110 protein-coding genes and 1 pseudogene are annotated in these 107,063 nt (G+C 65.2%); 70 read left to right on the top strand and 41 right to left on the bottom strand.

Going from position 1 to position 107,063, the window contains the following annotated elements; all coding sequences use genetic code 11:
- Window positions 1-52 precede the first annotated feature (52 nt).
- The 6 genes from IP89_RS03965 to IP89_RS03940 all read right to left on the bottom strand — a co-directional run bounded on the left by IP89_RS03965 (window position 53) and on the right by IP89_RS03940 (window position 5,184).
- Window positions 53-1,546 (bottom strand): flagellar hook protein FlgE, encoded by a 1,494-nt coding sequence (locus tag IP89_RS03965; RefSeq protein WP_043307893.1) that lies wholly within the window; start codon window positions 1,544-1,546, stop codon window positions 53-55.
- A gap of 44 nt (window positions 1,547-1,590) precedes the next feature.
- Window positions 1,591-2,259, bottom strand: coding sequence for a flagellar hook assembly protein FlgD (flgD, locus tag IP89_RS03960; protein ID WP_043307892.1), 669 nt, complete (start codon window positions 2,257-2,259; stop codon window positions 1,591-1,593).
- Window positions 2,260-2,281: 22 nt separating this feature from the next.
- The gene (flgC, locus tag IP89_RS03955) at window positions 2,282-2,725 is read right to left on the bottom strand and encodes a flagellar basal body rod protein FlgC (RefSeq protein WP_043307891.1); all 444 of its coding nucleotides are present in this window, start codon (window positions 2,723-2,725) and stop codon (window positions 2,282-2,284) included.
- A gap of 14 nt (window positions 2,726-2,739) precedes the next feature.
- The gene (gene flgB / locus IP89_RS03950; protein ID WP_043307890.1) at window positions 2,740-3,147 is read right to left on the bottom strand and encodes a flagellar basal body rod protein FlgB; all 408 of its coding nucleotides are present in this window, start codon (window positions 3,145-3,147) and stop codon (window positions 2,740-2,742) included.
- A 232-nt stretch (window positions 3,148-3,379) separates the two neighbouring features.
- Window positions 3,380-4,207: a protein-glutamate O-methyltransferase CheR gene (gene cheR, locus IP89_RS03945; RefSeq protein WP_043307888.1), complete on the bottom strand. Its 828-nt coding sequence runs from the start codon at window positions 4,205-4,207 to the stop codon at window positions 3,380-3,382.
- A 44-nt stretch (window positions 4,208-4,251) separates the two neighbouring features.
- Complete coding sequence (locus IP89_RS03940; protein ID WP_043307886.1) at window positions 4,252-5,184, bottom strand: chemotaxis protein CheV; 933 nt, start codon at window positions 5,182-5,184, stop codon at window positions 4,252-4,254.
- Between the two features lie 79 nt (window positions 5,185-5,263).
- Here IP89_RS03940 and flgA point away from each other — a divergent pair, with 79 nt between their 5' ends.
- The 4 genes from flgA (at window position 5,264) to IP89_RS03920 (ending at window position 7,828) form a co-directional block, all read left to right on the top strand.
- On the top strand, window positions 5,264-6,022 hold the full coding sequence (gene flgA / locus IP89_RS03935; protein WP_043307884.1) for a flagellar basal body P-ring formation chaperone FlgA: 759 nt from the start codon (window positions 5,264-5,266) through the stop codon (window positions 6,020-6,022).
- 133 nt (window positions 6,023-6,155) lie between these two features.
- Window positions 6,156-6,497 carry a flagellar biosynthesis anti-sigma factor FlgM gene (flgM, locus tag IP89_RS03930; RefSeq protein ID WP_043307883.1) on the top strand — a complete coding sequence of 114 codons (342 nt, stop codon included), beginning with the start codon at window positions 6,156-6,158 and terminating at the stop codon, window positions 6,495-6,497.
- A 49-nt stretch (window positions 6,498-6,546) separates the two neighbouring features.
- Complete coding sequence (locus tag IP89_RS03925; RefSeq protein WP_043307882.1) at window positions 6,547-7,014, top strand: flagella synthesis protein FlgN; 468 nt, start codon at window positions 6,547-6,549, stop codon at window positions 7,012-7,014.
- A 79-nt stretch (window positions 7,015-7,093) separates the two neighbouring features.
- On the top strand, window positions 7,094-7,828 hold the full coding sequence (locus IP89_RS03920; RefSeq protein ID WP_043307881.1) for a flagellar brake protein: 735 nt from the start codon (window positions 7,094-7,096) through the stop codon (window positions 7,826-7,828).
- A 45-nt stretch (window positions 7,829-7,873) separates the two neighbouring features.
- On the opposite strand, the gene IP89_RS03915 is transcribed toward IP89_RS03920, so the two are convergent.
- From IP89_RS03915 to IP89_RS03900, 4 genes are all read right to left on the bottom strand, one after another.
- Window positions 7,874-9,115, bottom strand: a complete 1,242-nt coding sequence (locus IP89_RS03915; protein WP_177326838.1) for a glutamine synthetase family protein — start codon at window positions 9,113-9,115, stop codon at window positions 7,874-7,876.
- A gap of 182 nt (window positions 9,116-9,297) precedes the next feature.
- The gene (locus IP89_RS03910) at window positions 9,298-9,534 is read right to left on the bottom strand and encodes a glutaredoxin family protein (RefSeq protein ID WP_043307878.1); all 237 of its coding nucleotides are present in this window, start codon (window positions 9,532-9,534) and stop codon (window positions 9,298-9,300) included.
- A 44-nt stretch (window positions 9,535-9,578) separates the two neighbouring features.
- On the bottom strand, window positions 9,579-10,721 hold the full coding sequence (locus tag IP89_RS03905; RefSeq protein ID WP_043307876.1) for a DUF5610 domain-containing protein: 1,143 nt from the start codon (window positions 10,719-10,721) through the stop codon (window positions 9,579-9,581).
- A gap of 80 nt (window positions 10,722-10,801) precedes the next feature.
- Window positions 10,802-11,359, bottom strand: coding sequence for a TetR/AcrR family transcriptional regulator (locus IP89_RS03900; RefSeq protein ID WP_043307875.1), 558 nt, complete (start codon window positions 11,357-11,359; stop codon window positions 10,802-10,804).
- 129 nt (window positions 11,360-11,488) lie between these two features.
- On the opposite strand from IP89_RS03900, the gene IP89_RS03895 reads away from it, so the two are divergent.
- From IP89_RS03895 to IP89_RS03885, 3 genes are all read left to right on the top strand, one after another.
- On the top strand, window positions 11,489-12,085 hold the full coding sequence (locus tag IP89_RS03895) for a glutathione S-transferase family protein (RefSeq protein WP_043307873.1): 597 nt from the start codon (window positions 11,489-11,491) through the stop codon (window positions 12,083-12,085).
- An 87-nt stretch (window positions 12,086-12,172) separates the two neighbouring features.
- Window positions 12,173-13,030, top strand: a complete 858-nt coding sequence (locus IP89_RS03890) for an MBL fold metallo-hydrolase (RefSeq protein ID WP_043307871.1) — start codon at window positions 12,173-12,175, stop codon at window positions 13,028-13,030.
- A gap of 108 nt (window positions 13,031-13,138) precedes the next feature.
- Window positions 13,139-14,404, top strand: a complete 1,266-nt coding sequence (locus IP89_RS03885) for an OprD family porin (protein ID WP_043307868.1) — start codon at window positions 13,139-13,141, stop codon at window positions 14,402-14,404.
- Between the two features lie 55 nt (window positions 14,405-14,459).
- On the opposite strand, the gene IP89_RS03880 is transcribed toward IP89_RS03885, so the two are convergent.
- Window positions 14,460-15,668: an ammonium transporter gene (locus tag IP89_RS03880; RefSeq protein WP_043307867.1), complete on the bottom strand. Its 1,209-nt coding sequence runs from the start codon at window positions 15,666-15,668 to the stop codon at window positions 14,460-14,462.
- A gap of 349 nt (window positions 15,669-16,017) precedes the next feature.
- Between IP89_RS03880 and IP89_RS03875 the strand changes: the two genes are divergently transcribed.
- The 4 genes from IP89_RS03875 to IP89_RS03860 all read left to right on the top strand — a co-directional run bounded on the left by IP89_RS03875 (window position 16,018) and on the right by IP89_RS03860 (window position 18,371).
- Window positions 16,018-16,407, top strand: a complete 390-nt coding sequence (locus IP89_RS03875) for a YqjD family protein (protein ID WP_052080945.1) — start codon at window positions 16,018-16,020, stop codon at window positions 16,405-16,407.
- Between the two features lie 12 nt (window positions 16,408-16,419).
- On the top strand, window positions 16,420-16,809 hold the full coding sequence (locus tag IP89_RS03870) for a phage holin family protein (RefSeq protein WP_043307865.1): 390 nt from the start codon (window positions 16,420-16,422) through the stop codon (window positions 16,807-16,809).
- Window positions 16,806-17,117 (top strand): hypothetical protein, encoded by a 312-nt coding sequence (locus tag IP89_RS03865; RefSeq protein WP_043307863.1) that lies wholly within the window; start codon window positions 16,806-16,808, stop codon window positions 17,115-17,117. Before IP89_RS03870 ends, IP89_RS03865 begins: the two co-directional genes overlap by 4 nt.
- Before the next feature lie 87 nt (window positions 17,118-17,204).
- Entirely contained in the window at window positions 17,205-18,371 is a 1,167-nt protein-coding gene (locus IP89_RS03860) for an EAL domain-containing protein (protein ID WP_043307860.1), read from the top strand.
- 3 nt (window positions 18,372-18,374) lie between these two features.
- On the opposite strand, the gene IP89_RS03855 is transcribed toward IP89_RS03860, so the two are convergent.
- Entirely contained in the window at window positions 18,375-19,487 is a 1,113-nt protein-coding gene (locus IP89_RS03855; protein WP_043307859.1) for a GGDEF domain-containing protein, read from the bottom strand.
- 198 nt (window positions 19,488-19,685) lie between these two features.
- On the opposite strand from IP89_RS03855, the gene IP89_RS03850 reads away from it, so the two are divergent.
- From IP89_RS03850 to IP89_RS03840, 3 genes are read left to right on the top strand one after another with little or no spacing between them, the layout of a single operon-like run.
- The gene (locus IP89_RS03850; protein WP_043307858.1) at window positions 19,686-21,017 is read left to right on the top strand and encodes a deoxyguanosinetriphosphate triphosphohydrolase; all 1,332 of its coding nucleotides are present in this window, start codon (window positions 19,686-19,688) and stop codon (window positions 21,015-21,017) included.
- Window positions 21,018-21,021: 4 nt separating this feature from the next.
- A complete protein-coding gene (locus tag IP89_RS03845) occupies window positions 21,022-22,071 on the top strand; it encodes an FUSC family protein (RefSeq protein WP_043307856.1) in 1,050 nt (349 codons plus the stop codon).
- Between the two features lie 57 nt (window positions 22,072-22,128).
- Window positions 22,129-25,071, top strand: coding sequence for an HD domain-containing phosphohydrolase (locus tag IP89_RS03840; protein ID WP_043307854.1), 2,943 nt, complete (start codon window positions 22,129-22,131; stop codon window positions 25,069-25,071).
- A gap of 56 nt (window positions 25,072-25,127) precedes the next feature.
- On the opposite strand, the gene IP89_RS03835 is transcribed toward IP89_RS03840, so the two are convergent.
- Complete coding sequence (locus tag IP89_RS03835) at window positions 25,128-25,472, bottom strand: YggL family protein (protein WP_043307852.1); 345 nt, start codon at window positions 25,470-25,472, stop codon at window positions 25,128-25,130.
- A gap of 176 nt (window positions 25,473-25,648) precedes the next feature.
- Between IP89_RS03835 and dacB the strand changes: the two genes are divergently transcribed.
- A complete protein-coding gene (dacB, locus tag IP89_RS03830) occupies window positions 25,649-27,082 on the top strand; it encodes a D-alanyl-D-alanine carboxypeptidase/D-alanyl-D-alanine-endopeptidase (protein ID WP_043307850.1) in 1,434 nt (477 codons plus the stop codon).
- Window positions 27,083-27,137: 55 nt separating this feature from the next.
- Here the strand turns inward: dacB and rlmKL are convergent, their stop codons facing one another.
- On the bottom strand, window positions 27,138-29,330 hold the full coding sequence (gene rlmKL / locus IP89_RS03825) for a bifunctional 23S rRNA (guanine(2069)-N(7))-methyltransferase RlmK/23S rRNA (guanine(2445)-N(2))-methyltransferase RlmL (protein WP_043307848.1): 2,193 nt from the start codon (window positions 29,328-29,330) through the stop codon (window positions 27,138-27,140).
- A 403-nt stretch (window positions 29,331-29,733) separates the two neighbouring features.
- Here rlmKL and rmf point away from each other — a divergent pair, with 403 nt between their 5' ends.
- Window positions 29,734-29,949 (top strand): ribosome modulation factor, encoded by a 216-nt coding sequence (rmf, locus tag IP89_RS03820; protein WP_043307847.1) that lies wholly within the window; start codon window positions 29,734-29,736, stop codon window positions 29,947-29,949.
- Between the two features lie 232 nt (window positions 29,950-30,181).
- On the opposite strand, the gene IP89_RS03815 is transcribed toward rmf, so the two are convergent.
- Window positions 30,182-31,207 (bottom strand): quinone-dependent dihydroorotate dehydrogenase, encoded by a 1,026-nt coding sequence (locus IP89_RS03815; RefSeq protein WP_043307845.1) that lies wholly within the window; start codon window positions 31,205-31,207, stop codon window positions 30,182-30,184.
- Between the two features lie 110 nt (window positions 31,208-31,317).
- Entirely contained in the window at window positions 31,318-31,539 is a 222-nt protein-coding gene (locus IP89_RS03810; RefSeq protein WP_043307901.1) for a DUF2835 domain-containing protein, read from the bottom strand.
- Between the two features lie 138 nt (window positions 31,540-31,677).
- Between IP89_RS03810 and IP89_RS03805 the strand changes: the two genes are divergently transcribed.
- A complete protein-coding gene (locus IP89_RS03805) occupies window positions 31,678-32,571 on the top strand; it encodes a DUF6685 family protein (protein WP_043307843.1) in 894 nt (297 codons plus the stop codon).
- A gap of 58 nt (window positions 32,572-32,629) precedes the next feature.
- On the opposite strand, the gene IP89_RS03800 is transcribed toward IP89_RS03805, so the two are convergent.
- The 4 genes from IP89_RS03800 to IP89_RS03785 all read right to left on the bottom strand — a co-directional run bounded on the left by IP89_RS03800 (window position 32,630) and on the right by IP89_RS03785 (window position 36,365).
- Window positions 32,630-32,986: a ribonuclease E inhibitor RraB gene (locus IP89_RS03800; RefSeq protein ID WP_043307842.1), complete on the bottom strand. Its 357-nt coding sequence runs from the start codon at window positions 32,984-32,986 to the stop codon at window positions 32,630-32,632.
- Between the two features lie 241 nt (window positions 32,987-33,227).
- Complete coding sequence (locus tag IP89_RS03795) at window positions 33,228-33,989, bottom strand: SDR family oxidoreductase (RefSeq protein WP_043307840.1); 762 nt, start codon at window positions 33,987-33,989, stop codon at window positions 33,228-33,230.
- A complete protein-coding gene (locus IP89_RS03790) occupies window positions 33,986-34,909 on the bottom strand; it encodes an alpha/beta hydrolase (RefSeq protein WP_043307838.1) in 924 nt (307 codons plus the stop codon). Before IP89_RS03790 ends, IP89_RS03795 begins: the two co-directional genes overlap by 4 nt.
- Window positions 34,893-36,365 (bottom strand): NAD(P)/FAD-dependent oxidoreductase, encoded by a 1,473-nt coding sequence (locus IP89_RS03785; protein ID WP_043307836.1) that lies wholly within the window; start codon window positions 36,363-36,365, stop codon window positions 34,893-34,895. The genes IP89_RS03790 and IP89_RS03785 overlap by 17 nt, the downstream gene beginning before the upstream one ends.
- A 238-nt stretch (window positions 36,366-36,603) precedes the next feature.
- On the opposite strand from IP89_RS03785, the gene IP89_RS03780 reads away from it, so the two are divergent.
- Window positions 36,604-37,614 carry an AraC family transcriptional regulator gene (locus IP89_RS03780; protein ID WP_043307834.1) on the top strand — a complete coding sequence of 337 codons (1,011 nt, stop codon included), beginning with the start codon at window positions 36,604-36,606 and terminating at the stop codon, window positions 37,612-37,614.
- A 4-nt stretch (window positions 37,615-37,618) separates the two neighbouring features.
- Here the strand turns inward: IP89_RS03780 and IP89_RS03775 are convergent, their stop codons facing one another.
- Window positions 37,619-39,679, bottom strand: a complete 2,061-nt coding sequence (locus IP89_RS03775) for an LTA synthase family protein (RefSeq protein ID WP_043307832.1) — start codon at window positions 39,677-39,679, stop codon at window positions 37,619-37,621.
- Window positions 39,680-39,843: 164 nt separating this feature from the next.
- Between IP89_RS03775 and IP89_RS03770 the strand changes: the two genes are divergently transcribed.
- The 9 genes from IP89_RS03770 (at window position 39,844) to IP89_RS03730 (ending at window position 48,266) form a co-directional block, all read left to right on the top strand.
- Complete coding sequence (locus IP89_RS03770) at window positions 39,844-40,233, top strand: DUF3302 domain-containing protein (RefSeq protein ID WP_052080944.1); 390 nt, start codon at window positions 39,844-39,846, stop codon at window positions 40,231-40,233.
- A 3-nt stretch (window positions 40,234-40,236) separates the two neighbouring features.
- A complete protein-coding gene (locus IP89_RS03765) occupies window positions 40,237-41,196 on the top strand; it encodes an HlyD family secretion protein (protein WP_043307830.1) in 960 nt (319 codons plus the stop codon).
- Between the two features lie 12 nt (window positions 41,197-41,208).
- Window positions 41,209-42,018, top strand: coding sequence for a polyphosphate kinase 2 (gene ppk2, locus IP89_RS03760; RefSeq protein WP_043307828.1), 810 nt, complete (start codon window positions 41,209-41,211; stop codon window positions 42,016-42,018).
- Window positions 42,019-42,816: a CHAD domain-containing protein gene (locus IP89_RS03755; protein WP_043307826.1), complete on the top strand. Its 798-nt coding sequence runs from the start codon at window positions 42,019-42,021 to the stop codon at window positions 42,814-42,816.
- 66 nt (window positions 42,817-42,882) lie between these two features.
- The gene (locus IP89_RS03750; RefSeq protein ID WP_043307824.1) at window positions 42,883-44,223 is read left to right on the top strand and encodes a DUF3300 domain-containing protein; all 1,341 of its coding nucleotides are present in this window, start codon (window positions 42,883-42,885) and stop codon (window positions 44,221-44,223) included.
- 14 nt (window positions 44,224-44,237) lie between these two features.
- Complete coding sequence (locus IP89_RS03745; RefSeq protein ID WP_043307823.1) at window positions 44,238-45,125, top strand: DUF2950 domain-containing protein; 888 nt, start codon at window positions 44,238-44,240, stop codon at window positions 45,123-45,125.
- A gap of 61 nt (window positions 45,126-45,186) precedes the next feature.
- Window positions 45,187-45,537 carry a VOC family protein gene (locus IP89_RS03740; RefSeq protein ID WP_043307822.1) on the top strand — a complete coding sequence of 117 codons (351 nt, stop codon included), beginning with the start codon at window positions 45,187-45,189 and terminating at the stop codon, window positions 45,535-45,537.
- Window positions 45,538-45,731: 194 nt separating this feature from the next.
- Window positions 45,732-47,177, top strand: coding sequence for a methyl-accepting chemotaxis protein (locus IP89_RS03735; protein ID WP_081963158.1), 1,446 nt, complete (start codon window positions 45,732-45,734; stop codon window positions 47,175-47,177).
- Window positions 47,178-47,261: 84 nt separating this feature from the next.
- Window positions 47,262-48,266 (top strand): alpha/beta fold hydrolase, encoded by a 1,005-nt coding sequence (locus tag IP89_RS03730; RefSeq protein ID WP_043307818.1) that lies wholly within the window; start codon window positions 47,262-47,264, stop codon window positions 48,264-48,266.
- Window positions 48,267-48,335: 69 nt separating this feature from the next.
- On the opposite strand, the gene IP89_RS03725 is transcribed toward IP89_RS03730, so the two are convergent.
- Complete coding sequence (locus tag IP89_RS03725) at window positions 48,336-48,527, bottom strand: PLDc N-terminal domain-containing protein (protein WP_043307816.1); 192 nt, start codon at window positions 48,525-48,527, stop codon at window positions 48,336-48,338.
- Window positions 48,528-48,765: 238 nt separating this feature from the next.
- Here IP89_RS03725 and IP89_RS03720 point away from each other — a divergent pair, with 238 nt between their 5' ends.
- From IP89_RS03720 to IP89_RS03690, 7 genes are all read left to right on the top strand, one after another.
- The gene (locus IP89_RS03720; RefSeq protein ID WP_043307814.1) at window positions 48,766-49,032 is read left to right on the top strand and encodes a hypothetical protein; all 267 of its coding nucleotides are present in this window, start codon (window positions 48,766-48,768) and stop codon (window positions 49,030-49,032) included.
- A gap of 135 nt (window positions 49,033-49,167) precedes the next feature.
- Complete coding sequence (locus IP89_RS03715; protein ID WP_043307812.1) at window positions 49,168-49,452, top strand: DUF1652 domain-containing protein; 285 nt, start codon at window positions 49,168-49,170, stop codon at window positions 49,450-49,452.
- Window positions 49,453-49,462: 10 nt separating this feature from the next.
- Window positions 49,463-50,155 (top strand): DUF421 domain-containing protein, encoded by a 693-nt coding sequence (locus IP89_RS03710; RefSeq protein WP_043307810.1) that lies wholly within the window; start codon window positions 49,463-49,465, stop codon window positions 50,153-50,155.
- Window positions 50,152-51,243 carry a DNA topoisomerase IB gene (locus IP89_RS03705; RefSeq protein WP_043307808.1) on the top strand — a complete coding sequence of 364 codons (1,092 nt, stop codon included), beginning with the start codon at window positions 50,152-50,154 and terminating at the stop codon, window positions 51,241-51,243. The genes IP89_RS03710 and IP89_RS03705 overlap by 4 nt, the downstream gene beginning before the upstream one ends.
- A gap of 81 nt (window positions 51,244-51,324) precedes the next feature.
- On the top strand, window positions 51,325-52,308 hold the full coding sequence (locus tag IP89_RS03700; protein WP_043307806.1) for a GlxA family transcriptional regulator: 984 nt from the start codon (window positions 51,325-51,327) through the stop codon (window positions 52,306-52,308).
- 32 nt (window positions 52,309-52,340) lie between these two features.
- A complete protein-coding gene (locus IP89_RS03695; RefSeq protein WP_043307804.1) occupies window positions 52,341-52,580 on the top strand; it encodes a DUF1272 domain-containing protein in 240 nt (79 codons plus the stop codon).
- A gap of 9 nt (window positions 52,581-52,589) precedes the next feature.
- On the top strand, window positions 52,590-53,759 hold the full coding sequence (locus IP89_RS03690) for an MFS transporter (protein ID WP_043307802.1): 1,170 nt from the start codon (window positions 52,590-52,592) through the stop codon (window positions 53,757-53,759).
- 64 nt (window positions 53,760-53,823) lie between these two features.
- On the opposite strand, the gene nfuA is transcribed toward IP89_RS03690, so the two are convergent.
- Entirely contained in the window at window positions 53,824-54,408 is a 585-nt protein-coding gene (nfuA, locus tag IP89_RS03685; RefSeq protein ID WP_043307800.1) for a Fe-S biogenesis protein NfuA, read from the bottom strand.
- Between the two features lie 223 nt (window positions 54,409-54,631).
- Between nfuA and IP89_RS03680 the strand changes: the two genes are divergently transcribed.
- The 9 genes from IP89_RS03680 to IP89_RS03645 all read left to right on the top strand — a co-directional run bounded on the left by IP89_RS03680 (window position 54,632) and on the right by IP89_RS03645 (window position 63,709).
- Window positions 54,632-55,300, top strand: a complete 669-nt coding sequence (locus IP89_RS03680; protein WP_043307798.1) for a TetR/AcrR family transcriptional regulator — start codon at window positions 54,632-54,634, stop codon at window positions 55,298-55,300.
- A 174-nt stretch (window positions 55,301-55,474) separates the two neighbouring features.
- A complete protein-coding gene (locus IP89_RS03675; protein WP_043307797.1) occupies window positions 55,475-57,016 on the top strand; it encodes an ABC transporter ATP-binding protein in 1,542 nt (513 codons plus the stop codon).
- Between the two features lie 12 nt (window positions 57,017-57,028).
- Complete coding sequence (locus tag IP89_RS03670; RefSeq protein WP_043307795.1) at window positions 57,029-58,126, top strand: ABC transporter permease; 1,098 nt, start codon at window positions 57,029-57,031, stop codon at window positions 58,124-58,126.
- 12 nt (window positions 58,127-58,138) lie between these two features.
- Window positions 58,139-59,065: an ABC transporter permease gene (locus IP89_RS03665; RefSeq protein ID WP_043307793.1), complete on the top strand. Its 927-nt coding sequence runs from the start codon at window positions 58,139-58,141 to the stop codon at window positions 59,063-59,065.
- Between the two features lie 2 nt (window positions 59,066-59,067).
- On the top strand, window positions 59,068-59,238 hold the full coding sequence (locus IP89_RS23245; RefSeq protein ID WP_156114978.1) for a hypothetical protein: 171 nt from the start codon (window positions 59,068-59,070) through the stop codon (window positions 59,236-59,238).
- Window positions 59,239-59,277: 39 nt separating this feature from the next.
- Window positions 59,278-60,360, top strand: a complete 1,083-nt coding sequence (locus IP89_RS03660; protein ID WP_043307791.1) for a BMP family ABC transporter substrate-binding protein — start codon at window positions 59,278-59,280, stop codon at window positions 60,358-60,360.
- Window positions 60,361-60,589: 229 nt separating this feature from the next.
- The gene (locus tag IP89_RS03655; protein ID WP_043307789.1) at window positions 60,590-61,555 is read left to right on the top strand and encodes a 2-oxoglutarate and iron-dependent oxygenase domain-containing protein; all 966 of its coding nucleotides are present in this window, start codon (window positions 60,590-60,592) and stop codon (window positions 61,553-61,555) included.
- A gap of 129 nt (window positions 61,556-61,684) precedes the next feature.
- On the top strand, window positions 61,685-62,635 hold the full coding sequence (locus IP89_RS03650; protein WP_043307787.1) for an adenosine deaminase: 951 nt from the start codon (window positions 61,685-61,687) through the stop codon (window positions 62,633-62,635).
- 282 nt (window positions 62,636-62,917) lie between these two features.
- Complete coding sequence (locus IP89_RS03645) at window positions 62,918-63,709, top strand: outer membrane protein OmpK (RefSeq protein ID WP_043307785.1); 792 nt, start codon at window positions 62,918-62,920, stop codon at window positions 63,707-63,709.
- A 52-nt stretch (window positions 63,710-63,761) separates the two neighbouring features.
- Here the strand turns inward: IP89_RS03645 and IP89_RS03640 are convergent, their stop codons facing one another.
- A complete protein-coding gene (locus tag IP89_RS03640) occupies window positions 63,762-66,038 on the bottom strand; it encodes a fatty acid cis/trans isomerase (protein WP_043307784.1) in 2,277 nt (758 codons plus the stop codon).
- Between the two features lie 155 nt (window positions 66,039-66,193).
- Here IP89_RS03640 and metH point away from each other — a divergent pair, with 155 nt between their 5' ends.
- The 4 genes from metH to IP89_RS03620 are packed head-to-tail and all read left to right on the top strand — an operon-like array spanning window position 66,194 to window position 71,741.
- Complete coding sequence (metH, locus tag IP89_RS03635) at window positions 66,194-69,904, top strand: methionine synthase (protein ID WP_043307782.1); 3,711 nt, start codon at window positions 66,194-66,196, stop codon at window positions 69,902-69,904.
- A gap of 40 nt (window positions 69,905-69,944) precedes the next feature.
- Window positions 69,945-70,508, top strand: a complete 564-nt coding sequence (gene pnuC / locus IP89_RS03630) for a nicotinamide riboside transporter PnuC (protein ID WP_043307781.1) — start codon at window positions 69,945-69,947, stop codon at window positions 70,506-70,508.
- Window positions 70,505-71,044, top strand: coding sequence for an AAA family ATPase (locus tag IP89_RS03625; RefSeq protein WP_043307780.1), 540 nt, complete (start codon window positions 70,505-70,507; stop codon window positions 71,042-71,044). Before pnuC ends, IP89_RS03625 begins: the two co-directional genes overlap by 4 nt.
- 43 nt (window positions 71,045-71,087) lie before the next feature.
- Complete coding sequence (locus IP89_RS03620) at window positions 71,088-71,741, top strand: potassium channel family protein (RefSeq protein ID WP_043307778.1); 654 nt, start codon at window positions 71,088-71,090, stop codon at window positions 71,739-71,741.
- A gap of 59 nt (window positions 71,742-71,800) precedes the next feature.
- Here IP89_RS03620 and IP89_RS03615 read toward each other — a convergent pair whose 3' ends face one another.
- The gene (locus IP89_RS03615) at window positions 71,801-72,349 is read right to left on the bottom strand and encodes a hypothetical protein (protein ID WP_043307777.1); all 549 of its coding nucleotides are present in this window, start codon (window positions 72,347-72,349) and stop codon (window positions 71,801-71,803) included.
- A 193-nt stretch (window positions 72,350-72,542) separates the two neighbouring features.
- On the opposite strand from IP89_RS03615, the gene osmE reads away from it, so the two are divergent.
- Window positions 72,543-72,875 carry an osmotically-inducible lipoprotein OsmE gene (gene osmE / locus IP89_RS03610; RefSeq protein ID WP_043307775.1) on the top strand — a complete coding sequence of 111 codons (333 nt, stop codon included), beginning with the start codon at window positions 72,543-72,545 and terminating at the stop codon, window positions 72,873-72,875.
- Between the two features lie 306 nt (window positions 72,876-73,181).
- Window positions 73,182-74,441, top strand: a complete 1,260-nt coding sequence (locus tag IP89_RS03605; RefSeq protein ID WP_052080943.1) for a diguanylate cyclase domain-containing protein — start codon at window positions 73,182-73,184, stop codon at window positions 74,439-74,441.
- On the opposite strand, the gene IP89_RS03600 is transcribed toward IP89_RS03605, so the two are convergent.
- A complete protein-coding gene (locus tag IP89_RS03600; RefSeq protein ID WP_256203097.1) occupies window positions 74,442-74,795 on the bottom strand; it encodes a DUF1883 domain-containing protein in 354 nt (117 codons plus the stop codon).
- A 69-nt stretch (window positions 74,796-74,864) separates the two neighbouring features.
- Here IP89_RS03600 and IP89_RS03595 point away from each other — a divergent pair, with 69 nt between their 5' ends.
- Genes IP89_RS03595 through IP89_RS03570 form a run of 6 tightly spaced genes read left to right on the top strand, consistent with a single transcriptional unit; the run spans window position 74,865 to window position 79,633 of the window.
- Window positions 74,865-75,344 (top strand): DUF2846 domain-containing protein, encoded by a 480-nt coding sequence (locus IP89_RS03595; RefSeq protein ID WP_043307771.1) that lies wholly within the window; start codon window positions 74,865-74,867, stop codon window positions 75,342-75,344.
- Between the two features lie 16 nt (window positions 75,345-75,360).
- Window positions 75,361-75,963 (top strand): hypothetical protein, encoded by a 603-nt coding sequence (locus IP89_RS03590; RefSeq protein ID WP_043307769.1) that lies wholly within the window; start codon window positions 75,361-75,363, stop codon window positions 75,961-75,963.
- Between the two features lie 3 nt (window positions 75,964-75,966).
- Entirely contained in the window at window positions 75,967-76,287 is a 321-nt protein-coding gene (locus IP89_RS03585) for a cupin domain-containing protein (protein WP_043307767.1), read from the top strand.
- A gap of 48 nt (window positions 76,288-76,335) precedes the next feature.
- Window positions 76,336-77,367: an RNA methyltransferase gene (locus tag IP89_RS03580; RefSeq protein WP_043307765.1), complete on the top strand. Its 1,032-nt coding sequence runs from the start codon at window positions 76,336-76,338 to the stop codon at window positions 77,365-77,367.
- Window positions 77,368-77,420: 53 nt separating this feature from the next.
- Entirely contained in the window at window positions 77,421-78,311 is an 891-nt protein-coding gene (locus IP89_RS03575) for an alpha/beta hydrolase (protein ID WP_052080942.1), read from the top strand.
- Window positions 78,312-78,355: 44 nt separating this feature from the next.
- On the top strand, window positions 78,356-79,633 hold the full coding sequence (locus IP89_RS03570) for a leucine-rich repeat-containing protein kinase family protein (RefSeq protein ID WP_043307763.1): 1,278 nt from the start codon (window positions 78,356-78,358) through the stop codon (window positions 79,631-79,633).
- Window positions 79,634-79,677: 44 nt separating this feature from the next.
- Here IP89_RS03570 and IP89_RS03565 read toward each other — a convergent pair whose 3' ends face one another.
- Genes IP89_RS03565 through IP89_RS03545 form a run of 5 tightly spaced genes read right to left on the bottom strand, consistent with a single transcriptional unit; the run spans window position 79,678 to window position 84,278 of the window.
- Window positions 79,678-80,754: a polyamine ABC transporter substrate-binding protein gene (locus tag IP89_RS03565; protein WP_043307761.1), complete on the bottom strand. Its 1,077-nt coding sequence runs from the start codon at window positions 80,752-80,754 to the stop codon at window positions 79,678-79,680.
- Window positions 80,755-80,803: 49 nt separating this feature from the next.
- A complete protein-coding gene (locus tag IP89_RS03560) occupies window positions 80,804-81,145 on the bottom strand; it encodes a cupin domain-containing protein (protein ID WP_043307760.1) in 342 nt (113 codons plus the stop codon).
- 32 nt (window positions 81,146-81,177) lie between these two features.
- Window positions 81,178-82,596 carry an FAD-binding oxidoreductase gene (locus IP89_RS03555; RefSeq protein ID WP_043307758.1) on the bottom strand — a complete coding sequence of 473 codons (1,419 nt, stop codon included), beginning with the start codon at window positions 82,594-82,596 and terminating at the stop codon, window positions 81,178-81,180.
- A 46-nt stretch (window positions 82,597-82,642) separates the two neighbouring features.
- The gene (locus IP89_RS03550; RefSeq protein WP_043307897.1) at window positions 82,643-83,461 is read right to left on the bottom strand and encodes a nuclear transport factor 2 family protein; all 819 of its coding nucleotides are present in this window, start codon (window positions 83,459-83,461) and stop codon (window positions 82,643-82,645) included.
- Between the two features lie 43 nt (window positions 83,462-83,504).
- Window positions 83,505-84,278 carry a helix-turn-helix domain-containing protein gene (locus IP89_RS03545; RefSeq protein WP_043307756.1) on the bottom strand — a complete coding sequence of 258 codons (774 nt, stop codon included), beginning with the start codon at window positions 84,276-84,278 and terminating at the stop codon, window positions 83,505-83,507.
- Between the two features lie 229 nt (window positions 84,279-84,507).
- On the opposite strand from IP89_RS03545, the gene IP89_RS03540 reads away from it, so the two are divergent.
- A complete protein-coding gene (locus IP89_RS03540; RefSeq protein WP_043307754.1) occupies window positions 84,508-85,446 on the top strand; it encodes a triacylglycerol lipase in 939 nt (312 codons plus the stop codon).
- 52 nt (window positions 85,447-85,498) lie between these two features.
- Window positions 85,499-86,521 (top strand): lipase secretion chaperone, encoded by a 1,023-nt coding sequence (locus IP89_RS03535; protein ID WP_052080941.1) that lies wholly within the window; start codon window positions 85,499-85,501, stop codon window positions 86,519-86,521.
- On the opposite strand, the gene IP89_RS03530 is transcribed toward IP89_RS03535, so the two are convergent.
- Window positions 86,518-87,396, bottom strand: coding sequence for a DMT family transporter (locus IP89_RS03530; RefSeq protein WP_043307752.1), 879 nt, complete (start codon window positions 87,394-87,396; stop codon window positions 86,518-86,520). The genes IP89_RS03535 and IP89_RS03530 overlap by 4 nt on opposite strands.
- A gap of 91 nt (window positions 87,397-87,487) precedes the next feature.
- On the opposite strand from IP89_RS03530, the gene IP89_RS03525 reads away from it, so the two are divergent.
- Both IP89_RS03525 and IP89_RS03520 read left to right on the top strand, forming a co-directional pair.
- Complete coding sequence (locus tag IP89_RS03525; protein ID WP_052080940.1) at window positions 87,488-88,402, top strand: LysR family transcriptional regulator; 915 nt, start codon at window positions 87,488-87,490, stop codon at window positions 88,400-88,402.
- A 23-nt stretch (window positions 88,403-88,425) separates the two neighbouring features.
- Window positions 88,426-88,644, top strand: a complete 219-nt coding sequence (locus tag IP89_RS03520; protein WP_043307750.1) for a DUF2970 domain-containing protein — start codon at window positions 88,426-88,428, stop codon at window positions 88,642-88,644.
- On the opposite strand, the gene IP89_RS03515 is transcribed toward IP89_RS03520, so the two are convergent.
- The gene (locus tag IP89_RS03515; protein ID WP_371261932.1) at window positions 88,641-89,693 is read right to left on the bottom strand and encodes an ABC transporter substrate-binding protein; all 1,053 of its coding nucleotides are present in this window, start codon (window positions 89,691-89,693) and stop codon (window positions 88,641-88,643) included. The genes IP89_RS03520 and IP89_RS03515 overlap by 4 nt on opposite strands.
- Before the next feature lie 482 nt (window positions 89,694-90,175).
- Here IP89_RS03515 and IP89_RS03510 point away from each other — a divergent pair, with 482 nt between their 5' ends.
- The gene (locus IP89_RS03510; RefSeq protein WP_043307748.1) at window positions 90,176-91,834 is read left to right on the top strand and encodes a nitrite/sulfite reductase; all 1,659 of its coding nucleotides are present in this window, start codon (window positions 90,176-90,178) and stop codon (window positions 91,832-91,834) included.
- Window positions 91,818-92,315 (top strand): DUF934 domain-containing protein, encoded by a 498-nt coding sequence (locus tag IP89_RS03505; protein ID WP_043307747.1) that lies wholly within the window; start codon window positions 91,818-91,820, stop codon window positions 92,313-92,315. The genes IP89_RS03510 and IP89_RS03505 overlap by 17 nt, the downstream gene beginning before the upstream one ends.
- 43 nt (window positions 92,316-92,358) lie before the next feature.
- On the opposite strand, the gene IP89_RS03500 is transcribed toward IP89_RS03505, so the two are convergent.
- On the bottom strand, window positions 92,359-92,937 hold the full coding sequence (locus IP89_RS03500) for a TetR/AcrR family transcriptional regulator (RefSeq protein WP_043307745.1): 579 nt from the start codon (window positions 92,935-92,937) through the stop codon (window positions 92,359-92,361).
- Window positions 92,938-93,046: 109 nt separating this feature from the next.
- Between IP89_RS03500 and IP89_RS03495 the strand changes: the two genes are divergently transcribed.
- Both IP89_RS03495 and IP89_RS03490 read left to right on the top strand, forming a co-directional pair.
- Window positions 93,047-93,484, top strand: coding sequence for a hotdog fold domain-containing protein (locus tag IP89_RS03495; RefSeq protein ID WP_043307744.1), 438 nt, complete (start codon window positions 93,047-93,049; stop codon window positions 93,482-93,484).
- Window positions 93,485-93,501: 17 nt separating this feature from the next.
- Window positions 93,502-94,356, top strand: a complete 855-nt coding sequence (locus IP89_RS03490; RefSeq protein WP_043307742.1) for an alpha/beta fold hydrolase — start codon at window positions 93,502-93,504, stop codon at window positions 94,354-94,356.
- Between the two features lie 18 nt (window positions 94,357-94,374).
- Here the strand turns inward: IP89_RS03490 and IP89_RS03485 are convergent, their stop codons facing one another.
- Window positions 94,375-95,364: a YhdH/YhfP family quinone oxidoreductase gene (locus tag IP89_RS03485; protein WP_043307741.1), complete on the bottom strand. Its 990-nt coding sequence runs from the start codon at window positions 95,362-95,364 to the stop codon at window positions 94,375-94,377.
- A 9-nt stretch (window positions 95,365-95,373) separates the two neighbouring features.
- Window positions 95,374-96,396 carry a protease SohB gene (sohB, locus tag IP89_RS03480; RefSeq protein WP_043307739.1) on the bottom strand — a complete coding sequence of 341 codons (1,023 nt, stop codon included), beginning with the start codon at window positions 96,394-96,396 and terminating at the stop codon, window positions 95,374-95,376.
- 210 nt (window positions 96,397-96,606) lie between these two features.
- Here sohB and IP89_RS03475 point away from each other — a divergent pair, with 210 nt between their 5' ends.
- The 5 genes from IP89_RS03475 to IP89_RS03455 all read left to right on the top strand — a co-directional run bounded on the left by IP89_RS03475 (window position 96,607) and on the right by IP89_RS03455 (window position 100,189).
- Window positions 96,607-97,317: a histidine phosphatase family protein gene (locus IP89_RS03475; protein WP_043307737.1), complete on the top strand. Its 711-nt coding sequence runs from the start codon at window positions 96,607-96,609 to the stop codon at window positions 97,315-97,317.
- Between the two features lie 60 nt (window positions 97,318-97,377).
- Window positions 97,378-97,689 carry an SCP2 sterol-binding domain-containing protein gene (locus IP89_RS03470; RefSeq protein ID WP_043307735.1) on the top strand — a complete coding sequence of 104 codons (312 nt, stop codon included), beginning with the start codon at window positions 97,378-97,380 and terminating at the stop codon, window positions 97,687-97,689.
- A gap of 200 nt (window positions 97,690-97,889) precedes the next feature.
- Window positions 97,890-98,957 (top strand): phosphotransferase family protein, encoded by a 1,068-nt coding sequence (locus IP89_RS03465; protein ID WP_043307734.1) that lies wholly within the window; start codon window positions 97,890-97,892, stop codon window positions 98,955-98,957.
- A gap of 24 nt (window positions 98,958-98,981) precedes the next feature.
- A complete protein-coding gene (locus IP89_RS03460; protein ID WP_043307733.1) occupies window positions 98,982-99,749 on the top strand; it encodes an SDR family oxidoreductase in 768 nt (255 codons plus the stop codon).
- 122 nt (window positions 99,750-99,871) lie between these two features.
- Entirely contained in the window at window positions 99,872-100,189 is a 318-nt protein-coding gene (locus IP89_RS03455) for a hypothetical protein (RefSeq protein ID WP_043307732.1), read from the top strand.
- An 88-nt stretch (window positions 100,190-100,277) separates the two neighbouring features.
- Here the strand turns inward: IP89_RS03455 and IP89_RS03450 are convergent, their stop codons facing one another.
- The gene (locus tag IP89_RS03450; RefSeq protein WP_043307729.1) at window positions 100,278-100,928 is read right to left on the bottom strand and encodes a hypothetical protein; all 651 of its coding nucleotides are present in this window, start codon (window positions 100,926-100,928) and stop codon (window positions 100,278-100,280) included.
- A gap of 100 nt (window positions 100,929-101,028) precedes the next feature.
- Here IP89_RS03450 and IP89_RS03445 point away from each other — a divergent pair, with 100 nt between their 5' ends.
- Window positions 101,029-101,805 (top strand): TSUP family transporter, encoded by a 777-nt coding sequence (locus tag IP89_RS03445; RefSeq protein ID WP_043307727.1) that lies wholly within the window; start codon window positions 101,029-101,031, stop codon window positions 101,803-101,805.
- Window positions 101,806-101,821: 16 nt separating this feature from the next.
- Here the strand turns inward: IP89_RS03445 and nudC are convergent, their stop codons facing one another.
- From nudC to IP89_RS03430, 3 genes are read right to left on the bottom strand one after another with little or no spacing between them, the layout of a single operon-like run.
- Complete coding sequence (gene nudC / locus IP89_RS03440; RefSeq protein ID WP_043307725.1) at window positions 101,822-102,655, bottom strand: NAD(+) diphosphatase; 834 nt, start codon at window positions 102,653-102,655, stop codon at window positions 101,822-101,824.
- Window positions 102,655-104,328: a hypothetical protein gene (locus IP89_RS03435; protein ID WP_043307723.1), complete on the bottom strand. Its 1,674-nt coding sequence runs from the start codon at window positions 104,326-104,328 to the stop codon at window positions 102,655-102,657. The genes nudC and IP89_RS03435 overlap by 1 nt, the downstream gene beginning before the upstream one ends.
- A gap of 28 nt (window positions 104,329-104,356) precedes the next feature.
- Complete coding sequence (locus IP89_RS03430) at window positions 104,357-105,169, bottom strand: crotonase/enoyl-CoA hydratase family protein (RefSeq protein ID WP_043307721.1); 813 nt, start codon at window positions 105,167-105,169, stop codon at window positions 104,357-104,359.
- A 223-nt stretch (window positions 105,170-105,392) separates the two neighbouring features.
- Here IP89_RS03430 and nhaB point away from each other — a divergent pair, with 223 nt between their 5' ends.
- Window positions 105,393-106,889 carry a sodium/proton antiporter NhaB gene (gene nhaB, locus IP89_RS03425; RefSeq protein ID WP_043307720.1) on the top strand — a complete coding sequence of 499 codons (1,497 nt, stop codon included), beginning with the start codon at window positions 105,393-105,395 and terminating at the stop codon, window positions 106,887-106,889.
- Here nhaB and IP89_RS03420 read toward each other — a convergent pair.
- A pseudogene (locus IP89_RS03420) lies at window positions 106,877-107,063 on the bottom strand (amino acid permease); the annotation flags it as partial. The gene nhaB and the pseudogene IP89_RS03420 sit on opposite strands and share 13 nt — an antisense overlap.

The raw sequence follows: 107,063 nt of genomic DNA, 5'->3' as shown, positions 1-107,063 counted from the left end.
GAAGGGTATGCCGGCGAGGGCTTGCCGCTGCCGGCAAGCCCCCCCTCACTCATCAACGCAGGTTGATGATGGTCTGAGTGATAGCGCTCTCGGTCTCGATGGTCTTGGCGTTGGCCTGGTAGTTACGCTGGGCAACGATCAGGTTCACCAACTGGTCCGACAGCTCGACGTTGGAATCCTCCAACGCACCCGCTTGCAAGGCACCCAGTGTGCCCGAGCGCGGGGTGCCGACTACCGGTTCGCCGGACTGGAAGGACTGCACCCAGGCCGTCTTGCCCACTGGAGTCAGGCCCTGGACGTTGGCGAAGTTGGCCAGAACCACCTGTCCCTGAACCAGAGATTGGCCGTTGGTATAGCGGGCAAAGATCACGCCGGTGTCGTCGATCTCCAGCCCTGACAGCTCACCCGTGGTATAGCCATCCTGACTGACCGCTGTCACCGCAAAGGCACTGGCGAACTGGGTGGCAGTGCGCAGATCGAGAGTCACCCCGGTGGCCGAGGCGTTGGCGCCATTAGCACTCCAGATCGGCGGCGTGGAGCCGTCCGGCGCGGCAGGCACCCAGTTATTCATGGAAATAGTGCCATCGGGATTCACCGTGAGATCCGTACTGGTCGTAGACAACAACTGCCCCGATGCGCTGAAAGTCAATGCAGCACTCGACGGAACGGTAGCCAAAGCCTCGGAGGCGGCAAAGACGGCAGCCGCAACACTCGCTGCAGTCGCGCCTGGAGCCGCGGCAGCCGCAGTTGCCGCAGCAATAACACTGGCGTCACTACCACCCGGCACCGCAGCCAGAACGCTGGCCGGGGTAGCGCCGGGGGCAGTCGCTGCCGTATTGGCCGCCGTAACCGCAGCCGCATCGCCATCCGGGTTGGACGGACTACGGCCATCGACCAGAACATTCATCGCCCAAGTATTGGGGCCAGTCTTGACGAAATACTGAGTGAACACGTGGGCATTACCCTGCGTGTCGTAGATATTGGTCGAGGTCGACGAATTGTAGGTAGTGGGATCCGTTGGATCGAACGGTGTAGTGGTGGGCACCGTGTTGTTCGAGTTCAGGTTGAAGGTTTGCGTCATGTTCTCGGTGGCCCGAGGCGACTGGGACGCGGTGCGAATCTGGATATCGGTCACCACGCCGTTCTGCAGGTTGCCATTGGCATCAACTGCATATCCCTGCAGCTTGTAACCGAAGTTGTTGACCACGAAGCCATCGCGGTCGGTACCGAAATAGCCGGCACGGGTATAGCTGATATCACCATTGTTGCTGGTGACGAAGAAGCCGTTGCCGTTGATAGCCAGGTCCAGGGCGTTCTGGGTGTAGTTGATGTTGCCCTGGTTGAACAGCTGCGACACATCGGACAGCAGCACACCGCTGCCAGTGGGGTTGGAGCCACTGCCGAGCATTGAGGCGGCATAGACGTCGGAGAACTCGGCGCGCGACTGCTTGAAGCCGGCGGTACCAGCGTTGGCAATGTTGTTGCCGGTGACGTTGAGGTCCTTGGTGGCTGCCCGCAGACCGCTGAGACCGATATTGAAAGCCATGGATTTACTCCTTTGCCGCTACTGCCGGCGCATACAGCCTGGGGTTACTGACCAATGATCTGGACCTGGGACAACGCTACGCTGCCAAGCCCTGCAAGATTGAGCATCAGCTCGCCGCCGTTCTGGCCGAGCGTGACGCTGTCGACGTTCGCCGGCAGCAGGGTGTAGAGCCCCTTGGTGCCATCGGCGTAGGTGGCCTGCGCTTCGAACTTGTAGGTGCCGGGCGGCAACAGATTGCCGCTCGAGTCCTTGCCGTCCCACATGAAGCTGACGTTGCCGGCAGACTGCTGGCCGAGGTTGACGCGACTCACCGCCTTGCCAGCGCTGTCGTAGACGTTGACGTAGACGTTGCTGCTGGTAACCGGCAGTACCAGGCTGCCCTTGAAGGTTTCGCTGGTGTCCACCACCGCCTTCTCGGTCGGGATAATCACCTTGCGCCCGACCAGGGACGATGCCTGCAGCGCCTGCGAGGACTGGTAGCCGGAGAGCAACGACTCCATGCTGGAGTTGAGCTGCTCGATACCCTCAACCTGGCTGAACTGCGCGAGCTGGGCGATGAACTCGCCATTCTCCTGCGGTTCCAGCGGGTTCTGATTGTTCAGCTGGGCGACCAGCAACTCGAGGAACTGGTTCTTGCCGAGCTCCTTGTTCTGCGTGGTGTCCTGCTTGATCTGGTACTGGTCCAGCGCGGAACTAACGCCACTGACACTCATTGTCTCGCTCCTCGTTCGCTGCTTACTGACCCAGGGTCAGTACGCGCTGCATCATCTGCTTGGCGGTGTTCATCATTTCCACGTTGGTCTGGAAGGCGCGACTGGCGGAAATCATGTCGGCCATCTCCTCGACCACGTTGACATTCGGGTAATACACGTAGCCCTTCTCGTCGGCCGCCGGATGGTTAGGCTCGTAGCGCGGCATCAGGCTGCTCTGATCCTCGACCACCCCCAGCACCTGCACGCCACGACCAGGCTGATCCTGATCGGCAAACAGCGAGCCGCGGTCGCCTTGCATGGTCGACTCGAAGGTGGTGGCAAACACCGGGTGACGAGCGCGGTAGGTCTGGTTGATGCTCGAGGAAACGGTCTCGGCGTTGGCGATGTTGCTGGAGATTGTGTTCAGGCGAGTGCTCTGGGCGCTCATACCGGTACCGGCGATATTGAAGACACTGGCGAGTGACATGGTGGTGATCTCCCTTATTCGCCGCGCAGGGCGCCAATCAGCCCTTTGAACTTGCCATTGAGCAGGGTGAAGCTGGCCTGGAACTGCACCGCGTTCTCGGTGTAGTTGGCCTGCTCCTGCTGCATGTCGACGCTGTTCTGATCGATGGACGGGTGGAACGGGGTGCGGTAGCGCAGTGCCGGGTCGGCCAACTCGATGCCGTCAGCGGCAATATGACGGGTGTCGGTACGGTTCAGGCCGAACTGTTTGCCACTCTGCTTCTCGCTCTGCTCGGCCAGGACGGCGGAGAAATCCAGATCACGCGCCTTGTAGTTCGGGGTGTCGGCGTTGGCGATGTTGTTGGACAGAACCTCGGCACGGCGGGCACGGAAGCCGAGGGCTGTTTCGTGGATGCCAAGTGCGCTTTCGAAGCTGATGCTCATGATCTGGAACCTTTGCCGGTTGGGCGTGTTGCCAGACATTCAGCAAAGGCTGTGCCAATTTTATTTTTTCTTATTTTTCATTCACTTACAAAGTCTTAAGCAACCTGACAAGCGGCAAGCGGCAAAGCTTTTCCGCTTGAAACAGGCTAAGCGGCAAAGCCGGCAATGCCGCGTTGCCGCCCCGGAAATGAAAACGGGAGGCCTAGGCCTCCCGTCTGCACACACTTCCGGATCACTTCACCTTGTAGATGATCCCCGGACTGCACTGAACCATCTGATAGAGGTCTGGCAGGCCGTTGAGCGCCTCGGAAGCCCCGAGGAAGAGATAGCCACCCGGCTTGAGCGTGGCATGGATGCGGGTGAGGATGTCCTTCTTCACCTCGGCCGAGAAATAGATCAGCACGTTGCGGCAGAACACCACATCGAATTTACCGAGAGCCGCGTAGCTCTCCAGCAGATTCAGCGGACGGAACTCGATTCGACTCCTGATCGGCGTCTTGACTGCCCAACGCCCCGGTCCCTTGGGATCGAAGTAGCGCTGCAGGCGATCCTGTGACAGACCGCGACCCATGGCCAGGCTGTCGTACTCGCCGGACTTGCAGTTGGTCAGCATCGATGGCGACAGATCCGTCGCCACTATCTGCACGCCAGCCTTGAGCTGCCCCAGGTTGGTCTTCTCGAACTCGTCGATGGTCATGGACAGCGAGTAAGGCTCCTGCCCTGAGGAACAGGCGGCCGACCAGATGCGCAGACGCTGACTGGGGTTGGCCTTGATCAGCTCGGGCAGCACCCGGTTCTTCATCACTTCGAAGGGATAGGTATCGCGGAACCACAGGGTTTCGTTGGTGGTCATCGCGTCCACCACCTGCTCGCGCAACCCTCCACGAGGCTGGGCTTGCATCTTCTGCACCAGTTCGCCGAGGGTCTTGATCCCCTGCTGTTCCATCAACTTGTTCAGGCGGCTGGACACCAGGTATTGCTTATTGCTCCCCAGCAGAATGCCGCAGGCCTTTTCCAGAAAGGTCCGGAACTGCTCGAAATCCAAATTCCCTGAAGACACTAATGCCGCCTCACCATACATAGTCCTAACCGAGGGCCGAGCCCTCAGCCCCCATCAGCTACACGGATGCGTTCCACCACGCGCGAGGCCAGATCATCCGGCCGGAACTTCGCCAGGAAGTCATCGGCCCCGACCTTCTTCACCATCGCCTGGTTGAACACTCCGGAGAGTGAAGTATGCAGAATCACATGCAGGGTCTGCATCCTCGGATCGGAACGAATCTCCGCCGTCAGGGTGTAGCCATCCATCTCCGGCATCTCGATGTCGGAGATCAGCATGAGGAATTCTTTCGCCGGGTCCTTGCCCTCTTCCACCATCTTGCGCAGATAGTCATAGGCTTCGCGCCCATCGTTGAGCGCCACGACCTCCACGCCGACACTCTCCAGGCAGCGCGAAACCTGCTTGCGCGCCACCGATGAGTCGTCGCAGATCAGCACGCGCTTGGACACGGCCTTGGCCTGGGTCTCGACGTCCACCACGCCCTCGGAAATCGCTTCCGACATGGGCGCCACCTCGGCGAGGATCTTCTCCACGTCGATGACCTCGACCAGCCTGTTGTCCACGCGGGTCACCGCGGTCAGGTAGTGGTCACGACCAGTGCCCTTGGGTGGCGGATGGATCTCGCCCCAGTTCATGTTGACGATGCGCTCCACCGAGCGCACCAGAAAACCCTGCACCTTGGTGTTGTACTCGGTGATGATCACGAAACTGTTCTGGATATCGTCCAGCGCGGACCTACCAGTGGCCAGCGCAAGATCGAGAATCGGGATGGTGCCCCCGCGGATGTTCGCCACACCACGCACCACCTGACTGGATTTCGGCATCACGGTGAGTTTGGGGCATTGCAGCACCTCCTTCACCTTGAACACGTTGATGCCGTAGAGCTGCGGACCGTCCAATCGGAACAGCAAGAGCTCCAGGCGGTTCTGCCCGACCAGTTGGGTACGCTGGTTAACCGAGTCCAATACTCCGGCCATGCCCAGACTCCTTATTGTTCATATCGCCGTGCGTCCTGCTTAGCCTAGCAGGCGGCACGGGCCTTGCTTTGTGAGCGTCATGAACATATTCACGACACTTTCCCGACGCATGATGGCAAAACGCCTTGGCCTTGCCGGTGTTTTACCCGCTTTGGGCCTGTTCGGCTACAGCTCGCTGCACGCCGCGCCGCTGACCCTGCCCGAGGAGCTTATCGGCGCTACCGAGGGCTTTCTTGAGTTCATGGTCGAGGACTATCTAGAGCGTAGCGAAATCCCAGCGCGCCATGAAATTCAAGTGAATCAGCTCGACCCGCGCCTACGCCTGGCCGCCTGCGACAGCGATTTGACGCAAAGCCTGGAAAGCCCGGCACAGCCAGTTGGCAGGGTCACCGTCCGAGTCAGCTGCGAAGGCAGCACACCTTGGACAGTCTTCGTACCGGCCCAGGTGCGCATCTTCCGACCGGTGGTCGTCCTGAAGACTGCGCTCAAGCGCGACAACATAGTAGGGCCGGCGGATATAGCCCTAGTAGAACAGGACATCGGCCTGCTCAACCGAGGCTATATCACCGATCCGAACCAGGCCATCGGCAAAAAACTGACGCGACCGGCACAAATCGATCAGGTGCTGACCCCAGCACAACTGCAACTGGCCGAAAGCGTACGCCGCGGTGATCAGGTCGTGATTGCCGCGCAGAGCGGTGGCATCAGTGTGCGCATGCAAGGCGAGGCCTTGTCTGGCGGGACTCTCGGCCAGCAGATCAGCGTCCGCAATCTGGGCTCGCAGAGAGTGGTCAGGGCACGAGTAGTGGGCCCCGGCCAGGTCGAAGTGGAGATGTAGGCACGATTCTTGTAGCGCAATTAACCGACGATTTCCTACACTGTTAAACGACGCACACATTTGCGCCCTAAAGTTTCGACGGGACCGGCCGACAACCCAGTCAAGCGTCCAGATACCGTCAGAGGTTCACAACATGGTTATCGACTTCAACAGGCTGAACAATGCCTCCAACGCCGCGAACAGCGGGCGTACCGGCAATGCTCAGGCCAGCGGCCGTAACGAAGCCGTCAGCAGCACTCAGCCGAATGTGGCTCAGGTTGCCGATGAGCAGGCCCCTGCCGGCAAAACGGGTGAATCCGTTCAGCTCAGCCGTGAAGCCCAGCAGTTGCAGAAAGTGAGCGACAAGCTGCGTGACCTGCCGACCGTGGACAAAGAGCGCGTCGCCAAACTGAAGCAGGCCATCGCCGATGGCAGCTACCAGGTCGATGCCCAGCGCGTCGCCGGCAAGCTGCTCGATTTCGAATCCCAGCGCTAGTCTCAGGGCTGCGCTGGGGGTGTTGGACGCCCGATCCCCAGAGCCCGCGATGCAAACTAACGAACTGCTGCAACTGTTCATCGAAGATATCGGCACGGCACAACGCCTGCTTGAACTGATCGATAACGAATTCCAGGCCATGGGCGAACGCGACCTGCCGCGTCTGGAACAAATTCTTGGCGAAAAAATCCCCCTCCTCGGCCTGCTCGACCAGCACGGCACGGCACGCAGCAAGCTGCTCGCCGCGCAGCAGTTGAGCGCCGACCGCGCCGGCCTGGAAACCCTGGCCAGCCGCAGCACCGACAGCCCCGAACTGCTTGCCCGCAGCGAAGAGCTGAACCAACTGCTGGAAAGCTGCCGCGACGCCAACCAACGCAATGGCCGGTTGATCCGCGCCAATCAGGCATCCCTGAAAAGCGTGCTCGGCATTCTCCGCGGCGGAGAAACACCGGGGCTCTATGACAGCCGCGGCGGCGCCGCTAGAATCGCGCAGCAACGCCCGCTCAGCCAGGCCTGAGCCCCATAACAACAAGCACAGGGACATACCGGCAATATGCCAGTATGCTAGTGCGGTAGTACCCGGAGATTGTTGGATCGTGTCCAATCCATTCCACGAAGACGATGGCCCACAGCCACCCAAGGTGCTGAGCGCACCACTGGAGATCTTCGCCAACCTGCGCTTGCTGCAGCAGAGCAACGACCCGCTGATCATCATGTTCAAGGAGCGCAACCAGCGTTTCCAGAGCTTCCTGGTCGAGGTCAATCGCGAGCGGGGCGTCATCGCCCTCGACGAAATGGTGCCCAACGATGGCGAGCGCTTCATGCAGAACGGCGAGCCGTTCCGCGTCGAGGGCTTCCACGACGGCGTGCGCATTGCGTGGGATTGCGATGATCCCGTGCAGATCGGCGAGCTGGAAGGCTCTCGCTGCTACTGGAGCCACATGCCGGAGCGGGTGACCTACCACCAGCGCCGCAATGCGTTCCGCGCCTCGCTCGGCCAGGGCCAGTTGGTCAACATCGAGTTGTCCGGTACCCGCCTCAACCCGGGCATCAAGGGCCAGATGCTGGATATCTCCGCCACTGGCTGCCGCCTGCGCTTCGCTGGCGATGTCAGCGGCCGCCTGCAATCCGGCCAGGTCTATGAGCGCTTCGCCGCATCGCTGCCGATCGGTGCCATGACCATGGCCGTTGAACTGCGCCATGTGCACTATGTGGAGAAGGTCGACATGACCTTCGCCGGTCTGCGCTTCCACCGCATGAGCGGCCTGGAACAGCGCCAGGTAGAACGTTTCGTCTACCAGCTGCAGCGCGAAGCGCGCCGCGAGGACTGACGTAAGCGTTTGCAGAAAAGGCCGCCCCAGGGCGGCCTTTTGCATTCAGACCTGGCCGCCCAGCACGCGTCGCTCCCAAGGGGTGATCTCGTCCAGATAGCTGGTCAGCTCCATGCCCTTGCTGGCGCAGTAACCACCAACGAACTCCTCGCCAAACCACTGCCTGGCCAACTCGCTGGCCTGCAGGCGCTGCAGCGCCGCGTGCATGGTGCAAGGCAGGCTGAGCGCCGGCGGCACCTCGAACTCGCCCTGGATCGCCGCATGCGGCTCGAGTTGCTGCTGCAGGCCATGCAGCCCCGCGGCCAGGCTGGCAGCGATGGCCAGATAAGGGTTGGCATCGGCGCCAGGCAGGCGATTCTCTACCCGCCGTGCGGCCGCGCCACTGGCCGGAATGCGCAGTCCGGCGGCGCGGTTGTCATGCGACCAGCAGGCGTTGTTCGGCGAGGCATAGGGATGGCAAAGGCGCTGATAGGAGTTCACATGCGGCGCGAACAGCAGGGTGAAGTCTGCCAGCGCGGCCTGCTGGCCGCCGATGAAGTGGAAGAACGCTGGCGTCGCCTCGCCATCGTCGGAGCTGAAGATGTTGCGACCACTACCCTGCTCCACCACGCTTTGGTGGATATGCATGGAGCTGCCCGGCGTATGCGGCAGCGGCTTGGCCATGCACACCACGGCCAAGCCGTGCTTGAGCCCGACCTCGCGCAGCATGTGCTTGAACAGGAACGTCTGGTCGGCCACCAGTAGAGGGTCGCCATGCAGCAGATTGATCTCGAACTGGCTGACGCCCATCTCATGCATGAAGGTATCGCGCGGCAGGCCGAGCTCCGCCATGCAGCGGTAGACCTCCTCGAAGAACGGCCGCAGACCGTTGCCCGACGAAACGCTGAAGGCCGAACAGCCACTCTCGCGACTGCCATCTAAGCCCAGCGGCGGGCGGAACGGCTGTGCGGCATCCAGATGCCGCTCGAAAATGAAGAACTCCAGCTCGGTCGCCACCACGGGCTGCCAGCCATGCTCGGCGTACGCGGCGACTACACGTTTGAGCAGCCCGCGAGTGGAAAGGCCCGAACTGCGCCCATCCAGTTCGTCGGCACCGCAGATGGCCATGGCCTGCGGTGAGTCGCTCCAGGGCAGACGGAATACGCGCTGCGGCTCGCTGCTGAGCACCAGGTCGCCATCGTCGCTGCCGTAGAAGCGTGCCGGCGGATAGCCGCCCATGATGCACTGCAGCAGCACCCCGCGCGCCAGCTGCAGGCGGCGACCTTCGAGGAAGCCCTCTGCAGTCATCACCTTGCCCCGCGGCACACCATTGAGGTCCGCGGTGACACACTCGATTTCGCCTACTCCGGTCAAACGCTCTGCGAGCGAACTGCGGCCGTCGGTATTCATGACTGCTTATCCTTGTTATTGATCCGTACAAAATACGCATCAGCCGTTCAAGATATCAAGCAGTCAGAGCAGAGAAGGATTCAGCGCAGGAAGGCCACAACCTGATCGGCATCGAAGGGCCAGTTGAGTTCGGCACCGCTGTCGTTGCGACGCAGCACCGGGATGCGCAGGCCGTACTGCTCGACCCAGTCTTCACGCTGGGCAATGTCGACCAGTTCGACCAGCAGACCGTGCTCGACGAAGGGCATCAGCAGCGCCTCGGCCACCTCACAGAGATGGCAGCCGAGGGTGCCGAAGAGTTGGCATTCAGGGGGCATCGGGGCGTCTCCGAACTCGATCAGAGACGCAGTCTAACACCCGCTCAAGCTTCCTCGGCCTTGGGCTCGTTGCCGAGCATGCCCTGCAGACCATCGAGCAGACGGCTGTTGAGCTCCTTCGCTTTGCTCAGCAGCGACTCGTCGAAACGCTCGTCGAGGCTGAAGCCACCGTCCAGCAGCTGCTCCAGGGTACCCTTGGCGTCTTCCGACACCTTGTCAGCAGTGCGCAGCGCATCGAGCAGACCGCGGGCGTAGTCGATCAAATCGTCGTTCACCGCGCTGGCGGCCTGGCCGCCCTGCTGAGCCACAGCACCGTAGGTATCGGTGGCCTGGCGCACGCTGGTCTGGGTCAGCTGCAGCGACATGGACGCCAGTTGCGAGCCGTCGATATTCAGCTGCATGGCGCGATCGAAGGCGCCTTCCAGATTGCCCGAATAGAAGTCGCTGGAGATGTCCTGCACCTGCTTGAACAGGTCTTCCAGGGCGGAGCGTTCTTCGTCATCCAGTTCGCCTTCCACCTGTACCTGCCAGGCGCCGATCTGGATGCTGCCGGAGTTGCTGCTGGCACTGGCCGCCGAAGTATTGCCATTGCTGGCTGCGGCGACGCTGGACTGCGACCAGCTGGCGGAGGCGCTGGCGATGGAGATTTTCAGGCGATCACCGTCACGGGTGGTGACCTGCATGTCGAAGGTCTCGGCCTGAGCGGCGAAACGCTCACTGCGAGCCGCCACAGCCACGGTGTTGCCGCTGCCGCTGGGCGCGGTCTTGCCGTAGTCGGACTGCAGCCCGTCCAGGCCGCTCTGAATCTTGTCGTAGGTGGCGTCGATATCGTCGGCCACTTTGCCCTTGAGCACGCCCATACCGTCGAGGATCTTGCGCGCCTCGGCGAAGCCCTTCTCCACGCCTTCGCGGGCCTGAGTCAGCAGGCTCTCCAGCTTGGCCGGATCGGCGCCGGCGGCGGCCTCGCTCTTCAGGCGCTGCTCGATGAAGCCGACTATACGGTCGGCGACCTTGTCCGGCGTGAAGTCTTCGCGCTTGCCGTCTAGGGCGCCGGGTTCGAGGCCTAGGCGATTGGCCAGACGGTTGGCCAGGGTGCTCTGCGGATCGACCTGGCCACGCTGATTGGCCAGGGTATTGATCCCAGTCGGGCGAGACTGGGAGGGCGAGAGGGAAGCCAGATTGGTCATGATGGCGTACCAGGCAGGGTGAACTGCCAGTTTGACGGCCGCAGGCCGGGAAATTTTAGGGTAAACCGACCAGCGGGCATCTATAGCCCGCGGGCTTGCAGCAGGGTTTCGGCGGCGGCGCGCGCCTGTAGCGCCTGATCGGCCGGGCCCTGCACGTGGGCCATGCTCAGCGCGCCTTCGAAGAGGAACTGCAGCTGATTCGCCAGCTGCAGCGCATCCGCCGCACCGAGTTGTTCCAGCGCCTGGCGCAGATGTTCGGCGAAGGCCGCCTTGAAGGTCGCCGCCTGCTGATGGATCGGATGCTGGCGATCCTGGAACTCGGCAGCGGCGTTGATGAAGCTGCAGCCGCAGAAGTCGGCCTCGCTGATCCACGCATGCAGGCCATCGAACACCAGCAGCACCGCCTCACGTGGCGACGCGCTGGCTCGCAGCGCCGCCAACTGTTCCAGCACGACCTGCTCGCGATTCTCCAGCACCGCCTGGATCAACTCATCCTTCGATCTGAAGTGCTTGTACAGGGTCATCTTGGCCACGCCGGACTCGGCCAGGATGCGGTCGATGCCGGTGGCGTGATAGCCCTCGCGATAGAACAGCTCCAGCGCGGTATTGATCAGTTGCTCGCGTTTGCTCGATGCCATCAGGGTCCTCCGTCGGGCGGACATTATGCGTGCGGCATAGGCCGGCGCTCCAGTTTGAGAAAGTCTCGCTTGAAATATACAGACCTGTCTGTCTAATATCGAGTCAAACCCAACAACGAGGCTCTCGCCATGCTGCTCCATGACTTCACCCTCTCCGGCAACTGCTACAAGGTCCGCCTGTTCCTTGCTTTGCTCGACCAGCCGGTGGAACTGCGAGAAGTCGATCTGCGTGGTGGCGAGCAGAAGCGTCCGGAGTTTCTCGCGCTAAACCCGCGCGGCCAGGTGCCGGTACTGGTGGACCAAGACCAGCCGATCTACGACTCCCAAGCGATCCTGACCTACCTCGCCAAGCGCTACGCAGCTGCCAGCTGGCTGCCGCAGGACAACCTCACACAGGCGCGCGTCGCGGCCTGGCTGAGCTTCGCCGCCAACGAGGCCGCGCGCGGGCCGGGACAAGCGCGCCTGCACAGGCTGTTCCGCATGCCCGGCAATCTCGAGGGGGCGCAGCAACGTGCAGTACAGGTGCTCGAGTTGCTCGATGCCCACCTCACTCATCATGCCTGGTTGGCCGAAAGCGCTGCACCGACCATCGCCGACCTTGCGGTCTACCCTTACGTCGCCCTGGCAGGCGACGGCGGCGTGGATCTCGCGCCCTACGCGCACATTACCGCCTGGTTCGCACGCATCCGCGCCCTGCCCGGCTACATCGGCATGCCCGGTCTCTGAGAGGCACGCCGCTATGAAAAGCCCTCTTCATACCCACGCAGGCCATCGCGCGCCTGCACTCGCCCTGCCCGTTCAAGGACACTGAACATGCGCGCCCTACTCCTCGCCTTGCTGCTGGCGCTTGCCAGCACCACCCAGGCCGCCGGCCTGCGCTTCGCCCTGGTCAAGACCGCCGAAACCGAAACCCTGGACGCCTTCACCGTCGAGGGCGGCGCCTGGACCGAGAAGGCCATCGCCAACCATGTGGCCGTACTGATCGAGCACCACGCCGCCACGCTGCTGCTGGATACCTCACTGGGACGCCAGGTGGACCAGCAGTTCGAGTCCGAGATGCCCTGGTACGACAAGCCGCTGCTGCAATACGGCAAGGTGACGCCGGTGCGCGACCAACTGGACCGCGACGGCATCCGCATCGACCGCATCCTCCTCACCCATAGCCACTGGGACCATGCCTCGGGCCTGGCCGACTTCCCCGAGGTGCCGGTGTGGGCACCCTATGAAGAGATCGAGTTCAGCCGCATCGCCGTACCTCCAGCCGTATTGCCCAGCCAGTTCGCCCACCCCATCCGCTGGGTGCCCTATCAGTTCGACGATCAACCCTTCATGGGTTTCGAGAGCAGTCACGACCTGTTCGGCGACGGCAGCCTGGTATTGGTGCCACTGGCGGGCCATACGCCAGGTGGTGTGGGCCTGTTCCTGACCCTCGACGATGGCCGGCGCTTCTTCTTTACCGGCGATGCCAGCTGGCGCCTGCAAGGCTTCACCGGTCCGAAGGAAAAGTTCTGGATCAGCCGCAACATGGTCGACAACGACCGCGAAGGCACCCGCCTGCAGCTGGAAAAGGTGCATGCCCTGCTGCAGGAGCAGCCGCAGCTGATCGTGGTGCCCGCCCATGACGAATCCGTGCAGCGCACACTGGGCTATTACCCGCACTGGGTGGAATGACCCTCGACCAAGGTCTAGAGGCAGCAATATTTTCGAAATGTTTTAGTCTTCAGGCTGCAACGACTTCGGACAACCGAAGCGCCTTCACCAGCCGAGGAAACAATAACAATGAGCAAGACCCCTCTCGCCCGTGGTGTGGCCCTGGCCGCGCTGGGCACCAGCCTCACATTGCCCTCCCTCGCGCAGGCGGCCTTCCTGGAAGACAGCAAGGCCAGTATTGAACTGCGTAACTTCTACATGAACCGCGACTTCCGCCAGGAAGGCGCCGCCCAGTCCAAGGCCGAGGAATGGGCCCAGGGCTTCATCCTGCGCTACGAGTCCGGCTTCACCGAAGGCACCGTCGGCTTCGGCCTGGACGCCATCGGCGCGCTGGGCGTGAAACTGGACTCCGGTAGCGATCGTAGCGGCACCGGCCTGCTGCAACGCGACCGCGAGACCGGCCGCGCGCAGGACGACTACGGCGATCTGGGCGCCACCGCCAAGATGAAGATATCCAAGAGCGTGGTCAAAGTCGGCACCCTGATGCCCAAGCTGCCGGTGGTGCAGGCCAACGACTCGCGCCTGCTGCCGCAAGCCTTCAGCGGTGGTGCGCTGAACTCCACCGAGATCGACGGTCTGATCGTCGATGCCGGTCGCCTCAAACAGTACAACCAGCGTGACTCCTCGGACTACGAGGACATGGCGATGACCACCGGTGCCCGCCGCAACATCACCGGCGCTGCCGGAGTCACCGCCGACAAGTTCGACTTCGGCGGCCTCAGCTACAAGTGGAACGACAGCCTGACCACCAGCTACCACTACGGCGCGCTGGAAGACCTGTACAAGCAGCACTACCTGAGCCTGGTACACGTCCTGCCGCTGGCCGACAAGCAGTCGCTGAAGTCCGACATCCGCTGGGCGCGCTCGACCGACGATGGCAACACCAACGTCGACAACAAGGCGCTCAACGCCATGTTCACCTACAGCCTGGGCGGCCATGCCTTCGGCCTCGGCTACCAGAAGATGAGCGGCGACACCGGCTTCGCCTACATCAACGGTACCGACCCGTTCCTGGTCAACTATGTGCAGATCGGCGACTTCGCCAACAAGGACGAAAAGTCCTGGCAGGCCCGCTATGACTACAACTTCGCCGCCATCGGCATTCCCGGCCTGACCTTCATGACCCGCTACCTGAGCGGCGACGACGTCGACATGGGCGTCGCCGGCAGCGACGGCAAGGAATGGGAACGCAACACCGACATCGCCTACGTGTTCCAGGAAGGCCCGCTGAAGAACTTCGGCGTGAAATGGCGTAACGCTACCGCGCGCAGCAACTTCGGCAACGACCTGGATGAGAATCGCCTGATCCTCAGCTACAGCCTGTCGCTCTGGTAAGTCCCGCAGCATGAAAAAGCCCGCCAATCGGCGGGCTTTTTCATTCGCGACGCAATCAGTCCTGACTGTTGGCGCCGATCTTGTGGATGGCCAGGTCGGCGCCGTAGTACTCCTGCTCCTGGTTCAGGCGGATGCCGGTGAGATTCTTCAGCACGCCGTAGACCAGGAAGCCACCGAACAGGGCCACCAGCACGCCCAGCGCAGTGCCGATCAGCTGGCTGGCCAGGCTGACACCGCCCAGACCGCCCAGGTAGCTCTGGCCGAAGATGCCGCAGGCGATGCCGCCCCACACGCCGCACAGGCCGTGCAACGGCCACACGCCGAGCACGTCGTCGATCTTCCACTTCACCTGGGTGGCGGTGAACGCCCAGACGAACAGCGCGCCGGCGATGGCGCCGGTGACCAGGGCGCCGATCGGGTGCATCAGGTCGGAGCCGGCGCAGATGGCGACCAGGCCGGCCAGCGGGCCGTTGTGCAGGAAGCCGGGGTCGTTGCGGCCGACCAGCAGCGCAGCGACGGTGCCGCCAACCATGGCCATCAGCGAGTTGACCGCCACCAGGCCGCTGATGCTGCCCAGGGTTTGCGCGCTCATCACATTGAAGCCGAACCAGCCGATGATCAGGATCCACGAACCCAGGGCGAGGAACGGAATGTTCGACGGGGCGAAGGCCACCAGGCGGCCATCGCGGTAGCGCCCGTCACGACGACCGAGGAGGATCACCGCGCCGAAGGCCAGCCAGCCACCGACCGCGTGCACCACCACCGAACCGGCGAAGTCATGGAAGGCAGCGCCGAAACGCTCGGTCAGCCAGGCCTGCAGGCCGAAGTTGCCGTTCCAGATCAGCCCCTCGAAGAAGGGATAGACGAAGGCGACGATCAGCAGCGTGGCGCACAGCTGCGGGCCGAACTTGGCGCGCTCGGCGATACCGCCGGAGATGATCGCCGGAATGGCCGCGGCAAAGGTCAGCAGGAAGAAGAACTTCACCAGGGCGTAGCCACTGCCAGCTGTCAGCTCGCTCGCCGGGGCGAAGAAGGTGACGCCGTAGGCGACCCAGTAGCCGATGAAGAAGTACGCCAGGGCCGACACCGCGAAGTCGGAGAGGATCTTCGACAAGGCGTTGACCTGGTTCTTGTGCCGTACGGTGCCCACCTCGAGGAAGGCAAAGCCGGCATGCATGGCCAGCACCATAATGGCGCCGAGCAGGATGAACAGGGTGTTGGAGCCGTGGATCAGGGTTTCCACGGCGCTATTGAGGTTTTCCATCTAAGGGTGTCCCCGGCCTATAAAGCACCAAAAGCGATCTCTAAACCCACCACTCGCACCAACCATGAGCACAGACCCAATAAGGACGACCCGCAAAACGCCCGCAAAAGGAGCCAGGCCTTTGCGAAAAAATCGCACTCGCGATTTTCATCCTTTGTTTTCAGTGACATAGCAAAGCGAATGGCGGACCCATCGCGAACCGAGCGAACCAACAAGGGGCGCTGGCGCGACGCCATGCACCATGCGAAGGCAAAAGCTGTGCCATTAGGAGGCGCAAAATAGCCTGAACCAAGCCGGATGGGCCTCGCTCGAAACTCATGAGTTCGCCATCACTCCAGAGGAGAGCGCTATGTCCATCACGCCGAACGCCGATCTGTCCGGTCTCGAAACCAGCGGCAGCACTACCCCGAACGTCGACAAGGAAGCCCATCGCCGCAACCTGCGCCAGGCTCAGGATGCCCTGTCTGCCGAATTCCAGACCTTGGTGCATGACACCGAGAGCCTGCTGCGGCAGACCTCGGAAGTGGCCGGCCATCAGGTCCAGGAGCTGCGCGCCAAGATCAGCGACAACCTCAGCCGCGCCCGCGGCCTGCTCAAGGAAACCGAGCAGAGCCTGGAGCAGCAGGGCCGCATCGCGGTGGAAAAAACCGAGGAGTACGTACAGCAGCACCCTTGGCAGACCATCGGCGTCGCCGCCAGCGTGGGCTTCCTGCTCGGCCTGCTGGCCGGTCGCCGCTAACGGAGGAATGCCATGCAGGAGGACCTTCAGAAGCCGGCGGCGGAAGCGCCCAAACCTTCGCTGAAGAAACTGGGCGGCGCCTTCGTCGGCTTGCTGCAGGGCCACCTGGAACTGCTCGGCATCGAGTTCCAGGAGGAGAAGTCGCGCTCGTTCCGTCTCTTCGTCTTCTCCGGCCTCAGCCTGATCTTCGGCCTGCTGGTGTTGCTCGCACTCTCGACCGTCGTGCTCATCGCCTGCTGGGACACCTACCGACTACCCGCCGCCATCGGCCTCTGCGTGGTCTACGCCGTGGCCCTGCTGCTGTGCGTACGCAAGGCCATGTGCCTGGCACGCGAGGGTGAATCGCCATTTCGCGCCACGCTGGCGGAACTGGCCCGCGACAAGGAGCGCCTGCTGCCATGAGTGATTCACTGTCCGCCTCCGCCCGCCGCAGCATGCGCAAGGAACTGGTGCGCCTGCGTCTGGAAATGCATCGTCAGCAACTGCGCTACAACGTCCAGCCGCTGACCCACCCACTGCAGCAGCTGCGCCATGCTGACCCCGCCAGTGCCAAGACCCCGCTGTTGGTCGCCGCCGGCGTGCTGCTGACGCTGTTCGGCGGGCGCCTGGGCGTCTTCGGCAAGCTGGCCCGGACCGCCCTGGTGCTCTACCCGGTCGTTCGCGGGGTGCAGGCGACACAGCGTCCCAACATCGAACAGCAGCACCGCTGAAACATCTGGCCCCATCCTTGCAGACGCGATGCAGCGCGATCGGTCTAACTGACTGGTCAGTTTTTCATCAGTGCAAGGAAACTGTTCGTGATCGACGGGCAACCTTTAGCAGTGTTCCAGCCCTTCATCGACACCGCCACCGGCCGCATCGCCGGCCTCGAAGCCCTCGGCAGGCTGCGCCATGAGGATGGCAGCCTGCATTCGGTCGGCCCGCTGTTCATTGACCCCAAGGTCTCGCCCGCGCACCTGCGCCGGCTGGACCGGCAGATTCGCGACGACGCCCTCGCCCGCCTGCGTGACGCGCCCGCCGACTGGTTCCTCAGCATCAATATCTCGCCGCGCTGGATCACCTGGCTGCGCCCCAACCAGGCCCTGCCCAGCCTCAAGCAGCTACAGCAGCATGGCGTGGCGCCGCAACGCGTGGTATTCGAGATCACCGAACTGGGCGGCGGCAGCCAGAAGCTCACGGGCGTGGTGGCGCGCTACCGCGAGGCCGGTGCACGCATCGCCATCGACGACTTCGGCGCCGGCTACTCGCAGCTCGACCGCGTGCTGGCACTACAGCCAGACATCCTCAAGCTGGACATGCGCCTGTTCCAGGAAGCCGCCCGCGGCGGCCCCAGTGGCGAGGTGGTGCGCGCCCTGGCGCAGATGGCGGAGAAGACCGGCTGCTGGATCATCGCCGAGGGGGTGGAGACCGAGGCCGAGCTGGACTTCGCCCTGGAGTGTGGCGCGCGTTACGTGCAGGGCTACCTGTTCGCCAAGCCGGATGAACAGTTCTTCGCCGCCGACGCCTTCGTCGAGCGCTTCGCCCGCCTGCGCGAGCAGTATGTGCAGCGCAAGCTGGCCGAACGCGCACGGCTGATGAGCCTGCGTCAGCAACTGGCCGAGCTGATGAGCCTGGTGCGTCACTGGGCCGAACGCGGCGGGCAACTCGACTCGCTGCTCAATCCCAGCGACTACCCCTGGCTGCTGCGCATCTACCAGTGCGACCGGCATGGCACCCAGCTCACCCCCAACCTGCAGTGGGACGGGCAAGACTGGCAAGAGGACGCGCGCTACCTGGGCCACAACTGGTCCTGGCGGCCCTACTTCTATCAGTTGCTGGCCGAGGGCTGGGAAGAGCGCCGCCTGACCCTGTCGAGCACCTACCGCGACGCCACCAGCAACCAGTACTGCTTGACCGCCGGCCAGTTCATCGACAATGGCCGCCGCCTGCTGCTGCTCGATATCGATGCAGCGGGGCTGTCCTGAGGCTCAGATCAGAATCGGCTTGTGGAACGGCGCCAGCTCCATGCGGTTGCGGCCGTTCTGCTTGGCCCGGTACAGGGCCTTGTCGGCGCGCTCGATCAGCGCTGCAACCGACTCCTGCAGGTAGTACTGCGCCACGCCGATGGACGCGGTGACTCGTACCTCGCCGGGCAGATCGGCGAACCCGGTCTCGGCCAGGGCATCCTGGATACGCTTGATGCAATGCTGGGCCATCTCCAGTGAGGTCTGCGGCAGGAACAGCAGGAACTCCTCGCCGCCATAGCGGGCGAAGAAGTCGGTGCTGCGCAGCAGCGGCTGCACCACGTTGGCGAAGGTCTTGAGCACCTCGTCGCCCACCGGGTGCCCGTAGGTGTCGTTGATCCGCTTGAAGTAGTCGAGGTCGAGGATGCACACGCAGAAGCCAGCGCCGCCACGGTCGGTCCGGTTCTTCTCGTGGTTGAGCATTTCCAGCAGATAGCGGCGGTTGTAGGCGCCAGTCAGCTCGTCATGGGTGGCCAGTTCGGTCACCTGCTGCAGCACCTCCTGCAACTGGGCATTGCTCGCCATCAGCCGCTTGCGCAGATCGCTGATGCTGCCGCCGAGAATGGAAATGAACGGCAGGAATACCGAGAAGCTGCACCACAGCACCATTTCGACAGCCAGGTTGAAGTCCTCGCCGTCGATCTTCTGGATAAAGGGCAGGGTCATGCCATAGGCGACGATGGTGGCCAGGCTCAGCCCCAGCAGTTCGCGGGTATGTAGCTTGAAGCAGCCGAACACCATGATGATCAGCAGTACCACGAGGTAGGCGCCGCGCGCCTCGCCGGCGTAACTCTGGGTGAACAGCACCATGGCGATGGCCGCGACCATCTGCGGCAGGGTCAGGCTGGGATCGCGGAAGCGCAGGTTGAGGCCGAAGCGGAACAGCAGATAGAAGCCGAGGTTGGTGGCGACCGCGATGGCCGCCCAGAGCAGCATCACCCAGGCCGGGGAAATGCCGTTGTACAACGAGACACCCTGCGGAACGCTAGCCAGGACGTACATCGCCACACTCATCATGAAGCGGCGGATGCGCAGCTGCTGCTGCGAGTCCTCGGAAATGGCAGCTGGTGAAGTCACGTGCTTATTACTCTTATTGTTATGGGTATAAGTCTTTACGCGATATCACGACGATATCACCTGTGATCACAGAAACCCACGCATCCTCCTGCCGCCCGTCGCCCGCTCATCGGCATGCCGGCAAAGTGCACCGCTACTTGCAGGCATGGCCGCGAACACCGAAGCTAAGGGCTCACCACCCACCGGCGAGGATAGCCCTTGGATTGGCAGACCCTGCTTACCCGCGAACGGCTCGGCAAGTCGCTCTACAGCTCTGACGAGCTGGGCCGCAGCCCGTTTCACAAGGATCACGACCGCATCATCTTCTCCGGCGCCTTCCGCCGCCTGGGGCGTAAGACCCAGGTCCACCCGGTCTCCAGCAACGATCACATCCATACCCGTCTGACCCACTCGCTGGAGGTCGGCTGCGTCGGCCGCTCCCTCGGCATGCGCGTGGCCGAGATGCTGCGCGACGAGTTGCCCGACTGGTGCGCGCCCAGCGACCTGGGCGTGATCGTGCAGTCCGCCTGCCTGGCGCATGACATTGGCAACCCACCCTTCGGCCATTCCGGCGAAGACGCCATTCGCCACTGGTTCCGCCAGGCCGCGAATCGCGGCTGGCTGGACGACATGAGCGAGGCCGAGCGCGCCGACTTCCTCAGCTTCGAAGGCAACGCCCAGGGCTTCCGCGTACTCACCCAACTGGAATACCACCAGTTCGACGGTGGCATGCGTCTGACCTACGCCACCCTCGGCACCTACCTCAAGTATCCCTGGACCGCGCGCCACGCCGAGGCCCTCGGCTACAAGAAGCACAAGTTCGGCTGCTACCAGCATGAGCTGCCGCGCCTGGAGCAGATCGCCGCCAAGCTCGGTCTGCCGCAGCTGGACGAACAACGCTGGGCGCGCCACCCGCTGGTGTACCTGATGGAGGCGGCAGACGATATCTGCTACGCGCTGATCGACTTGGAAGACGGCGTGGAGATGGAGCTGCTCGACTACGCCGAGGTCGAGGCCCTGCTGTTCGACCTGGTCGGCGACGACCTGCCGGAAACCTACCGCCAGCTCGGCGCCAACGACTCGCGCCGGCGCAAGCTGGCGATCCTGCGTGGCAAGGCCATCGAGCACCTGACCAACGCCGCCGCCCGCGCCTTCGTCGAACAGCAGCCAGCGCTGCTCGCCGGCACTCTGGAGGGTGATCTGGTGGAGCACATGCACGGCCCGGCCAAGCGCTGCGTGCTGCGCGCCAAGGGCATGGCGCGCGAGAAGATCTTCCAGGACAAGCGCAAGACCCTGCACGAGATCGGTGCCTACACCACCCTGGAGATCCTACTCAACGCTTTCTGCGGCGCCGCGCTGGAACAGCACAGCGGCCGCGAGCTGTCGTTCAAGAACCGCCGCATCCTCGACCTGCTCGCGCACTACGCGCCCGAGCCGGGCTGGCCGCTGTACTTGTCGTTCCTGCGCATGATCGACTTCATTGCCGGCATGACCGACAGCTACGCCACCGAAATGGCCCGGGAGATGACCGGGCGCTCCAGCCCGGTGTGACGCCATGCGAGAGATGATCCGACAGGTGTTCAGCTGGCACGCCGGCCCTCCGGCCTGGGGGCCGGCGGTGATTGCCGGCCTGGGCTGCGCCCTGCCGTTGCTGCTCGGGCTGTTCAGCGGTCATCCCGGTTTTCTGTGGGCCTCGGCCGGTGCCTTCCAGGCCGCCCAGGCCAACCCGCTGCACCGCTTCGGTATGCTCCGTCTGCTGCTGCTCACCCTGCTCGGCGCCTGCAGCGCCGGCTTGGGCTTCTGGTCGGCCAGCCATCCGCTGCTCAGCCTTGGCCTGTTCGCCGGCTACGGCTTCCTGCTGGCCTGGTTGCAGCGTTTCGGTACCGAGGCCGGCAAGCTCGGGATCGGCCTGGCCGTGTGCCTATGCATCGGCCAGGGCCAGTTCGGCCTCGGCACGCTCAAGAATGCCGACGCGGTAGCCGCGCTGTTCGTCCTCGGCGGCCTCTGGGTCGCCCTGCTCGCCTTCGGCCTGCGCGGCCTGCATGGCCTGCGCATGTGGCCGTACATGCCGCGCTTCATGGCCATCCTCAGGGTGCTCAAGCGCCATGCGCGGCGTCTGCCCGAGCAGCGCTGGCGTCTGCATGCGCTGGGTTGCACCCTGGCTTTCGCCGCAGCTGGCCTGATCGTCCAGCTGGCCGGGCTGCAGCGCGGCTACTGGCTGACCCTGGCACTGATCGCCACCCTGCAGCTGGAACTGCGCGGCAGCCTGGTGCGCGCCCTGCAGCTGAGCATGGCCAGCCTGGCTGCCGCCGCCCTGCTGATCTACTTCGGCCACAGCCTGCAGAGCCCTCCGCTGATGGTCGCCACCATCCTGCCGCTGATCATTCTCAGCCGCGCCTTCCAGGCACATCACTATGGCCTGTTCGTGCTGCAGGTGACGGTCAGTTTCGTGCTGCTCGCCGAGAGCCTGTCGCACGATTGGCACCTGGCGCAGATACGCCTGTTCAACAGCCTGATCGGCGTGGTCCTGGCCATGCTGGTGGCGCTGCTGATGCATGGCCTGGAACAGTGGCTGACACGCAGGACAGAGCGCTTGCAAAGCTAGCGAAGCGGCTATGCTTCTGTCCTTATCCTGAAGTTCTGCAGTCAAAGGAGTGAGGTCATGCAGGGCAAAGAACGGCGCTTTCCGCTGCACATGCACATCAGCATGCTGTTCACCCTGTTGTTGCTCAGCAGCGGCGTGATCCTCGGTCTGTTCAACTACTACCAGACCACCCAGGTCATCCTTTCCAGCAGCAAGCAGCTGTTCCAGCAGATGCGCGAGGAAGTGGAAGCCGACCTACAGCACACCTACCAGCCGATTCGCCACCTGCTCGGCCTGCTCGCGCTCAACGAGCGCAACCTGGCGCGCGACAGCTACCAGCGCATGAACCTGCTACCGATGTTCGCCCAGGCGCTGAAGGATAACCCCAAGCTCGCCGCGCTCTACCTGGGCTATGAAGATGGCGACTTCTTCATGGTGCGGCCGCTGCGCGACGACCGCCTCAAGGGCATCTTCGATGCCCCGGCCAACGCCGCCTACCAGGTCTGGACCATCGACCGCACGGGCGATGCCCGGCCGATCTCCGAGTCGCAGTATTTCGACGCCGATCTCAACTGGATCAGCCGCCGGCAGAACCTCAAGGAAAGCTACGACCCACGCACCCGCAACTGGTACAAGAGCGCGCGCGCGGACCAGCAGCTGATCACCACCGATCCCTACGCCTTCTTCTCCACCAAGGATGTCGGCACTACCCTCGCCCTGATCAGCAGCGGCGACACGGTACTGGCCGCCGACCTGACCCTGGCCGACCTCTCCGCCACGCTGGCCAAACACCGGGTCACCCCCTCCTCCGAAGTGGTGCTGTACCGCCCGGACGGCGCCGCCGTGGCCTACCCGGACGCCAGCAAACTGGTGGTCAGCAACGGCAGGGTGCACCTGGCCCAGGTGGCCAATCTCAGCCCGGCGCTGGCCGAGCTGTTCCAGAGCGGCCTGGACAAGGATCGCCAGGGCGCAATGAAACTGGCCGGCAAACCCTGGCAGGTGTCCTACAGCCAACTCGCCGAGGGCGGTCCCGATGGCCTGCGCCTGGCCCTGTTGGCCCCGGAAGAGGAGTTGCTGGCCGACGCCTACCGCATCCGCTGGCAGGGCGCGATTCTGACCCTGGCCATCCTGCTGCTGTGCATCCCACTGGGCTGGCTGATGTCACGCGTGCTGGTCAAACCGCTGAACGCACTGGTGACCGAGGCCGAGGCGATCCGCAGCTTCGACTTCAGCCATCCGGCCAGCGGCCGCTCGCCGGTGCTGGAGATCGACCAGCTGGCGGTAGCCATGGGCAAGATGAAGGACACCCTGTCCAGCTTCCTCGACATCACCGCCAGCCTCTCCGCCGAAACCCGCTTCGACGCCCTGCTTCGCCGCGTGCTCAAGGAGACCGTGGACCTCAGCGAGGCCAGCGCCGGCCTGCTGTTCCTGCGGGAAACCGGCAGCGGCGCCCTGGAGCCCCACGGCCTGTTCATCAACGACGAGCAGCACAGTCTGGAAGAGCACCGCATCCCCAGCTACCAGGCGGGCTCCAGCGAGCTGCCGCACTGGCTGCGCCAACCGGCCGAAGGTGGCAGCACCTGCGTGGTCTCGCTCGGCTTCGACCAGGCCGATGGCTACCAGAGCCTGCTGCACACCCTGGACAGCCCGCGCGTGCACCTGATGGCGACCGGGCTGCACAACCGCCAGGGCGACACCCTGGGCGTGCTGGTGCTGGTCAACCGCGACAGCGGCAAGGAATCCGAGCTGGCCATGCTGCGCCCGCAGCGCATCGCCTATGTCGAAGCGGTATCCGGCGTCGCCGCCCTGTGCATCGAGAGCCAGCGCCTGCTGGAACAGCAGAAGCAGCTGCTCGACGCATTCATCCAACTGATCGCCGGCGCCATCGACGCCAAGAGCCCCTACACCGGCGGCCACTGCCAGCGCGTTCCGGAGCTAACCCTGATGCTGGCGCGCGCCGCGGCCGCCAGCGACGCCGAACCGTTCCGCGACTTTCAGCCGAGCGACGAGGAATGGGAGGCGCTGCACATCGCCTCGTGGCTGCACGACTGCGGCAAGGTCACCACCCCAGAATACGTGGTGGACAAGGCGACCAAGCTGGAGACCATCTACGACCGCATCCACGAGGTGCGCATGCGCTTCGAGCTGCTCAAGCGCGACGCCTGGGTCGTCTACTGGCAGGGCCTGGCCCAGGGTAGCGACGAGGCCGCCCTGAGCGCGCTGCGCGACGAGACCCTGGCCGCGCTGGACGACGAATTCACCTTCGTCGCCCGCTGCAACCTGGGCGGCGAAGCGATGGCCGATGCCGACCAGGAACGCCTCAAGACCATCGCCGCGCGCACCTGGACACGCACCCTGGATGATCGCCTCGGTGTGTCCTGGGAAGAGAACCAGCGCCAGGCACGCAGCCCGGCGCCGCAGTTGCCGGTGCAGGAGCCGCTGCTGGCGAACAAGCCCGAGCACGTGCTCGAACGCCCGGCCAGCGAAATCATCCCCGCCGACAACCCCTGGGGTTTCAAGCTCGAAGTGCCGGAGTTCAAGCACAACCGCGGCGAGCTGTACAACCTGGGTATCGCCCGCGGCACCCTGACCGCCGAGGAGCGCTACATCATCAACAACCACATCGTGCAGACCATCCGCATGCTCGATCACCTGCCGTTCCCCAAGCACCTGGCGAACGTCTCGGAGATCGCTGGCGGACACCACGAGAAGATGGATGGCACGGGCTATCCGAAGCGGCTGAAGCGCGAGGAAATGAGCCTGTCGGCGCGCATGATGGCGATTGCCGACATCTTCGAAGCACTGACTTCGGTGGACCGTCCCTACAAGAAGGGCAAGACCCTCAGCGACTCGCTGGGCATCATGGCCGGCATGTGCCGCGGCGCGCACATCGACCCGGAGCTGTTCGCCCTGTTCATCGCTACGGGCATTCCGCAAGCCTATGCCGAACGCTTCCTGCGCCCGGAGCAGATCGATGCGATAGACCCGGCAGCCATCCTGGCCAAGGCCGGCCTGGCCTGAATCGCGGGCACAAAAAAGCCCGGCCTAGGCCGGGCTTTTTCATTTCAGCTGAAGGCTCAGGCCTTCGCGCTGACCGGATTCTCCGGGTACCACACGTCCATCAGCGGGCTGAGGGTGAACTCGCTCAGCTCCTTGCGGCCTTTCAGCCAGGCTTCCAGCGCGGCGCGCTGCTCTTCGCTGACCGAGCCACGCTTGGCCAGGCAGACGAAGCCGTAGTCATCACCACCGACATAGCCCAGGCCGTTAGCGTCGATGCCGTCGAGCAGGAATTCGTCAACGAACTTATCGGCGCCTTCTTCGGTCAGGCCTTCGTGGAAGCTGAGGGTCAGCTCGCAGCCCAGTTCCTGGAATTCGTCGACGCACAGTTTCTTACGCAGGCGGCGGGAACGGTTGGTGGCCATATACACTCCTAGATACTCAATAGTTACAACGGGCGGCACTCTAGCAGGTTGCCGCTTGCACTGCCCGCCCGTTCAGCAAAAAGCGCCTATGACCTGCCTCGGCATCGGGCATAATGCGCAGCCAAACCGCATCCGCACCTTCTTTTTTGCCCTTTTTTCTGCCTGGGCCAGTGCCAATGATCAGAACGCTCCGCAATCTCGTCGTCGCTTCACTGCTTCTCCCCGTCGCCCTTCCCCTCTCTGCCGCCCAGGCCAGCAGCGTGCTGCCAAGCAAGGTGCAGCAGTCGCTCAAGGCCAACAAGATTTCCCCTAACAGCCTGTCGGTGGTGGCTCTGCCGCTGGATGGCGCCGGCAACGGCATCATCTACAACGCCGATGTGTCGGTGAACCCGGCCTCGACCATGAAGCTGGTCACCACCTACGCCGCCCTCGAACTGCTCGGCCCCACCCACCAGTGGCGCACCGAGTTCTACGGCGACGGCCCGCTGAAGAACGGGGTGCTCAACGGCAACCTGTACCTCAAGGGCGGTGGCGACCCCAAGCTGAACATGGAAAAGCTCTGGCTGATGATGCGCGACCTGCGTGCCAACGGCGTGCAGCAGATCACCGGCGATCTGGTGCTGGACCGCAGCCACTTCCACCACCCGAGTCTGCCGACCTTCAATGACGACGGCGGCGACCCGAACAAGCCGTTCCTGGTCACCCCTGACTCGCTACTGGTCAACCTCAAGGCCGTGCGCATGATTGCCCGCACGTCCGGCGGCAAGGTCAGCGTGATGATGGAGCCGCCGCTGACCAACGTGCGCATCGACAATCAGGTCAAGGCGCTCGGCAGCACCAAGTGCCCGGCCTGGCCGGACGTGCGCTACAACCCGGTGACCCAGTTCGACGGCACCACTCTGGTGGTCACCGGCAAGCTCGCCGAAGGCTGCAGCGCGCAGACCTACCTGGCCCTGCTCGACCACCCCGGCTACGCCGCCGGCGCCGTGCGTGCCATCTGGCAGGAACTGGGCGGCAGCATCCACGGCAAGGATCGTGTCGGCGAAGTCCCGAAGAGCGCCCAGCTGCTGGCGCGCACCTTCTCGCCGGACCTCACCGAGGTGATCCGCGACATCAACAAGTACAGCAACAACACCATGGCCCAGCAGCTGTTCCTCAGCCTGGGCGAGTCGTTCCGCGACCGCGCCGACCCCGACGATGCCAAGGCCGCACAGCGGGTGATCCGCAACTGGCTGGCGAAGAAGGGCATCACCGCGCCGCACCTGGTGATCGAGAACGGCTCCGGCCTGTCGCGCGCCGAACGGGTCAGCGCGCGCGAGATGGCCGGCATGCTGCAGGCCGCCTGGCACAGCCCCTACGCGCCGGAATTCATCGCTTCGCTGCCGCTGGTGGGCATGGACGGCACCATGCGCAAGCGCCTGAAGAACACCGCGATGCAGGGCCAGGCGCATATCAAGACCGGCACCCTGAACAACGTGCGCGCCATCGCCGGCTTCACCCGCACGGCCAAGGGCCAGAACTGGGTGGTGGTGGCGATCCTCAATGACCCACGCCCATGGGGCGCCTCGGCGATCCTCGACCAGGTGCTGCTGGACATCTACCGCCGCTGAGTTCGCCGCAACGAAAAAGCCCGCCAAATGGCGGGCTTTTTCATGGCCACGGCTCTCAGCCCTTGGCGGTCATGCGCCATGCGCGGTGAATCTTGGCGTTGCGGGCGAAGTCCTGGTCGACGGTCTGCGCACTGATCTCTTCCACCGCGTAACGCTCGGCCAGGCTCTCGTCGAGCTGGAACTTGCGGAAGTTGTTAGAGAAATACAGCACACCGCCCTTGCCCAAGCGCGACATGGCCAAATCGAGCAGGCGCACGTGGTCGCGCTGCACGTCGAATACCCCTTCCATGCGCTTGGAGTTGGAGAAGGTCGGCGGGTCGATGAAGATCAGATCGTACTCGCCACGGTCGGCCTCCAGCCAGGCCATCACGTCGCCCTGCTCCAGGCGCTGCTTGTCGGAGAAGCCGTTGAGCGACAGGTTACGCCGCGCCCAGTCGAGGTAGGTCTTCGACAGATCGACGCTGGTGGTGCTACGCGCGCCGCCCTTGGCCGCATGCACGGTGGCCGTGGCGGTGTAGCAGAACAGGTTGAGGAAACGCTTGCCGGCCGCCTCCTGTTGGATACGCAGGCGCAGCGGGCGGTGGTCGAGGAACAGACCGGTGTCCAGGTAGTCGGTCAGGTTGACCAGCAGGCGCACGCCACCCTCGTTCACTTCCATGAACTGGCCCTGGCTGGCCTGGCGCTCGTACTGCTTGGTGCCGGCCTGGCGCTCGCGGCGCTTGATCACCACCTTGTCCGGCGCAATGCCCAGTGCGACCGGGATCGCCGCCAGCGCATCGAGCAGGCGCGCCTGGGCCTTGTCCGGATCGATGGAACGCGGCGGCGCGTACTCCTGCACATGCACCCAGTCGCGATACAGGTCGATGGCCAGGGCGTACTCGGGCATGTCGGCGTCGTATAGGCGATAGCACTCGATATCGGCCTTCTTCGCCCACTTGCCCAGGCTCTTGAGGTTCTTCTGCAGGCGGTTGGCGAACATCTGCCCGCCCTCGGACAGGCGCGCCGGTTCACTGGCTACCGGCGCCGCAGCGCCCTCCTCGCCGGCCTGGCGCCGCTCGCTACGCTCACCGGTAACGAACTGCTCGGGCAGTACCTTGAACAGCAGCAGCTTGCACGGCAGCGCGCCGTTCCAGAAGGAGTACTGCTTGTGGCTGCGCAGGCCCATGCGCTTGCCCAGCTCCGGCGCGCCGGTGAACACTGCCGCTTCCCAGTTCAGGCAGCTCTGGCGCAGGCGTTCGCCGAGGTTCTGGTAGAGATAGAGCAGGCTCGCCTCGTCGCCCAGGCGCTCGCCATAGGGCGGGTTGCTGACGATCAGGCCGGTCTGGTTCCTGTCCGGGCGCGGCTCGAAGGTGGCCAGTTCGCCCTGGTACAGCTTGACCCACTCACCGAGCCCGGCGCGGTCGATGTTGTTGCGCGCCGGCTGGATCAGTCGCGGATCGGCCTCGTAGCCACGAATCCACAGCGGAGGCTTGGCTAGGCCGGCAGCGGCACGCTGCTCGGCCTCGGCATGCAGCTTCTTCCAGATCGCCGGCACGTGGCCGAGCCAGTTGGAGAAGCCCCAGCGCTCGCGGCGCAGGTTCGGCGCCATGTCGGTGGCGATCATCGCCGCCTCGACCAGGAAGGTACCGACACCGCACATGGGGTCGGCCAGCGCGCCACCCTCGGCGGCGATACGCGGCCAGCCAGAGCGGATCAGAATGGCCGCAGCCAGGTTTTCCTTGAGCGGCGCGGCGCCCTGCTGCAGGCGGTAGCCACGCTGGTGCAGGCTGTGTCCGGAGAGATCCAGCGACAGCACCGCCTCGCCCTTGTCCAGGCGCAGGTGCACGCGCAGGTGTGGGTCGACCTTGTCGATCGACGGGCGAATACCGGTCGGCGTGCGCAGCTTGTCGACGATGGCGTCCTTGACCTTCAGTGCGCCGAAGTGGGTGTTGTCGATACCGGCGCCATGGCCGCTGAACTCCACCGCCAAGGTGCCGGCCGGGTCCAGGTGCTCGGCCCAGTCCACCGCCAGCACGCCTTGATAGAGCTCCTCGGCGTTCTGTACCGGGAAGCGGCGCAGCACCAGCAGCACGCGGTTGGCCAGGCGCGACCAGAGGCACAGGCGATAGCCCACCTCGATGGGCGCAAAGCCACGCACGGCGGCGGTCTGCTCGCGGGCCTCCTCCAGGCCCAGGCCGCTGGCTTCTTCGAGCAGCAGGCCTTCCAGGCTTTTCGGGCAGGTCAGAATCAGTTCGTAGCGGTCAGACATGGGGCATCCAGTAATCGGGGTGGCCTGTGGGCCACCTTAGTGTGACGAGACGTCGCAGCGCGACCCTTCGTCGGAATAAACAACGCTCGCAGACGAGAGCAGTTCGCAATGGCAAAAAGCCTGCCGCTCCAGCCGAGGCTCCCCATTGACGCGGCCTGGGGCAAACCAACAGCAAAAAACAGATTGAACCTTATGGCTCCATCCCCCCTGACGTTACGTCCTTATGACAAAACGATCATTCACAGGGTGGAACGCATTCGATAGAAATCAACTCAGGCCGGCACCGCAACGGTGCTGGCAGATGGTCCGCCACGCCGGCAGCGGACCCACTGGCAGATGCTTTCTGCCCGGTCCCACCAAGGGGCCAACGGGACATAACAGTCAACAGTGAGGGCAACACCCGATGAGAAGACTTAAGCGTGATCCGTTGGAACGAGCATTCTTGCGCGGCTATCAGCACGGCATTCATGGTAAATCCCGCGATATGTGTCCTTTCACCCACCCTACCACCCGTCAAGCCTGGATCAACGGCTGGCGCGAGGGCCGCGGTGACAACTGGGACGGACTGACCGGCGCCGCCGGCATCCATAGACTCAACGAACTCCACGCCGTCGGCTGAATCAGGATCACCCCGACTTCACCAGACCGTCCCATCCGGGCGGTGGGCGAGAGCCCGAGGGCCCCTCAGGGGCCCTTTTTATTGCCCCCGGAGAACCCGTTTACGATTTAGCGAGCTAGAGAAAAACAAGGCAGAAACGGCTGAGGAAGCGGAGTTTACAGGTAGTAAATGAGCATTCCGAAGTCGTTTCCAACGCAGTTTTTCCGACGCGCAGCAGATCGTAAACCGGTTCTCAGTTCTTCGGCAGCGCAGCGATGGCATCTACCGCCTCGCGAATCAGCGCCGGCCCCTTGTAGATGAATCCGGAATAGATCTGCACCAGGCTCGCGCCAGCGGCGATCTTCTCAGCCGCGTGCGCTCCTTCGGTGATGCCGCCCACGGCGATGATCGGCAGACGGCCCTTGAGCTCGCCGGCCAGCACACGCACGGTGTGGGTACTCTTGTCGCGCACCGGCGCGCCGGACAGGCCGCCGGCCTCGTTACCGAACGGCAGGTTCTCCACGCCCTCGCGGCCGAGGGTGGTATTGGTCGCGATCACCGCGTCCATGCCGATCTCGACCAGCGCCTGAGCCACCTGAATGGTTTCCTCGTCGCTCATGTCCGGGGCGATCTTGATCGCCAGCGGTACACGCTTGCCGTGCTGCACGGCCAGGTCTTCCTGGCGCTGGCGCAGCGCTTCGAGCAGCTGCTTGAGCTGGTCGCCGAACTGCAGGCTGCGCAGGCCCGGGGTGTTCGGCGAGCTGACGTTGACGGTGACGTAGCTGGCGTGGGCATAGACCTTGTCCAGGCCGATCAGGTAGTCGTCAACGGCGCGCTCGACCGGGGTGTCGAAGTTCTTGCCGATGTTGATGCCCAGCACGCCCTTGTACTTGGCCGCAGCAACACGGGCCAGCAGGTGGTCGACGCCGTGGTTGTTGAAGCCCATGCGATTGATGATCGCGGTGGCTTCCGGCAGGCGGAACAGACGTGGCTTGGGATTGCCCGGCTGCGGGCGCGGGGTCACGGTGCCGATCTCGACGAAGCCGAAACCAAGCTGGGCGAAGCCGTCAATGGCATCGCCATTCTTGTCCAGGCCGGCGGCCAGGCCGACCGGGTTGGGGAATTCCAGGCCCATCACCTGCACTGGCAACTGGCTCGGCGCCTTGCACAGCAGGCCATTGAAGCCCATGCGACCGCCGGCACCGATCAGGTCGATGGACAGCTCGTGGGAGGTTTCGGGGGCAAGACGGAACAGCAGCGCGCGGGCCAGGTCGTACATGGGCGGATCGGCTCGGATAAGGGGTGGCAGTGGGAAGCAGGGCGCGATTATAGCCGCCGCCACTAGCCTCAGGCGAGGCAAGGGAGTAATAAGGAGCTCCGTTCGAGCACTTATTGCAGCTGACGCAGGTCGAGCAGTTCTCCGGCCGTGCTGAATTCGAGCTCGAACACGCCATGTATGCCGTCGTGGCGCAGGAATGGACGCAGATGATGAGCCGGCAGACTGACCTTGCGGCCGTCGCGGCTGTACAGCAGAACCCGGTTGGCACGCCCCTGGTACACGGCCAGGAAGCGTTCCGCAGGCAAAGCGATATCCAGCACCAGGCTGGGCATGGAGGCATCCTCGACAATGAATGGCATCATTCTGCCACAGGCGCAGGCGCCCTCCGCCGCCGATCCGTATCGCGATGATGCAGCGCAGCCATCGCTCTGCCACACTGGAACGGTAGTACCGGGAGTATCCTGCGGGTCATGAGTCTGTCCGAATCCCCCACCAGCATCGCGTCGCGCCTTTCGGCCCTGGCTCAACGCCTGGGCCTGAGCGGTCGCGTGCCGCGCCTGGTATTCGAGCGTGCCCGCGCGCTGCGCCTGCCCTTCATGGGACTGCCGGTGCCCGCGCCGAGCGTCTGGTGGCAGGCTGGCCCGCCCCTGCAACGCTTGGTGGACCTGCCGCGTGATGCCCTCTCCGGCCCGGTTCAGGAAGACAAGGCCGCCGCTCGCGCCGTACTGATGCGCGTGGTCGAGCGCGATGTGCAGCACCTCGACGACTTCGACCTGCGCCAGATCGACGGCCTGTGCAGCCCGCCGCCACGCCTCGACGACACCCTGAGCAGCTTCGAGGAACTGGCCGCCGGCCCCTTGGGGCGCTGCGCCCGCATCATCAGCTACAAGGACTTCCTCAAGACCATCAGCCATGCCATGCCGCGCTTCCTCGCTGCGGAGGCGGTGGAGCTGCGTCAGGCCAGCTGGTACGGCGAGCGCACGTACTGGGGCGGCGAGCAGCATGGCGAGGAGTTCGCCTGCGCCATTGCCTACGCCCGTCTGCGTGGCCTGGAAGTGACCCTGCCGGCCGAGCTGGTTCGCTATCGCCTCAGCGCCAGCGGCCTGGCCGAGCTACGCCGGCTGTATCATATGACCGCCATGCCGGTGCAGGCCTGGAGCGAGCCGGCCTTCATGAGCCTGCTGCTCGACCACGGCCTGCCCTATGCGCGCCTGTCGCTGCTGCGCTACCCGAATGCACCGGAATTCCTCCTGCTGCCCAAGGCCTCGCCCGAGGCCAACGCCCTCGGCGAAGGCCTGCGCCAGGCCGGCGCACCAGACGTGATCGGCTATCTCGAGGCGCTGCAACAGCGCACCGCGGCCTGATTCGAAGAGGGTTTGATCGGGAGCCGGCCAACCGGGCGGTTGGCCGGTATCACAGCACTCAGGGCCGACTGGCGAGCTGAGCGTCGAGACGGACTTCCTGGGTCACACCCCAGCCATCCATGACACCGCCCAGCGGCACCACCAGTGCCTCCAGGTCCTGCTCGAAGTCGCCGATGCCGGCGTGAGTGGCATACATCACCTTGCTCACCTGCAGGTGCCAGGCGCCGTCCTCGCGGACGCTGACCTGGGCATTCAGTGACTCGCCACGAAACTGCTTTGCCGCCTCTCTGGCCCGATCCTCATTCGGGAAGATGGCGTAGAACTCGATGGGATGGACGCGGGCGAAGTCAAAACCGCCCTCTTTCATGCGGCGCAGAACGCTAGTGCTGACATCATCTTGGAAGGCTGTGCTCATAAACGACCTCCTCTCAGGCGATGGATCGACCGCAGCCGCCAACGGCTTGGCGGCCATGCGACACCTCAAGGTGCCGCCCGAGAACCAGGCAGGGGCTGCCTGGTCTGTCATGCGCAGGCCAGAGCCCGCGGGCGGCAGGCCAAAGGAGCACTGGCCGGCACCGCCGTTTGTTCAGGTTAGCGTCTGCTCTGCCACCATGTCGACCCACTGACCGCTGGCGGCGCCTTCGGCGACGGGCGGCTCAGTCGCGGCTGAGCCAGCCCATCAGCAGGCGTCTGATCGCCGGTGGCGACACCTGGCCGGCCGCGTACATCAAGCGGAACAGCCAGTGGATAGGCCGGTGCACCTTGGGCCGCTCGACCTGCCGCCACAACGCCTCGGCGATATCTTCCGCCCGCAGGTTCACGCCCATGCGCCGCAGCGCCGGCGGCGTGAAGGACTGGCTGTCGACCATCGGCGTGGCCACGAACGGCGGCATCAGGTCGCCGACGTGAATGCCATGGCGTCGCCACTCCAGCTCCAGCGCCTCGGTCATGCCACGTACGGCGAACTTGGAGGCCGAGTAGCTGACCATGTGCGGCGTGCCGTACAGGCCCGACGCCGAGCCCATGTTGATCACCTGGGCGCCCGGCGTACCCTTGAGGTAGGGAAAGGCCGCGTGAGTCACCTGCAGCAGGCCGAGCACGTTGATCTGCAGGATGCTCGCATGCTCTTCCAGACTGATCTCCTCGAACAGGCCGAAGCGCAATACCCCGGCCGAATTGAACAGCACGCGCAGACGCCCACCATGCAAGGCACAGAAGTCCTGCAGGGCCTCGCGCACGGCGCCGGCGTCGGTGACGTCCAGCTCGGCATGCCACACCCCGCCCAGCTCGGCAGACAGTGCCGCCAGCGCACGGTGGTCGATATCCAGCAGGCCCACACTCCAGCCGCGGGAATGGAACAGCCGCGCGGTGGCGGCGCCGATGCCGGAGGCGGCACCGGTGATCAGAATGGTGTTCATCGGCAGCCCTTCTCCTGCAGGAATTCGACGACCCGCCGCAGCGCCAGCCTGGCGACCTGCTGCAAGGCGCAGTTGATCTGGAATACGTGCCACTGCCCTGGATAGACCTCCAGCCGCAGGTCCAGTCCGGCGCACTCGTGCAAATTCAGGCTCTGGGTCAGCAGGTGCTCATCCTCGCCGACCTGCACCAGCAGTGGCGGCAGGCCGGACAGATCGGCATGCAGCGGCGACAGCAATGCTCCCGTGCGTTCCACGCCAGGCGGGCAATAGGCATCGACACCCTGCCCCAGCCAGGCGCGACTGAGCAGCGGATCGCCTGCCGCAGGCTCATGCCAGGTGGCGCCGCTCAGATCGGTGACCGGCGAGAAACACACCAGCGCCGCCGGCAGCGGCAAAGCGGCGTCACGCAGGCGCAGCACCGTGGACAGCGTCAGGTGACCGCCGGCCGAGTCGCCGGCGATGACGATGCGCTCGGCTGGCTGCCCCTGGGCCAGCAGCGCTCGGTAGGCGGCCAGGGCATCGTCCGCGGCCGCCGGCCAGGGATGTTCGGGCGCCAGGCGGTAATCCAGTGCGCAGACCTGCGCGCCAGACTGCGCAGCCAGGTGCGTGGTGATCGCCCGATGCGTTTTCGGCGAGCCGACCATAAAGGCGCCGCCATGCAGGTAGAGGATCACCCAGCCGTTATCGCGCGCAGACCGTAACCACTCGCACGGCACTTCTCCCAAGCACCCTGGCTCGACAGCTACGCCCGACGCACGCGGGGCAATTAGCGTGGCCAGGCGCAGCACCACGCGCTGGATGCGCGGCGCCAGGCGCGGATGCATGCCGCTGCGGAACACCAGGCGCGTGCTGGCGCGCAGCACTGCGGTGAGCAGGCGCTGGCCGCTGCTTGCGGCCGGCAACTCAACGGACCAGTTCATAGTCGCTCCACTGCGGCCGGCGGGTTTGATTGCGGTAGCTGAAGGTGAAACCGGCCCAGTTGTTGGTGTGCTTACCGGCAGCGTTCTTGTACCAGCTGCTGCAGCCCTGCTCCCACACCGACTGGCCGATGTCGTGTTGCACCTGGCGGTTCCAGGCGTCCTGCACCTGACGGCGCACGTTCAGGTAGCGCACGCCCTGGTCGAGCTTGGCCAGGCAGTCGAGCACATAGGGGAACTGGCTCTCGAGCATGTAGATGATCGAGTTGTGGCCCAGGTTGGTATTCGGCCCGTAGAGCACGAACAGGTTGGGGAAGCCGCTGATGCTGATGCCCTTGTAGGCCTCGGCGCCGTCGCGCCAGGCCTGGTTCAGCTCCTGGCCGCCGAGGCCACGGATACGCATCGGCGCGAGGAAATCACTGGCAGCGAAGCCGGTGCCGTAGATCAGCACGTCCAGCTCACGCTCCACGCCGTCGGTGGTGACGATGCCATGCTCGGTCACCTCGCGAATCGCCTCGTTCACCACCTCGACCTGCGGCTGGCGCAGCGCCGGGTAGTAGTCGTTGCTGATCAGAATGCGCTTGCAGCCCAGCGGGTAGTCCGGGGTCAGCTTCGCTCGCAGTCCGGCCTCTGGCACCTCGCGGGCCAGGTGGCGCAGCACCAGCATGCGCTGCAGCTTCATCACCCAAGGCCAGAGGAAGAAGGCTACACCGCGCACCTCGTGGAAACAGTACTGCCAGGCGCGATCGATCTTCTGCGTCCATGGCCAGCGCTTCATCAGCGCCAGCTCGAAGCGGCTGTAGGGGCGGTCCGGCTTGGCCATCACGTAGGCTGGCGTGCGCTGGAACAGGTGCAGGCGACCGACCGTGGGCACGATCTGCGGCACGAACTGGATGGCGCTGGCGCCGGTACCTATCACCGCCACGCGCTTGCCGGCGAGGTCGACGTCGTGACGCCAGCGCGCCGAGTGGAAGCTTTCGCCGGCGAAGCGCTCCAGCCCCGGCAGCTTCGGATAGAGCGGCCGGTTGAGCTGGCCACAGGCGCTGACCAGGGCCCGTGCACTGAACTCGGCGCCATCGCTGGTGGTGACCCGCCACAGCGCGGCCGCCTCGTCGAACCAGGCCTCGGCCACCTCGCTGCGGCAACGGATACGCGGCGCCAGCTGGTGCTTGTCGATGCACTGACGCACGTAGGCGTAGATTTCCGGCTGCGGCGCATAGCGCCGGCTCCAGTCGAGCTTGGGCTCGAAGGAGAAGGAGTACAGGTGCGAAGGCACGTCGCAGGCCGCGCCGGGGTAATGGTTGTCGCGCCAGGTGCCACCGGGCTCGTCGCTCTGCTCGAGAATCAGGAAATCCTCGTGCCCCTGCTTACGCAGCAGCATGGCCAGGCCGAGGCCGGCGAAGCCGGCACCGATAATCAGCGTGCGCAGGGGCGTCTGCTCGGGAGTGATGTTATTCATTGTTATCTCCTGCAAAGTCTGCTGCGCGTCGGCCAAACGGCGTTGGCTGCGGTCTCGGACTGCTCATTTACAACTCGTAAACTCCGCGTCCTCGACCACTGCCGCCACCGTTTGGCTCTAGCTCGCGAGACTTTGGCTCTTGGCCGTTATTCTTGTTGTAGATGACGAGATGCTACTCACTCCCCTCGCCACGGTTTATGGCATAGTCGGCCAATAAATTGTGACTTTCGGACAGAGCATGGCCCGCCCCCGTCGTAGCGCCGTCAGCGTGCATCTCCTCACCCAGTACGGCCTGGACCTGGGCTTGAGCCTGGATACCTGTCTGCAGGGCACCGGCCTGGACTGGTCGCTGCTGGCCGACCCCGGCGCCGAAGTGGATGCCGAGCAGGAGCTACGCCTGGTGCGCAATCTGGTGCAGGCCTGCGGCGAGCAGCCGGGGCTGGGCCTGCCGCTGGGTCGGCGTTATCGCCTCAACAGCTATGGCATCTGGGGTTTCGCCCTGCTGGCCAGCCCGACCTTCCGCGACGCCGCCAGCCTCGGCCTGCGCTATCTGGACCTGACCTACGCCTTCCACGGCATGCGCCTGGAGGAAAGCGGTGAAGAGGTGCACCTGCTGCTCGATGACCAGGACGTGCCAGCGGATCTGCGCGGCTTTCTGCTGGAGCGCGACTTCTCCGGCATGCTCCAGGTACTGCGCGAGCTATGGCTGCGCGACCTGCCGATCCTGCGCGTAGAGCTGCGCCTGCCGGCGCCGGCGGACCCGACGCCCTATATCGAAGAGATCGGCCAGCTGCCGAGCTTCGCGCAGGCGCACAACCGCTTCGTCTTCCCTCGCCATCTGCTCGACCTACCCCTGGCCGGAGCCCATCCGCAGGCGGCGCAGCTGTGCGAGGAGCAATGTCAGCGCCTGCTGGCCAAACGCAGCCAGGATGATGGCCTGGCTGGGCGTATCCGTGCCCTGCTGCTGGCCCGCCCCGGCCGCCTGCCGGACATGGAGCAGGTCGCCGCCGACCTGCACATGAGCTCGCGCACCCTGCGCCGGCGCCTAGACGAAGAAGGCAGCAACTTCCGCCTGCTGCTGGATGAGGTGCGCCAGGCCCTGGCCGAGGAGCTGCTGGCCACCGGCGGCCTGACCCTGGAGGAGATCGCCGAGCGCCTCGGCTATGGCGAGGTGTCCAACTTCATCCACGCCTTCAAGCGTTGGAAAGGCGTGGCGCCGCGTCAGTTCCAGCGCGGCGTCACAAGCTAGCCCCCTACTCGCTAGCAGGTTCCTTGCGGGCCGCAGCCCCTGCCGCATCGCTCACCCCTGCGGTGTTGCGCAGCAGGCTCTGGGTTGCCACCTGCAGGAAGGCCTCCAGGCGCTTCTGCAGCTCCGCCTGCTGCGCATCGCCCTGCAGCACCTCGACCTTTCGCTCAGCGAGCTGGTAGCGATACAGCTTGGCCGGCATGTCCTTGGGCTGCACCAGGATCTTGTCGCCATTGACGATGGCCACCGTCTGGTCGCTGCCCGAGGGCTTGATCACGCCGATACCCGCATCGCCCTGCGGCAGGTTGAGCAGGTCACGTCCCCAGCACTGGTTACGGGTGGTGCCGCCCAGGCGACCCATGATGGTCGGTACCACATCGATCTGCGTGCCGACGGTGTCGCGGCGCTCGCCGAACTGCTCGCGCACGCCCGGGCCAATCAGCAGCAGCGGCACGTTGTGGCGGTACAGGTCCATCTCGGTGAGCTGCTCCGGGCTGCCGAAGCCGTGGTCGCCGACGATCACGAACAGGGTGTCCTTGTAGTACGGCGACTGCTTGGCCTTCTCGAAGAACTGCCCCAGGGCCCAGTCCGAGTAGCGCATGGCGGTGAGGTGCTCGTTGTTCGAGCCCCGGTCGGTCACCGGCGCCACCGGCAGCTGCTCCGGCAACGCGTAGGGGGTGTGGTTGGACAGGGTCTGCAGCAGCGCATAGAACGGCTTGTTCGGGTCCAGTTTATTCAGCTCGACGGCGGCGCGGTCGAACATGTCCTGGTCGGACACGCCCCAGGTCGGATCGATGAACACCGGATCGACGAAGTCCTCGCGGCCGATGAAGTTGCGCATGCCCTGGTTGCTGAAGAAGCCGGACTGGTTGTCCCACTGGAAGTTGCCGTTGTAGACGTACAGGTCGTCGTAGCCACGGGCGCTGAGCTGCTGCGGCAGGCCAGAGAACTTGTGGCTGCCCTCGGGCATGCGCATCAGGTACTCGAAGCTCGGCAGGTTGGGGAAGCAGGCCATGGTGGCGAACATGCCCTGGTGGGTATGGGTGCCGTTGGAGAAGAAGCGGGTGAACAGCAGGCCTTCCTGACTCAGGCGGTCGAAGTTCGGCGTGATGTCGGCATCGCTGCCCAGCGCGCCGACCCAGCGCCCGGCGAAGCTCTCCATCAGGATCACCACCACGTGCGTGACCGGCAACGTGCCCTCGGCCGGCGGGGTGAAGTCGCGGCGCACCGCCGCGCTATCGGCATCCACCAGCACATCGTGCTCGCCGAGCAGCATCTGGCGCACCTCGGCCACCGCCTCGGCGTCCGGCAGGGTGGGTTTCCAGGCGTTGTCGCGGTGATCGGAGAAGCTGTTCTCGGCGGCATCGAACAGGGTCAGGATGCCGTTCAGGCCGAGGTGGTTGGCGAAGATCGAATTAGTGGTGAAGGCATCGCCCCAGCGCAGCGGCGGGCCCTGTTTCACCGTGCCACGGGCGGCCAGCACCGCCAGCAGCAGGCAGATGAAGAACACCGCGAAGCGCTTGTACCAAGCCATGGCCGGGCGCGCCTGGCGCGAACGGGTGATGTGCTCGATCCAGTTGAACAGCATGGCCATGGCCAGCGTGCCCAAGGCCCAGGCCAGCAGGTAGCGAGCCACCGGAAAGCCGTTCCACAGCATGCTGGAGACCGTGCCCAGGTCCTCTTCCATGTACTGGAACACCAGGCTGTTCAGGCGTTGGTGGAACTCGCGATAGAAGTCCATCTCGGTGATGCCGAGCAGCAGGCTGATGCTGGCGGCGACCACCAACCACACCAGATGCGCGCGCCGCGCGGCCATCGCGCGCAGGCTGAGCACCGACAGCAGCAGCGGCGCGACGATGTAGACCACCACGCGCAGGTCGAAGCGCGCACCGTTGAAGAAGGCCTCCAGCAGATCGCCGGTGGTGGTTTCGCCGATCAGTTCGGCGTTGTGGTGCAGCAAGGCCAGGCGCAGAGCCGAGAACATCAGCAGCAGCAGCAGCGCGCTGGCGAGGGTGAAGGCGAAGTGACTGCGCAGGCTTGGCTGCAGTCGGGCGTCCATGGAAGGCATTACGGAGGGCGTCCTGAGTCGATTTGGCAAACGCGAATTGTTGTCGACGCCAGGTGAAAATTCCGTCGAAACGGCGGACCACAGTCGTAACCGGCCATGTCCTCGCCGGCTCGCTGATCGGCTGCTAGCCTGCTGTAAGCAATAAGACAGTAATGGGGGCTGGGATGCTGGACTACGTCGCGCTGGGGATTCTGATTTTCGTGGGCATAACGCTGTTCTATGGGGTGATCGCGATCCACGACATCCCTTATGAAATAGCTGTTCACCGCAAGCATCCGCAACAGGATGCGATTCACGTGGCAGGCTGGATCAGCCTGTTCACCCTGCATGCCATCTGGCCGTTCCTGTGGATCTGGGCGACCCTCTACCGCGAGGATCGCGGCTGGGGCTTCGCCGCCACGCCGCAGGCCACGACAGATGATTCACGCGTGCAGGCGCTGGAGCAGCAGCTTGGCGAGGTGCAGGCCCGCCTGGCCGCCCTGGAGGCCCCGGCAGAGCCACCGCCACCCGCAGCACCGCTGGCAGCACCCGAATTGCCGCGGCAGGAGGGCTGAGCCATGGATCTGTTACTCGTCCTCACCTACACCGCCATCTGCGTCGCCATCTTCAAGATCTTCAAGATCCCGCTGAACAAGTGGACGGTGCCCACCGCCGTGCTCGGCGGCGTGGTGATCATCGGCGCGCTGATCTTCACCATGAACTACAACCACCCCTACTCCGAGGTATCGCGCAGCTACTTCATCAGTACCCCGATCGTGCCGGCGGTCAGCGGCATGGTGGTCGACGTGCCGGTGGTGGGTAACCGCATCCTGGAGAAAGGCGACGTGCTGTTCCGCATGGACCCGATCCCCTTCGAGAGCAAGGTCAAGTCGCTCAAGGCCCAGCTGGTCTCGGCCCGTGCCGACCAGTCCCGAGCCGTCGAACTGGCCCGGCGCAACGTCGGCAACCGCCGCGACGTCGACCTGACTACCGCACGGGTGGAGGATCTGCAGGCGCAGATCATCGGCGCCCAGTACGACCTCGACAGTACCGTGGTGCGCGCGCCGTCCAAGGGCTACGTGACCCAGGTCATCCTGCGACCGGGCATGCGCGCGGTGAAGATGCCGCTGCGCCCGGCCATGGTCTTCGTGCCACTCGAGGAGCACAACTACGTGGCCTGGATGCGGCAGAACAGCCAGCTGCGCCTGACCATGGGCGACGATGCGGAGATAGCCTTCGATGGCATCCCCGGCGAGGTGTTCCAGGCCAAGGTGAAGATGGTGCTGCCGGTGATCGCCGAGGGCCAGATGCAGCCCAGCGGCAACCTGATCGGTTTCACCGGCTCGCCGCCGGCCGGGCGCGTACCGGTGGTGCTGGAGGTCACCGACCCCAGGTTCGACCAATATCGCGAGCTGATGCCGGGCGGTGCCTACGGCCAGGCGGCGCTGTATTCCAAGCATTTCCACCACGTAGCGATCATGCGCAAGATCCTGCTGCGCATGTCGTCGTGGATGAACTACTTCTTCCCCTTCCATTGACGGAGCACGGGCATGTCTAAGAAGAAGGACAAGCAACCGACCAGCGAACCACTCAAGCGCAAGGTGTATGACGAGGAACTCAAGCACCTGCACATTGAACTGGTGAAGTTGCAGCAGTGGGTGGTGGCCAAGGGCCTCAAGGTTTGCGTCATCTTCGAAGGCCGCGACGGTGCCGGCAAAGGCGGCACCATCAAGGCCATCACCGAGCGGGTCAGCCCGCGGGTGTTTCGCGTGGTGGCGCTACCGGCGCCGACCGAGCGGGAGAAGAGCCAGATGTATGCCCAGCGCTATCTGCAGCACATGCCGGCGGCCGGCGAAGTGGTGATATTCGACCGCAGTTGGTACAACCGCGCCGGCGTCGAGCGGGTAATGGGCTTCTGCAGCGAGGAACAGAGCCACAAGTTCCTGCAGGTGGTGCCGCTGTTCGAGAAGATGCTGGTCGAGTCCGGCATCATCCTCATCAAGTACTGGCTGGAGGTCAGCGCCGCAGAGCAACAGCGGCGCCTGGAAGACCGTATCAACGACGGCCGCAAGATCTGGAAGCTATCGCCGATGGACCTCAAGTCATTCGGCCGCTGGGACGACTACACCCGCGCCCGCGACGACATGTTCGCCGCCTCCGACTCGGCCTGGGCGCCCTGGTACATGGCTCACTCCGAGGACAAGAAGCGCGTGCGCCTGAACATCATCAGCCACCTGCTCGGCCAGATTCCCTACGAGGACCTGACCAAGGACAGCAAGATCGAGCTGCCCAAACGCGGCAAGATCGGCCGTTACAAGAGCCCCCACTACCCGTTCCGGCTGGTCGAAGAGCGTTTCTGAATGAGTCGTCTCGTCGACTCGGTGATTGCTTCGCTCATCGAACAGAACATCGCCCTGATCCATGCCCGCCTGCGTCTGGAGGCGGGCACCGACGACGAGGCCCTGCATGACCTGCGCATCGGTGTGCGGCGCCTGCGCAGCCTGCTGGCGCCGCTGCGTCGGATCACCGATCTGTCTCCGCTCGACGATGCTGCCGCCGCACTCGGCACCCTCAGTGCCCCGGTACGCGACCTGGAAGTACTCGCAGGCGAGCTGGAAAAGCGCGGCTATCCCACACTGGCCAGCACACGCCGCGCGCGCCTGGCCCACTCTTACGCCGCCATTCTCGACAGCCGCGAGCTGGAGCGCCTGCTCACCCTGCTCGACGTCTGGCCCGCCGAGCTGCGCGGCGCTCAGAGTAGTGCTGAGCTGAGCCGTTTGAAGGCAGGGGTTCGCCGTCGCCTGCGCAAGCAGGTGAAGCGCCTAGCCCGCGCCCTCGCCACCCCAGACTTTGATCGCCACCGTCTGCGCCTGCTGGTCAAACGCGTGCGCTACGCCACCGAGACCTACCCGCAGCTGTCCGACCTGAGCAAACGCAGTATCGCGGCCCTGCACGCCAGCCAGTCAGCCCTGGGCGACTGGCACGACCATTTCCAGTGGTGCGCGCGCATCGCCAGCGAGCCTGATCTGGAGCCACTGCGCTCGCTCTGGCAGCAACGCGCCGACAAGGCGCTGGCAGCCGCCGAAGACAGCCTGCAGAAACTGGCTCGCGCACTAAAGAAGGACGGCTATCGCGCCCGAGCGCCCTCGCCCAACTGACCTATGCTTGGCTGAGCGCGGCGCCAGCCGCCACTGATTCGCGCACTTCGTGCAAGGAGAATCGCCATGCGTATCCACTCCGGATTCGGCCTGCTGCCCCTGCTACTGGCACTGGGCGCCGCGCCGCTCAGCCCGGCCAGCGCCGAGGAGGCGCCCGCGCCAAGCACCACCAGCGAGCAGGTGTTCAGCACCGAAGAACTGGACCAGATGCTCGCCCCGCTGGCCCTCTATCCCGACGCCCTGCTGGCCCAGGTGCTGATGGCCGCGACCTACCCCGGCGATGTCGCCGATGCGGTAACCTGGTCCACCGAGCATCCGGACGCCAGCGGTGACGATGCCGTGCGGCAGGTTTCCGACCAGCCCTGGGACCCCAGCGTGCAATCGCTGGTGGCCTTCCCCGCCGTGCTCGCCACCATGGGCCAGGACCCGGCCTGGGTGCAGCGCGTTGGCGATGCCTTCCTGGCGCAATCCGACGCGGTGATGAGCGCGGTGCAGCGTCTGCGCCAGCAGGCCAAGGCGGCCGGCAACCTGGAGTCCAACGACAAGCAGAAGGTCAGCGAGAAGCCGGCCGAACCGGCCCAGGTCACCAGCTCAGGCAGCAGCCAGCAGACCATCATCATCGAGTCGGCCGACCCGCAGGTGGTCTACGTGCCCAGCTACAACCCCACCGTGGTCTACGGCACCTGGGCCTACCCGGCCTATCCGCCGGTGTACTACCCACCGCCCGGCTACTACTTCGGCTCGGCGGTGGTCGCCGGCATCGGCTTCGCCGCCGGCGTGGCGATCGTCGACTCGCTGTGGGGCGACTGCAACTGGGGCCATGGCGACATCGACATCGACGTCAATCGCTACAACAACATCAACGACAACCGCCAACTGAACGTCAATCAGAACACCTGGAAGCACAACGCGGTGAACCGCGATGGCGTGCCCTACCGCGACCGGGCCAGCCGTGAGCAGTTCAGCCAGCGCCTGGCCAACGGCGAACAGCGCCAGGCCCTGCGCGGCCGCGATCCGGCGCACGCCGCCGACCGCGAGCGCGCGCGGCAGAGCTTGCAGCAGCATGGCTTCGACAGCCCCGCCACCAACAATCGCCAGGCCCTGGAGCGAGCGCAGAGCGCCAACCGCGAGATGCGCAACTCGGACCAGCTGCGCCAGCGCGCCCAGTCCCGCGAGCCACGCAACACGGCGCAGAGCCGCCAGCAGGCACGCCAACAGCACGCCAGCAACCGCGGCGCCCGCGACAATGCCTTCGCCGGCGCGCGCGCGCCCGACCGGGAACGTGCCTACCAGCAGCGGGGCCAGGCCAGCCGAGCCTCCGTCAGTCGGCCACAGGCCTCTCGTGCCAGCGGCCGCGCGGTGAGCCGTCCGTCCATGTCCGCCCGCGGCGGCGCCCGGCGGCGCTGAAAAGGAGATTCGCCATGAACCTGACTCTGCGTACCCTCCTCGCCCTGCTCCCGCTCATCGCCCTTCCCGCCCAGGCGCAGCAGGCCTTTGCCGAGCCCGAAGAGGCCGCCGCCGCCTTCGTCGCCGCGCTGGGCACTCAGCATGCCGACGCCAAGCAACTGGCCGCGTTACTGGGCGATGACTGGAGCGACTACATCCCGCGCCAGGGCGTCGAGCGTGAAGACGTCGATGCCTTCCTCGCCCTGTACCACGAGAAGCACGAAATTCGCCCCGAGGCCCGCGACCGTTCGCGCCTGGTGGTCGGCAACAGCGCCTGGGAACTGCCGCTGCCGCTGGTACGCGGCAAGGACGGCTGGTTCTTCGACACCCGCGCCGGCGGCGAGACCATTCGCCTGCGCCGCATCGGCCGCAACGAACTGGCCACCCTGGAGGCCGTGCGCGCCTACCACGATGCGCAGATGGACTACGCCGAGGTCGACCGCAACGGCAATGGCGCCCTGGAATATGCGCAGAAGTTCGTCAGCAGCGATGGCAAGCACGACGGCCTGTATTGGGCCGAGCACCCCGGCGAGGAACAAAGCCCGCTCGGCCCGCTGTTCGGCGACGAGCTGCCGAACGGTGCCTGGCACGGCTACCGCTACCGCATCCTCACCGCCCAGGGCCCCTCGGCGCCGGGCGGCGCCTACGACTACCGCATCGGCAAGATCATGAGCCGCGGCTTCGCCCTGATCGCCTGGCCGGCGGACTACGGCAACAGCGGCGTGATGAGCTTCATGATCAGCCACGACGGCGAAGTGTTCGAGAAGGACCTCGGCCCCGACGGCGCCAAACAGGCACTGGCCATGGTCCGCTTCGACCCGGACAGCAGCTGGCAGGAAGCCCCCGCAGAGGACACGCCCTGAGGCTTGCCCGGCGCGACAACAAACCGGAGGATGGGGCCTCCACCGCAAGGAGCGCCCCGTCATGCACCAGCACCACGGCATCAACTACCTGGAAATCCCCTGCCGCCAACTCGAGGCGAGCAAGCAGTTCTTCGCCCAGGTGTTCGGCTGGACCTTCACCGACTACGGCCCGGACTACAGCTGCTTCATTGGCGCCGGTATCGACGGCGGCTTCTACCGCTCGCCACAGGCCTTCTTCAGTGACAACGGCTGCGCGCTGATCGTGCTGTACAGCGCCGACCTCAATGCCAGCCAGAACGCGGTCGAGGCCGCTGGCGGACGCATCCTCAAGCCGGTGTTCGCCTTCCCCGGCGGCCGGCGCTTCCATTTCGCCGATCCCAGCGACAACGAATACGCCGTCTGGTCCGAATAAGGCGACTTTCCTGCCTTTATGGGCGACGAAAACGCCGTATTCGGCGCTTTGTCGTCAAAAGTGCGACGTCACCCGTTTGGCTGGGTAATCTGCCGACACGGCCAAATGCCATCACTCGCCTTCCAGGCTGAAGCCGCACCGCTGCATCGCCCGGATAGCAGCGGCAATAACGAATAAGAACGGAGCCTACTCCCATGCAACAAGGGCTGTTAGCCACTCTCATGCCACAAGCCGAGCTGGACCGCAGTGACGAACTGCTGAGCCGCATGCTGGCCTTCTTCTGTCTGTGCGGTATCGCCATCGGCCTGTACAGCGGCATCAAGTGGGGCCGCCTGGGTAACGAGGCCCTGGTCCAGGGCTCGCTGCTGCTGATCATCGGCATGCCCATCGCCCTGCTGGTACTGCGCCAGGCCTGGCTGCCGGCCCGCGGCGCGGCCAACTTCGCCATGGCCCTGATCAGCAGCTACGCGATGATCCTCATCTATCAACTGGGTGGCCTGCATTCGGCGCATATCTTCTGGCCGCTGGTGGTGATCGGCTTCGCCTACCTGTTGCTCGGTGGCCGCAGCGCGGCCTTCTGGGGCCTGCTGCAGCTGATCTTCGTGTTCTGGCTGATTCGCCTGGACCGCTCCGGCGCCGCGCTGCCGCAGTTCGAACTGAGCGCACGCGATGCCATGCTCAACGAATACTCGGGCTACATGCTGCCGGTGATCACCATGTGGCTGGCCCAGTGGTACAGCGCACGCGTCCGCCAACAGGCACTGGATGGTGCCCAGCAGCATCTGGACGAAGCCCAACGCATCGGTAAGAGCGCCACTGCCGGCGCCCAGCAATTGGCCGGCCTGCTCGATGAAGTGCGGCACAGCGCCGGTGATCTGCGTCAGCTGTCACAGCAGCTCTACTCCACCCTCGACAGCATGCGCCAGCGCTGCCAAAGCATCGATGGCGACGTGCAGCAGCAGGCGGATGCCATGCACCAGCTCGACCTGGCCGTGCACGAGGTCCTCGCCGGCCTGGAGCAAAGCACCGCGCACATGCAGCAGCTCAGCCAGGACACCCAGCACAGCAGCGGCCAGGTCAACGCCTGTGCCACGCGCATGCAGCAGGCCCAGTCGAGCATGCAGGCGATCCAGGCGAGCAATACGCGCATCGCCGAATCGATGCAGATGATCAGCGCCATCGCTCAGCAGACCAACCTGCTGGCGCTCAACGCCGCCATCGAAGCGGCCCGCGCCGGCCAGCATGGTCGGGGCTTCGCCGTGGTCGCCGACGAGGTGCGCAACCTGTCGCAGCGCAGCAACCAGACCGCCGACACCGTACAGAGCGTGCTCGGCGAGTCCGAGCAGATCGTCAATACCGGCGCCAGCCAGGTCAGCGACGTGGGCGAGGCCCTGGCCGAGAACGCCGCGCTGACGGCCAACCTGTCCGGCGCCATCCGCGAGCACAGCCAGGCCCTGAACCAGGCCCACCACCAACTGATCCAGGTACGCAGCCACAGCACCGCACAGCGCGAGGCGAGCCAGCATCAGCGCATCGCCACCGCTGAGCTGCTGGAAGCCCAGGAATCGCTGGTCAACCTCGGCGAGCGTCTGGATCAGCTGTCCCAGCAATTGCACCAGCGCGTCGTCGAGCGCAGCTAGCGGAAACATTCAGGCACAGCGCGGAGCTTTCTCCCGGAGCGGCAGTTGTCCTACAACTGCCGCTTTCCCATCAGGAGTCCGCGCATGTCCAGGATCAGCCCAGCCCTGCTAATAGCCCCCCTGCTCGTCAGCACCGCCGCCCAGGCCGCTACGCCGAGCTACGGCGAGCAGCTGGAAGGCTTCGCCTATCCGTACCCTCAGCAACGCTTCGAACTGCAGTCCCAGGGCCAGAAACTGTCCATGGCCTACATGGACGTGGCCGCCAAGGGCCAGGCCAACGGCCATACCGTGGTCCTGCTGCACGGCAAGAATTTCTGCGGCGCCACCTGGGAACAGTCCATCGCCACCCTGAGCGACAAGGGCTACCGGGTGATCGCGCCGGACCAGATCGGCTTCTGCGCCTCCAGCAAGCCGCGCGGCTACCAGTTCAGCTTCAACCAGCTGGCACTGAACACCCAGGCGCTGCTGGAGCAACTCGGCGTGACCAAGGCCATCGTGGTCGGCCACTCCATGGGCGGCATGCTCGCCGCACGCTTCACCATCAACCATCCGCAGACGGTGGAGCAGCTGGTACTGGTCAACCCCATCGGCCTGGAGGACTGGCAGGCCGAAGGCGTGCCCTACGCCAGCATCGACCAGCTCAACCAGGGCGAGCTGAAGGCCAACGACGAGAGCATCAAGAACTACCAGCTGAAGTTCTATTACAACGACCAGTGGAAGCCGGAGTACGACCGCTGGGTGGACATGCAGGTCGGCCTGTACCACGGCAAGGGCCGTGAGATCGTGGCCTGGAACCAGGCGCAGACCGCCGACATGCTGTTCACCCAGCCGGTGATCCACGAGTTCGGCCGCATCCAGGCACCGACCCTGCTGCTGATCGGCGGCAAGGACCGCACAGCGCCAGGCGCCGCCCGCGCGCCCAAGGAGCTCGCCGAGCGCCTGGGCAACTACCCGGAGCTGGGCCGCAAGGCCGCCGCGGCATTGCCCAAGGGCACCCTGGTCGAGTTCCCCGAGCTGGGCCATTCGCCGCAAGTCGAGGCGCCGGAGCGCTTCCACCAGGCGCTGCTGAAAGGCCTGATCACCATGTAAATGGCAGGAATGAAAAAGGCCGGCAAATGCCGGCCTTTTTCTTTGCTGCGTCAGGCGCAGCGGCCCGGTTCATATCCGCACGTTGCCCCGCGGCCCCATCAGCGCCCAGATGATCAGCCCGATCACCGGCAGCAGGACGATCAGCAGCACCCAGAGGATCTTTTTCCCGGTTTCCGCGCTGCTCTTGATCACATTGATGATGGCCCAGATATCCAGGGCGAAGATGACCAGGCTGACGAGACTGCTGAGGGTGGAACCCATGGTGACACTCCTGTGCGAATTAGCTCTGCATAAGATAGGTGCACCCCGCCCAGCGTTCCAAGAAACACCGCCCAAGCCGGCGAAAACACTGAAAAAACCCCTACATGCGACAAATAGCTATGTTTTTACGACAGCATGTGACTCCAAGGTCATGTCTCACCATCCATTAAGCACAGGCCACGGCAATACGCGCCTTCGCTGGCCACTCGCATATTGGGCACTCTTGGAGAACAGACCCATGAATACCTCGCTCCGCGTCAACGAAGCTCTTCTGATTGCCGGTCGCGCCTTCCAGCCATTCCAGTGCGTCGCCTGGCAGCCGCAGGACGGCACCGGCTCGATTACCCTGGCCGTGATCGACCGTACCAACCGCCGCCTGGGCCAGGCGCAGCTGGACAGCCGTACCTACGCCGACCCGGCGCAGCTGGCCGATGCGCTGATCCAGTCGCGCGAGCAGATCAGCCGCCAGGGTTACAGCCTCGACCCGTGGAGCATGCCCGAGTAAGCTCTTCGCAACACCCCGGCCTGCCGCCGAGCCCCTGCCCCCTGTGCCGCAAGGCCAGGGGGCTTGTTGTTTCTGTACGAACCTAACGCGTGCCGCCCCGTCTATGGATTAACAGCCACGGACCAAGGAGCCGGCATGAGCACGCCTCTCAACCTCGAAGAAGCCCAGAGCATCGTCGAACAGGCCTTCCTGCCACACGCCTGTGCCACCCAGGTAACCCTCGAGGACGCCAGCTTCTCCTTCCGCGTGTTCGACGACAGTGAGGTCGAGCTGCTCTCCCAGGCCCATGTCGCGCGCTCGCAGTATGCCGATGCCACGCGCCTGGCCGGACTGATCGAGCTGGCCCGCCTGGAGCTGAGCAAGGGCGGCTACGAGCTGACGCCCTGGTCCATGCCCTGGAGCAACCCGCAGAGCTTGTGAGGAGGCGACCATGGAGGCCTTCGACTGGCAGCGCATACTGCTCGACGACTTTCCCCCGGCTTTCCTCGGCGAAGTGGCGCTGCGGGCGCTCTTCGCTTACCTGGCGGTATTCGTCTTCCTCAAGGTCTCGGGCCGGCGCGGCGTGCGCCAGCTCTCGCTGTTCGAACTGGTGGTGATCCTCACCCTGGGCTCAGCCGCCGGCGATGTGTCCTTCTACGAAGACGTTGCCCTGCTGCCGGTGGTCATGGTCTTCACCACCCTGCTCCTGCTGTACAACCTCACCACACGGCTGATGAAGCGCTACCCGCGCTTCGGCGCATGGGTGGAAGGCAGGCCGGTGGTGATCATCCGCGACGGCCGGTTCGAGCTGGGCACGCTGGACCAGCAGAATATCTCCAGCGACGAATTCCACATGGAGCTGCGCCGCTCGGGCGTGGAGCACCTGGGCCAGGTGCGCCTCGGCATTCTCGAGGTCGACGGCGATCTGAGCCTGTATTTCTACCCCGGCGCAGACACCCGCCCCGGCCTCTCGGTACTGCCAGACGAGCTCAATCCCAGCTTCCAGACCGCGCCAAAGAACGATCTGTGCGCCTGCAACCGCTGCGGCAATGCGCAGTCGCTGGCAGCCGGCGCGGCCCTGGCCTGCCCGCGCTGCGGCGGGCTGTGGTGGAGCCATGCCTCGCATCAGAGGCGCGAGCCATGACCAAGCGCCCCACACCATTGGCCAGCGGCGAGCGACCACTGCCGGAGGACGAAGGTTGCGATACCGGCACGCCGCTGTGCCCGGATCTGCCGGCCGACCTGCACTACGTCGACGACCGTCAGCCCGGCATCAGCCGACGCAAGCTGCGCGGGCACTTCGCCTACTTCACCAGCGACGCTGAGCGCATTCGCGACGAAGAAGAGATTCGCCGCATCAATGCACTGGCGATCCCGCCAGCCTACAGCGATGTGTGGATCTGCCCGGACCCGCAGGGCCATCTGCAGGCGACCGGCCGCGATGCCCGCGGCCGCAAGCAGTACCGTTACCATGCGCGCTGGCGTGAGGTGCGCGACGGCAACAAGTACGAGCGCATACTCGACTTCGGCCATGCCCTGCCGACCCTGCGCCGCCAGGTCGAAAGCGATCTGGCCCTGCGCAGCCTGTGTCGCGACAAGGTTATGGCTATCGTCATCGCCCTGCTCGACAGCACGCTGATCCGCGTCGGCAACCCGCAATACGCGCGGCAGAACAAATCCTTCGGCCTGACCACCCTGCGCAATCGCCACGTCGAGATCAGCGGCAGCGCCATCCGTTTTCATTTCCGCGGCAAGGGCGGCGTCGAGCACCGCGTCAGTCTCGCCCATCCGCGTCTGGCCCGCGCCGTGCGGCGCTGCATGGAGCTACCGGGGCAGCAACTGTTCCAGTACCTGGATGATGACGGCCAGCGCCGCGACGTCAGCTCGGCGGACGTAAACGCCTACCTGCAGCAGCACGCCGGCAACGACTTCACCGCCAAGGACTATCGCACCTGGGCCGGCAGCGCCCTGGCCCTGGGCTTTCTGCGCGAGCTCACGCCGGGTTCGGAGAGTGAATCGAAAAGCCAGGTCGTCGAGGTGACGCGTCAGGTCGCAAGCCTGCTGGGCAACACCCCCGCCATCTGCCGCAAGTGCTACATCCACCCCGCCGTGATCGAGGCCTTCCTCGACGGCAGCCTGACTCGGCTGCGCGGCAGTCGCCCGCGCAGCGGCCTGCGTGACGAGGAGAGCCTGCTGTTGCGCTTCCTCGAAGGCCAGATGGCCGGCCAGTAAAGTGGCAATATCTGTGGGCTAACTGTCCTTGTTGCCATTGGGCAGCAGGTGCAGACTCTCTCCAACTCCTGGAGATAGCCCATGAAGACCATTGCCAGCCTGCTCTATGCGGATGTGATGAGCCTGGACGTGACCGGCCCGCTGCAAGTGTTCGCCTCGGCCAACGTCGAGTTGCGCCGCCAGGGCCTGCCCGAGGCTTACCGCCTGCTGGTGCTAGCCGATGTTCCCGGGCCGATTGCCACGTCCGCCGGCTTCCAGCTGGTCGCGGAACGCGCCTGCCACGACTGCGTTGCCGGTGAACTGGATACCCTGCTGATTCCCGGCGGCCTAGGCGAGATCGCCCAATGCAACAACCAGCCGCTGCTCGACTGGCTATGCGCGGCCGAACCACACATTCGCCGTCTCGGCTCGGTGTGCTCCGGCGCGCTGATCCTGGCCGCCGCCGGCCTGCTCGCAGGGCGTCGCGCCACCACCCACTGGGCCGACGTGGCCGCGTTGAGCTGCCACCCCGGCATCGAGGTGGACGGTGATCGCCTGCATACCTACGACCCCAGCGGCCGCGACGGCGACGCCCATATCTTCACCTCCGCCGGCGTCACCGCGGGGATCGACCTGGCCCTGGCGCTGGTCGAGGCCGATCTGGGCCGGCCGCTGGCATTGGCCGTGGCCCGCCGCCTGGTGATGTTCCTGCGTCGCCCCGGCGGCCAGGCGCAGTTCAGCGCCCTGCTCGCCCCGGACGCCAGCCGCACGCCACGCCTGCTTGGCCTACTGGAATGGATGGCGCAGAACCTCGCCGCCGACCTGTCGCTGGAAAAGCTGGCCGAGCACGCCAGCCTGTCCACCCGCAGCCTGTCTCGCCTGTTCGTTCAGGAACTGGGCATGGGCCCGGGCCGTTATGTCGAACAGCTGCGCCTGGAGGCCGCCCGCGGTTTGCTGCAGGACAGCGGCGCATCGATCGGCACGGTGGCGCGGCTGACCGGCTTCCGCCACCCGGAGAACCTGCGCCGCACCTTTCACAAGCACCTGGCGGTCAGCCCCCAGGACTACGCCCAGCGCTTCGCCTGAATCCGACCATCACTACGCCAAGGAGAACCACCATGCTGCAACTGCGCCCCGGCTGCGAATGCTGCGACCGCGACCTACCCCCGGACTCGCGCGAAGCGATGATCTGCTCCTTCGAGTGCACCTTCTGCCAGGACTGTGCAGAGAACCGCCTGCACGGTCACTGCCCCAACTGTGGCGGCGAGCTGGTGCGCCGACCGATTCGGCCAGCGGCCAAGCTGGAGCGCTGCCCCGCCGTCACCGAGCGCACCCACAAGCCCGCCGGCTGCCAGTGAGGCCCTGTCATGTTCCTGCTGCGCAATCCCACGCTACTGCGTTTGTTCCTCGCCCAGGCGCTGTTCTGGAGCTGCACCCTGATCGGGGTGACGCTGACCTCGCTGGTCGGCTTGCAATTGGCGCCCTATAACGGCCTGGCCACCCTGCCGCTGGCCCTGCTGGTGCTCGGCTACCTGTTCGCCACCCAGCCGCTGTCGCTGTTCATGCAGCGCCATGGCAGGCGGGCCGGGCTGCTGCTGGGCGCTGCCAGCGGCGTGCTCGGCGGCCTGATCAGCGCCGGCGGCATATGGCTCGCGGACTTCTGGCTGTTCTGTCTGGGCGCCCTGCCGCTGGGCATCTACCAGGCCTCGGCAATGTACTACCGCTTCGCCGCGCTGGAAGCCGTTGACGAGGCGCACAAAGGTCGCGCCACCGCCTGGGTGATCGGCGGCGGCCTGTGCGCGGCGCTGCTGGCACCGCCGCTCGCCCTATGGGCGCAGAACGCCCTGGCCACGCCCTTCGTCGGCGCCTATCTGGCAGTCGCCGCCCTAGCCAGCCTGGGTCTGCTGCTGTTGTCCGGCCTGCAGCAGGGCGCCCTGCCGCCCGGCAGCGCTGGCGGCCTGGCCGCCCTGCGCACGCTGCTCAGCCGCCCAGTGGTACGCACTGCCATCGCCACCACCGCCATCGGCCATGGCCTGATGATCCTGGTGATGAATGCCACGCCGCTGGCCATGAGCCTGTGCGGCCTGCCCCTGGAGGCCGGCGCCGAGGTGATCCGCTGGCACATGGTCGGCATGTTCCTGCCCGCCTTCTTCGCCGGTCCGCTGGTGGATCGCCTGGGCTGCCGCCGCGTCGCCCTGCTCGGCATCGTGCTGCTGGCGGCGAGCACCGGCATCGCCCTGAGCGGGCAGCTGCAGAGCTACTTCCTGGTCTCGTCGCTGCTGCTGGGCATGGGCTGGAACCTGATGCTGGTTGCCGGCACCACCCTGCTCGGCCAGGGCCATGCGCCGGAAGAACGCGGCCAGGCCCAAGGTCTGATGGAGCTGGGCAACGGCACGGTGGCGGCCTGCGCCTCCTTCGCCTCCGGTGCGCTGATCAGCGGCCTGGGCTGGAACCCGGTCAACCTGGCCATGCTGCCGCTGTTGGCTCTGGCGCTACTGGCATTGGCCAGCGGCCGCCGCCAGGCCGTGCCGGCCTAGCGAAGCGATTCGCCAGAAAGACGAAAGGCGCCCGAGGGCGCCTTTCTCATGCAGCCGCGAACACTCAGTAGTAGGCGTTCTCGCGATTGCTGTGGTCGGTCACGTCACGCACGCCCTTCAGCTCAGGGATGCGCTCCAGCAGGGTCTTCTCGATACCCTCCTTGAGGGTGAAGTCGGCCTGACCACAGCCCTGGCAGCCGCCGCCGAAACGCAGCACGGCGATGCCTTCCTCGACCACGTCGACCAGGCTCACCTGGCCGCCATGGCTGGCGAGGCCGGGGTTGATCTCGGTCTGCAGGTAATAGTTGATGCGCTCGGTGATCGGGCTGTCTTCGTTGACCATCGGCACTTTGGCGTTCGGCGCCTTGATGGTCAGCTGGCCGCCCATGCGGTCGGTGGAGTAGTCGACAACGGCGTCTTCCAGGAACGGCTCGCTGACGGCGTCGATCCAGGCGGTGAATTCCTTCAGCGCCAGGGCGGTGTCTTCGGCCTTCTGCTCGCCTGGCTTGCAGTAGGCGATGCAGGTCTCAGCGTAAGGCGTGCCGGGCTGGGTGATGAAGACGCGGATGCCGATACCGGTGGTGTTCTGCTTCTTCAGCAGATCAGCCAGATAATCGTGGGCGGCGTCGGTAATGGTGATGGCGCTCATGGCAACTCCTCGCAAACGTGGCGCCAGTGTACGCCAATCGCCGCTCCCGGACAAAGTCCTAGTAATTCAGTAGGAATAAGAATCCGTCGCACCAAAACGACGCCCGCGCCTCGCCGCAGGGCGCTCGCAGCGCCGATTGCCGGCGTATCCCCCAGCAACGGCGGCTCTGATCAATTGGTCAGCTATTTGCAGGGAAGCGGCACCAGCCTCAGCGAGAGTCGCAATGAACATCCTCATCCCCTCCCATTCGGCCAGTGCGGAGAAACCGGCCGGCCGCATTCGCCAGGCCAACGAGAGTCGCATCCTCGCCGCCGCCGCCCAGGAGTTCGCCCGCCACGGCTTCAAGGGCACCACCATGCTCAACATCGCCCTGCAGGCGGACCTGCCCAAGGCCAACCTGCACTACTACTTCACCAACAAGCTGAGCCTCTACGTCGCGGTGCTCACCGACATCATCGAGTTGTGGGACAGCACCTTCAACCACCTCAGCGTCGACGACGACCCCGCCGTGGCGCTGAGCACCTACATCCGCGCCAAGATGGAGTTCTCGCGCCTGCACCCGGAGGCCTCACGCATCTTCGCCATGGAGGTGATCGGCGGCTGCACCTGCCTCAGCGCGTACTTCGATCAGGACTACCGCAACTGGTTCATCGGCCGTACGGCGGTGTTCGAACAGTGGATCGCCGCCGGGCGCATGGACCCGGTCGACCCGGCTCACCTGATCTTCCTGCTGTGGAGCAGCACCCAGCACTACGCCGACTTCGGTGCGCAGATCCGCCGCGTGCTGGGCCGCGAGCAGCTCGCCGAGGCGGACTTCGAGCGGGCGACGCGCTCGCTCACCCAGGTGATTCTGAAAGGTTGCGGCCTGCAGCCCCCCAGCACTGGTGCATAAGTGGTGCAGCGCTTCCGTCCGTAACGCAGGCGCGCACCAACATCGCCCACGGGGACCAACAATAACGCCTTGGATATGCCGCAAAGCCAGGAAATACGGGGCCGACAAACCATCCTGACCATCTGGCCATGTTTTTGCTTATCTGCCGCACACTGACCATTCACCGAGCCGACCATGTCCCAATCTGATCTGCCGCAACGCCTGCAATTGCGCGCCATCACCAAGCGCTATCCGGGCACGCTGGCCAACGACCGCGTCGACCTGAGCATCCAGCCCGGCGAGATTCACGCCCTGCTCGGCGAGAACGGCGCCGGCAAGAGCACCCTGATGAAGATCATCTACGGCGTGACCCAGCCGGACTCCGGCGAGGTGCTCTGGGAGGGCAATCCGGTCCAGGTACGCGACCCGGCCCAGGCCCGCGAGCTGGGCATCGGCATGGTGTTCCAGCACTTCTCGCTGTTCGAGACCCTGACCGTGGCCGAGAACATCGCCCTGGCTCTGGGCCGCGAAGCCGGCACGCCGAAGCAGCTGGCGCCGCGCATCCGCGAGGTATCGCAGCGTTACGGCATGGGCCTGGAGCCCGAGCGCCTGGTGCACAGCCTGTCCATCGGCGAGCGCCAGCGCGTGGAGATCGTTCGCTGCCTGATGCAGGACATCAAGCTGCTGATCCTCGACGAGCCGACCTCGGTGCTCACCCCGCAGGAGGTCGAGGAGCTGTTCGTCACCCTGCGCGCCCTGGCCGCCGAGGGCTGCAGCATTCTGTTCATCAGCCACAAGCTCGGCGAAGTGCGCGCCCTTTGCCACAACGCCACCGTGCTGCGCGGCGGCCGGGTGTCCGGCGACTGTGTGCCGGCCGAGTGCAGCGACCTGCAACTGGCACGACTGATGGTCGGCGACGCCGAGGGCCTGGAGGCCAGCTACCCGAAAGTCGCCGGCGGCCTGCCGCGCCTGCGCGTGGATGACTTGAGCTGGCGCAACAAGGACCCGTTCGGCACTTCCTTCGCCAACCTGCGCCTGGAAGTGCGCAGCGGCGAGATCGTCGGCATCGCCGGGGTCGCCGGCAACGGCCAGGACGAGCTGCTCGCCCTGCTCTCCGGCGAAGTCCGCCTGGCGACCGGCGAGCGCGAGCGCATCACTCTCGACGGCCAGCCGATGGCCCACCTCTACCCGGACGCCCGCCGCGCCCGCGGCCTGGCCTTCGTGCCGGCCGAGCGGCTCGGCCATGGCGCGGTGCCGGAGATGAGCCTCTCCGACAATGCCCTGCTTACCGCCTTCCAGCAGGGCCTGGTCAGCCGCGGCATGATCCGCGCCGGCAAGGTGCTGGCGCTGGCCGAGGAGATCATCCGCCGCTTCGCGGTGAAGACCCCCGACGCCCACACCCCGGCCCGCAGCCTGTCCGGCGGCAACCTGCAGAAGTTCATCCTCGGCCGCGAGATCCTGCAGAACCCCAAGCTGCTGGTGGCCGCGCACCCGACCTGGGGCGTGGACGTCGGCGCAGCCGCCGCCATCCACCGCGCGCTGATCGCCCTGCGCGATGCCGGCGCGGCGATCCTGGTGATCTCCGAGGACCTCGACGAGCTGTTCCAGATCAGCGACCGCATCGGCGCCCTGTGTAGCGGTCGCCTGTCACCGCTCAAGGCCACCGCCGAGACCCATACCGTGGAGGTCGGCCGCTGGATGGCCGGCCAGTTCGACACCCCGCAAGACGCTGCCTGACGAGAGCCCGACATGCTGTTATCCCTCGAACCCCGTACCCAGCAGTCGCGCGCCATGCTCCTGCTCTCGCCGCTGCTGGCCGGCCTGCTGACGCTGATCAGCGGGGCGATCCTGTTCGCCGCGCTCGGCCACGATCCGCTGGCCACCTTCCACACCCTGCTGATCGAGCCGATCAGCGACTTCTACGGCGTCTCGGAGCTGCTGATCAAGGCGCTGCCGATCCTGCTCTGCGCCTTCGGCCTGGCCGTGGCCTACCAGGCGCGGATCTGGAACATCGGCGCCGAGGGCCAGCTGCTGATGGGCGCTCTGGTCGGCAGCGCGCTGGCGGTGCACATCATCGACTGGGAAAGCCGCTGGGCGCTGGTCCTGGTGATCGCCGTCGGCGCGCTTGCCGGCGCTGCCTGGGGTGCTCTGGCGGCGTGGCTGCGCACGCAGTTCAACGCCAACGAAATCCTCACCACCATCATGCTCAACTACATCGCCCTGAACCTGCTGCTGTTCTTCGTCCACGGCCCGCTCAAGGACCCGAACGGCTTCAGCTTCCCCGAGTCGGCGATGTTCGGTGACGCCAGCCGCCTGCCGCAGCTGTTCGAGGACGGCCGCGTGCATATCGGCCTGTTCTTCGCCCTGTTCGCCCTGGTGGCGGTCTGGGTGCTGCTGCAGAAGAGCTTCCTCGGCTTCCAGATCAAGGTGCTCGGCCTCGACCAGCGCGCCGCCGGCTTCGTCGGTTTCCGCGAGAAGCGCCTGGTCTGGCTGGCGCTGCTGATCAGCGGCGGTCTGGCTGGTCTGGCCGGGGTCAGCGAAGTCACCGGGCCGATCGGCCAACTGGTGCCGCAGGTATCACCGGGCTACGGCTACGCCGCCATCACCGTGGCCTTCCTCGGCCGTCTCAACCCGATCGGCATCGTCTGCGCCGGCCTACTCATGGCCCTGCTCTACCTGGGCGGCGAGAACGCGCAGATGAACCTCAACCTGCCGCAATCGCTGACCGAGCTGTTCCAGGGAATGATGCTGTTCTACCTGCTCGCCTGCGATGTGCTGATCCTCTACAAGCCGCGGCTGAAACCGCTGTGGCACAAGCGCGCGGCCACCCGCGACGCCCTGGCCTGATTCGGAGTACCCATGGATCTCGACCTGCTGTCCAACATCCTCTATGCCATGGTGCGCTGCGGCACCCCACTGCTACTGGTCGCCCTCGGCGAGCTGGTGTGCGAGAAGAGTGGCGTCCTCAACCTCGGCCAGGAAGGCATGATGCTGTTCGGCGCGGTGATCGGCTTCATCGTCGCCTTCGCCAGCGGCAACCTGTGGCTCGGCGTGCTGCTGGCGTGCCTGGCCGGCATGCTGCTGTCCTCGTTGTTCGCTCTGGTGGCGCTGGGCTGCCAGGCCAACCAGGTGGCCACGGGCCTGGCGCTGACCATCTTCGGTGTCGGCCTGTCGGCCTTCGTCGGCGCCGCCTGGGTCGGTAAGCCGCTGACCGGCTTCGAGCCAGTGGCCATCCCGCTGCTGGCCGACATCCCGCTGATCGGCCACATGCTGTTCAACCAGGACGTGCTGGTCTACCTGTCCTTCGCCCTGTTCGCGCTGATCGCCTGGGTGCTGCTGAAGAGCCGCATCGGCCTGATCCTGCAGGCCGTCGGCGAGAATCCGGACGCCGCCAGCGCCATGGGCTTGTCGGTGCTGCGCGTGCGCACCCTGGCGATTCTGTTTGGCGGCGCCATGGCCGGCCTGGCCGGTGGCTACTTGTCGCTGGCCTACACGCCGATGTGGGCGGAGAACATGACCGCCGGCCGCGGCTGGATCGCCCTGGCCCTGGTGGTGTTCGCCAGCTGGCGGGTCTTCCGCGTGCTGCTCGGCGCCTACCTGTTCGGCCTGGCCAGCATCCTCCACCTGGTCGCGCAGGGCATCGGCATCAGCGTGCCGTCCAATCTGCTGGCAATGCTGCCCTATGTGGCGACCATCCTGGTGCTGGTGGTGCTCTCCCGCGACGCGATCAAGACCCGCCTGTATGCCCCGGTTTCCCTCGGTCAGCCGTGGAAGGCGGGCCATTGAGCATGGGCGCCGAACTGCACCAGATTCACGCCGCAGCTCGTCACGGCGCGCCAGTTTTGACCATTTCGCCAACTTCTGCGCCGGCCGTTATGGCGCAGAAGCCCGAAGCAACACGCAACAGCGCTTTTTTGTCTTTCTGGTCAATTTATTGCATTGAGCAAAACGCCCTCTGAGGCCACTACAACAACTCGCTACGGAGCACAGCAACCCCTATGTCCACCACTTCCCTGAAGAGCCTGGTTTGCGGCATCGCCGCCGCCATCGGCCTGAGCGCTACCCTCTCCGCCTCCGCTGCGGATCCGCTGAAGGTCGGCTTCGTCTACGTCGGCCCGATCGGCGACCACGGCTGGACCTACCAGCACGAGCAGGGCCGCCAGGCGCTGATCAAGCAGTTCGGCGACAAGGTCGAGACCAGCTTCGTCGAGAACGTGGCCGAAGGCGCCGACGCCGAGCGCGTGATCCGCAACATGGCCAAGGGCGGCTATGACCTGGTGTTCACCACCTCGTTCGGCTACATGAACCCCACCGCCAAGGTCGCCAAGCAGTTCCCCAAGGTCACCTTCGAGCACGCCACCGGCTACAAGCAGGACAAGAACCTCGGCACCTACCTGTCGACTTCCTATGAAGGCCGTTACGTCGGTGGCTACCTGGCCGCCAAGATGACCAAGACCAAGAAGATCGGTTACATCGCCTCCTTCCCGATTCCGGAAGTGATCCGCGACATCAACTCGATCCAGCTGGCCCTGGACAAGTACAACCCGGGCACCGAGATCAAGGTGGTGTGGGTCAACTCCTGGTTCGATCCGGGCAAGGAAGCCGATGCCGCCAACGCGCTGATCGACCAGGGCGTGGACGTGGTGTTCCAGCACACCGACAGCCCGGCGCCGATCCAGACCGCCGAGCGTCGTGGCGTATACGCCGTCGGCTACGCCTCGGACATGGCCCACTTCGGCCCGAAAGCCGTGCTGACCTCCATCGTCAACAACTGGGGACCGCACTACATCAAGAGCGCCCAGGCGGTCATGGATGGCAACTGGAAGTCGCAGGACTACTGGGGCGGCCTGGCCGAAGGCACCATCGAGCTGCCGATCAGCGACCTGGTACCGGCTGACGTGAAAGCCGAAGCCGAGAAGATCATCGCCGACATCAAGGCCGGCACCTTCCACCCGTTCACCGGCCCGATCATGGACCAGAGCGGCGCGGTCAAGATCGCCGAGGGCGCCGTGGCCAGCAACGCCGAACTGGCGGGCATGAACTACTACGTCAAGGGCATCACCGCCGAACTGCCGAAGTAACCGGCCAACGGGGGCGCCAGGCGCCCCCGAACTGCCGTAGAATTCCGCCGCCGTGCACCCCGCGTGGCGGTTTTACTGAAGACGTGCTGCCGTCCCTCCCCCGGGAGAACCGCGCACAGGGCCGGCCCGAGCCGACCTCTTCGCTGCATGGGTACGAGAAGACTCGCAGCAACCCGGACCGCGCTCACCCGCCAGACCGGCGCCGCGGACCGTCCTTCTTGGAGCCAGCATGAACACCCTGCCCATCATCGATATCGCCCCCCTGTACCAGGACGACCAGGCCGCCAAGCTCGCAGTCGCCCGGCAGATCGACCACGCCTGCCGCGAATGGGGCTTCTACTACATCAAGGGCCACCCGATTCCGGACTCGCGCATCGCCGAGCTGAAGGCCGCCGCCGTGGACTTCTTCGCCCGACCGGCCGAGGAAAAGCTGCGCATCGACATCACCCAGACCGCCCATCATCGCGGCTACGGCGCCATCGCCACCGAGCAGCTCGACCCGAGCAAGCCGAGCGACCTCAAGGAGACCTTCGACATGGGTTTCCACATGGACGCCGAGCACCCCGACGTACTCGCCGGCAAGGCGCTGCGCGGCCCCAACCGGCACCCGCAGATCGCCGGCTGGGCAGCGCTGATGCAGCAGCACTACCTGGACATGCACGAGCTGTCGCTGACCCTGCTGCGTGCCATGGCTGAAGCCCTGGGCATCGAGGAAGACTTCTTCGACCAGCGCTTCGCCGACCCGATCAGCGTGTTCCGCATGATCCACTACCCACCGCGCCAGACCGCCAGCAGCGCCGAGCAACAAGGCGCCGGCGCCCACACCGACTACGGCTGCGTGACCCTGCTGTACCAGGACAACGCCGGCGGCCTGCAGGTGCAGGACGTGCGCGGCGAGTGGATCGACGCACCGCCGGTGGAAGGCACCTACGTGGTCAACATCGGCGACATGATGGCGCGCTGGAGCAACGACCGCTACAAATCCACCCCGCACCGGGTGATCAGCCCGCTGGGCGTCGACCGCTACTCCATGCCGTTCTTCGCCGAGCCACACCCGGACACCGAGATCAGCTGCCTGCCGGGCTGCTTCGATGCCAGCAACCCGCCAAAGTACGCGCCTATCTCCTGCAGCGACTACATGCTGTCGCGCTTCGCCGACACCTATGCTTACCGTCGCCAGGAGGCCACCGCCTGAGGACAAGCTTGCGTCGGCGCATGCGGCCGGGTTCGCCCCCGGCCGTTTCCCGACCACTGCCCTGCCCCTGCATGCCCCGCGCGATTAGAATGCGCGGCCAAAACATCGCCCGATGACGAGATTCGCCACATGCACCAATGGATCAACGAGCTGCCCAAGGCAGAATTGCACCTGCATCTGGAAGGTTCGCTGGAGCCCGAGCTGCTGTTCGCCCTGGCCGAACGCAACAAGATCGCCCTGCCCTGGAGCGACGTGGAGAGCCTGCGCGGCGCCTACGCCTTCAACAACCTGCAGGAATTCCTCGACCTCTATTACCAGGGCGCCAACGTCCTGCGCACCGAGCAGGACTTCTATGACCTGACCTGGGCCTACCTGCTCAAGTGCACGGAACAGGGCGTGGTGCACACCGAGCCGTTCTTCGACCCGCAGACCCACACCGACCGCGGCATTCCCTTCGAAGTGGTGCTGCGCGGCATCAAGCAGGCGCTGGTCGATGGCGAGAAACAGCTCGGCGTCAGCCACGGTCTGATCCTCAGCTTCCTGCGTCACCTCTCCGAAGAAGAGGCGTTCAAGACCCTGGAACAGGCCATGCCGTTCCGCGACGCCTTCGTCGCCGTCGGCCTGGACAGCTCGGAGATGGGCTTCCCCCCGCGTCTGTTCGAGCGCGTGTTCGCCAAGGCCCGCAGCGAGGGCCTGCTGACCGTCGCCCACGCCGGCGAAGAAGGCCCGCCCGAATACATCTGGGAAGCCCTGGACCTGCTCAAGATCGAGCGTATCGACCACGGCGTGCGCGCCATCGAGGACGAGCGCCTGATGCAGCGCATCATCGACGAGCAGATCCCGCTGACCGTCTGCCCGCTGTCCAACATCAAGCTCTGCGTGTTCGACGACATGGCCCAGCACAACATCCTCGACATGCTCGAGCGCGGCGTGAAAGTCACGGTGAACTCAGACGACCCGGCCTACTTCGGCGGCTACGTCGGCGAGAACTTCATGGCCATGCACGACAGCCTCGGCATGACCCGCGAGCAGGCGCAACGCCTGGCGCAGAACAGCATGGACGCACGACTGGTGAAATGACCCGTGATGGCGCAGAAGCGCGCCATCCTGAAGCAGCAAATACCCCGATCAACGCCTTCGCCACGGCCGCCCACAGCGGCCGCGAGGAGGCTTTGAGCGTGCTAGCGGTGCGGGCAGCCCGCCAGCACGCCGAGAAAAAAGGCAGGAAAGGAAAAAATCCGAGAAAAAGCCAGCTTTCTGTCCCGCGGGACAAGAATTGGCGCCGTTCTTGCTCAAGCAGTGAAAGCCTGACCAATTCGACAGGTTCAACACATAAAACATTAATAATTCCAGGAGCACTTGATGAATCGCACCACCACCTCCCTGTTGTTGGCCGGCAGCCTGCTGGCAGCCGGTCAGGCCATGGCCGGCGACCTGCTGCTGTGGCAAGACAACAGCCTGACCTACCTCAATGGCATCGACTTCAAGATCGACCCGCCCAAGCAGCAGACCGTGACCTTCGAGCACGCTAGCGGCTGGAGCTTCGGTGACCTGTTCGTCTTCGTCGACGGCATCAAGTACAACACCGAGGCCACCAACGGCGCCGGTGACGGCCATACCTTCTATGGCGAGATCAGCCCGCGCCTGTCGTTCGGCAAGATCAGCGGCGCCGACCTGTCGTTCGGCCCGATCAAGGACGTCCTGCTGGCCGCCACCTACGAGTTCGGCGAAGACGATGTCGACTCCTACCTGATCGGCCCGGCCGTGGACCTGAACATCCCCGGCTTCGACTACTTCCAGCTGAACACCTACCTGCGCACCACCGATGGCAAGCGCGACGGTGACAACGTCTGGCAGATCACCCCGGTGTGGAGCTACACCATCCCGGTTGGCAACTCCAACGTGGTGATCGACGGCTTCATGGACTGGGTCGTGGACAACGACGACAGCTACCACGCCAACCTGCACTTCAACCCGCAGATCAAGTACGACCTGGCCAAGGCCCTGGGTTGGGGCGAGAAGTTCTACGTAGGCGTGGAATACGACTACTGGAGCGACAAGTACGGCATCGACGACGACAGCTTCCTGGGCGACGAAATCCTCGGCGGTACCGACCAGAGCGCCATCAGCCTGCTGGCCAAAGTGCACTTCTAAGCACGCGCCGCAGAATGAAAAAGCCCGCCAATCGGCGGGCTTTTTCATTGCCTCAGAGGTTTCGGTAGCGGTTCATGTCCAGCACGCCGGCTTCCGTCGGCTCGGTCTCCTGGATGTAGCTCGACAGGTCGTGGAAGTACTGCCAGAACTCGGGGTTACTGCGGCGAAGGCCCCAGCGCTCCACCAGCTTGTCGAAGGCCGCCTGGTCACGCACCTGCTCCATGGCCGAGACGAACTCCGGCACCTCGCTCGCCTTCAGGCTGAAGATGAAGTTGGGATAGCTGGTGAGTACACCTGGATAGACCGTCAGGGTGTCCAGCCCCGGCTGGTAGCGCAGCGATTCACCGGTCATGAAGGCCACGTTGCTGTGCGCACGGTTGCGCAGCAGGCTGTAGACCTCGCGCTGGCCATCGGCGCGCTCGACACGCAGCAGGGTCGACTCAGGCAACTGGTCGATCACCTTAAGCCCACCGGCCGGGCGCCCGGTCAGCCGGCTCAGGGCCTGCTCGGCATCTTCCAGATCGGCTGGCAGGCCCGGACGATGGCAATCAGCCCCCTCGCAGCGGTTGATCGGATCGGGCCGCGCATTGAGGTCGGCGTAGCGCGCCAGCAGCGCCTGGGCGAAGGCGCCCTTGGCTCCCTGCTCCGGCAGTGCGATGCCGCTCGGCGTATCGAAATCGGCCTCGGTGTAGTCCAGCCACATCTTCAGCTTGCCGCTGTTCTGGTACCAATCGTCCAGGTAGGCCTGGCGCGAGTCCGGCGGTAGCAGGCGGAGGAAATTGACCTCGGCGCCATTGCGGATCAGGTCGAAATACAGGCGCGTCTGCGCCTGGTGGGCGACGTTGCCGAACACATCGAAATTGACCACCAGCTGGTAGTAGGTGCGCTCCAGCAGCGGGTAGTCCATCAGCCACAGCGTCTGCGGAATCTCGCCGATCAGGCCTTTGCGCACCATGGCGCTGTCGTGGTGGCGGTAGATCGACAGCAAGGCGTTGTCGTTGCCATCCCACAGGGTCGACCAGCCGGGGAGCGGCGCGTCGGCATAGGTTTCGCGGCGCAGGTCCTCGTACTCGTTGCGCTTGTCGCGGTAGGCCTTCCACAGGCCGGGCAAATCGCCGATTTCGTCGAACTGGCCGGGCATCGCCAGCAACGGCGTGGCCTGGGCGCGGTATTCGGCATCGGTGATGTAGAGGTCGTGCTGCGGGTCCTGGAACAGCGCCCAGAAGTTGTCGCGGATCACGTCGGTGGCGATCTGCCCACGGCACACCGGGCCGCGGATAAAGGTGCGCACGAAGTACTCGGCGTTATCCAGCATGAACTGGTAGCGCGCCTGGGCCGGGATGGCGGCGAAGGTCTCGAACGGATTGGCCCGGCGCTGGGCGCCATAGCCGGGCACCGCGTCCACCGTCCAGTCGCTGGCGTAGAACAGCTCCCGCACCCGAGTGAGCTTCTTGGCACTAAGCGGATAGGTGATGTGGGTCTTGTGCACGATCACGCCCTGGATCGGCCATAGGCGGTAGTACACCTGGGTACCCGGGTCCTCATTGGGCCGGCGCGTGGCGATGGGGTCGATCGGCTGGCCGCTCGGCGTGCGCGAGCGCACCAGCTGGAAGAAGTGCCCCGCTTCGCCGCCCTCGAAATACAGGTGGGCGAGGAACAGGTGCTCGAACAGCCAGCGGTTGACCAGGCTCTCCCGCGCGCCAGGCGCGTTGAGGAAGGCTTCCCACTCGGCCACCTGCTTCTGCTCGGCGGCCGATGGCTGCAGCGCCTGTTGCTCCACCGGAGCGCCCTGCTGCAGCCAGTTCTGCAGGGTGCTGTACTCGGCGTCGCTGAGCCCGGCGACGCCGAAGGGCATGCCGGCGTGAGCGAATTTCTTCGCGTAGGCATCGAACTCGCCGGGCAGCGGGCACTGGTTCTCGCGGTCGATATCGATGTTCAGCTCGTCCGGCAGCTTGGCATTGGCCGTCGGCGGATTGGCCCGCCCCAGTTCCAGCATGCGCGCCACCAGCGCGGCCTGGCCGCCCTGCGGATCGAGCACCGAGTGGAAGCCCTTGTCGCGCCAGGCCGCCTCGCCATGGGCATCGAAGTACAGACGGGTAGTGGCCTGCGCCTTGGTGCGCGTGCCGTCGTACACCGGCAACTTGCTGGCGCCGCGCTGCACGCCTTCACCGCTGCCCAGGTTGAGCTGGCAGGGCGAGTCATAGCAGGCATGGCAGGCCACGCACTTGTTGGTCAGGATCGGCTGAACGTCACGGCTGTAGGAGACCGGCTCGGCAGCGAACAACGGCGCACACAGCAGCGCCAGCGGAGCGAGAAAACGACGGGGCATGGCAAAGTCCTTATGCAACGACAGGGCATTGTAGGGCTATGACAGCGAAACGGCTCAACTTGAGCCATTTTCATGCAGAAGGTGCGGGCGTCTGAGAGCCATGCAGCTTTGCTATCATCCACGGCCTTTCTATACCGCTCACCCAGGTAGTCTCCATGTCCGACCGCAGCGCCCGCCTCCAGGCCCTTCAGCAAGCCCTGAAAGAACGCATCCTGATCCTCGACGGCGGCATGGGCACCATGATCCAGAGCTACAAGCTGGAGGAAGAGCACTACCGTGGCACGCGCTTCGCCGACTGGCCGAGCGACGTGAAAGGCAACAACGACCTGCTGCTGCTGACCCAGCCGCAGATTATCGCCGAGATCGAGAAGGCCTACCTGGATGCCGGCGCCGACATCCTCGAGACCAACACCTTCAACGCCACCCGCGTATCCCAGGCCGACTACGGCATGGAAGAGCTGACCTACGAGCTGAACGTGGCCGGCGCCCGCGTCGCCCGCCAGGTGGCCGACGCCAAGAGCCTGGAGACCCCGGACCGCCCGCGCTTCGTCGCCGGCGTGCTCGGCCCAACCAGCCGTACCTGCTCAATCTCCCCGGACGTCAACGATCCAGGCTTCCGCAACGTCACCTTCGACGAACTGGTAGAGAACTACACCGAGGCCACTCGCGGCCTGATCGAGGGCGGCGCCGACCTGATCCTGATCGAAACCATCTTCGACACCCTGAACGCCAAGGCGGCGATCTTCGCTGTGCAGCAGGTGTTCGACGAGGACAACGTCGAGCTGCCGATCATGATCTCCGGCACCATCACCGACGCCTCCGGCCGCACCCTGTCCGGCCAGACCACCGAAGCCTTCTGGAACTCGGTGGCGCACGCCAAACCGATCTCCGTGGGTCTCAACTGTGCCCTCGGCGCCAAGGAACTGCGCCCGTACCTGGCAGAGCTGGCGGCCAAGGCCGGCACCCATGTGTCCGCCCACCCCAACGCCGGCCTGCCCAACGCCTTCGGCGAGTACGACGAGACCCCGGCGCAGATGGCCGAGGTGGTCGAGGAGTTTGCTGCCAGCGGCCTGCTCAACATCATCGGCGGCTGCTGCGGTACCACCCCGCCGCATATCAAGGCGATCGCCGAGGCGGTGGCCAAGTACCAGCCGCGCGTGATCCCGGACATTCCCAAGGCCTGCCGCTTGTCGGGCCTGGAGCCGTTCACCATCGACCGCAAGTCGCTGTTCGTGAACGTCGGCGAGCGCACCAACATCACCGGTAGCGCCAAGTTCGCCCGGCTGATCCGCGAGGAGAACTACACCGAGGCCCTGGAAGTCGCCCTGCAGCAGGTGGAAGCCGGCGCCCAGGTGATCGACATCAACATGGACGAAGGGATGCTCGACTCCCAGGCGGCCATGGTGCGCTTCCTCAACCTGATCGCCTCCGAGCCGGACATCTCGCGCGTACCAATCATGATCGACTCCTCCAAGTGGGAAGTGATCGAGGCCGGCCTCAAGTGCATCCAGGGCAAGGGCATCGTCAACTCGATCTCCATGAAGGAAGGCGTCGAGCAGTTCAAGCACCACGCCAAGCTGTGCAAGCGCTATGGCGCCGCCGTGGTGGTGATGGCCTTCGACGAGGTCGGCCAGGCCGATACCGCCGCGCGCAAGAAGGAAATCTGTAAGCGCTCGTACGACATCCTGGTCAACGAAGTGGGCTTCCCGCCGGAAGACATCATCTTCGACCCGAACATCTTCGCCGTCGCCACCGGCATCGAAGAGCACAACAACTACGCGGTGGACTTCATCGAGGCCTGCGCCTACATCCGTGACGAGCTGCCCTATGCGCTGTCGTCCGGCGGCGTATCCAACGTGTCCTTCTCGTTCCGCGGCAACAACCCGGTGCGCGAAGCGATTCACTCGGTGTTCCTCTATTACGCGATCCAGAACGGCCTCTCCATGGGCATCGTCAACGCCGGCCAGTTGGAGATCTACGACGAGATCCCCAAAGAGCTGCGCGACAAGGTCGAGGACGTGGTGCTCAACCGTCACGAGGGCAGCACCGAAGCGCTGCTGGCCATCGCCGACAACTACCGTGGCGGCGGCGCGGTGAAGGAAGCCGAGGACGAGGAATGGCGTAGCTACCCGGTGGCCAAGCGCCTGGAACACGCGCTGGTCAAGGGCATCACCGCCTTCATCGTCGAGGACACCGAGGAGTGCCGCCAGCAGTGCGCGCGCCCCATCGAAGTGATCGAAGGCCCGCTGATGAGCGGCATGAACGTGGTCGGCGACCTGTTCGGCTCGGGCAAGATGTTCCTGCCGCAGGTGGTCAAATCCGCCCGCGTGATGAAGCAGGCCGTGGCCCACCTGATCCCCTTCATCGAAGAGGAAAAAGGCGACAAGCCGGAAGCCAAGGGCAAGATCCTCATGGCCACCGTGAAGGGCGACGTGCATGACATCGGCAAGAACATCGTCGGCGTCGTTCTTGGCTGTAATGGCTACGACATCGTCGACCTGGGCGTGATGGTGCCGGCGGAGAAGATCCTGCAGACCGCCATCGCCGAGAAGTGCGACATCATCGGCCTGTCCGGCCTGATCACCCCGTCGCTGGACGAGATGGTCCACGTGGCCAAAGAGATGCAGCGCCAGGGCTTTACCCTGCCGCTGATGATCGGTGGCGCCACCACTTCCAAGGCGCACACCGCGGTGAAGATCGAGCCGCAGTACAGCAACGACGCGGTGATCTACGTTACCGACGCCTCGCGCGCCGTGGGCGTGGCCACCCAGCTGCTGTCGAAAGAACTTAAAACCGACTTCGTACAGAAGACCCGCGACGAATACGTGGTGGTCCGCGAGCGCACCGCCGCCCGCGCCTCGCGCACCGAGCGCCTGCCCTATGCCGAGGCCATCGCCAACAAGCTGGACTTCGACTGGTCCACCTACATCGCGCCCAAGCCGAGCTTCACCGGCGCGCAGGTGCTGGACGACATCGACCTGCGCGAACTGGCCGAGTACATCGACTGGACGCCGTTCTTCATCTCCTGGGACCTGGCCGGCAAGTACCCGCGCATCCTCACTGACGAGATCGTCGGCGAGGCCGCCACAAGCCTGTTCAACGACGCCCAGGCGATGCTCAACAAGCTGATCGACGAGAAACTGATCAAGGCCCGTGCCGTGTTCGGCTTCTGGCCGGCCAACCAGGTGCGCCACGACGACATCGAAGTCTACGGCGACGACGGCAAGCCGCTGGCGACCCTGCACCACCTGCGCCAGCAGAACATCAAGGCGGACAGCAAGCCGAACCTGTCCCTGGCCGACTTCGTCGCGCCCAAGGAAAGCGGCAAGACCGACTATGTCGGCGGCTTCATCACCACCGCCGGCATCGGCGCCGAGGAAGTGGCCAAGGCCTACGAGGCCAAGGGCGACGACTACAGCTCGATCATGGTCAAGGCCCTCGCCGACCGCCTGGCCGAAGCCTGCGCCGAGTGGCTACACGAGCGCGTGCGCAAGCAGTACTGGGGCTACGCCAAGGACGAGACCCTGGACAACGAGGCGCTGATTCGCGAGCAGTACATCGGCATCCGCCCCGCCCCGGGCTACCCGGCCTGCCCGGACCACACCGAGAAGGCCACCCTGTTCAAGCTGCTCGACCCGGCAGCCGACTACAACCAGGCCGGCCGCAGCGGCGTATTCCTCACCGAGCACTACGCCATGTTCCCGGCAGCGGCAGTCTCCGGCTGGTACTTCGCCCACCCCGAGGCGCAGTACTTCGCCGTCGGCAAGGTCGATCAGGACCAGGTCGAGTGCTACACCAAGCGCAAGGGCCAGGAACTGTCCGTGACCGAACGCTGGCTGGCGCCGAACCTCGGCTACGACAGCTGATTGAACAAGGGGCGCTCAGGCGCCCCTTCTGGTTATTGTCATGACTCCCCTGGAAATCATCGCCGCCGCCCTCGGCATCACCTCCGTCTGGCTTACCGTGCGGCAGAACCCGCTGTGCTGGCCCATCGGGCTGGTGATGGTGCTGCTCTACGCCTGGTTCTTCTTCGATGCCCGCCTCTACTCGCTGGTGCTGCTGCACGGGGTGTTCGCCGTCATGCAGCTGTATGGCTGGTGGCAGTGGCGCCAGGGTGTCGATGACAGTGGCCGGAGGCCGGTCAGTGCGGCAGGCCGCAGCGAAATCCTCATCGGGCTCGGCGTGGCCCTGCTGATCGGCCTGGGATTGGGGCTGGCCATGGATCGCCTGACCGAGGCGGTCTACCCCTGGCCGGACGCCCTACTCACCGCCTTCAGCCTGCTCGCCCAGTTGTGGATGGCGCTCAAGCGCTGGCAGTGCTGGCTGCTGTGGATCGTGATCGACGTGCTCTATGTCGGCTTCTTCGCCTTCCAGGAGTACTGGCTGACCGCTGGGCTGTACGGCGTATTCACCGCCCTGGCCGTGCTCGGCCTGCGCGAATGGCGCGCCGCGCGGAGTAATGCGTCATGAAGGTAGTGGTGCTCACCGGCCCCGAGTCGAGCGGCAAGACCTTCCTCGCCGAGCGCCTGCAGCGCCGCTTCGGCGGCCTGGTGGTCGGCGAGTACGTGCGTCACTTCATCGACCATGAGCAGCGCGACACCTGCCTGGCCGATATTCCCGCCATCGCCCGCGGCCAGCTCGAGTGGGAAGACGCCGCCCGCGCCCAGGCGCCCGAGCTGCTGATTCTCGATACCCACCTGCTCAGCAACATCCTCTGGAGCCAGACGCTGTTCGGCGACTGCCCGGACTGGCTGGAACCCGCCCTGCTGCAGCGCCATTACGACCTGCACCTGCTGCTCTCGCCAAGCGACGTGGAGTGGGAAGACGATGGCCAGCGCTGCCAGCCCGAACTGATCGATCGCCTGCACTTCCACCAGCAATGCCGCGACTGGCTGGCTCGTCACGGGCAGGCCTGGCTGGAGATTGGCGGCGACTGGGGCGAACGCGAAGCACGCATTGTGGAACAGGTGCGCCGGCTGCTCGGTTCCAGCTCTACACTGGGCTGATCTGAAGCGCCGCCCGCCACAGCCCACGACCACGCAGGACGCCATGTCGCCGATCACCTATATCCGCCTCCACCCTTCTGCCGGCCTGCTGTTCGTCCAGCTGCTCGGCGTGCTGCTGTATCCCTGGATGGAGGGTACGCAGATCGGCCGCGCGCTGTTCGGCGCCTTCGGCCTGCTGGTGCTGGGCATGGCCCTGCACGTGGTCAAGCGCAGCCCGGTACAGACCTGGGTGGCCGGCCTGCTGGCATTGCTGGTGGTGGGCCTGAACCTGCTCGACATGCTCAGCCCCAACGCGATCGTAGAGGCGTTGATCGCCATCCTGGAGGCGGCCTTCTACTTCTACGCAGCGGCCAGCCTGATCGCCTATATGAGCGCCGACCTGCACGCCAGCACCGATGAGCTGTACGCCGTGGGCGCGACCTTCACCCTGCTGGCCTGGGCCTTCGCCCATCTGTTCACCTTCTGCCAGCTGCTGGCGCCCGGCAGCTTCGGCGCAGCCGTGGAGCCGGAAGCGGCACGCACCTGGATGGAGCTGCTGTTCCTCAGCTTCACCACCCTGTCCGGCGTCGGCCTGGGCGACATCATCCCGCTCACGGCCATGGCTCGTTCACTGGTAATGATCGAGGAATTCGCCGGGGTCATGTACCTGGCGCTGGTGGTGTCGCGACTGATCGCCATGACCGTGGCCAAGCGCTGAACCAGTCGTCAGAAAGCAAAAAGCCCGTATCTGCGGGCTTTTTCATGAGAGCAAACAGACTACTTCTTCACTTCGAAATCGCGGCCCCACAGGCGGATCGACGTCACTTCCGCGCTCGGTCCTTCGAAGACGAACTTCTGCCGTACACCGGTCGACGCCGGGATGGTCACGTCATCCGGGTTGAGCAATCCCGGCAGCGGCGCGCTGGAGTAGCCCTCCTGGTCGATGGCCAGCAAGGCGCCGGTCTGGCGCAGGTTGATCAGGCGCAGCGGCTTGTCGGTGGTGTTCTTGAAGCCCAGCAGCGCGCTCAGGTTGCCGTCCTCGACGGTCTCGACCTTGAGCAGTTGCACGCTGACCTGACCATCGAGCTGCTCCAGGTTGGAGACGACGATCGAGCCATCCGCGCCCTGGGCCTCTACCCGACCCTCGGTAACGCCGTCGGAAACGCCGCCCAGCAAGTTCTTGCCGGCGGTGATCGCGGTGGATACAGCCGCCTTGGCGGAATCCTTGATCGTGCTCGCCTCGGTGGCCGCGGCTTCGTCGGCGAAGGCGCCCGGCGCGCCGAGCGCCAGAGTCAGGGCGAGGGTCAGCGGGGAAATCCTATTCATGGTCGTACTACTGTAGTGACGGCAGCTGAAGACGGCAAGATTGCGCGCAGGCCAGGGAAAAAGCGAGCCGGCTAGCGAGGAACTGCCGGCTGGCTAACGGTTTCAGTGGCCTGGAAAAAACTCGAACTTCGCCGCAAGCGCAGCGCTCCAAATCTGCAGGGAGCCGGTCAGGCTCATGCGACGGAGCAACAAGATGAACAAGCACACTCTCGCAGTACTGGCGCTGGCCGGCGTGGTCGGCGGCTGTTCAACCATGGAGAACCCGGTGGACTACGCCACCTACGCCGAGCAACCGCTGGTCCAGCAGGTCCGCGACGGCATGACCAAGGACGAGGTCCTGACCATCGGCGGGCCGCCCTCTTCCGAAGTGCAGAACACCGTCACCGCGGGTACCTGCAACAACTACATCCTCAACGAGGAAGGCAAGGAACAGCCCTACTACGTGACCTTCGATGCCAACGGCAGGGTCGAGGGCAAGGGCTTCATGACCTGTGAGCAACATCAGAAGAACAAACGGCGCCTGTGAGCCGCACACGAAAAGACCCGCTGCCTGGCAGCGGGTCTTTTGTTTTGCGCCCTAGAAAAGCAGCTGGAACAGGCCGATCACCACGATCAGGCCGATGATGAAGATGATGCCGACGGTACCTCCGAGAAACTTCAGCATGCGGATGCTCCTATTTCGGGTTACAGAGTTGTGACCCCGGCGCAGGTGCCGATGTTTCCCCTAGTTGCGGCTGCCGATTAAGCGAAGCCGATACAAATCCGTGGCGAACTTCACATATGCGCCGTGCATAATGCAGGCATCCAAGCCGACGGAACGGATGCTCGCGCCTTGCTCCCCCTGCTGCTGATACTCCTCTGCGCCCTGCCCTCACTGGCGCTGCTCGGCCTGCTGCTGCGTCGCCAGCGGCAACTGCGCCAGTTGGGCGAGCTGCTGCAGCAACTGGAACAGGGCGTACTGCAACTGGACCACAACGACCGCATCCACCGCCACAACGCAGCCGCCGCCGAGCTGCTCGGCTGCGCCGGGCAGGATCTGCGCGGCCAGGCCCTGGAGCGCTGGCTGGCGGAGCCGCCACAGGCGCAGGCCAAGGTCCTGGCCCGAGGTGGCGACGGCCTGCAACGCGCCCTGCAGCTGAGCCGCGTCGGCGAGCACCTGCTGCTGCGCCCGGCCCAGAGCGATGCCGAGCGCTTCCAGCGCAGCCAGTACTTCGCCCGCATCGGCACCTGGGACTGGGACATCGACACCAATCGCCTGTACTGGTCCGAGGCCATCTACGCCATGTTCGGCCACCAGCTCGGCGCGGTCACCCCGAGCTACGAGCTGTTCTGCCAGAGCGTGCATCCCGAGGACCGCGAACATGTACGCGCCGGCGAGCTGCGCTGCATCGAGACCGGCGAGAACCACGACGAGGAATACCGGGTGATCTGGCCGGACGGCAGCGTGCACTGGCTACGCGAGACCGGCAACGTGATCAAGGACGACAGCGGCACGCCGGTGAAGATGATGGGCGTGGTGCGCGATATCACCGAAGAGAAGGCCTGGGCCAGCCAGATGCATCGCCTGGCCCATCACGATGCGCTGACCGGCCTACCTAACCGCCTGGTGTTCGAGGATCGCCTGTGCAGCGCCCTGGAGCGCGCGCGCCGCAATGACTCGCGGGTGGCGCTGGTGTTCATCGACCTCAACGGTTTCAAGGCGATCAACGATCAGCATGGCCACCGCGCCGGCGATCAGGTGCTGGTGGTCATGGCCACCCGCTTGCGCGAGGCGCTGCGCGGCTCGGACAGCGTGGCCCGGCTGGGCGGCGATGAGTTCGTCGCGGTGCTGGAAGGCCTGTCACCCAACCGCGCGCCCGATGACGAGGGCCGCAGCATCGCCGACAAGCTGCTCGCCGCGCTGAGCCCGCCTGTACCGCTGGACAGCGGGCCGCAGCACATCGGCATCAGCCTGGGCATCGCCCTGTTCCCCGAGCATGCGCAGAACATGGATCGGCTGATCCACACTGCCGACCAGGCCATGTACGAGGCCAAGCGCAGCGGCGACAACCAGTACCGCATGGGCCACGCGCCGCAGCGCGGCGGCCAGTAGTCAGCTGCCGGAGCTGCGCAGGAACTTGATCGTGTAGTCCATCTGCGGCTTGCGCGTCACGCTCACGGCACGGCGGGTCACGGTATCCAGGGTGACATTCCAGAAGCCATCACTGGGCACCTTGATGCGCGCCGGGAAGCGGTCGAACGCGCCGCCGTGGTAGGTGTGGCGCCCGCCGTTCTTGAAGCTGCGGAAGTTCGCATCGTTCATCAGGCGGATGTTGCAGGGCTGCGAGCAGTGAATGACGACCGTGTCGCCCTCGTTGAGGTACTCGCGCTGGTGGATGAATTTCATGGGCTGGAACCGGGACTGAAAAAAGCGGAGCGCACGATAGCACGAGTGCACAGTTTTCATGGACCGGAACGATGGACTGCCGCCTCGCTGCTACGCTGCTCTGAGTCAGATCGCCAGGAAGGACCTGCCATGCGCCGATTGCCCGTTCTGCTCACCGTACTGCTCTCGCTCAGCGGCTGCGCCGGCCCTGGCTACTTCGAGGCAGTACCACCGAGCAGCCCGGACCAGGCGGTGATCTACCTGTACCGCCCCGAAGCGGATAACCCCGGCCGCCAGCCGCTACGCCTTTCCTATCCCGACGTACTGATCGACGAGCAGAGCGTTGGCACCCTGCAATTCAACTCCTACCGCCGTATCGAGCTAGCTCCCGGCCGCCACGACATACGTATCACCGGTTTGACCCGCCAGGCCAAGTGGGAGCCGCGTGACATCAAGCAGGTCGTCAAGGTCGCACCGGGCGAGATCAAGTACCTCAAGCTCGACGTGCGCTTCAATCTGAACGAGATGATGCTCGGCCAACCCGGCCCCAGCTACCTGATCCACCTCCGGCCTATGCGCCCGGACGATGCCGTCTACGAGATCCGCAACACCGAACCGCAGAACCCATGACGCAAGGAGCCACCCCATGGAAGCACCCCGCATTCTCGCCCTGTCACTGGCCATCGGCCTTACCCTCGGCTGCCAGAGCCATGCCGATGATGAACTGAACACCGAATATGGCCGCGCCGAAGCTCATGTCGAAGGCGTGCCCGGCGGTATCGTGCGCGAGACCGAAGAGCTGGTCGCCACCGTCAGCGCCGTGGACACCGCCAAGCGCACCTTCATCCTCAAGGACGACCAGGGCAACCGGCGCACCTTCAATGCCCCCGCGGAGATGCAGAACTTCGACCAGCTGAAGGTCGGTGACAGGGTACGCGCGGTCGCCACCCAGGAGCGCATCGTCTACCTGCGCCAGCCGGGCGAAGCTGCCGATGATGGCGCCGCCGGCGTGCTGGCCACTGCCCCTGAGGGTGACAAGCCAGGCATGCTGGCGGCCGACACCGTGGAGATCACCGCCTGGGTCAAGGGCATGGACACCACCCTGCGCACCGCCACCCTCAAGCTGCCCGACGGCAGCGAGCGCACCATCAAGGTCCGCCCCGATATCGACATGAAGACCGAATACCTCGGTCGCCAGGTGGTGATCCGCGTCACCAACGCCATGGCCATCAGCGTCGTACCGCAGTAAGCGATGCCGCCCGAGCTGACTCGCCTGTTGCAGGCCCGTCCCGATCCGCAGGCAGAGGAGTCGTTCTTTCCCCTGCTGCAACGGGACGGCCTGCTGCTGGAGCAGATCGCCTCCCACGGCCAGCCCAGCCCCGAGGGTTTCTGGTACGACCAACCGGGCAGCGAGTGGGTCGCGCTGCTGCGCGGCACCGCTCGCCTGCAGTTCGACGATGGCGAGCGGCAGCTGGCCGCCGGCGATGCCCTGCTGATCCCGGCGCATTGCCGGCACCGGGTCGCCGAATGCTCGCTGGATGCCATCTGGCTGGCCCTGCACCTCGAGCCCTGACGGCCAGCCCTACGCGCCACCAATACCCGGTGGTAGCATGCGCGCCCCATGCGTATCTCCGACATCCACCAGCGCCTCGCCGACCTCGGCGCCCTGCCCGCCCACAGCGGCCGGGTGGTACGCGCCTGGCTGCAGGGCAAGCCGCTGGACGCCGGCACCAAGCGCCAGCATACCGAGCACTTCCTGCCCATGTCGGTGCGCAACGGCCTGCCGCAACTGAGCGCCGAACTCGAAGGCCTGGCCAGCGTGCACTCGGAGCACCCCGGCGCGGATGGCTCGTCGCGCCTGCTGGTGAACCTGGCCGACGGCCAGATGGTCGAGAGCGTGCTGCTGCCGCGCGGCGGCCTGTGCGTCTCCTCCCAGGTCGGCTGCGCGGTGGCCTGCCGCTTCTGCATGACCGGCAAGAGCGGCCTGTTGCGCCAGGTCAGCAGCGCCGAGATCGCCGCCCAGGTGGTGCTCGCGCGGCGCCGCCGCTCGGTGAACAAGGTGGTGTTCATGGGCATGGGTGAGCCGGCGCACAACCTGGACAACGTGCTCGAGGCCATCGACCTGCTCGGCACCGACGGCGGCATCGGCCACAAGAACCTGGTGTTCTCCACTGTCGGCGACCCACGGGTGTTCGAGCGCCTGCCGCAGCAGCGGGTCAAGCCGGCGCTGGCCCTGTCGCTGCACACCACCAAGGCCGAGCTGCGTGAACACTTGCTGCCCAAGGCGCCGAAAATCGCCCCCGCCGAGCTGATGGAGCTGGGCGAGGCCTATGCCCGCACGGTCGGCTACCCGATCCAGTACCAGTGGACCCTGCTCAAGGGCGTCAACGATGGGCAGGACGAACTGGACGAGATCCTGCGCCTGTTCAAGGGCAAGTACGCGGTGCTCAACCTGATCCCCTTCAACAGCCTGGAAGGCGACGACTACCAGCGCCCCGACGGCGAGCGCATCGTGCAGATCGTGCGCTACCTGCACAGCCGCGGCGTGCTAACCAAGGTGCGCAACAGCGCCGGCCAGGACGTCGATGGCGGCTGCGGCCAGCTGCGCGCCCGCGCCACGGGCCTGATCAAGACCCGCCTACTCGGCCACTGACCGCCACCGCTCACTGCGCTAGCATGCGGCCCATTCCCCTCGGAGCCGCCACCATGACCAGAGCGTTCGGCCTGCTGCTTCTCCTGACCCTGCCCGTACTGAGCCAGGCGACCACCCTGCGCGAAAAACTGCAGGAGCGCCGCGAGGAGCGCGCCCAGCAGCGGCTCGACGCCGAGCTGCCGGCCGGCAGCCGAGTGCTGCGTGATCAAGCCTATGGCGAGCACCCGCGCCAGCGCTTCGACGTCTACCTGCCGCCCGCGGCCAAGCAGGCGCCGATCCTGTTCATGGTCCACGGCGGTGGCTGGCACACCGGCGACAAGTCCGCAGGCGCGGTGGTGGAGAACAAGGCCGCGCACTGGCTGGGCAAGGGCTACGCGCTGGTGTCCAGCAACTACCGACTGATCCCGGATGCCGACCCTCTGCAACAGGCCGCCGACCTGGCCAAGGCCTTCGCCGCGGTACAGCAGCAAGCCGCTGGCTGGGGTGGCGACCCAGCGCGCATGGTGCTGATGGGCCACTCGGCCGGCGCCCACCTGGTCAGCCTACTGAACAGCGACAGCAGCCTGGCACCAGACGCCAAGCCGTTATGGTTGGGCACCGTGGCACTGGACAGCGCCGCCTTCGACGTACCGGCGATCATGCATGCCCGCCACTATCCGCTCTACGACCAGGCCTTCGGCAGCGACACCGCACTGTGGCAGGCCGCCTCGCCGCTGCTGGTACTGCGCGCAGGCGCCAGGCCGCTGCTGGCCGTCTGCTCGACCCGCCGCGACGATGCCTGCCCGCAGGCCGACGCCTATGCCGCCAAGGCTGCAACCCTCGGGGTCAAGGTCAGCGTACTGCGCAAGGACCTCTCGCACCGCGCGATCAACCAGGAGCTCGGCGCCGAGCCGGCCTACACCGCCGCGGTCGACGCCTTCCTCAATGGCCTCGGCCTGCCCTGAGCCGCGTGCTACCCTCGCCGCCCCGCAATCGGCAACGCGACCCCATGCATACCCTCGAACAACTGCGCCGCGGCGAATTGGCCGGCATCCAGCGCCTGGACCTGGCCGCCGACCTCACCGAGCTGCCCGACGAGATCTTCGCCCTGGCCGACAGCCTGGAGGTGCTCAACCTCAGCGGCAACCGCCTGCGCGCCCTGCCCCATGACCTGTCGCGCCTGCACCGGCTAAAGGTGCTGTTCTGCTCGGACAATCCGTTCGAGACCCTGCCGGAAGTGCTCGGCGACTGCCCGCAGCTGGAGATGGTCGGCTTCAAGTCCAACCAGCTGCGCGAGGTGCCCGCCGCCGCGCTGCCGGCCCAACTGCGCTGGCTGATCCTCACCGACAACCGTATCGACAACCTGCCAGCAGCCTTGGGCGAACGCCCGCGCCTGCAGAAGCTGATGCTGGCCGGCAACCGCCTGAGCGAATTGCCGCAAAGCATGGCCGGGCTGCACCAGCTGGAACTGCTGCGCATCGCCGCCAACCGCCTGGAAGCCCTGCCCGACTGGCTGCTGCAACTGCCGCGCCTGGCCTGGCTGGCCTATGCCGGCAACCCCGGCAGCGACCGTGCCGAAGCCGCGGCGCTGGCCAGCCACCCACAGGCGCCGGTCGCCCGTGGCGAGCTGCAGCTGGGCAGGCTGCTCGGCCAGGGCGCCAGCGGCCTGATCCACGCCGCGCGCTGGAACGAGCGAGAGGTGGCGGTCAAGCTGTTCAAGGGGCAGATGACCAGTGATGGCCTGCCCCACAGCGAGATGGCCGCCTGCCTCTCCGCCGGCCGCCATCCACAGCTACTGCCGGTTATCGCACCGCTGCAGCAGGAACCCGGCCAGCCGGATGGCCTGCTGCTGGAACTGCTCGAACCGCGCTTCGCCGTGCTGGCCGGTCCGCCGTCTCTGGCCAGCTGTACCCGCGACTGCTATGGCGCGCAGCAACGCTTCATTGCCGAGCAGCTACTGGCCCTGGCCCATGGCGTGGCCAGCGCGCTGGCGCACCTGCACGCGCGCGGCATCCTGCATGGCGACCTGTACGCGCATAACCTGCTGGTCGATAGCCATGACTGCCGCCTCAGCGACTTCGGCGCCGCCTCCTTCTTCCCCCCCGGCAGCGCCCAGGGCGCCGCCCTGCAACGCCTGGAGAGCCGCGCCTTCGGCATCCTGCTGGAGGAACTGCTGCAGCGCTGCGATACGCCACCGGCACACCTGGCAGCTCTCATCGTCGACTGCCAGCAGGCCGACACCCGCCAGCGTCCGGACTTCGCCGAGATCGTCGAACGCCTGCAATAAAAAAGCCCCGGTCACGGCCGGGGCTTCTTGTACTGCAGGGTCGATCAGGTACCGCTCTTGACCTTGGTCCAGATGCGGGTGCGCACGCGGTCGATCTTCAGTGGCATGGCTTCCAGGGCGTACAGCTTGGTCATCACGTCTTCCGGCGGGTAGACCTTGTTGTCGGCCTTGAGCGCCGGGTCGACCAGGCCGTCGGCCTTCTGGTTGCCGTTGGCGTAGTGCACGTGGTTGCTGATACCGGCCATGACTTCCGGTTGCAGCAGGTAGTTCATGAAGGCGTAGCCGGCGTCTTCGTTCGGTGCGTCGGCCGGCATGGTGACCATGTCGAACCACATCGGCGCGCCTTCCTTCGGAATCACGTACTCGATCTTCACGCCGTTGCCGGCTTCGGCGGCGCGGCTGGCGGCCTGCATGATGTCGCCGGAGAAGCCGATAGCCACGCAGATGTCGCCGTTGGCCAGGTCACCGACGTACTTGGACGAGTGGAAGTAGCTGACGTTCTTGCGCATTTCCATCAGCAGCGCCTCGGCCTTCTTGTAGTCGTCGAGGTTCTGGCTGTGGTGCGGCAGGCCCAGCTGGTGCAGGGCGATCGGCAGCATTTCCGGGCCGTTGTCGAGAATGGCCACGCCGCACTGGGCCAACTTGGTCATGTTCTCGGGCTTGAAGATCAGGTCCCAGGAGTCCACCGCCACGCCTTCGCCGAGCACGGCCTTGACCTTGTCGACGTTGTAGCCGATGCCGGTGGTGCCCCACAGGTAGGGGAAGCCGTGCTGGTTGCCCGGATCGTTGGTTTCCAGGGCCTTGAGCAGCACCGGGTTGAGGTTGTTCCAGCCGGGCAGCTTGCTGCGGTCGAGCTGTTTCAGGGCGCCGCCCTGAATCTGCCGGGCCATGAAGTGGTTGGAGGGGAACACCACGTCATAACCGGAGCGGCCGGCCATCAGCTTGGCATCGAGGGTCTCGTTGCTGTCGTAGACGTCGTAGTGGGCCTCCTGGCCGCTGGCCTTCTCGAAGTTCTTCAGGGTGTCCGGGGCGATGTAGTCGGTCCAGTTGTAGATGCGCACGCCATCGGCGGCTTGGCTGGCCGACGCGATCAGCATCAGCGGGAGAATTTTCTTCAGCATGCTTTACCTCATTGATTGTTCTTGTAGGCAGATATGAAGGGGCTTTCGATCAGTAGATCAGTACGTAGGTCTTGCGGACCGTTTCTTGTATGTCCCAGATGCCGGTGGTGTTGGCCGGCATCATCAGCGCGTCGCCGGCCTTGATTTCCATCGGTTCGCCGCCGTCCGGAGTGAAGGTGCAGCGCCCGGCGATGAAGTGGCAGAACTCCTGATGCACGATCTGCCGGCGCCAGCGGCCCGGAGTGCATTCCCAGACGCCGGTCTCGACGCCGTCGCTGCGCTCGACCGAGGTGGTCGAGGTGACAGCGGCCGGCTCGCTCAGCGGCACGGCCACCGGGTTGGACTCGTCCAGCGCCAGGGCCTGGGTGTTCTTGAAGTGGGTGATGTTCATGCGTCTGCTCTCGTCGTGGGCTCGGGCCGGCGTCAGCCGACTCTCCAGGTCATCAGGCTTTCCATGCCGGCGGCCAGCTTCTCCGCCATGCGCCGGCGCCAGGCCGGGCTGTGCGGGTTGGCCAGGACTTCGTCCTCATGGACGAAGCTGCGGATGATCGCGTTGTAGCCGAGCCAGCGGCACGGCTCGGGCTCCCAGCGGCGCAGCTGGTCGATGCTGCTGTCGGCCAGCACCCAGGGCTGGCGCACCAGCTCGCTGTCGCGGCCGAGGATCAGGTCGGCCAGGGTGCGGCCGCCGAGATTGCTGGCACCCACGCCCTCGCCGCCGTAGCCGCCGGACAGGGCGATACGGCTGTGGTTGTCGCGCAGCATGTGCGGGTGGAAGCGCCGCGCCATCCCCAGGTTGCCGCCCCAGGCGTGGGTCAGGCGCACATTGCGCAGCTGCGGGAACAGCTCGCCCATCAGGTAGCGGCGCAGGCCGCGCTCTTCGTCGGTCAGGTTGAAGTCGCTGCGCAGGCGTCCGCCGAAGCGGTAACCGCCGCGCGCGCCGAAGATCAGGCGGTCGTCGCTGGAACGCTGGCCGTAGGTGACCTGGCGGCTGTTCTCGCTGAATGCCTGGCCACGCTCCAGGCCGATCTCGGCCCAGACATCGGCCGGCAGCGGCTCGGTGGCGACGATCAGGCTCTGCACCGGCAACTGGTTGTTGCCCAGCGGCGGCAGTTCGGCGGCGTAGCCCTCCACGGCCGGCACCACCCAGTCGGCGCGCACGCTGCCATGCTCGGTGCGCACCAGGCCCGGCTGCCAGTCGATCACCCGGCTCTGCTCGTACAGCTCCACGCCCAAGCGTTCGACGCACTCGGCCAGGCCGCGGGCCAGGCGCGCTGGCTGGATGGTCGCGCAATGCGGGCTGTACAGCGCGCCATAGGCACCCTTCACCCGTAGCTGCTCGGCCAGTTCGCTGGGTTGCAGCCAGCGGTAGTCGTCGTCACCCAGGCCCTGCTGACGCAGTTCCTCGTGGTATTCGCGCAGGCGCGCCAGTTGCTCGGGGTAGCGCGCGGCGCAGTAGATCACCCCGCCCTTGCGCAGGTCGCAGGCGATGCCCTCGCGCTCGGTGACGGTCGCCACCTCGTCGGGAATGCCGTGCAGCAGATCGAAGGAAGCACGCCGCTCGCTCGGCGACAGCCCCGCCAGCAGGCGATCCTCACCAAGCATGTTGCCCATCAGCCAGCCGCCGTTGCGGCCGGAGGCACCGAAGCCGGCGGTCTGCGCTTCGAGGATGACGATGCGCAGCTGCGGTGCCTGGCGCTTGAGGTAGTAGGCGGTCCACAGGCCGGTGTAGCCGGCGCCGATGATCGCCACATCGGCCTGCAGATCGCCCTGCAGGCTCGGACGGGCCTGCAGCGGCTCGTCGAGCTGGTCCATCCACAGGCTGATATTGCGCCACTGGCTCATCGGGGTCTCCGCCAATCATTCGTTGGACGCAGACTAGTGAAGCGCCTCAGGGCTTGTCTTGCGTGCGGGCCCGCGAGGAAATTTGCTTGAGATAGGCCTTGGGCGTCAGGCCCAGGCGCTCGCGGAAGCACTTGTAGAAGGCCGACAGCGAGTTGAAGCCGGCGGCGAAGGCCAGCTCGTCCACCCGCCCGGCATCGCCCCCCACCTCCAGGCCGTCGAGCAGGTACTGCAGGCGCGCCTGGTTGACGTAGCGGTAGAAGCTCTGGCCCAACACCTGGTTGAGCAGGTGGGAGATCTGGTTGCGGCTGTAGCCGGTGGCGGCGGCGACCTGCTGCAGATCCAGTTCCGGGTCGAGGAAGGGTTTGTGCTTGTCGAAGTAGTCCTGCAGGTCCTGCGCCAGCATGCTCAGCTGCCAGGCGGATAGACCCAGGCGGCTGGTGGCTGGGCGCGCGCTGGCGCCCTTGCTCGCGCGGGCCTCGTGCACCAGGGTGGCGTACTCGTTGATCCGCCAGATCAGCCCGTCGCGCACGGTAATCGACTCGCCGGTGCGGAACGACGCCAGCCCCTCGCTGCCCTGCAGGGCGAAGCGGTACTGGATGAACGCGGTGTGACCATCGATGCGGATGCGGTCGACGTGCTCGAGCATCTCGCCGGGGCGCCGCGGCAGGTTGTCCTCGACGTACTCGCGCAGCTCGCCCAGGCGCATGCTGCGCTGCTGGAAGAAGTCGTTGTACTCGATGTCCGGGTGGAACAGCGCCATCACCGCCTCCAGATCCCGGCAGCGCCAGCTGAGGTGGTAGCGCAGGATGGTCTCGCGGGTACGTTCGGACTGCGCCGCGTCGTCGGGAAAGTCGCTGTCGTGCATGGGGCGGATCGGCTGTTCTGGAGCGTGCAGCTTGCCCGATTCCTCAGCCGGCGAACAGGCGAATGCCACGCGGCTGGGCCAGCGCCGCCGAGGGGCTCATGCCGATGATGCTGCGGAAGGTGTGGCTGAAGTGCGCCGAATCGGTGAAGCCGGCGGCCATCGCCGCATCGGTCAGGCTCATTCCACGCGCCACGCCGACGCTGGTGACGAACAGGCGGTGCCACTGGCGGTAGCGGCGGATCGGAATGCCGATCTTCTGGCGGAACAGCTGGGTCAGGCGCGGCACCGAGAGCCCCACCTGCTCGGCGAGGAACTCGATGGGCTGGTTGCACGCCACATCGGCCTTGATCAGCTCGACCGCCCGTGCGATGCGCGGATCACAGGCCTCAGGCGCCCGCCCCTGCGGATTGATCAGGCGCTCCAGCTCCAGCCACACCTCATCCGGCGAGGCGCTGGCCAGGTGCAGGCGGTCGAAGTCGGAGACCCACTCGGCCTCCTCGTCCAGGGCGAAGTGCACCTGGCCACGCTGGCCGCGCATGCGTGACCGCAGCAGTGCATGGTCCTCGCCGAACACGTCCAGGTAGCAGATGGCGACGCGCGAATCACCGGTGTCCACGCTCAGCGAAAGGCCCGCCGGCAACAGGGCGCTGCGACAGGTCAGGGTGTCGTTGCGGCAATGGATGCGCAGCTCGCCATCGAGGGCGATCAGCAGCATCGCGGCGGCCTGGGATAGCTGCAGCGGCTCGGCGAACGGGCTGAGGTAGAAGGTGCGCTTGTCCCACAGATAGAGCAGGACCGGGGCTTGGCTGGCAGGCATGGACGTGTTCCGCCCTGGTTTCTTGTTGTTCTTCTGGGCGCAGAGGTACCACAGCGCCGGCGCAGCTGAAAAGACCATGTGCGACGACGGTCGCAATTATTTGTACGCCGCTGGGGCGATTTCATCAGTTCTTACAAGCCGGGCCTGTGCACGAGTGTTTTTATGGCCGCCACCTCCGCTGCTGTGTGCGGAGCTACAAAAACAAAAATGAACACACAGGTAACCCACCATGAAGAAACTGCTCATCCCGGCGCTGGCCGTTCTCGGCCTGTGCGCGACCCTCACTGCGACGGCCAACACCCAGTCGCAGACCAAGAACCCCATCGTCCTCGTCCCCGGCATCTTCGCCTTCGATAGCATCGCCATCGTCGATTACTGGCACCAGATTCCCAGCGCCCTGCAGAGCCAGGGCGCCAAGGTCTACGTGCCGAAGATCAACGCCTTCGACAGCTCGGCCAAGCGTGGTGAAGCGCTGATCAGCCAGCTGGAGCAGATCCGCGCAGCCTCCGGCGGCAGCGTGAAGAAATTCAACCTGATCGGTCACAGCCAGGGCGGCATCACCGCACGCTACGTGATGAACACCCGGCCGGACCTGGTGGCCTCGGTCACCACCCTGCACACCCCGCACAAGGGCTCGCCGCTGGCCGACCTGGTGACCGGCATCGCCCCGGCCAGCAGCCTGCAAGGCGTGGCCTTCAGCGTGTTCGCCAACGCCGTGGGTGACCTGGTCAACCTGCTGTCGAACAACAAGAAGAGCCCGGCCGACGTGCGCGCCATGCTCGCCGAGTTCAACAAGCCAGGCGCCGCCGCCAACAACCAACGCTTCCCCACCGGCATCCCGACCAGCGCCTGCGGCGAAGGCCCGGAAACCACCACCATCAACGGCAACAGCGTGCGCATGTACTCCATGAGCGGCACCGCGCCGCTGACCAACGTGCTGGACATCTCCGACCCGCTATTCACCATCACCTCGCTGGCCTTCAACGAGTCCAACGACGGCGTCACCGGCCGCTGCTCCAGCCACTTCGGCAAGGTGCTCAAGGACAACTACACCATGAACCACCTGGACGTGAACAACCAGGTACTGGGGCTGGTGTCGCTGTTCGAGACCAACCCGAAGACCCTGTATCAGAACCAGGCCAATCGCCTGAAAAACCTCGGCCTGTAAGACGTGCAGGCATGGCGCCCAAGCGCGCCATGCCTGCCGCGAGGAGCCCTCGATGTCCAACCGAATCATCCTGGCCGGCCTGGCCCTGGGCGCGGCCGTTGTTGGCGGCACCCTGGTGTTCTATCGCCCGCCCGTAGCGCCCAGCACGCCCGCGGCGGCCGTCCAACCCCTGCCCCGACCTGACGACGAACGCAGCCAGCAGGCCATCGCCCTCAACCAGCGCCTGCGCGAAACCCCGAGCAACCAGCTGAGCGATCCCGGCCCGCTGCCGCCGTCACTGCAGGGCGCCAGCCATGGCGTAGTGCTGCACATGGATGCCCAGGGCAACCTGGTGTTGCAGGACGACCTGCTGCACCTGTTCGACTTCTACCTGGCCGGGCGCGAAGAGGAAGGCCTGGACAAGGTACTGACGCGCATTCACCGCGACCTGGCAACGCAGCTGCGTACTCCGGCCCTGGAGCAGGCGCGCGACCTGCTTCAGCGCTACGTGGACTACCGCATTGCCCTGCAGGGGCTGCCCGAAGCCGGTGCCGAGCTGAATGCCGGCGCCCTGCGCCAGCGTCTGGACGCCGTCAACGCCGCGCGCCAGCAGTACTTCAGTGCGGAGGAATATGCGCTGTTCTTCGCCCGTGAGAATGCCGAGGACGAGTACATGCTGCAGCGCCTGGCCCTGGCCCAGCAGGACGGCCTGAGCGAGGCGCAACGCACCCAGACCCTGGCCGAGCTGGAGCTGCAATTACCCGAGGACGTACGTGCGGCCCGCGCCGAGAGCACCCGCTATGGCGAGCTGTACGCAGCCACCCAGGCCCTGCAGGCAAAAGGCGCCAGCGCCGAAGAGATTCGCCAGCTGCGTGAGCAATCCCTGGGAGGCGAAGCCGCCGATGCCCTGGCCGATCTGGACCGCCAACAGGCCGCCTGGCAACAGCGCCTGGCCGACTACGCCAGCGAACGCAATCGCCTGCGCCAGTCCGGGCTCAGCGATAGCGAGTTGCAGGCTGCAGTCGGCGAGCTGCAGGTCAGTCGCTTCGACGAACTGGAACGCCTGCGCGTGCAGGCGCTGGATGCAGAGCTCTAGGCCAGCCGCTCACGCGGCAGACGATTGCAAAAATAGATCCCGACGATCGCCAGTACACCGCCCAGGGCTATCTGCGCGGTTAGTTGCTCGTCGAGCAACAGCGTGCCGAACAACACGGCAGTCAGTGGATTGAGGGCAATGAACACGCCAGAGCGGGTCGCACCGATCCGGCGAATTCCGTCGTAGTACCAGATGTAGGCCAGTGCCGAACCGATAGCCCCCAGGTACAGCAGGCTCAGCCACTGGTCGATATTGGGCATCGACCAGGCGCCGCGACTCAGCGCCAATGCGGCAGCGCAGAGCATCAGCGTGCCCAGCCAGATCGAGTAGCTCACCGTGTGCAACGGTCCCAGCGCCTGGGACAGCCCGCGGGAAAACACGCTGTAGATCACCCAGCTCAGCACGCAGCCGAGGATCAGCAGGTCTCCCCACCAGGCGCCCTCGAGCACAGAGCCTTCGCGACCGAGTATCACCAGGCCTGCCCCCGCCAGACACAAGACTATGCCGAACAAGCGCAGTGAAGTCAGGCGCTCGCCGTAAAAGAGGAAGCCCGCCAGAGCGATCAGCGCCGGATTCAGCGCAACGATCAACGCCGCCCGCGACGCGCTGGTGTATTGCAAGCCGAAGAAGAAACACAGGTTGTAGAGAAAGACGCCGCAGCTGCCGAGCAGAGCCAGCTGCAGCCATTGCCGCGGCGTAGGCCTGGCCAAAGGCGCGCCACCGAGCGGCAGCACCAGCGCCAGCGTCAGGCTGGCGATGATGAAGCGCATCGCCGCCGCTACCAGCGGCTCCATGCCACCTGCCAGATGGCGCCCGGCGACGAAGGTGCCGCCCCAGATCATCGCCACTGCCACCAGCCTCACATAGACCCACATGCCGAATTCTCTCCTGACTTGTCTGAGCCCAGCATCTGATTAATCCATTCCAATAGTAAAATGAGTGAAAACTCATGGCGGAGCATGGCGCATGACCCTCACCCAGCTGGAAATCTTCTCCGTGGTCGTCGAACTAGGCGGCTTCACCAGCGCCGCAGCGCGGCTGGGCATCGGTCAATCGGCCGTGTCTCATGCTATCCGCGCGCTGGAGCAGGAGCTGGGTGTAGAACTGCTGCACCGCAACAAGGCCCGGGTGGAACCGAGCGACATCGGCCACCGCCTGCTGGAGCGAGCTCGCGCCATGCTCGGGCTCGCCGAAACCATGCGCCAGGAGGCCACCGCTGCGCGCGGCATGAAGCTGGGCACCCTGCGCATCGGCTCCTTCGGCCCGAGCGCGTCGATCCGACTGTTACCGGCGATCCTGCAGCGCTTTCGCCAGGACTATCCCGGCATCCAGGTACTCATCGACGAAGGACCAGATCGCCAGGTGCTGCAGTGGCTGCACGAACGGCGAGTCGACCTGGGCTTCGTGGTACTGCCGCAGCACCATCTGGACACCGTGCCGCTGTTCGAGGACCAACTGGTCGCCGTGCTGCCGACAAACCACCCCCTGGCAACGCAGCAAACTGTCGAACTGGCGCAACTGTGCGATCACCCCTTCGTCCTGACCGAGGCCGGCTCGGCCGAGCTGGTCGACAACCTGTTCCGTGGCGCGCGCCTGCAGCCGGATATCCGCTACCGCTGCAGCCAACTGATCAGCACGCTGGACACGGTTGCCCGCGGCGATGCGCTTACAGTGGTAGCAGAACTCTCGGTGCCTGAGGGCAACAACGGGCGCTACTGCATCCGGCCCCTGCACCCAGCAGTGCCACGCCAGGTCGGTCTGGCCTTGCTGGACCATCGCCAAGCCTCACCAGCGGCCCAGGCCTTTATCGAACTGGCCACTCGCATGCACCGCGACGGGCTGCTCGGCCAGCTCATGCGGGTGGGCGGGTCTACCCTGTAGGCAGACTTGGGTGGAGAAGATCGATGGACGAGCAGGACGACAACAAGCCGCTGACCTTCCGCGAGATGATGCAGAGCGTGCTGGCCGCTGCCTTCGGCGTGCAGAGCGGCAAGAATCGCGCGCGCGACTTCAGTCGCGGCAAGCCGAGCCACTTCATCCTGCTCGGCGTGCTGTTCACCTCGATCTTCGTGCTGGTGCTGTTCGCCCTGGTGCGTCTGGTGCTGCACCTGGCCGGGGTCTAGCGCAGCAGTTCGTCGATGGAACAGGCGTACTCTTTCATCGACGGATTGCGCGTGGCGCTGAAGCGGCGGAAATCCAGGCCGATATCGCTGCGCGCAAGACGCGCCTGCAGCTTCTTCGCCTGGCGTGCATCGACCAGGCGCAGCAGCCGCGCGGTCTGATCCTTGCCACCGCGCTCGGCGAAATCGAGGCCGGCGTCATAGTCATGCAGCATCACCAGGGCGCAGGCGCCGAGAATGAAATGCCCGGTAGCCAGCACGGAAATATCCCCGTCGATACGCGCCTGCAGGACCTTCTGCGAGTTGTTCAGCGCAGTGTAGCTCAGTTGGCGCCCCGCCTCCTTCGCGGCCTGCATGGCGCCAAAGGCCATCTCGTCGTTGGCCGACCAGACCATCGACACATCCGGATAGCGCGGCAGCAGCGCCTTGGCCTGCTCGTAGGCGCGCTGCTGGCTCCACTCCCCGTATAGAAGTTGGCGCAGGCGCACCTTCGGGTGCTCGGCCAGGGCACGATGCAGCCCCTGCTCGCGCAGGGTCGCCGAGGGGGTGTTCTTCACCCCGGAAAAAGCCACCAACTCACTGCCATCCGGCACCCCGCGCAGCAGCGCCGAGGCCATCAGGTAGCCGGCCTGCTCGTCGTTGTTCACCAGGCTGCCGATCCAGTTGCTGTATTTCTCCCGCGAGCCGCCGACGCGCTGCTGCTGTTCTTCGGTGAGGGTGCTGTGCAGGGCAAACAGGCGGATGCCGCTGCCCTCGGCCAGGCGCAAGATCTCCGGCCCCACGTACTGTTCGTTGACGAACACCAGGTAGTCCGGCTTGTTAGGCCGCTCCAGCACCGCGCGGGCGTTGCTCATCATGGTGTTGGCGTCGCGCTCGCCGTACAGCACTTCCAGTTGCAGGCCGAGGTCGCCGGCGGCGTCCTGCATGTAATGGCTGTAATTGACCCAGAAGCGCTCGTTGGAATAGCCCGGATTGAGGAACACCACCGAGGTGGCCTGGGCGGAGAGGCAGACGAGGCTCAGGCAGAAGAGCAGGAAGGCACGCGGCAACAAATTCTTGAATCCAGGCTCGGAAAAATCGCGGCGCATTATACAGAGCATCTGCATAGCCAAGTGCCACCACCGGTCACGGCAAGGCATAAAAAAGGCCAGCGCCGGTTCCCCGCCACTGGCCTCTTTTCATCTGGCGCCTACTGGTGGCTGACCCAGAAAACCGCAGTGCTTACCACGAGCAGGATCAGCGTGAAGATGGCCCAGGCGTCGACAACGCTGTCCTTTTCATCCGAAGTGGTGTGGTCGGTCATGGCTACCCCTTTGTTGTGGTTATGGGTTTCACCAGAGTTAAGACCAGGCCTCGGCCAGTCTCAAGGCGACTCGCTTATCTACTTTAGCTATGTACTTATATGGAAACTTCATTTTTTCGAATATTCACGAACTGATATCTTTGCCCGGCCCTGATAAAGAGCGCGTTTACCGTGCGCGCGAAAAAGCCATTCACTGCCTGATGAAGCAGTAGCCTGACCCACAGGACCCCTATGTACGTATACGACGAGTACGATCAGCGGATCGTCGAGGACCGCGTCAAGCAGTTCCGCGACCAGACCCGCCGCTACCTGGCCGGTGAGCTTTCCGGCGAGGAGTTCCGCCCCCTGCGCCTGCAGAACGGCCTCTATATCCAGCGTTTCGCGCCCATGCTGCGCGTCGCCGTGCCCTATGGCCTGATGTCTTCGGCCCAGGTGCGCATGATGGCCAAGATCGCTCGTGACTACGACAAGGGCTATGCCCACATCAGCACCCGCCAGAACGTCCAGTTCAACTGGCCGGAGCTGGAAGATGTGCCGGACATCCTGGCCGAGCTGGCGACTGTGCAGATGCACGCGATCCAGACCAGCGGCAACTGCATCCGCAACACCACCACCGACCAGTTTGCCGGCGTGGCCGCGGACGAGATCGTCGATCCGCGCCCCTGGTGCGAGATCATCCGTCAGTGGTCGACCTTCCACCCCGAGTTCACCCACCTGCCGCGCAAGTTCAAGATCGCCGTCAACGGCGCCGTGAGCGACCGCGCCGCCATCGAGGTGCATGACATCGGTCTGGAAGCGGTGAAGAACGACGCCGGCGAACTGGGCTTCCGCGTCTCCGTCGGCGGCGGCCTGGGCCGTACTCCGATCGTTGGCAGCTTCATCAACGAATTCCTGCCGTGGCAGCACCTGCTCGGCTACCTCGACGCCATCCTGCGCGTGTACAACCGCTATGGCCGTCGTGACAACAAGTACAAGGCGCGCATCAAGATCCTGGTCAAGGCGCTGACTCCGGAAGTCTTCGCCGAGAAGGTCGAGGCCGAGTTCGTCCACCTCAAGGATGGCCCGACCACCCTGACCGAGGCGGAAGTCGCTCGCGTTGCCGCCCACTTCATCGACCCGGCCTACGTCACCCTGGCCGACCAGGCCGCCGAACTGGCCGCCCTCGACGCCCAGCACCCGGGTTTCGCCCGCTGGCGCCAGCGCAACACCATCGCGCACAAGAAGCCGGGCTATATCGCCGTGACCCTGTCGCTGAAACCCACCGGCGTCGCGCCGGGCGATGTCACCGACAAGCAGCTGGATGCCATCGCCGACCTGGCAGATCGCTACAGCTTCGGCGAAGTGCGCAACAGCCATAACCAGAACATCATCCTCGCCGACGTCGAGCAGCAGCAGCTGTTCACCCTGTGGGGCGAGCTGCGCGAGCAGGGCTTCGCCACGCCGAACGTGGGCCTGCTGACCGACATCATCTGCTGCCCGGGTGGCGACTTCTGCTCCCTGGCCAACGCCAAGTCGATCCCGGTGGCCGAGGCTATCCAGCGTCGCTTCGACGACCTGGACTACCTGTTCGACATCGGTGATCTGGACCTGAACATCTCCGGCTGCATGAACGCCTGCGGTCACCACCATGTCGGCCACATCGGCATCCTTGGCGTGGACAAGAAAGGCCAGGAGTTCTACCAGGTGTCCCTCGGTGGCAGCGCTGGCCGTGAAGCCAGCCTGGCGCAGATCCTCGGCCCATCCTTCGCTCAGGAGCAGATGGCCGACGTGATCGACAAGCTGATCAAGGTCTATGTCGAGAAGCGCACCGAAGAAGAAACCTTCCTCGACACCTTCCGCCGTGTCGGAATCGACCCGTTCAAGGAGCGCGTCTATGCAGCGAATCATTAAGAACGGCCAGATTCTGGACGAGACCTGGCACCTGCTGCCGGCCGATGCCACCCTCGAAAGCATCAGCAACAGCGACGACCTGATCGTGCCGCTGGCCCTGTGGCGCGAGCACGCTCACGCCCTCAAGGCCCGCGATGGCGGTCTGGGCGTATGGCTGGAAGCCGGCGAGGAAATCGAGGAGATCGTCGAGGCACTGGACAGCTTCCAGGTGATCGCCCTCAACTTCCCCGCCTTCACCGACGGCCGCCACTGCTCCAGCGCCTACCTGCTGCGCAACCGCTATGGCTACAAGGGTGAGCTGCGCGCCATCGGCGACGTGCTGCGCGACCAGCTGTTCTCCTACCAGCGCGTGGGCTTCGACGCTTTCGCCCTGCGTGCGGACAAGGACCCGGTCGATGCGCTGAAGGCCTTCGAGGAGTTCGGCGAGGTCTACCAGGCCTCCACCGACCAGCCGCTGCCGCTGTTCCGCCGCCGCGCCTGATCCGGCCCCATGAAAAAGCCCCGCTCTGCGGGGCTTTTTCGTTTCAGGCCTTCACCGAGTCCCAGGCGACTCGCCCCAGCAGCTCACGGCACTCGGCCAGCTCGGTATGGGTGCGCCCGGCCAGCCAGTTACGCGCGAAGTCATGGGTCGGGCCGATGACCACCGATGAGAAGCAATCGGCCGGCATCGCCTTGAACAGCCCCTCCTCGCGGTAACGCGCCAGGGCGTCGAGGATGCGCTGGTAATGCACGCGATTGGCCTCGCGCAGCTCCCCGCCCATCTCGCTGGCTTCCACCCGGCCACGACTGTGCAGGATGAAGCGCGCCCAGTCCGGGTTGGCCACCACCCAGTCGATATAGCTGTGCACCAGCAGGTGCACGCAGGCCTCGGCGCTGTCGGCGCGGGCGAAGCCCTCGGCCAGCATGGCCGCGTACTCCGCGGTACCGGCCAGGTATAGGGCGCCGATGATCCGCTCCTTGTTGCCGAAGTGGTGGTACAGGCTGCCGATGCTGGCGCCGGAACGGTCGCGGATCATCTCGATGGTGGTGGCATCCACACCGAATTCGGTGAAGCAGGCCAGCGCGGCCTGGAGGATTTCGTCCTTACGGGAACTGCGGGCCATCAGGCCTCCTGACAAACTAGAATAATTTTCTAGAATTAAATTCTGATACTCGTATACTGCCTGGGCGCGCGCTTCTCTTCAAATGTCATCCATTGTTCGGGAGCACCCCATGAGTCAGATGATGCAGATGTACCAGCAGGTCGGCCCAGTCCAGTTCAGCACCATGATCGGCCAGGTCGCGCCCTACTTCGCCAGCATCGCCCCGCAGTTCGTCGAGCTGCGCGCAGGCTACGCCGAAGTCACCTTCCCCAAGCGCCGCGAGGTGCTCAACCATATCGGCACCGTGCATGCCATCGCCCTGTGCAACGCGGCCGAACTGGTCGCAGGCACCATGACCGACGCCTCCATCCCTGCCGGTTATCGCTGGATTCCCCGTGGCATGACCGTGGAATACCTGGCCAAGGCCAAGGGCGACGTACGCGCCGTAGCAGACGGCAGCGCCATCGACTGGAGCCAGACCGGCGACATCAAGGTGCCGGTAGTGGCCTATGTCGAGGACACCCCGGTGTTCCGCGCCGAGATCACCATGTACGTCAGCCAGGCCTGATTGCTTCGGAGCGCATCATGATCACCCCACTTTCTCGCCCGCTGGATAACGGCAACGGGCATACCCTTTCCAGCCACTGGTACCAGCCGCCAGGCGAAACCCGCGGCGTGGTGCTGATCGTGCCAGCCATGGGCGTGGAGCAGCGTTTCTACGCCGACTTCGCCCGCTGGCTGGCCGAACGTGGCTACCTCACCGTGACCTTCGATTATGTCGGCATGGGCCTGTCGCGCAGCGGTCCGTTGCGCGAGTTGGATGTGGATGTGATCGGCTGGGGTCGCCATGACTGCAGTGCCATGCTCGACGCGGTCGTGGAGGCCGCAGGAGCGCTGCCGGTGTTCTGGATCGGCCACAGCCTCGGTGGGCAGATTCTGCCCTTCGTGCGCGGCAGCGAACGCATCCGCCACGCCTTCACCATCGCCACCGGCAGCGGCTACTGGCGGGAAAACACCAAGAGCCTGCGCAACAGGGCCTGGCTGCTCTGGTACCTGATCGCACCACTGGTGACGCCGCTGGCCGGCTACTTCCCCGGGCAGCGCCTGGGCATGGTCGGCGACCTGCCGCGCGGCGTGATCCAGCAATGGCGGCGCTGGTGCCTGGACCCGGAATATGCGGTGGGTGCCGAGGGCGCGGAAGTGCGCGATGCCTATTCGGCGGTGCGTACGCCGATCACCTCGCTGTCCTTCACCGATGACGAGATGATGTCCGGGCGCAATACCGAGTCCCTGCACGGCTTCTATCGCGGCGCGCCACAGACGGCGAAGCGCATCGCCCCGACCGATATCGGTGTTCAGCGCATCGGCCACTTCGGCTTCTTCCGTAGCCAGTTCGCCGACTCGCTATGGGCGGGGTACCTGCTGCCGGACCTGGGTTAAACCCAGGCCCGGTCACCATCAGGCAAGGTTAACGAGGACGCGCCCCACCATCTTGCCGGCGAGGATCTGCTCGATGGCCTGGGGCAAGCGCTCCAGGCTGACCTCTTCGGCCAGGCTTTCCAGGTTGGTCAGCTTCCACTGCAGGGACAGCTTGTCCCACATGGAAGCCTTGACTACCAGCGGCAGCTCCACCGAGTCCACGCCCAGCAGGTTGACCCCACGCAGGATGAAAGGCGCCACGCCGCCCTTGAAGCCCATGCCAGCGGTCAGGCCACAGCAGGCCGCACTGGCGCCATAGCGCAGCGACTTGACCACGTTGAACAGGATGTCGCCGCCAACGGTATCCACCGCACCGGCCCAGCGCTCCTTGAGCATGGCCTTCTCGCTACCTTCCTGCAGCTCCTCGCGCGGCACGATCTGCTGCGCGCCGAGCTGGCGCAGGAACTCGCCCTGCCCGGCCTTGCCAGTGGACGCGGCGACGTTGTAGCCGAGGCGCGACAGCAGGGCCACGGCGATCGAGCCGACGCCACCGGTGGCACCGGTAACCAGCACCGGGCCGGCGGCCGGGGTCAGTCCGGCCTGTTCCAGCTTGTCCACGCACAGCCCGGCGGTCAGGCCGGCGGTGCCGAGCAGCATGGCTTCGCGCAGGCTCAGGCCCTTGGGCCGCTTGATCACCCAGGCGGCCGGCACGCGGATGTACTGGCCGAAGCCACCGGCGGTATTCATGCCCAGGTCGTAGCCGGTGACGATCACCTCGTCGCCCGCAGCGAACTCGCTCACCGACGACTCGGCCACCACGCCGGCGGCGTCGATGCCCGGGGTATGCGGGTAGCTCTTGGTCACACCGCGGTTGCCACTGGCGGACAGGGCGTCCTTGTAGTTGAGCGAGGAGTACTGCACACGGATCAGTACTTCTCCAGCCGGCAGGTCGGCGACATTGCGCTCCACCACCTTGGACGCAAAGGTACCGTTGTCCTCGCTGACCAGCAGAGCCTTGAAGGCAGTCATGGCTTACTCCTACCAGAAACGTTGTTGGTTGAGACGGCTCCACCAGTTCAGCAGCAGGCGGTCCAGCGTGACGCTGGCGGCCAGGCCGAAGCGCTCTGGCAGGCTCTTCTTCTCGGCGAAATGCAGGTGGAACAGTTCGGCCTCGCGAGCTCGCTCGGCCAGGTATTCGTCACTGGTCTTGAGTTCGTCGACCAGGTGTTTGTTCAACGCCGAGATACCCAGCCAGACCTCGCCGGTGGCGATCTCGTCGATGTTCAGCTGCGGCCGGTAGCGGGCCACGAAGTTCTTGAACAGCTCATGGGTGGTATCCAGGTCCTCCTGAAACTTCTCGCGGCCCTTCTCGGTGTTCTCGCCGAGCATGGTGAGGGTGCGCTTGAATTCGCCAGCGGTGAGCATTTCCACGTCGATGTCGTTCTTCTTCAACAGACGATGGATGTTCGGCACCTGCGCCACCACACCGATGGAGCCGAGAATGGCGAAGGGCGCGGAGAGCACCTTGTCGCCAATGCAGGCCATCATGTAGCCGCCGCTGGCGGCGACCTTGTCCACGCACACGGTCAGCGGTACGCCGGCCTGGCGGATGCGCGCCAGCTGCGAGGAAGCCAGACCATAGCCATGCACCATGCCGCCGCCGCTCTCCAGGCGCAGCACCACTTCGTCCTGGGCGCTGGCCATGCTCAGCAGTGCGGTGACCTCATGGCGCAGGCTGTCGGTGGCCGAGGCCTTGATGTCGCCATCGAAGTCCAACACGAACACTCGCGGCTTGGCCTGGCCTTCTTTCTTCTGTTGCTTGGCCTGCTTGGTTTCGGCCTTGCGTTGGGCCTTGAGCTGCGCCTTGTCGAGCAACTCGTGCTCGAGGCGCTCGCGCAGTGCCTTGTAGAAATCGTTGAGCTTGCTCACCTGCAGATGGCCGCTGCCCTTGCCACGACCTTTGCTGCGCAGTGCAGCGATGGTCAGCAGTACCACTATGATGGCGACCACCACCGTCAGGGTGCGGAGCAGGAAGTCCGCATAATCCAACAGAAACTCCACAGGTTCCCCCTCGTCTATCCTGTCGCAGAGCCCGATCCAGGCAGCTGCCAGTCCTCAGCATACCGGCGCCGGAGCCTGCCGGCCAACCACGGCGAGCCGTGTGTCGGCAGCCCTCAGGCAATTCAAACAAGCGTATGTTTTTTCGTTGACAGGGGCCCGGCTCCGGCCCTACCCTCGCGAAACTTCAACCCGCCGGGATCGACTGCGGACATGGGTAGCATCTACCTGATACGACACGGCCAGGCCTCATTCGGTGCCGACGATTACGACGTGCTGTCCCCGCTGGGCGTGCGCCAGGCCGAAGTGCTGGGCGACCACCTGGCCCAGCTCGGCATCAGCCTCGATCGCTGCCTGAGCGGCAACCTGCGTCGCCAGCAGCATACCGCCACTTCCGCCCTGCAGCGCTGCGTGGCGGCCGGCCTGAATGCTCCCGAGCTGGAAATCGATCCGGCCTTCAACGAATTCGACGCCGAGGCGGTGATCCGCAATCTGCTGCCGGCCATGCTGCCGGACGAGCCGGATGCGCTGGCCATCATGCGCAATCCGAAGGAAAACCGCGCCGCCTTCCAGCACCTGTTCGCCCGCATCATCCGTCGCTGGGTCAGCGGCGAATATGACGAACCCGAGCACGACACCTGGCAGGGCTTCGTCGACACGGTGAACGGCGGCCTGCAGCGCCTGCTGGCGCAAGCCGAACGCGGTCAGCACATCGCCGTATTCACCTCCGGCGGCACCATCACCGCCCTGCTCCACCTGCTGACCGGCGTGCCGGCGGACAGAGCCTTCGAGCTCAACTGGCAGATCGTCAATACTTCGCTCTCGCGCCTGACCTTCCGAGGCAGCGAGGCGACCCTGGCTTCCTTCAACAGCCGTGTGCATTTGGAGCTGTTGAAGGCCCCGGAACTCATCACCTACCGCTGAGAACCGGCCCACAGCGGCCCGCAAAGCCGCGAGAAACCCCTGATAAAAAGGACAGAAACCATGAGCGTTGCCGACACCATCAACACTATGAAGTCCAAGTTCAACGCCAGCGCTGCCGCCGGCCTGGACCTGGTATTCCAGTTCAACATCGAAGACGGTGACAACTACGCGCTGATCGTCAAAGACGGCACCTGCGACGTACAGCAGGGCGACAACGCCAACGCCAACGTCACCCTGATCATGGACAGCGCCACCCTGGCCGGTATCGCCTCCGGCGAAACCGACGGCATGCAAGCCTTCATGGGCGGCAAACTGCGCGCCGAAGGCGACATGATGCTGGCCATGAAACTGGCCGAACTGTTCCCGGTATAAGCCCTAGGGCATACCGCGCAACAGCGAAAAACCGGAGCCTTCGGACTCCGGTTTTTTTTCGCCCGCGCCCAGGCGAAATGTGGCAATCAGGCCTCTTGATCGACGACCAACAGCCACATCTATAACGCTGTGCTTTGCTTAAGGGCACCATTAAATTAGCCAATGATTAGTGGCACCCATCATCATCAGAAGGGATAAGCATGACGCTGACAGACCAGTCCACCGGCATCCGCGAGGGCGAAGAACTCGATGCCGCGCAGATCGACCCGTACCTGAAGGCGCACATCCCGGGCCTCACCGGCACCCCGCGCATCAGCCAGTTCCCCGGTGGCGCCTCCAACCTGACCTACCTGCTGGAATACCCCGAGCAGGAGTTCGTGCTGCGTCGCCCGCCGTTCGGCCACAAGGCCAAGTCGGCTCACGACATGGGCCGCGAGTACCGCATCCTCAACCAGCTCAACGCCGGTTTCCCGTACTGCCCCAAGGCCTACGTGCACTGCACCGACGAGTCGGTGATCGGCGCCGAGTTCTATGTGATGCAGCGGGTCAAGGGCATCATCCTGCGCAGCGACATGCCGGCCGAGCTGAACTTCAGCGCCGAGCAGACCAACGCCCTGTGCAAGAGCTTCATCGACAAGCTGGTCGATCTGCACAACGTCGACTATCAGGCCTGCGGCCTGGCCGACCTGGGCAAGCCGGAAGGCTACGTCAAGCGCCAGATCGAAGGCTGGAGCGACCGCTACGAGAAGGCCCTGACCCCCGACGCCCCCACCTGGGAGCCGGTCAAGGCCTGGCTGCGCGAGAAGATGCCGGCCGACCACCACAAGCCGGGCATCGTGCATAACGACTACCGCTTCGACAACGTGATCCTCGACCCAGCCAACCCGATGCAGATCATCGGCGTACTCGACTGGGAGCTGACCACCATCGGCGACCCACTGATGGACCTGGGCAACACCCTCGCCTACTGGATCGAGGCCGGCGACGCGCAGCCCATGCAGCTGATGCGCCGCCAGCCGAGCAACGCGCCGGGCATGCTGACCCGCCAGGAGTTCGTCGACTATTACGCCGAACGCGCCGGCATCCAGATCGACAACTTCGACTTCTACTACTGCTATGGCCTGTTCCGCCTGGCCGGCATCGTGCAGCAGATCTACTACCGCTTCTTCCATGGTCAGACCAAGGACAAGCGCTTCGCCCAGTTCATCATGATGAACAAGCTGCTGGAGCAAGCTGCCCTGCAGGTCATCAAGAAATCCACTCTCTAACCCGGCTCAGACAAGGGAACCACAATGTCCAAGACCCACCTGTTCGACCTCGACGGCAAGATCGCTTTCGTCTCCGGCGCCAGCCGCGGCATCGGTGAGGCCATCGCCAAACTGCTGGCCCAGCAAGGCGCCCACGTGATCGTCTCGAGCCGCAAGATCGACGATTGCCAGAAGGTCGCCGACGCCATCATCGCCGACGGCGGCAAGGCCACCGCCATCGCTTGCCACATCGGCGAGATGGAGCAGATCCAGAACGTCTTCGCCTTTATCCGCGAGCAGTTCGGCCGCCTGGACATCCTGGTCAACAACGCCGCCACCAACCCGCAGTTCTGCAACGTACTGGACACCGATCTGGGCGCCTTCCAGAAGACCGTCGACGTCAACATCCGCGGCTACTACTTCATGTCCATCGAAGGCGGCAAGCTGATGAAGGCCAACGGTGGCGGCTCGATCATCAACGTCGCCTCGATCAACGGCGTCTCGCCGGGCGAGTTCCAGGGCATCTACTCGGTGACCAAGGCTGCCGTGATCAGCATGACCAAGGTCTTCGCCAAGGAATGCGCGCAGTTCGGCATCCGCTGCAACGCCCTGCTGCCGGGCCTGACCGACACCAAGTTCGCCTCGGCCCTGACCAAGAACGATGCGATCCTCAACGTCGCCCTGCAGCGCATCCCGCTCAAGCGCGTGGCCGAGCCAACCGAAATGGCCGGCACCGTGCTGTACCTGGCCAGCGATGCCTCCAGCTACACCACCGGCGTGGCGCTGAACGTGGACGGTGGCTTCCTCTCCTGAGTGCAGCCAGCGGCCCTGAAAACACCCCTCCCGCAGGGGTGTTTTTTTATCCGTCGCCTGAAGCTTCGCCTGGGCGACATGGCTGTGTAGAATCCCGCGCCCGCAAAGTAGGAGACAACACGTTGGCCATTCACTACTCCACCACTCCGGAACAGGTCGCCTGCGGCCGCACAGGCGCAAACCTGGACACCACCGCCGATACCACCCAGGTCTCGTGCAAGCTCTGCCTGCGCTCCGTGGAGAAAACCGTCAGCGAGCCGGTGCGCAAGAGCCCGAGCCTGGCCGACCTGAGAGCCGCCGCCAAGGCCGCGAAGGTCGTGGAAGCCGCCCCCGCCGCCGCAGCCAAGCCTGCCAGCGCCAAGACCGCTCGCGCCGAATGGCAGCGCCGCCTGGAGCAACTGCCCGGCCGCAGCCGCCTGCCGCGCGGCATGGCCAAGTAGTACCGTCCTCACCCATCTTCTTGGTGAGTACCGCGCACATAGCAAAACGCCCCTCTAGAGGGGCGTTTTGCTAAGCGAATCCATCAGACTATTGCCAGTCCTTCAGCGCCTGCTCGGCCGCCTGGTTCATCGGCTGTGCCAATAGTCCCGTGGGACTCAGGCTGACGCCGAACGAAGCACCATCGGCAATCGGCAGATAGGTGACGCGCGCCGCCTGCGGATCGAACAGGAACAGGTCGCGCTGGCCCAGGCGCAACCAGCGCCACAGGTCGATACCGTAGGGACTCTGCGCCAGCTGCACCTGGGCATGTCGGGCGCCCTGCTGTTGCTCGATGGCGAGGAAGCGACCGGAGAGTTTCTCCAAGCGGTAGCCCGGTTCCAGACCGATCAGCGCGGCCAGGCCCTTCCAGCCCAGCAGGCGCGCGTCCAGCTGCCAAAGGTCGCCCTCCAGCAGCACCTCGCGCTCCTCGCCACCCTCGAGCAGGTTGACGCGGTAGCGCTGTGGGCCGTCGGCGACGAAGCTCAGGGTCACCAGCGGCTTGTCCTGCACCTGGGCGCCGTAGCTGCGCAGGTCGTAGGCCACCACGCCGACCAGCAGCGCCAGGCCGAGGAAGGCCAGGCCCAGAGTGCCGCGCAGCCAGGCGAGGAACCAGTTGGGCGCGAAGAGGATGCGGGCGGCGATGAACAGGGCCAGCAGGGCCAGCAGGCCGGTGAACCAGGCCAGGCCGTCATACTGCATGGAAGCGTTTCCTTCTGCGATTTTTTGCCGGCATTATGCGCAGCAGCCGTACGGCGAGCCAGCGGCGGCCCCGCACAATTGAATCCACTTCGAGTTTTTTATGCCCTTTCCCTTCGAGCTGGGTGTCGATCCCACCACCCTGCTGATTCTCGCGCTGGTCGCCTTCACCGCCGGGTTCATCGACGCCATCGCCGGCGGCGGTGGCCTGCTGACCATTCCCGCCCTCCTCACCGCCGGGCTGCCGCCGCACCTGGTGCTGGGCACCAACAAGTTGTGCGCCACCTTCGGCTCGGCCACCGCCAGCTACACCTTCTACCGACGCAAGCTGTTTCACCCGCAGCAGTGGCGCAACGCGCTGATCGCCACAGCCATCGGCGCGGCCATTGGCGCCCTCATCGCCCATTGGCTGCCAGCCGCCTGGCTCAACCAGATGCTGCCGGCCGTGGTATTCGCCTGCGGTCTGTACCTGCTTTTCGGCAAGATGCCGGAGACTCACGATCAGGCCGATGCCCCTATCGCCCAGGGTCGCCAATGGCCGCAAGGCCTGGGGCTGGGTTTCTACGATGGTGTGGTCGGCCCTGGCACCGGGGCGTTCTGGACGGTGAGCACGCTGCTGCTCTACCCCATGGACCTGGTCCGCGCCAGCGGCGTGGCACGCAGCATGAACTTCGTCAGCAACGCCATGGCCCTGACCGTGTTCATCATCACCGGCCAGGTCGCCTGGCTGCTCGGCATCGCCATGGGCCTGGCGCTGATGGCCGGCGCCTTCCTCGGCGCGCGCACGGCGATTCGCGGCGGCTCGAAGTTCATCCGCCCGGTGTTCATCCTGATGGTTCTGGCCCTGACCGCACGCCTGGCCTGGCAGCACTGGTTCTGACAGACGACGCAGCACCTCAGTGCTGCAGCTGTGGCTCCGGCAGGCCGAGACGGCGCGCCACATGCAGATCGATCAGGTAGCGGGCGATCGAGCGTGACATCGGCAGCGGTGGCAGCTGGTCGATGGGGAACCAGCGAGCATCCTCGATTTCGTCGGCCTGCGGCACAATCTCGCCACTGACGTATTCGACGTGGAAGCCGAGCATCAGCGAATGCGGGAACGGCCAGCTCTGGCTGCCCAGGTACTGCGGCGTGCCGACCTCGATGCCGACCTCTTCGCGCACCTCGCGCGCCACGCACTCCTCCGCCGACTCGCCGGGTTCGACGAAGCCAGCCAGGGTGCTGTAGACGCCGGAGACGAAGCGCGGCGAGCGCGCCAGCAGCAGCTCGTCGCCACGGGTGACCAGCACGATCATGCTCGGTGAGATACGCGCGTAACTATCCAGCCCACACTCCGGGCAGCGCATACAGCGCTCGCCGACGACCTGGCGATTGCGACTGCCACAGCGCCCGCAGAAGCGGTGATTGATATCCCAGTTACCGACCTGCTCGGCGAACGAGAGCATGCGGAAGGTTGAATAGTCGGCCTGCAGCATGAACTGGCGCAGGCCCTGCCAGAAGCAGCCGGGCATCTCGGCCGGGCGATCCAGCGTCAGCAGCCACACCGGCTCGTCGTTGAAATGACCGAGGCCATGCTCGGCCAGCAGCGGCAGGTCCTGACGCTTGAGCCACTCACGCGGGAAAAGCACGCCGTTACTATCGGCGAGAAAACCCTGGGGACTGCGCACCAGAGCCCAGCCACCGGCCTGGGCATTGTCCAGCGGCGGCGTGGTCTGCCAGCCGGAAGCCATCAGGCAGCTACCGGCAGGCCCAGAGCGCGCACGCTTTCCTCGGCCAGGTCGAGCACGCTCGGAGTGGTCTCGGGACGCAGCACGGCACCACCTTCGAGGTAATACTCCAGGCTGCTGAGGGCATCGGCCAGGGTTTCCAGCATCTGCTCGGACGGCATCTGCCGGGCATCGAGCATCTGCGTCTGGATATACTCGGCGCACAGGCCGATCAGCTTGGCCGCGCGCTCCTGACCGAGGAACCACAAGCCGCCACGCACCGCCTGCAGACTGAACGGCACGTTGGCCAGGTGCAACTTGTCGCCATTGGATTCGAGGTAGGAGGTGATGGCGCGCTTGGCCAAGGCCAGACCGCCCTGAGCCTCGTCGACCACCACGATGCGCGCTTCGGCCAGCTGGTGCGCGGCGAAAGCTTCGCCCTCGTCACCCGGCCCTACCGGATTCGGCCGAGCGTTGCGCTGCTCGCCACGCTCCAGGCTGGCGACCATGCTCTCGACGTAGAGCACCGCCTCGGCCAGCTTGTGCAGGTCGGCGCTGGCAGCAGGGTTCTCTTCTCCCCAGCTACCGACCACCGGCAGCTGCACCTGCAGCGCGTTGGCTGCGGAACTCAGGCCAACCATGCTGAGGGTCTTGGCCAGCTTGCCGAGCAGCGCGTGCAGATTGCCGAAGCTGTCTGGCTGGGCGGTACCACGTTCGATCAGGTCGAGCAGATCCTTGACGCTGGCCAGCTCCTCGCGGATCGCGGTGGACAGCGAGCGCATCACGCCCTGGCCGGGGCCGGACAGGCGCTGATATTCCTCGTCCAGCAGGTGGTCAGTGAACGGCAACGGCGCCAGACCGAACACCTCGCGCACGGCACTGGCCTGCGGGCCACGGCTGTCAGCCAAGGCCACCAAGTAGAGCAGTTCCTTGAGCAGGCTGCGCGGCGCCTCGTAACCGCCATTAGCGATCAGGGCTTGTTTGATCTCGCGATCCAGACGCGAGAACAGCTGCTTGCGCGCCTTGCGCGGCAACAGCTGGCCATCGAGCTGCGACTCCACGGCGGCGGCGCCAATCCAGTACAGGCGCCCGGCCGGTTTGTCGGCGAACAGCCCATCGAGGCGCGCCAGCGCGCGTAGCATCAACTTGAGGCTGGCCTGGGAGTTGTCTTCACGGATGAAGCCCAGCAGGCCAACCTGGAACATGTGGCGCAGACGCCGGGCATCCTCGGCGCTAAGTGGTGCACCAGGCACACCGGCGGCGCGCTGCTGATCCAGACGTACGCTGAAGAAGAAGCTCTCTGGCAGCGGCGCCTGGCCGCCCGCCTGACGCAGGTCGTTGATCGCCGGCAGCAACAGCTCGGGCATCTCCTGGCGATGGGCGTCGACGTTTTCCAGGTAGCGGCGCAGGACGTAGAGCGCGTTGCTCAGGGCAGCCAGTTGGCCGTCGCGCTCCTCGCCAGCGCCGGCGGGAATGTCGGTGGCCTGCTGCAGCACTTCCTGGGCCAGCAGCTCGGCGCCAGCCAGTTCGATCAGGTTCAGGGTGCCACGCACCTGCTGCAGATTTTCCACGGCCTGCTGCAACAGGCTGCCGTTGTTCCGTTCGGCGATGAACTGTTCGAGACTCTGTTCGGTCTCTTCCATGGTGGTGAACAGCTCGTCACGCACCATATTCAGGGATGTCGCTCCAGTGACCATGGGTCTGCTGAACCTCTTTAGGCTGGGATCAGTCGGCGAATTCCGGTTTTTGCTTGCTCATGTGCGCGGCCATGGCCACGCGCAGGTCGGCGGACTGCAGCATGGCGCCGTTCCAGTTGGCGATGTACTCCAGGCCGTCGTCGACGCGGTGGTCGCGCATGTAGCGAATCATGTGCTTGGTGCCGCGAATGGCGATCGGCGACTTGCTGGCGATCTCGCGAGCGATCTCGAATACCCCGGCCAACAGTTCTTCCTGGCTGGCGTAGGTACGGTTGACCAGGTTGATGCGCAGCGCCTCGTTGCCGTCGATGGTGCGGCCGGTGAAGGCCAGCTCGCGCATCATGCCGTCGCCGATGATGCGCGGCAGGCGCTGCAGGGTACCGACGTCGGCGGCCATGCCCATATCGATCTCCTTGATGGAGAACTGCGCATCGACGGTGGAGTAACGCATGTCGCAAGCCGAAACCAGGTCGATGGCGCCGCCCAGGCAGTAACCCTGGATGGCGGCCAGCACCGGCTTGCGGCAGTTGTCGACAGCATTGAACGAGCCCTGCAGGCGCAGGATGGTACGGCGCAGCGCCTCGGCGTTGCGGCCCACGTCCTTGCCCAGTTGGGTGCCGGCCTGGGCCAGCAGCATCAGGTCGATGCCCGAGGAGAAATGCTTGCCGGCGCCGGAGATGACCACCACGCGCACTTCGTCGGTTTCGTCGGCCCAGCGGAAGATCTCGATGATCTCTTCCCAGAAGTCCGCGTTCATCGCGTTGACCTTCTCCGGGCGGTTGATCTGCACATGGGCGATCTTGTCGACTAGCTCGACGCGAAAGGCTTTGTATTCAGGCACGCAGATCATCCTCGAAGGCAGGGCGCACGGGCGCACGATAGATATTTTGTTTTGGAATCAATCGCCCCACTATAACAAGCGCGAAACAAAAGTCGATGCTGGCCAGCGTGACGCAGGACACGCTAGTAAATCTAAGTAGATTTCTGCCTATAGCAGTTAAACGCTTGATCTTTTTGAAGTTGGCCCCGAACCTTCGCCCTTTTTCTTTGCAGGGGATAAACCAATGCAGCCTTCCCTCCCAGGCGCCTTCGCACACAACTTCCTCGGCAATTCGCCCACCTGGTACAAGCTGACCATCGTCGGTTTCCTGATCGCCAATGCCCTGGTGCTGTGGACGATCGGCCCGGTGGCGGCCGGCTGGCTGCTGGTGGCCGAGTTCATCTTCACCCTGGCCATGGCGCTCAAATGCTACCCGCTGCAGCCCGGAGGCCTGCTGGTACTGGAAGCCATCGTGCTCGGCCTGGCCACGCCCAAGGCGTTGTACGAAGAGTTGGCGCACAATTTCCCGGTGATCCTGCTGCTGATGTTCATGGTGGCCGGCATCTACTTCATGAAGGACCTGCTGCTGTTCCTGTTCTCACGCATCCTCCTCGGCGTGCGCTCCAAGACCCTGCTGGCCCTGCTGTTCTGCCTGCTCTCGGCGTTTCTCTCGGCCTTCCTCGATGCGCTGACGGTTACCGCAGTGATCATCAGCGCCACCCTGGGCTTCTACTCGGTCTACCACCGCGTCGCCTCGGACCGCGGCCCGCAGGATGATGAATCGCTGCAGGATGAGCCGATCGAACTGCACCGTGCGGACCTGGAGCAGTTCCGCTCCTTCCTGCGCAGCCTGCTGATGCACGGCGCCGTGGGCACCGCCCTGGGCGGCGTGTGCACCCTGGTCGGCGAGCCGCAGAACCTGCTGATCGGCCACGAAATGGGCTGGAATTTCGCCGACTTCTTCCTGCGCGTAGCGCCGGTGTCGATGCCGGTGCTGGCCGCCGGCCTGACCACCTGCATGCTGCTTGAGCGCCTCGGCTGGTTCGGCTATGGCGCCCAGTTGCCGGAAGCCGTGCGCCAGGTGCTGGCCGAGCAGGCCCGCGCCAGCGATGCGCAGCGCACCAACGCCCAGCGCGCCGCCCTGCTGGTCCAGGGCCTGGCTGCTCTGCTGCTGATCGTCTGTTTGGCCCTGCACGTGGCGGAAGTAGGCCTGATCGGCCTGACGGTCATCGTACTGATCACCGCCTTCTCCGGCATCACCGACGAACACCGCATCGGCCGCGCCTTCCAGGACGCCCTGCCGTTCACCGCCCTGCTGGTGACTTTCTTCGCCGTGGTCGCGGTGATCCAGCAACAGCAGCTGTTCACCCCGCTCATCCAGTGGGTGCTGGCGCTGCCCACGGAGCAGCAGCCGGGCATGCTGTTCATCGCCAACGGCCTGCTCTCGGCCATCAGCGACAACGTGTTCGTCGCCACCATCTACATCACCGAGGTCAAGCAGGCTTTCGCCAACGGCCAGATGAGCCGCGAACACTTCGACACGCTGGCGGTGGCCATCAACACCGGCACCAACTTGCCCAGCGTGGCCACGCCCAACGGCCAGGCCGCCTTCCTGTTCCTGCTCACCTCGGCCATCGCGCCGCTGGTGCGCCTGTCCTACGGACGCATGGTGTGGATGGCGCTGCCCTACACCATCGTCATGGGCGGCCTGGGCTGGTGGGCAGTCAGCTACTGGCTGTGACTGGCCTCCGCCTGCACCCGGTTGCGCCACTGGCGCCAGGTGTAGAGCGGAATGCCGACCATCAGCACCAGGAAGCCCCAGAAGATCGCCCGCTCGCCGGTGCCGTACAGCGCCCACATCGAATAGATGAAGGCGCAGCAGCCGATCCATAGCAGGCGGCCGCTCTCATGGCGG

Origin of the sequence: Pseudomonas sp. ML96, assembly GCF_000761545.1 — a bacterium.
Taxonomy (GTDB): domain Bacteria; phylum Pseudomonadota; class Gammaproteobacteria; order Pseudomonadales; family Pseudomonadaceae; genus Aquipseudomonas.
This window is presented reverse-complemented; position numbering and strand designations above follow the sequence as displayed.

Bases quoted from the DNA above. Each gene is read 5' to 3' on its own strand.
- IP89_RS03435 (WP_043307723.1), bottom strand. From the start codon at position 104,328: ATGGTCACTGGAGCGACATCCCTGAATATGGTGCGTGACGAGCTGTTC.
- IP89_RS03535 (WP_052080941.1), top strand. From the start codon at position 85,499: ATGTCCAACCGAATCATCCTGGCCGGCCTGGCCCTGGGCGCGGCCGTT.
- dacB (WP_043307850.1), top strand. From the start codon at position 25,649: ATGATCAGAACGCTCCGCAATCTCGTCGTCGCTTCACTGCTTCTCCCC.
- IP89_RS03835 (WP_043307852.1), bottom strand. From the start codon at position 25,472: ATGGCCACCAACCGTTCCCGCCGCCTGCGTAAGAAACTGTGCGTCGAC.
- IP89_RS03565 (WP_043307761.1), bottom strand. From the start codon at position 80,754: ATGCTGAAGAAAATTCTCCCGCTGATGCTGATCGCGTCGGCCAGCCAA.
- nudC (WP_043307725.1), bottom strand. From the start codon at position 102,655: ATGGCTTCCGGCTGGCAGACCACGCCGCCGCTGGACAATGCCCAGGCC.
- IP89_RS03570 (WP_043307763.1), top strand. From the start codon at position 78,356: ATGCATACCCTCGAACAACTGCGCCGCGGCGAATTGGCCGGCATCCAG.
- IP89_RS03795 (WP_043307840.1), bottom strand. From the start codon at position 33,989: ATGAACACCATTCTGATCACCGGTGCCGCCTCCGGCATCGGCGCCGCC.
- IP89_RS23245 (WP_156114978.1), top strand. From the start codon at position 59,068: ATGGGCGCCGAACTGCACCAGATTCACGCCGCAGCTCGTCACGGCGCG.
- metH (WP_043307782.1), top strand. From the start codon at position 66,194: ATGTCCGACCGCAGCGCCCGCCTCCAGGCCCTTCAGCAAGCCCTGAAA.
- flgD (WP_043307892.1), bottom strand. From the start codon at position 2,259: ATGAGTGTCAGTGGCGTTAGTTCCGCGCTGGACCAGTACCAGATCAAG.
- IP89_RS03880 (WP_043307867.1), bottom strand. From the start codon at position 15,668: ATGGAAAACCTCAATAGCGCCGTGGAAACCCTGATCCACGGCTCCAAC.
- IP89_RS03530 (WP_043307752.1), bottom strand. From the start codon at position 87,396: ATGTGGGTCTATGTGAGGCTGGTGGCAGTGGCGATGATCTGGGGCGGC.
- IP89_RS03710 (WP_043307810.1), top strand. From the start codon at position 49,463: ATGGAGGCCTTCGACTGGCAGCGCATACTGCTCGACGACTTTCCCCCG.
- IP89_RS03470 (WP_043307735.1), top strand. From the start codon at position 97,378: ATGAGCGTTGCCGACACCATCAACACTATGAAGTCCAAGTTCAACGCC.
- IP89_RS03465 (WP_043307734.1), top strand. From the start codon at position 97,890: ATGACGCTGACAGACCAGTCCACCGGCATCCGCGAGGGCGAAGAACTC.
- IP89_RS03885 (WP_043307868.1), top strand. From the start codon at position 13,139: ATGAGCAAGACCCCTCTCGCCCGTGGTGTGGCCCTGGCCGCGCTGGGC.
- IP89_RS03560 (WP_043307760.1), bottom strand. From the start codon at position 81,145: ATGAACATCACCCACTTCAAGAACACCCAGGCCCTGGCGCTGGACGAG.
- IP89_RS03875 (WP_052080945.1), top strand. From the start codon at position 16,018: ATGTCCATCACGCCGAACGCCGATCTGTCCGGTCTCGAAACCAGCGGC.
- IP89_RS03690 (WP_043307802.1), top strand. From the start codon at position 52,590: ATGTTCCTGCTGCGCAATCCCACGCTACTGCGTTTGTTCCTCGCCCAG.
- IP89_RS03810 (WP_043307901.1), bottom strand. From the start codon at position 31,539: ATGCCCAGCCTGGTGCTGGATATCGCTTTGCCTGCGGAACGCTTCCTG.
- ppk2 (WP_043307828.1), top strand. From the start codon at position 41,209: ATGTCTAAGAAGAAGGACAAGCAACCGACCAGCGAACCACTCAAGCGC.
- IP89_RS03665 (WP_043307793.1), top strand. From the start codon at position 58,139: ATGGATCTCGACCTGCTGTCCAACATCCTCTATGCCATGGTGCGCTGC.
- IP89_RS03520 (WP_043307750.1), top strand. From the start codon at position 88,426: ATGGACGAGCAGGACGACAACAAGCCGCTGACCTTCCGCGAGATGATG.
- IP89_RS03475 (WP_043307737.1), top strand. From the start codon at position 96,607: ATGGGTAGCATCTACCTGATACGACACGGCCAGGCCTCATTCGGTGCC.
- pnuC (WP_043307781.1), top strand. From the start codon at position 69,945: ATGACTCCCCTGGAAATCATCGCCGCCGCCCTCGGCATCACCTCCGTC.
- nhaB (WP_043307720.1), top strand. From the start codon at position 105,393: ATGCAGCCTTCCCTCCCAGGCGCCTTCGCACACAACTTCCTCGGCAAT.
- IP89_RS03615 (WP_043307777.1), bottom strand. From the start codon at position 72,349: ATGAATAGGATTTCCCCGCTGACCCTCGCCCTGACTCTGGCGCTCGGC.
- IP89_RS03735 (WP_081963158.1), top strand. From the start codon at position 45,732: ATGCAACAAGGGCTGTTAGCCACTCTCATGCCACAAGCCGAGCTGGAC.
- IP89_RS03940 (WP_043307886.1), bottom strand. From the start codon at position 5,184: ATGGCCGGAGTATTGGACTCGGTTAACCAGCGTACCCAACTGGTCGGG.
- IP89_RS03785 (WP_043307836.1), bottom strand. From the start codon at position 36,365: ATGAATAACATCACTCCCGAGCAGACGCCCCTGCGCACGCTGATTATC.
- IP89_RS03905 (WP_043307876.1), bottom strand. From the start codon at position 10,721: ATGACCAATCTGGCTTCCCTCTCGCCCTCCCAGTCTCGCCCGACTGGG.
- IP89_RS03740 (WP_043307822.1), top strand. From the start codon at position 45,187: ATGCACCAGCACCACGGCATCAACTACCTGGAAATCCCCTGCCGCCAA.
- IP89_RS03495 (WP_043307744.1), top strand. From the start codon at position 93,047: ATGAGTCAGATGATGCAGATGTACCAGCAGGTCGGCCCAGTCCAGTTC.
- IP89_RS03765 (WP_043307830.1), top strand. From the start codon at position 40,237: ATGGATCTGTTACTCGTCCTCACCTACACCGCCATCTGCGTCGCCATC.
- IP89_RS03655 (WP_043307789.1), top strand. From the start codon at position 60,590: ATGAACACCCTGCCCATCATCGATATCGCCCCCCTGTACCAGGACGAC.
- IP89_RS03485 (WP_043307741.1), bottom strand. From the start codon at position 95,364: ATGACTGCCTTCAAGGCTCTGCTGGTCAGCGAGGACAACGGTACCTTT.
- IP89_RS03550 (WP_043307897.1), bottom strand. From the start codon at position 83,461: ATGCACGACAGCGACTTTCCCGACGACGCGGCGCAGTCCGAACGTACC.
- IP89_RS03780 (WP_043307834.1), top strand. From the start codon at position 36,604: ATGGCCCGCCCCCGTCGTAGCGCCGTCAGCGTGCATCTCCTCACCCAG.
- IP89_RS03720 (WP_043307814.1), top strand. From the start codon at position 48,766: ATGAATACCTCGCTCCGCGTCAACGAAGCTCTTCTGATTGCCGGTCGC.
- IP89_RS03575 (WP_052080942.1), top strand. From the start codon at position 77,421: ATGACCAGAGCGTTCGGCCTGCTGCTTCTCCTGACCCTGCCCGTACTG.
- IP89_RS03705 (WP_043307808.1), top strand. From the start codon at position 50,152: ATGACCAAGCGCCCCACACCATTGGCCAGCGGCGAGCGACCACTGCCG.
- IP89_RS03965 (WP_043307893.1), bottom strand. From the start codon at position 1,546: ATGGCTTTCAATATCGGTCTCAGCGGTCTGCGGGCAGCCACCAAGGAC.
- nfuA (WP_043307800.1), bottom strand. From the start codon at position 54,408: ATGAGCGCCATCACCATTACCGACGCCGCCCACGATTATCTGGCTGAT.
- flgB (WP_043307890.1), bottom strand. From the start codon at position 3,147: ATGAGCATCAGCTTCGAAAGCGCACTTGGCATCCACGAAACAGCCCTC.
- IP89_RS03600 (WP_256203097.1), bottom strand. From the start codon at position 74,795: ATGAAAACTGTGCACTCGTGCTATCGTGCGCTCCGCTTTTTTCAGTCC.
- IP89_RS03670 (WP_043307795.1), top strand. From the start codon at position 57,029: ATGCTGTTATCCCTCGAACCCCGTACCCAGCAGTCGCGCGCCATGCTC.
- IP89_RS03750 (WP_043307824.1), top strand. From the start codon at position 42,883: ATGCGTATCCACTCCGGATTCGGCCTGCTGCCCCTGCTACTGGCACTG.
- IP89_RS03580 (WP_043307765.1), top strand. From the start codon at position 76,336: ATGCGTATCTCCGACATCCACCAGCGCCTCGCCGACCTCGGCGCCCTG.
- IP89_RS03505 (WP_043307747.1), top strand. From the start codon at position 91,818: ATGCAGCGAATCATTAAGAACGGCCAGATTCTGGACGAGACCTGGCAC.
- IP89_RS03450 (WP_043307729.1), bottom strand. From the start codon at position 100,928: ATGCAGTATGACGGCCTGGCCTGGTTCACCGGCCTGCTGGCCCTGCTG.
- IP89_RS03500 (WP_043307745.1), bottom strand. From the start codon at position 92,937: ATGGCCCGCAGTTCCCGTAAGGACGAAATCCTCCAGGCCGCGCTGGCC.
- IP89_RS03745 (WP_043307823.1), top strand. From the start codon at position 44,238: ATGAACCTGACTCTGCGTACCCTCCTCGCCCTGCTCCCGCTCATCGCC.
- IP89_RS03545 (WP_043307756.1), bottom strand. From the start codon at position 84,278: ATGCCTGCCAGCCAAGCCCCGGTCCTGCTCTATCTGTGGGACAAGCGC.
- IP89_RS03650 (WP_043307787.1), top strand. From the start codon at position 61,685: ATGCACCAATGGATCAACGAGCTGCCCAAGGCAGAATTGCACCTGCAT.
- IP89_RS03800 (WP_043307842.1), bottom strand. From the start codon at position 32,986: ATGAGCACAGCCTTCCAAGATGATGTCAGCACTAGCGTTCTGCGCCGC.
- IP89_RS03660 (WP_043307791.1), top strand. From the start codon at position 59,278: ATGTCCACCACTTCCCTGAAGAGCCTGGTTTGCGGCATCGCCGCCGCC.
- IP89_RS03865 (WP_043307863.1), top strand. From the start codon at position 16,806: ATGAGTGATTCACTGTCCGCCTCCGCCCGCCGCAGCATGCGCAAGGAA.
- IP89_RS03620 (WP_043307778.1), top strand. From the start codon at position 71,088: ATGTCGCCGATCACCTATATCCGCCTCCACCCTTCTGCCGGCCTGCTG.
- IP89_RS03700 (WP_043307806.1), top strand. From the start codon at position 51,325: ATGAAGACCATTGCCAGCCTGCTCTATGCGGATGTGATGAGCCTGGAC.
- IP89_RS03790 (WP_043307838.1), bottom strand. From the start codon at position 34,909: ATGAACTGGTCCGTTGAGTTGCCGGCCGCAAGCAGCGGCCAGCGCCTG.
- IP89_RS03555 (WP_043307758.1), bottom strand. From the start codon at position 82,596: ATGAGCCAGTGGCGCAATATCAGCCTGTGGATGGACCAGCTCGACGAG.
- IP89_RS03870 (WP_043307865.1), top strand. From the start codon at position 16,420: ATGCAGGAGGACCTTCAGAAGCCGGCGGCGGAAGCGCCCAAACCTTCG.
- flgM (WP_043307883.1), top strand. From the start codon at position 6,156: ATGGTTATCGACTTCAACAGGCTGAACAATGCCTCCAACGCCGCGAAC.
- IP89_RS03725 (WP_043307816.1), bottom strand. From the start codon at position 48,527: ATGGGTTCCACCCTCAGCAGTCTCGTCAGCCTGGTCATCTTCGCCCTG.
- IP89_RS03755 (WP_043307826.1), top strand. From the start codon at position 42,019: ATGAGTCGTCTCGTCGACTCGGTGATTGCTTCGCTCATCGAACAGAAC.
- IP89_RS03585 (WP_043307767.1), top strand. From the start codon at position 75,967: ATGCCGCCCGAGCTGACTCGCCTGTTGCAGGCCCGTCCCGATCCGCAG.
- IP89_RS03805 (WP_043307843.1), top strand. From the start codon at position 31,678: ATGAGTCTGTCCGAATCCCCCACCAGCATCGCGTCGCGCCTTTCGGCC.
- IP89_RS03730 (WP_043307818.1), top strand. From the start codon at position 47,262: ATGTCCAGGATCAGCCCAGCCCTGCTAATAGCCCCCCTGCTCGTCAGC.
- IP89_RS03645 (WP_043307785.1), top strand. From the start codon at position 62,918: ATGAATCGCACCACCACCTCCCTGTTGTTGGCCGGCAGCCTGCTGGCA.
- IP89_RS03915 (WP_177326838.1), bottom strand. From the start codon at position 9,115: ATGACTGCAGAGGGCTTCCTCGAAGGTCGCCGCCTGCAGCTGGCGCGC.
- flgC (WP_043307891.1), bottom strand. From the start codon at position 2,725: ATGTCACTCGCCAGTGTCTTCAATATCGCCGGTACCGGTATGAGCGCC.
- rmf (WP_043307847.1), top strand. From the start codon at position 29,734: ATGAGAAGACTTAAGCGTGATCCGTTGGAACGAGCATTCTTGCGCGGC.
- IP89_RS03675 (WP_043307797.1), top strand. From the start codon at position 55,475: ATGTCCCAATCTGATCTGCCGCAACGCCTGCAATTGCGCGCCATCACC.
- IP89_RS03510 (WP_043307748.1), top strand. From the start codon at position 90,176: ATGTACGTATACGACGAGTACGATCAGCGGATCGTCGAGGACCGCGTC.
- IP89_RS03770 (WP_052080944.1), top strand. From the start codon at position 39,844: ATGCTGGACTACGTCGCGCTGGGGATTCTGATTTTCGTGGGCATAACG.
- IP89_RS03695 (WP_043307804.1), top strand. From the start codon at position 52,341: ATGCTGCAACTGCGCCCCGGCTGCGAATGCTGCGACCGCGACCTACCC.
- IP89_RS03895 (WP_043307873.1), top strand. From the start codon at position 11,489: ATGCTGCTCCATGACTTCACCCTCTCCGGCAACTGCTACAAGGTCCGC.
- IP89_RS03845 (WP_043307856.1), top strand. From the start codon at position 21,022: ATGCGAGAGATGATCCGACAGGTGTTCAGCTGGCACGCCGGCCCTCCG.
- IP89_RS03680 (WP_043307798.1), top strand. From the start codon at position 54,632: ATGAACATCCTCATCCCCTCCCATTCGGCCAGTGCGGAGAAACCGGCC.
- rlmKL (WP_043307848.1), bottom strand. From the start codon at position 29,330: ATGTCTGACCGCTACGAACTGATTCTGACCTGCCCGAAAAGCCTGGAA.
- IP89_RS03715 (WP_043307812.1), top strand. From the start codon at position 49,168: ATGAGCACGCCTCTCAACCTCGAAGAAGCCCAGAGCATCGTCGAACAG.
- osmE (WP_043307775.1), top strand. From the start codon at position 72,543: ATGAACAAGCACACTCTCGCAGTACTGGCGCTGGCCGGCGTGGTCGGC.
- flgA (WP_043307884.1), top strand. From the start codon at position 5,264: ATGAACATATTCACGACACTTTCCCGACGCATGATGGCAAAACGCCTT.
- IP89_RS03460 (WP_043307733.1), top strand. From the start codon at position 98,982: ATGTCCAAGACCCACCTGTTCGACCTCGACGGCAAGATCGCTTTCGTC.
- IP89_RS03640 (WP_043307784.1), bottom strand. From the start codon at position 66,038: ATGCCCCGTCGTTTTCTCGCTCCGCTGGCGCTGCTGTGTGCGCCGTTG.
- IP89_RS03775 (WP_043307832.1), bottom strand. From the start codon at position 39,679: ATGCCTTCCATGGACGCCCGACTGCAGCCAAGCCTGCGCAGTCACTTC.
- IP89_RS03900 (WP_043307875.1), bottom strand. From the start codon at position 11,359: ATGGCATCGAGCAAACGCGAGCAACTGATCAATACCGCGCTGGAGCTG.
- IP89_RS03590 (WP_043307769.1), top strand. From the start codon at position 75,361: ATGGAAGCACCCCGCATTCTCGCCCTGTCACTGGCCATCGGCCTTACC.
- IP89_RS03595 (WP_043307771.1), top strand. From the start codon at position 74,865: ATGCGCCGATTGCCCGTTCTGCTCACCGTACTGCTCTCGCTCAGCGGC.
- IP89_RS03840 (WP_043307854.1), top strand. From the start codon at position 22,129: ATGCAGGGCAAAGAACGGCGCTTTCCGCTGCACATGCACATCAGCATG.
- IP89_RS03525 (WP_052080940.1), top strand. From the start codon at position 87,488: ATGACCCTCACCCAGCTGGAAATCTTCTCCGTGGTCGTCGAACTAGGC.
- IP89_RS03890 (WP_043307871.1), top strand. From the start codon at position 12,173: ATGCGCGCCCTACTCCTCGCCTTGCTGCTGGCGCTTGCCAGCACCACC.
- IP89_RS03445 (WP_043307727.1), top strand. From the start codon at position 101,029: ATGCCCTTTCCCTTCGAGCTGGGTGTCGATCCCACCACCCTGCTGATT.
- IP89_RS03910 (WP_043307878.1), bottom strand. From the start codon at position 9,534: ATGCCCCCTGAATGCCAACTCTTCGGCACCCTCGGCTGCCATCTCTGT.
- IP89_RS03540 (WP_043307754.1), top strand. From the start codon at position 84,508: ATGAAGAAACTGCTCATCCCGGCGCTGGCCGTTCTCGGCCTGTGCGCG.
- IP89_RS03490 (WP_043307742.1), top strand. From the start codon at position 93,502: ATGATCACCCCACTTTCTCGCCCGCTGGATAACGGCAACGGGCATACC.
- IP89_RS03625 (WP_043307780.1), top strand. From the start codon at position 70,505: ATGAAGGTAGTGGTGCTCACCGGCCCCGAGTCGAGCGGCAAGACCTTC.
- IP89_RS03815 (WP_043307845.1), bottom strand. From the start codon at position 31,207: ATGTACGACCTGGCCCGCGCGCTGCTGTTCCGTCTTGCCCCCGAAACC.
- IP89_RS03925 (WP_043307882.1), top strand. From the start codon at position 6,547: ATGCAAACTAACGAACTGCTGCAACTGTTCATCGAAGATATCGGCACG.